This window comes from Rhizobium sp. TAL182 (genome assembly GCF_002117725.1).
In the GTDB taxonomy this organism is placed as follows: Bacteria; Pseudomonadota; Alphaproteobacteria; order Rhizobiales; family Rhizobiaceae; genus Rhizobium; species Rhizobium esperanzae.
Window position 1 is genome coordinate 4,308,389 of record NZ_CP021024.1, and the last position, 115,343, is coordinate 4,423,731.

The 115,343-nt window shown below is 61.7% G+C and carries 96 protein-coding genes, 2 tRNA genes, 2 pseudogenes and 1 riboswitch (1 of these 101 cut by a window edge); of the genes and pseudogenes, 71 read left to right on the forward strand and 29 right to left on the reverse strand.

The window, feature by feature from the left end:
- On the forward strand, positions 1-905 hold the 3' portion of the coding sequence (locus Tal182_RS21460) for a ubiquinone biosynthesis hydroxylase (RefSeq protein ID WP_085860674.1). Its footprint begins 310 nt before the window's first position; only the last 905 of its 1,215 coding nucleotides appear in the window; the start codon falls outside the window, past its left edge; its stop codon occupies positions 903-905.
- A 15-nt stretch (positions 906-920) separates the two neighbouring features.
- Here Tal182_RS21460 and Tal182_RS21465 read toward each other — a convergent pair whose 3' ends face one another.
- The 4 genes from Tal182_RS21465 to Tal182_RS21480 all read right to left on the reverse strand — a co-directional run bounded on the left by Tal182_RS21465 (position 921) and on the right by Tal182_RS21480 (position 3,420).
- Positions 921-1,109, reverse strand: coding sequence for a Trm112 family protein (locus Tal182_RS21465; RefSeq protein WP_003567459.1), 189 nt, complete (start codon positions 1,107-1,109; stop codon positions 921-923).
- A gap of 9 nt (positions 1,110-1,118) precedes the next feature.
- On the reverse strand, positions 1,119-1,805 hold the full coding sequence (locus Tal182_RS21470) for an LON peptidase substrate-binding domain-containing protein (RefSeq protein ID WP_170965840.1): 687 nt from the start codon (positions 1,803-1,805) through the stop codon (positions 1,119-1,121).
- A gap of 74 nt (positions 1,806-1,879) precedes the next feature.
- Positions 1,880-2,854 carry a thioredoxin gene (trxA, locus tag Tal182_RS21475; RefSeq protein ID WP_085860675.1) on the reverse strand — a complete coding sequence of 325 codons (975 nt, stop codon included), beginning with the start codon at positions 2,852-2,854 and terminating at the stop codon, positions 1,880-1,882.
- A 56-nt stretch (positions 2,855-2,910) separates the two neighbouring features.
- Complete coding sequence (locus Tal182_RS21480) at positions 2,911-3,420, reverse strand: prolyl-tRNA synthetase associated domain-containing protein (RefSeq protein ID WP_085860676.1); 510 nt, start codon at positions 3,418-3,420, stop codon at positions 2,911-2,913.
- Positions 3,421-3,675: 255 nt separating this feature from the next.
- Between Tal182_RS21480 and Tal182_RS21485 the strand changes: the two genes are divergently transcribed.
- Positions 3,676-3,750: transfer RNA gene (locus Tal182_RS21485), tRNA-Gly, on the forward strand.
- A gap of 384 nt (positions 3,751-4,134) precedes the next feature.
- Positions 4,135-4,389: a DUF2934 domain-containing protein gene (locus tag Tal182_RS21490; RefSeq protein WP_085860677.1), complete on the forward strand. Its 255-nt coding sequence runs from the start codon at positions 4,135-4,137 to the stop codon at positions 4,387-4,389.
- 63 nt (positions 4,390-4,452) lie between these two features.
- Here Tal182_RS21490 and Tal182_RS21495 read toward each other — a convergent pair whose 3' ends face one another.
- A complete protein-coding gene (locus Tal182_RS21495; RefSeq protein WP_085860678.1) occupies positions 4,453-5,097 on the reverse strand; it encodes a ThuA domain-containing protein in 645 nt (214 codons plus the stop codon).
- Between the two features lie 244 nt (positions 5,098-5,341).
- Between Tal182_RS21495 and galE the strand changes: the two genes are divergently transcribed.
- Positions 5,342-6,325, forward strand: a complete 984-nt coding sequence (gene galE / locus Tal182_RS21500) for a UDP-glucose 4-epimerase GalE (RefSeq protein ID WP_064811536.1) — start codon at positions 5,342-5,344, stop codon at positions 6,323-6,325.
- Positions 6,303-7,880: an alkaline phosphatase family protein gene (locus tag Tal182_RS21505; RefSeq protein WP_085860679.1), complete on the forward strand. Its 1,578-nt coding sequence runs from the start codon at positions 6,303-6,305 to the stop codon at positions 7,878-7,880. The genes galE and Tal182_RS21505 overlap by 23 nt, the downstream gene beginning before the upstream one ends.
- Before the next feature lie 82 nt (positions 7,881-7,962).
- On the opposite strand, the gene Tal182_RS21510 is transcribed toward Tal182_RS21505, so the two are convergent.
- Positions 7,963-8,460 (reverse strand): DUF1993 domain-containing protein, encoded by a 498-nt coding sequence (locus tag Tal182_RS21510; RefSeq protein ID WP_085860680.1) that lies wholly within the window; start codon positions 8,458-8,460, stop codon positions 7,963-7,965.
- A 368-nt stretch (positions 8,461-8,828) separates the two neighbouring features.
- Here Tal182_RS21510 and Tal182_RS21515 point away from each other — a divergent pair, with 368 nt between their 5' ends.
- The 13 genes from Tal182_RS21515 (at position 8,829) to opgC (ending at position 29,936) form a co-directional block, all read left to right on the forward strand.
- Positions 8,829-9,758 carry a sugar ABC transporter substrate-binding protein gene (locus tag Tal182_RS21515; protein WP_064805574.1) on the forward strand — a complete coding sequence of 310 codons (930 nt, stop codon included), beginning with the start codon at positions 8,829-8,831 and terminating at the stop codon, positions 9,756-9,758.
- Positions 9,759-9,826: 68 nt separating this feature from the next.
- Positions 9,827-11,368 carry a sugar ABC transporter ATP-binding protein gene (locus Tal182_RS21520; protein ID WP_064805576.1) on the forward strand — a complete coding sequence of 514 codons (1,542 nt, stop codon included), beginning with the start codon at positions 9,827-9,829 and terminating at the stop codon, positions 11,366-11,368.
- Positions 11,369-11,402: 34 nt separating this feature from the next.
- The gene (locus Tal182_RS21525) at positions 11,403-12,428 is read left to right on the forward strand and encodes an ABC transporter permease (RefSeq protein WP_064805578.1); all 1,026 of its coding nucleotides are present in this window, start codon (positions 11,403-11,405) and stop codon (positions 12,426-12,428) included.
- Positions 12,429-12,586: 158 nt separating this feature from the next.
- Positions 12,587-13,645, forward strand: a complete 1,059-nt coding sequence (locus tag Tal182_RS21530; RefSeq protein WP_085860681.1) for a dipeptidase — start codon at positions 12,587-12,589, stop codon at positions 13,643-13,645.
- Positions 13,646-13,745: 100 nt separating this feature from the next.
- A complete protein-coding gene (locus Tal182_RS21535; protein ID WP_064805582.1) occupies positions 13,746-15,389 on the forward strand; it encodes an ABC transporter substrate-binding protein in 1,644 nt (547 codons plus the stop codon).
- 18 nt (positions 15,390-15,407) lie between these two features.
- Positions 15,408-16,475, forward strand: coding sequence for an ABC transporter permease (locus Tal182_RS21540; RefSeq protein WP_085860682.1), 1,068 nt, complete (start codon positions 15,408-15,410; stop codon positions 16,473-16,475).
- A complete protein-coding gene (locus Tal182_RS21545) occupies positions 16,472-17,407 on the forward strand; it encodes an ABC transporter permease (protein ID WP_064805585.1) in 936 nt (311 codons plus the stop codon). Before Tal182_RS21540 ends, Tal182_RS21545 begins: the two co-directional genes overlap by 4 nt.
- Positions 17,404-18,237: an ABC transporter ATP-binding protein gene (locus Tal182_RS21550; protein ID WP_064805587.1), complete on the forward strand. Its 834-nt coding sequence runs from the start codon at positions 17,404-17,406 to the stop codon at positions 18,235-18,237. Before Tal182_RS21545 ends, Tal182_RS21550 begins: the two co-directional genes overlap by 4 nt.
- Positions 18,234-18,983 carry an ABC transporter ATP-binding protein gene (locus Tal182_RS21555; RefSeq protein ID WP_085860683.1) on the forward strand — a complete coding sequence of 250 codons (750 nt, stop codon included), beginning with the start codon at positions 18,234-18,236 and terminating at the stop codon, positions 18,981-18,983. Before Tal182_RS21550 ends, Tal182_RS21555 begins: the two co-directional genes overlap by 4 nt.
- 162 nt (positions 18,984-19,145) lie before the next feature.
- A complete protein-coding gene (locus tag Tal182_RS21560; protein WP_064805591.1) occupies positions 19,146-19,337 on the forward strand; it encodes a hypothetical protein in 192 nt (63 codons plus the stop codon).
- Between the two features lie 124 nt (positions 19,338-19,461).
- Positions 19,462-19,626: a hypothetical protein gene (locus Tal182_RS32365; protein ID WP_164517811.1), complete on the forward strand. Its 165-nt coding sequence runs from the start codon at positions 19,462-19,464 to the stop codon at positions 19,624-19,626.
- A gap of 450 nt (positions 19,627-20,076) precedes the next feature.
- Positions 20,077-28,596, forward strand: coding sequence for a glucoamylase family protein (locus tag Tal182_RS21565; protein ID WP_085860684.1), 8,520 nt, complete (start codon positions 20,077-20,079; stop codon positions 28,594-28,596).
- A 101-nt stretch (positions 28,597-28,697) separates the two neighbouring features.
- Positions 28,698-29,936, forward strand: a complete 1,239-nt coding sequence (gene opgC, locus Tal182_RS21570) for an OpgC domain-containing protein (protein ID WP_085860685.1) — start codon at positions 28,698-28,700, stop codon at positions 29,934-29,936.
- A 123-nt stretch (positions 29,937-30,059) separates the two neighbouring features.
- Here the strand turns inward: opgC and Tal182_RS21575 are convergent, their stop codons facing one another.
- Positions 30,060-30,413 (reverse strand): VOC family protein, encoded by a 354-nt coding sequence (locus Tal182_RS21575; RefSeq protein WP_085860686.1) that lies wholly within the window; start codon positions 30,411-30,413, stop codon positions 30,060-30,062.
- Positions 30,414-30,623: 210 nt separating this feature from the next.
- A complete protein-coding gene (locus Tal182_RS21580; RefSeq protein ID WP_085860687.1) occupies positions 30,624-32,387 on the reverse strand; it encodes a glucan ABC transporter ATP-binding protein/ permease in 1,764 nt (587 codons plus the stop codon).
- Between the two features lie 386 nt (positions 32,388-32,773).
- On the opposite strand from Tal182_RS21580, the gene Tal182_RS21585 reads away from it, so the two are divergent.
- The 3 genes from Tal182_RS21585 to Tal182_RS21595 all read left to right on the forward strand — a co-directional run bounded on the left by Tal182_RS21585 (position 32,774) and on the right by Tal182_RS21595 (position 37,928).
- Positions 32,774-33,529 carry a LuxR family transcriptional regulator gene (locus Tal182_RS21585; RefSeq protein WP_064805601.1) on the forward strand — a complete coding sequence of 252 codons (756 nt, stop codon included), beginning with the start codon at positions 32,774-32,776 and terminating at the stop codon, positions 33,527-33,529.
- 172 nt (positions 33,530-33,701) lie between these two features.
- Positions 33,702-37,166 (forward strand): pyruvate carboxylase, encoded by a 3,465-nt coding sequence (gene pyc / locus Tal182_RS21590; protein ID WP_085860688.1) that lies wholly within the window; start codon positions 33,702-33,704, stop codon positions 37,164-37,166.
- 189 nt (positions 37,167-37,355) lie between these two features.
- Positions 37,356-37,928, forward strand: a complete 573-nt coding sequence (locus Tal182_RS21595) for an NAD(P)H-dependent oxidoreductase (protein WP_085860689.1) — start codon at positions 37,356-37,358, stop codon at positions 37,926-37,928.
- A 57-nt stretch (positions 37,929-37,985) separates the two neighbouring features.
- Here the strand turns inward: Tal182_RS21595 and Tal182_RS21600 are convergent, their stop codons facing one another.
- The 4 genes from Tal182_RS21600 to Tal182_RS21615 form a co-directional block, all read right to left on the reverse strand.
- Positions 37,986-38,747 carry an amino acid ABC transporter ATP-binding protein gene (locus Tal182_RS21600; protein WP_064805607.1) on the reverse strand — a complete coding sequence of 254 codons (762 nt, stop codon included), beginning with the start codon at positions 38,745-38,747 and terminating at the stop codon, positions 37,986-37,988.
- Positions 38,744-39,424: an amino acid ABC transporter permease gene (locus Tal182_RS21605; protein ID WP_064805609.1), complete on the reverse strand. Its 681-nt coding sequence runs from the start codon at positions 39,422-39,424 to the stop codon at positions 38,744-38,746. The genes Tal182_RS21600 and Tal182_RS21605 overlap by 4 nt, the downstream gene beginning before the upstream one ends.
- 215 nt (positions 39,425-39,639) lie before the next feature.
- A complete protein-coding gene (locus tag Tal182_RS21610) occupies positions 39,640-40,413 on the reverse strand; it encodes an amino acid ABC transporter substrate-binding protein (RefSeq protein WP_085860690.1) in 774 nt (257 codons plus the stop codon).
- Positions 40,414-40,565: 152 nt separating this feature from the next.
- A complete protein-coding gene (locus Tal182_RS21615; protein WP_085860691.1) occupies positions 40,566-41,435 on the reverse strand; it encodes a DMT family transporter in 870 nt (289 codons plus the stop codon).
- Between the two features lie 211 nt (positions 41,436-41,646).
- On the opposite strand from Tal182_RS21615, the gene Tal182_RS21620 reads away from it, so the two are divergent.
- The 4 genes from Tal182_RS21620 (at position 41,647) to hisC (ending at position 46,105) form a co-directional block, all read left to right on the forward strand.
- Positions 41,647-42,423, forward strand: coding sequence for a DeoR/GlpR family DNA-binding transcription regulator (locus Tal182_RS21620; RefSeq protein WP_064805613.1), 777 nt, complete (start codon positions 41,647-41,649; stop codon positions 42,421-42,423).
- A gap of 63 nt (positions 42,424-42,486) precedes the next feature.
- Positions 42,487-43,680 (forward strand): MFS transporter, encoded by a 1,194-nt coding sequence (locus Tal182_RS21625; protein ID WP_085860692.1) that lies wholly within the window; start codon positions 42,487-42,489, stop codon positions 43,678-43,680.
- A gap of 96 nt (positions 43,681-43,776) precedes the next feature.
- A complete protein-coding gene (gene ispG, locus Tal182_RS21630) occupies positions 43,777-45,027 on the forward strand; it encodes a flavodoxin-dependent (E)-4-hydroxy-3-methylbut-2-enyl-diphosphate synthase (protein WP_085860693.1) in 1,251 nt (416 codons plus the stop codon).
- A 16-nt stretch (positions 45,028-45,043) separates the two neighbouring features.
- On the forward strand, positions 45,044-46,105 hold the full coding sequence (gene hisC / locus Tal182_RS21635; RefSeq protein ID WP_085860694.1) for a histidinol-phosphate transaminase: 1,062 nt from the start codon (positions 45,044-45,046) through the stop codon (positions 46,103-46,105).
- A 1-nt stretch (position 46,106) separates the two neighbouring features.
- On the opposite strand, the gene Tal182_RS21640 is transcribed toward hisC, so the two are convergent.
- Complete coding sequence (locus Tal182_RS21640; protein ID WP_085861020.1) at positions 46,107-47,021, reverse strand: polyprenyl synthetase family protein; 915 nt, start codon at positions 47,019-47,021, stop codon at positions 46,107-46,109.
- Positions 47,022-47,158: 137 nt separating this feature from the next.
- On the opposite strand from Tal182_RS21640, the gene mtgA reads away from it, so the two are divergent.
- The 5 genes from mtgA to Tal182_RS21665 all read left to right on the forward strand — a co-directional run bounded on the left by mtgA (position 47,159) and on the right by Tal182_RS21665 (position 50,266).
- Positions 47,159-47,896: a monofunctional biosynthetic peptidoglycan transglycosylase gene (mtgA, locus tag Tal182_RS21645; protein ID WP_170965841.1), complete on the forward strand. Its 738-nt coding sequence runs from the start codon at positions 47,159-47,161 to the stop codon at positions 47,894-47,896.
- Between the two features lie 95 nt (positions 47,897-47,991).
- Positions 47,992-48,714 (forward strand): DUF1868 domain-containing protein, encoded by a 723-nt coding sequence (locus Tal182_RS21650; protein WP_085860695.1) that lies wholly within the window; start codon positions 47,992-47,994, stop codon positions 48,712-48,714.
- 13 nt (positions 48,715-48,727) lie between these two features.
- The gene (locus Tal182_RS21655) at positions 48,728-49,375 is read left to right on the forward strand and encodes a glutathione S-transferase family protein (protein WP_085860696.1); all 648 of its coding nucleotides are present in this window, start codon (positions 48,728-48,730) and stop codon (positions 49,373-49,375) included.
- A 156-nt stretch (positions 49,376-49,531) separates the two neighbouring features.
- On the forward strand, positions 49,532-49,717 hold the full coding sequence (gene rpmF, locus Tal182_RS21660) for a 50S ribosomal protein L32 (protein ID WP_003543812.1): 186 nt from the start codon (positions 49,532-49,534) through the stop codon (positions 49,715-49,717).
- Positions 49,718-49,858: 141 nt separating this feature from the next.
- Positions 49,859-50,266 (forward strand): hypothetical protein, encoded by a 408-nt coding sequence (locus tag Tal182_RS21665; RefSeq protein ID WP_064805625.1) that lies wholly within the window; start codon positions 49,859-49,861, stop codon positions 50,264-50,266.
- On the opposite strand, the gene phaR is transcribed toward Tal182_RS21665, so the two are convergent.
- Entirely contained in the window at positions 50,261-50,836 is a 576-nt protein-coding gene (gene phaR, locus Tal182_RS21670) for a polyhydroxyalkanoate synthesis repressor PhaR (RefSeq protein ID WP_085860697.1), read from the reverse strand. The two genes, Tal182_RS21665 and phaR, sit on opposite strands and share 6 nt — an antisense overlap.
- 238 nt (positions 50,837-51,074) lie before the next feature.
- Between phaR and Tal182_RS21675 the strand changes: the two genes are divergently transcribed.
- Positions 51,075-52,256, forward strand: coding sequence for an acetyl-CoA C-acetyltransferase (locus Tal182_RS21675; protein WP_085860698.1), 1,182 nt, complete (start codon positions 51,075-51,077; stop codon positions 52,254-52,256).
- A 67-nt stretch (positions 52,257-52,323) separates the two neighbouring features.
- Entirely contained in the window at positions 52,324-53,049 is a 726-nt protein-coding gene (locus Tal182_RS21680; RefSeq protein ID WP_064805631.1) for a beta-ketoacyl-ACP reductase, read from the forward strand.
- Positions 53,050-53,465: 416 nt separating this feature from the next.
- Here the strand turns inward: Tal182_RS21680 and Tal182_RS21685 are convergent, their stop codons facing one another.
- Together Tal182_RS21685 and Tal182_RS21690 are read right to left on the reverse strand one after the other, a co-directional pair.
- Positions 53,466-53,726, reverse strand: coding sequence for a YMGG-like glycine zipper-containing protein (locus Tal182_RS21685; protein WP_010029962.1), 261 nt, complete (start codon positions 53,724-53,726; stop codon positions 53,466-53,468).
- A gap of 26 nt (positions 53,727-53,752) precedes the next feature.
- A complete protein-coding gene (locus Tal182_RS21690) occupies positions 53,753-53,908 on the reverse strand; it encodes a DUF3309 family protein (protein WP_003543790.1) in 156 nt (51 codons plus the stop codon).
- A gap of 797 nt (positions 53,909-54,705) precedes the next feature.
- On the opposite strand from Tal182_RS21690, the gene Tal182_RS21695 reads away from it, so the two are divergent.
- The 5 genes from Tal182_RS21695 (at position 54,706) to Tal182_RS21715 (ending at position 61,035) form a co-directional block, all read left to right on the forward strand.
- Positions 54,706-57,888: a helicase-related protein gene (locus Tal182_RS21695; RefSeq protein ID WP_085860699.1), complete on the forward strand. Its 3,183-nt coding sequence runs from the start codon at positions 54,706-54,708 to the stop codon at positions 57,886-57,888.
- Between the two features lie 2 nt (positions 57,889-57,890).
- A complete protein-coding gene (locus Tal182_RS21700; protein ID WP_064805635.1) occupies positions 57,891-58,295 on the forward strand; it encodes an RNA-binding S4 domain-containing protein in 405 nt (134 codons plus the stop codon).
- A gap of 193 nt (positions 58,296-58,488) precedes the next feature.
- Positions 58,489-58,827 carry a ferredoxin FdxA gene (gene fdxA, locus Tal182_RS21705; RefSeq protein WP_011427210.1) on the forward strand — a complete coding sequence of 113 codons (339 nt, stop codon included), beginning with the start codon at positions 58,489-58,491 and terminating at the stop codon, positions 58,825-58,827.
- A 394-nt stretch (positions 58,828-59,221) separates the two neighbouring features.
- Positions 59,222-59,794, forward strand: a complete 573-nt coding sequence (locus Tal182_RS21710; protein WP_011427211.1) for a CarD family transcriptional regulator — start codon at positions 59,222-59,224, stop codon at positions 59,792-59,794.
- Between the two features lie 377 nt (positions 59,795-60,171).
- A complete protein-coding gene (locus tag Tal182_RS21715) occupies positions 60,172-61,035 on the forward strand; it encodes an RNA polymerase factor sigma-32 (RefSeq protein ID WP_064806404.1) in 864 nt (287 codons plus the stop codon).
- 52 nt (positions 61,036-61,087) lie between these two features.
- Here Tal182_RS21715 and Tal182_RS21720 read toward each other — a convergent pair whose 3' ends face one another.
- Both Tal182_RS21720 and Tal182_RS21725 read right to left on the reverse strand, forming a co-directional pair.
- Positions 61,088-62,632 carry a M48 family metalloprotease gene (locus Tal182_RS21720; RefSeq protein ID WP_085860700.1) on the reverse strand — a complete coding sequence of 515 codons (1,545 nt, stop codon included), beginning with the start codon at positions 62,630-62,632 and terminating at the stop codon, positions 61,088-61,090.
- Between the two features lie 386 nt (positions 62,633-63,018).
- Entirely contained in the window at positions 63,019-64,557 is a 1,539-nt protein-coding gene (locus tag Tal182_RS21725; RefSeq protein ID WP_085860701.1) for an MDR family MFS transporter, read from the reverse strand.
- Between the two features lie 114 nt (positions 64,558-64,671).
- On the opposite strand from Tal182_RS21725, the gene Tal182_RS21730 reads away from it, so the two are divergent.
- From Tal182_RS21730 to Tal182_RS21740, 3 genes are read left to right on the forward strand one after another with little or no spacing between them, the layout of a single operon-like run.
- Positions 64,672-65,199, forward strand: coding sequence for a MarR family winged helix-turn-helix transcriptional regulator (locus tag Tal182_RS21730; protein WP_064805640.1), 528 nt, complete (start codon positions 64,672-64,674; stop codon positions 65,197-65,199).
- Between the two features lie 59 nt (positions 65,200-65,258).
- Complete coding sequence (locus tag Tal182_RS21735) at positions 65,259-65,915, forward strand: thiamine diphosphokinase (RefSeq protein ID WP_170965842.1); 657 nt, start codon at positions 65,259-65,261, stop codon at positions 65,913-65,915.
- A gap of 3 nt (positions 65,916-65,918) precedes the next feature.
- Positions 65,919-67,739, forward strand: coding sequence for an ABC-F family ATP-binding cassette domain-containing protein (locus Tal182_RS21740; RefSeq protein ID WP_085860702.1), 1,821 nt, complete (start codon positions 65,919-65,921; stop codon positions 67,737-67,739).
- Positions 67,740-67,802: 63 nt separating this feature from the next.
- Here Tal182_RS21740 and Tal182_RS21745 read toward each other — a convergent pair whose 3' ends face one another.
- Positions 67,803-69,659 (reverse strand): ABC transporter ATP-binding protein/permease, encoded by a 1,857-nt coding sequence (locus Tal182_RS21745; protein ID WP_085860703.1) that lies wholly within the window; start codon positions 69,657-69,659, stop codon positions 67,803-67,805.
- A gap of 153 nt (positions 69,660-69,812) precedes the next feature.
- Positions 69,813-69,890, forward strand: a riboswitch (SAM riboswitch).
- Positions 69,891-69,939: 49 nt separating this feature from the next.
- On the opposite strand from Tal182_RS21745, the gene metA reads away from it, so the two are divergent.
- The 6 genes from metA (at position 69,940) to Tal182_RS21775 (ending at position 75,938) form a co-directional block, all read left to right on the forward strand.
- Positions 69,940-70,863 (forward strand): homoserine O-succinyltransferase, encoded by a 924-nt coding sequence (gene metA, locus Tal182_RS21750; protein WP_064805647.1) that lies wholly within the window; start codon positions 69,940-69,942, stop codon positions 70,861-70,863.
- Positions 70,864-70,982: 119 nt separating this feature from the next.
- Complete coding sequence (locus Tal182_RS21755) at positions 70,983-72,005, forward strand: aldose epimerase family protein (RefSeq protein ID WP_085860704.1); 1,023 nt, start codon at positions 70,983-70,985, stop codon at positions 72,003-72,005.
- A 234-nt stretch (positions 72,006-72,239) separates the two neighbouring features.
- Positions 72,240-73,016, forward strand: coding sequence for a GntR family transcriptional regulator (locus Tal182_RS21760; protein ID WP_085860705.1), 777 nt, complete (start codon positions 72,240-72,242; stop codon positions 73,014-73,016).
- Positions 73,009-74,040 (forward strand): SIS domain-containing protein, encoded by a 1,032-nt coding sequence (locus Tal182_RS21765; RefSeq protein ID WP_085860706.1) that lies wholly within the window; start codon positions 73,009-73,011, stop codon positions 74,038-74,040. Before Tal182_RS21760 ends, Tal182_RS21765 begins: the two co-directional genes overlap by 8 nt.
- Positions 74,040-75,191 (forward strand): N-acetylglucosamine-6-phosphate deacetylase, encoded by a 1,152-nt coding sequence (gene nagA / locus Tal182_RS21770; RefSeq protein WP_085860707.1) that lies wholly within the window; start codon positions 74,040-74,042, stop codon positions 75,189-75,191. Before Tal182_RS21765 ends, nagA begins: the two co-directional genes overlap by 1 nt.
- An 18-nt stretch (positions 75,192-75,209) precedes the next feature.
- The gene (locus Tal182_RS21775) at positions 75,210-75,938 is read left to right on the forward strand and encodes an SIS domain-containing protein (protein ID WP_085860708.1); all 729 of its coding nucleotides are present in this window, start codon (positions 75,210-75,212) and stop codon (positions 75,936-75,938) included.
- Positions 75,939-75,998: 60 nt separating this feature from the next.
- Here the strand turns inward: Tal182_RS21775 and efp are convergent, their stop codons facing one another.
- Positions 75,999-76,568 (reverse strand): elongation factor P, encoded by a 570-nt coding sequence (gene efp / locus Tal182_RS21780; protein ID WP_064805660.1) that lies wholly within the window; start codon positions 76,566-76,568, stop codon positions 75,999-76,001.
- Positions 76,569-76,715: 147 nt separating this feature from the next.
- Here efp and epmA point away from each other — a divergent pair, with 147 nt between their 5' ends.
- From epmA to Tal182_RS21825, 9 genes are all read left to right on the forward strand, one after another.
- Positions 76,716-77,777, forward strand: coding sequence for an EF-P lysine aminoacylase EpmA (epmA, locus tag Tal182_RS21785; RefSeq protein ID WP_085860709.1), 1,062 nt, complete (start codon positions 76,716-76,718; stop codon positions 77,775-77,777).
- Complete coding sequence (locus tag Tal182_RS21790) at positions 77,774-78,832, forward strand: lysine-2,3-aminomutase-like protein (protein ID WP_085860710.1); 1,059 nt, start codon at positions 77,774-77,776, stop codon at positions 78,830-78,832. The genes epmA and Tal182_RS21790 overlap by 4 nt, the downstream gene beginning before the upstream one ends.
- Positions 78,833-79,084: 252 nt before the next feature.
- Positions 79,085-79,336 carry an acyl carrier protein gene (locus tag Tal182_RS21795; RefSeq protein WP_011427229.1) on the forward strand — a complete coding sequence of 84 codons (252 nt, stop codon included), beginning with the start codon at positions 79,085-79,087 and terminating at the stop codon, positions 79,334-79,336.
- Entirely contained in the window at positions 79,336-80,517 is a 1,182-nt protein-coding gene (locus Tal182_RS21800; RefSeq protein ID WP_085860711.1) for an acyl-CoA dehydrogenase family protein, read from the forward strand. Before Tal182_RS21795 ends, Tal182_RS21800 begins: the two co-directional genes overlap by 1 nt.
- A gap of 4 nt (positions 80,518-80,521) precedes the next feature.
- Complete coding sequence (locus Tal182_RS21805) at positions 80,522-81,430, forward strand: amino acid--[acyl-carrier-protein] ligase (RefSeq protein WP_064811557.1); 909 nt, start codon at positions 80,522-80,524, stop codon at positions 81,428-81,430.
- 8 nt (positions 81,431-81,438) lie between these two features.
- A complete protein-coding gene (locus Tal182_RS21810) occupies positions 81,439-82,401 on the forward strand; it encodes a DUF1839 family protein (RefSeq protein ID WP_064811785.1) in 963 nt (320 codons plus the stop codon).
- Between the two features lie 16 nt (positions 82,402-82,417).
- Entirely contained in the window at positions 82,418-84,898 is a 2,481-nt protein-coding gene (locus tag Tal182_RS21815; protein WP_085860712.1) for a glycoside hydrolase family 2 protein, read from the forward strand.
- Positions 84,899-84,939: 41 nt separating this feature from the next.
- Positions 84,940-86,118: a glycosyltransferase family 4 protein gene (locus Tal182_RS21820; protein WP_085860713.1), complete on the forward strand. Its 1,179-nt coding sequence runs from the start codon at positions 84,940-84,942 to the stop codon at positions 86,116-86,118.
- Between the two features lie 191 nt (positions 86,119-86,309).
- Positions 86,310-89,621, forward strand: a complete 3,312-nt coding sequence (locus Tal182_RS21825) for an alpha/beta fold hydrolase (protein WP_085860714.1) — start codon at positions 86,310-86,312, stop codon at positions 89,619-89,621.
- 22 nt (positions 89,622-89,643) lie between these two features.
- Here the strand turns inward: Tal182_RS21825 and Tal182_RS21830 are convergent, their stop codons facing one another.
- The 3 genes from Tal182_RS21830 to Tal182_RS21840 form a co-directional block, all read right to left on the reverse strand.
- A complete protein-coding gene (locus tag Tal182_RS21830; RefSeq protein ID WP_085860715.1) occupies positions 89,644-90,822 on the reverse strand; it encodes a glycosyltransferase family 4 protein in 1,179 nt (392 codons plus the stop codon).
- A gap of 144 nt (positions 90,823-90,966) precedes the next feature.
- The gene (locus tag Tal182_RS21835; protein ID WP_003567502.1) at positions 90,967-91,203 is read right to left on the reverse strand and encodes an Lrp/AsnC ligand binding domain-containing protein; all 237 of its coding nucleotides are present in this window, start codon (positions 91,201-91,203) and stop codon (positions 90,967-90,969) included.
- A gap of 68 nt (positions 91,204-91,271) precedes the next feature.
- Positions 91,272-92,180 carry a LysR family transcriptional regulator gene (locus Tal182_RS21840; protein WP_085860716.1) on the reverse strand — a complete coding sequence of 303 codons (909 nt, stop codon included), beginning with the start codon at positions 92,178-92,180 and terminating at the stop codon, positions 91,272-91,274.
- An 84-nt stretch (positions 92,181-92,264) separates the two neighbouring features.
- Here Tal182_RS21840 and Tal182_RS21845 point away from each other — a divergent pair, with 84 nt between their 5' ends.
- From Tal182_RS21845 to Tal182_RS21870, 6 genes are all read left to right on the forward strand, one after another.
- The gene (locus Tal182_RS21845; protein WP_085860717.1) at positions 92,265-93,698 is read left to right on the forward strand and encodes a VOC family protein; all 1,434 of its coding nucleotides are present in this window, start codon (positions 92,265-92,267) and stop codon (positions 93,696-93,698) included.
- Positions 93,699-93,765: 67 nt separating this feature from the next.
- Positions 93,766-95,049, forward strand: coding sequence for an FAD-binding oxidoreductase (locus Tal182_RS21850; RefSeq protein ID WP_085860718.1), 1,284 nt, complete (start codon positions 93,766-93,768; stop codon positions 95,047-95,049).
- A 45-nt stretch (positions 95,050-95,094) separates the two neighbouring features.
- Entirely contained in the window at positions 95,095-96,633 is a 1,539-nt protein-coding gene (locus Tal182_RS21855) for an aldehyde dehydrogenase family protein (RefSeq protein ID WP_085860719.1), read from the forward strand.
- A gap of 386 nt (positions 96,634-97,019) precedes the next feature.
- Positions 97,020-98,042: an iron ABC transporter substrate-binding protein gene (locus Tal182_RS21860; RefSeq protein ID WP_085861021.1), complete on the forward strand. Its 1,023-nt coding sequence runs from the start codon at positions 97,020-97,022 to the stop codon at positions 98,040-98,042.
- A gap of 104 nt (positions 98,043-98,146) precedes the next feature.
- A complete protein-coding gene (locus Tal182_RS21865) occupies positions 98,147-99,814 on the forward strand; it encodes an iron ABC transporter permease (protein ID WP_085860720.1) in 1,668 nt (555 codons plus the stop codon).
- Positions 99,811-100,848, forward strand: a complete 1,038-nt coding sequence (locus Tal182_RS21870) for an ABC transporter ATP-binding protein (protein ID WP_064805692.1) — start codon at positions 99,811-99,813, stop codon at positions 100,846-100,848. The genes Tal182_RS21865 and Tal182_RS21870 overlap by 4 nt, the downstream gene beginning before the upstream one ends.
- Before the next feature lie 35 nt (positions 100,849-100,883).
- Here the strand turns inward: Tal182_RS21870 and Tal182_RS21875 are convergent, their stop codons facing one another.
- The 4 genes and pseudogenes from Tal182_RS21875 to Tal182_RS33115 form a co-directional block, all read right to left on the reverse strand.
- Complete coding sequence (locus Tal182_RS21875; protein WP_085860721.1) at positions 100,884-102,215, reverse strand: glucoamylase family protein; 1,332 nt, start codon at positions 102,213-102,215, stop codon at positions 100,884-100,886.
- A 251-nt stretch (positions 102,216-102,466) separates the two neighbouring features.
- A pseudogene (locus Tal182_RS21880) lies at positions 102,467-103,765 on the reverse strand (gamma-glutamyltransferase).
- Positions 103,766-103,813: 48 nt separating this feature from the next.
- Positions 103,814-105,256 (reverse strand): M81 family metallopeptidase, encoded by a 1,443-nt coding sequence (locus tag Tal182_RS21885; protein ID WP_085860722.1) that lies wholly within the window; start codon positions 105,254-105,256, stop codon positions 103,814-103,816.
- Between the two features lie 345 nt (positions 105,257-105,601).
- Entirely contained in the window at positions 105,602-105,730 is a 129-nt protein-coding gene (locus tag Tal182_RS33115) for a hypothetical protein (RefSeq protein WP_280952425.1), read from the reverse strand.
- 137 nt (positions 105,731-105,867) lie between these two features.
- Between Tal182_RS33115 and Tal182_RS21890 the strand changes: the two genes are divergently transcribed.
- The 3 genes and pseudogenes from Tal182_RS21890 (at position 105,868) to Tal182_RS32800 (ending at position 108,371) form a co-directional block, all read left to right on the forward strand.
- The gene (locus Tal182_RS21890) at positions 105,868-107,220 is read left to right on the forward strand and encodes an MFS transporter (protein ID WP_085860723.1); all 1,353 of its coding nucleotides are present in this window, start codon (positions 105,868-105,870) and stop codon (positions 107,218-107,220) included.
- Positions 107,221-107,391: 171 nt separating this feature from the next.
- Positions 107,392-107,541 (forward strand): annotated as a pseudogene (locus Tal182_RS32795) (LysR family transcriptional regulator); the annotation flags it as partial.
- Between the two features lie 434 nt (positions 107,542-107,975).
- Positions 107,976-108,371 carry a LysR substrate-binding domain-containing protein gene (locus Tal182_RS32800; protein ID WP_245344797.1) on the forward strand — a complete coding sequence of 132 codons (396 nt, stop codon included), beginning with the start codon at positions 107,976-107,978 and terminating at the stop codon, positions 108,369-108,371.
- A 63-nt stretch (positions 108,372-108,434) separates the two neighbouring features.
- Here the strand turns inward: Tal182_RS32800 and Tal182_RS21900 are convergent.
- Positions 108,435-108,524 (reverse strand) — tRNA-Ser (locus Tal182_RS21900).
- Between the two features lie 305 nt (positions 108,525-108,829).
- On the opposite strand from Tal182_RS21900, the gene rplU reads away from it, so the two are divergent.
- The 4 genes from rplU to Tal182_RS21920 all read left to right on the forward strand — a co-directional run bounded on the left by rplU (position 108,830) and on the right by Tal182_RS21920 (position 110,817).
- Positions 108,830-109,147: a 50S ribosomal protein L21 gene (gene rplU / locus Tal182_RS21905; protein WP_007824851.1), complete on the forward strand. Its 318-nt coding sequence runs from the start codon at positions 108,830-108,832 to the stop codon at positions 109,145-109,147.
- Positions 109,148-109,181: 34 nt separating this feature from the next.
- Positions 109,182-109,451 carry a 50S ribosomal protein L27 gene (rpmA, locus tag Tal182_RS21910; RefSeq protein WP_004676172.1) on the forward strand — a complete coding sequence of 90 codons (270 nt, stop codon included), beginning with the start codon at positions 109,182-109,184 and terminating at the stop codon, positions 109,449-109,451.
- A 125-nt stretch (positions 109,452-109,576) separates the two neighbouring features.
- On the forward strand, positions 109,577-110,233 hold the full coding sequence (locus tag Tal182_RS21915) for a GNAT family protein (RefSeq protein ID WP_011427247.1): 657 nt from the start codon (positions 109,577-109,579) through the stop codon (positions 110,231-110,233).
- Positions 110,230-110,817: a GNAT family N-acetyltransferase gene (locus Tal182_RS21920; protein WP_085860724.1), complete on the forward strand. Its 588-nt coding sequence runs from the start codon at positions 110,230-110,232 to the stop codon at positions 110,815-110,817. The genes Tal182_RS21915 and Tal182_RS21920 overlap by 4 nt, the downstream gene beginning before the upstream one ends.
- A gap of 37 nt (positions 110,818-110,854) precedes the next feature.
- Here Tal182_RS21920 and Tal182_RS21925 read toward each other — a convergent pair whose 3' ends face one another.
- A complete protein-coding gene (locus Tal182_RS21925; RefSeq protein WP_085860725.1) occupies positions 110,855-111,721 on the reverse strand; it encodes an endonuclease/exonuclease/phosphatase family protein in 867 nt (288 codons plus the stop codon).
- 84 nt (positions 111,722-111,805) lie between these two features.
- Here Tal182_RS21925 and obgE point away from each other — a divergent pair, with 84 nt between their 5' ends.
- From obgE to Tal182_RS21940, 3 genes are read left to right on the forward strand one after another with little or no spacing between them, the layout of a single operon-like run.
- Complete coding sequence (obgE, locus tag Tal182_RS21930; protein ID WP_085860726.1) at positions 111,806-112,894, forward strand: GTPase ObgE; 1,089 nt, start codon at positions 111,806-111,808, stop codon at positions 112,892-112,894.
- On the forward strand, positions 112,881-114,050 hold the full coding sequence (gene proB / locus Tal182_RS21935) for a glutamate 5-kinase (RefSeq protein ID WP_085861022.1): 1,170 nt from the start codon (positions 112,881-112,883) through the stop codon (positions 114,048-114,050). The genes obgE and proB overlap by 14 nt, the downstream gene beginning before the upstream one ends.
- Positions 114,043-115,326: a glutamate-5-semialdehyde dehydrogenase gene (locus Tal182_RS21940; RefSeq protein ID WP_085860727.1), complete on the forward strand. Its 1,284-nt coding sequence runs from the start codon at positions 114,043-114,045 to the stop codon at positions 115,324-115,326. The genes proB and Tal182_RS21940 overlap by 8 nt, the downstream gene beginning before the upstream one ends.
- The last annotated feature ends 17 nt before the right edge of the window (positions 115,327-115,343 follow it).

The window sequence follows — 115,343 nt, forward strand, 5'->3', positions numbered from 1 at the left end:
TCGCTCACATGATTCCGAATGTCGCCATGGTCGCAGCGCTTCGCGGCGCCTGCGAACGGCTCGGTATCGACATACGCCACGGACTGAGCGCGACCGAACTCAAAACCCACGACAGCCATGCCGGCGTCACGCTTTCGGACGGCAGCACCCTGGAATCCCGGCTGGTGGTTGCCTGCGACGGCGTGCGCTCGAGACTGCGCGATCTCGCCGGTATCAGGACCGTCACCTGGGACTACGGCCAGTCCGGCATTGTCGCGACCGTCGAACATGAGCGGCCGCATGACGGCTGTGCCGAGGAGCATTTCCTGCCGGCCGGCCCCTTCGCCATCCTGCCGCTCCGGAACAACCGCTCCTCGCTCGTCTGGACGGAACGCACGCATGATGCCGACAGGCTGGTTGCCGCCGACGATCTGATCTTCGAGGAGGAACTGGAACGCCGCTTCGGCCATAAGCTCGGAGCGCTGAAGGTCATCGGCGACAAACGCGCCTTTCCGCTCGGCCTGACGCTTGCCCGCTCCTTTGTCGCTCCGCGTCTGGCGCTGGCCGGCGACGCCGCGCACGGTATCCACCCGATTTCGGGACAGGGCCTCAATCTCGGCTTCAAGGACGTGGCGGCGCTCGCCGAAACGATCGTCGAGGCCGACCGCCTCGGCCTCGACATCGGCTCGATCAACATCCTCGAGAGTTACCAGACCTGGCGGCGCTTCGACACCTTCCGTATGGGAGTGACGACCGACGTGCTGAATCGGCTTTTCTCTAACGACGCAATGCCGATCCGTATCGCTCGCGATGTCGGTCTCGGCATCGTCGACCGGCTGCCGCGCCTCAAATCCTTCTTCATCAGCCAGGCGGCCGGAACAGCGGCAAAGGATAATCCGCGGCTGCTGGCCGGCCAGACGATTTAGCCAAATTCGGCGAGGCTATTCGTCGAGGCGGCGGGCCTCGGACACCAGCATGATCGGAATGCCGTCGCGGATCGGATAGGCAAGCTGCGCCTTTTCCGAGACGAGCTCATTATGTTCGCGATCATAGGAAAGCCGGCCCTTGGAGAGCGGACAGACCAGGAGCTCCAGCAGTTTCGGATCGACGCGGCTCAGTTTTTCGTCCATGGCCGCAGTCTACTGCAGAACCGTATCGGAGTCACCGAAGACCCGCGCCAGCACGATTTCGGTAATGGCGATCAGCGTCTCGGCCCGTGTCTTCAGGTCCGGCGCCTCCAGGAGCGCCTGCTTTTCAGCCGGCCCGAACGGCGACATCATGGCGAGTGAATTGACGAGCGTCAGGTTGCTGGCCCGCTCGACGCTCTCCCAGTCGGCCTCCAGCTTATTGGCATCGAGATAGGCCTTGAAGGCGGTCAGCAGCGCCATGCGGTCGACCGCCTCCTCCTCGTTCTCAGCCGAGAGATCGGCAATGAAGGGTGCGATGCGGAAGGTGCGGAAGGGATCGCTGGTCACCTTCTCCTCCAGGAGCCGGAAGCGGCAGACGCCGGTCAGCGACACGATATAGCGTCCGTCGCCGGTCTCGGCAAAGGAGGTGATGCGACCGAGGCAGCCGACGGCGGCAAGATTGTGCTCGCCGCCCTTGTCCTCATGTTCGCCGAGTGCCGGCTGGACCATGCCGATCAGCCGGTTTCCGGCAAGTGCTGCATCCAGCATCGCCAGATAACGCGGCTCGAAGATGTTGAGGGGAAGCTGCCCGGCGGGCAGGAGGAGGGCCCCGGTCAGGGGGAAGACAGCGATCGCATCAGGCAGATCGCCCGGCTTCAGGTATCTGGCATTACCGACTTGCATGAAACCGTCCCGCATTCTGGCAGACGGGCATGCCCGTCCTGACGAGAATGTGGTGCCCCCGCCCAAAAACGCAAGGGCGAATATTCATCTTAAGAGAACAGCATCGCCGAAAGCTTGCGCCGGGCGGCAACCGTTGCCGGATCCTTGAAACCCCAGACCTCGAAGAACTGCAGCAGTTGCCGGCGGGCGCCGTCATCGTCGAAGGTGCGATCCTTGCGCATGATGAGAAGCAGATGTTCGGCGGCTTCCTCCCGCCGGCCTTCGACATTGAGGATCTTGGCGAGCTTCAGCCGCGCCTCGTGATGATCGGGATTGGTCGCCAGCTCCCGCTCGAGCGCCACGGGATCGCCGAGCTTGCGCGCCTCCTCGATCTGATCGAGCTTCTTCAGCACCGCCTTAATGCCGGCGTCCTTCGCAAGCTCCTCCGGCAGATCAGTCAGCGTTTCGCGCGCTCGCTGATGCTGGTTTGCGGCGATCATGCATTCGGCCATTCCGGCAAGCGCCTTGGCATTCTCGGGATCGGCCTGCATGACGGCGCCGTAGAGCTGCGCGGCCTCGTTGATGTTGCCGGCAGCGAGCAGCTCCGCCGCCTCAGTCAGCACGGCTTCGATTTCGGCCGCCTCATCGGCACCGGCAGGCCCGGCGATACGGTCGATGAACTGAGTGATCTGACTTTCCGGTACCGCGCCCATGAAGCCATCTGCCGGACGGCCGTTGACGAAGGCAATGACGGCAGGAATCGACTGGATGCCGAGCTGGCCGGCAATCGAGGGATGGTCGTCGATGTTCATCTTGACCAGCCGAACGCGGCCCTTGGCCTCGTTGACCACCTTCTCCAGGACTGGCGTCAGTTGCTTGCAGGGACCGCACCAGGGCGCCCAGAAATCAACCAGCACCGGCTGATTGCGCGACGCCTCGATAACGTCCTTGCCGAAATTCGCAGTCGTCGTGTCGGTGATGTAGCTGCCGGTCGCAGCCGCCGCTTCCGGCTGAGCGCCGAAGCTTGCCGTTGCCGACATCTGATTTCCGAAGGAACCGTTATAGGGGTTGTTGCTGCCGCTCATAGGTATCTCCCGCCGCGCCGATCCTGCCGGCATCATTGTAGCGCTAAAATCGTATGTCAGGACGTCACTTTCAAGACAAGCGGCTTATGTCCGGTCGCTTCCATGAAACGAATGAGGTCGCCGCTCGCAATCGATGTCGTCGCATCGTTTGTGAGCGGATGGCAGTTGACGATCTTCTCTTCCATCAGATCGGCATCGAGCACGAAGGTGACCTTTGCTTCGCGATCGTTGATCGCGCCGAAGGCGGTGACCGCCCCCGGAATGACACCGAGATATTCCATCAGCTTCTCTGCCCTGCCGAAGGAGACCCGGCCGGACCCGCCGATGATGGTGTGAACCTGCTTGAGGTCGACCTCGGCATTCTCCTCCACCGTCAGCAGAAAATACCGGTCCTTCTTGTCCTTGATGAACAGATTCTTGGTGTGGCCGCCGGGGATTTCATCGCGCAGCGCAACCGATTCGGCCACGGTGAAAACAGGCGCATGATCCACTGTCTTATGGGCGATGCCGAGCCCGTCGAGGAAGGCGAACAATTCTTCTCTTGTCTTGGGGGAATTTTCGGGCATTGGACGATCCATCGGCGTGTAAGGGAAAAGTCGAGGCGTCCTGATTAAGTCCGTCCACAATGTTTGGCAATCTTCGCAACCGACGCTCTGCCCCCGTTTTGCGGCCTTTCCGCGCCGCTTGTGCGAACATCGCAATTTTTCTTCGCTTCTCCGTCATTTCCCTGTTGCAATTGAAAATCCGTTAGGCCATATAGCGCCCGTCGCCACGAGGCGGCGCCCACGGTCCAACGACTACCCCGGACCGATGCGGATTGAGCGGGTGTAGCTCAGGGGTAGAGCACAACCTTGCCAAGGTTGGGGTCGAGGGTTCGAATCCCTTCGCCCGCTCCAGTTTCTCTCTTGGTCTATCCCGAGACACAGGTAACAGTTTGTCCTAGGGCATAGGTACAAGCTCGTGCCGAATGGGTTGTCGCTGGTCTGCAGTGCCCTGTTCCGAATCGATATATCCAAGATCGTGGCGCAAGAAGCTTACAAGCCAAATGCGGCCGTCGAGCTGCGTGAAGCCGAGCCTCTGACCGGTCGTGACGACTGAGATGTTGACCTTCTTGCGATGGATGCACAGACGGCCGCAGGCGCGACGCGAGGTGCCATGCCTTCGAAGCGGTGTTGCCCGTTAGCCAAAAAATAACGCTCCCTCGTAACCACTCCTAAAGCCGGTTTTGGCAACCTTGAACCTATCGATATTTGCCTGCAATTTTTCCGCTGGGGTTTGTTATGAGTCACAATAGGGACGCCTGGGTCAGCCAGCGCGCTTATTCGCTGTGGGAATCCGAAGGCAGGCCGGAAGGCCGCGGTGAAAGCCACTGGATGCAGGCGCTCAAGGAATTCGAGCAGCTGGAATTGACCAAAGCCTCGCCCGACGGAAACGACCTTATGGAAAAGCTGAAGGCGGCCGGGCGGCTGATGCGGGTCTATGACCGGCCGGTCCCCGCCGCCGAGAACGACCTGCAGCTGAAAGCGGCGCGTTAAAACCTTTTCCTGTCAGATTGAAGCAGTCACCCCGCCCGGAGGTGGCAATGTGTCGTCCTGATACTATTGGCGGGCAGCCCAGCCGAGGCCGCGCCGCAGGATGAGCGGCATATAGGGATGGTCGAACTCGGCGGCGACATGGCCGAGAGCGGAATAGAAGATGCGGCCAGCGCCGAAATGGCGTTTGAAGACGACGGGCATCACCACATTGCGCGCCGCCGGATCGTAGGCGCCGGTGAAGGTGGTGGTCGCCAGGATTTCGACCGTGGGATCGTAATGCAGGTAATATTGCTCCGAATGGTAGTCGAAGTCGGGAATGCCCTCCATGATCGGATCGTCCTGGCGGGTAATAGCGACGCGGAAGTCGATGATGTTGCCGGGATGAGCGACCCAGGTAACGCCGGAGACGTAGCGGAACGGCGCGCTTTCCTTGAAGGAGGTGGCGAGCGCGCCGTGATGGCCGGCAAGCCCGAGACCTCCGCGCACGGCCTCGACCAGGGCGCTGGCATGGGGCTTTTCCAGCGTTCCGCCGGTGATGATGGGCACCAGCAGATCCGCCTTGGCCAGGCTCGGAGATCCGAATATGCCGAGATCGCCGGTCACCTCCACCGCAAAATCGTCCTCGCGCAGGAGATCGGCGACGATATGGGCGCATTGTTCCGGCTCGTGGCCCTGCCAGCCGCCCCAGACGATCAATGCCTTCCTCATTCCCGTTCTCCCTGGCTGATTGCTGCGGATCGTTGATCATCGCCCGATGATACAAGCCGCTTAAATCGGGCGGTCGTGCAAATCACGCGAATAATTGATCGACTTCCGTTTCGGCCAAATCGCAAACCCGCCGGTTTCGGCATTTGACGTATTGTCCGCTCGTGCCGATCGCAGTTCCTTCTTTTTATTGACGTCTATCTCGTCTAGGTTTCTTCCATCTCTCACTGATGATTAAGGGTGGTGCATGGCAGGTGAAACGGTTCTTGTGGTCGGCGGCGCCGGTTATATCGGCTCGCATACGTGCCTCGACCTGGCGAACAAGGGCTATAGGCCCGTCGTCTTCGATAATTTTTCAAACGGCCATCGCGAGTTCGTCAAATGGGGGCCGGCGGAAGAGGGCGACATTCGCGATCGTGCCCGGCTGGACGAGGTGCTGGCCAAGCACAAGCCGGCGGCCATCCTGCATTTCGCGGCGCTGATCGAAGTCGGCGAATCGGTCAAGGATCCGGTTTCCTTCTATGAAAATAATGTGATCGGCACTTTGACGCTGCTTTCGGCAGCGCAGGCCGCCGGCATCAACGCCTTCGTCTTCTCCTCCACCTGCGCCACCTATGGCCTGCCGCAGAGCGTACCGCTCGACGAGACGCACCGCCAGGTGCCGATCAATCCCTACGGGCGGACGAAATATATCGTCGAACAGGCGCTTGCCGACTACGACCAGTACAAGGGCCTGCGCTCGGTGGTGTTGCGTTATTTCAATGCGGCCGGCGCTGATTTCGAAGGGCGGATCGGCGAATGGCACCAGCCGGAAACGCATGCAATTCCTTTGGCAATCGACGCCGCCCTCGGCCGTCGCCAGGGTTTCAAGGTGTTCGGCAGCGACTACGAGACGCGCGACGGCACCTGTGTGCGCGACTACATCCATGTGCTGGATCTTGCCGACGCGCATGTGCGCGCCGTCGAATATCTGCTGAAGGGCGGCGATTCCGTCGCGCTCAACCTCGGCACCGGCACGGGCACGACGGTCAGGGAATTGCTCGGGGCGATCGAGGACGTATCGAACCGGCCTTTCCCGGTCGAATATATCGGCCGGCGCGAAGGGGATTCGCATACGCTGGTCGCCAACAACGACAAGGCGCGCGACGTGCTCGGCTGGGTGCCGCAGTACGATCTGTCCGAGATCATAAGTTCCGCCTGGAACTGGCATGCAAAATCCAACCAGCATTGAGCCAAGCAGCATTGAGCCGAAACGCCTTGAGCAGCTCCGCCGGCCCAATATTCTGCTGATCACCGCGGACCAATGGCGTGGCGACTGCCTATCGGCGGTCGGTCATGCTTGTGTGAAAACACCTGAAATCGATGCGCTGGCACGCGAAGGCACGCTCTTCCGGCAGCATTATGCCGGGGCGGCCCCCTGCTCGCCGGCCCGGGCCACGCTCTATACCGGCCTTTATCAGATGAATCACCGCGTCTGCCGCAATGGTTCGCCGCTCGACGCGCGCTTCGACAATCTGGCTCTGGCGGCCCGGCGGGCGGGATACGACCCGACGCTGTTCGGCTATACCGACACGGCGCCCGATCCGCGCGGCATGGATGCGGCCGACCCGCATCTGACCACCTATGAAGGCGTGTTGCCGGGTTTTACCGCTCGCCAACTCCTGCCCGAGCATGAGCGGCAATGGCTCTCATGGCTCAGGTCACGTGGCCATTTGAACGCCGTCAGCCGCGACATCCATATCCCCATCGGTGCGCAAGCCGGCGAAATTTCCGATGCTGCGCCAGCCTATTCCAGCGATGTGACCCAGACCGCATTCCTGGCCGGCGAGTTCATTCGCTGGATGGGCGAACAGGACCGGCCGTGGTTTGCGCATGTCTCCTTCTTGCGTCCGCACCCGCCATTTTCCGTGCCCGCGCCGTTCAACCGAATGCACAAACCGGATGACGGGCCGGCCTTTGCGCGTGCGGAAAACCCCGAAGCAGAACAGGAAGCTCATCCCTATCTCGCCTACGCCATGCCGCTCTCCGACAAGGGCAGCTTCATTCCCGGGACGCAAGGACCGCTCAGCGCCTGGAGCAGCATGGACTTCGCGGCGATCCGAGCGATTTATTACGGGATGATCTCAGAGGTCGATGCGCAGCTCGGCCGGATCTGGCAGGCGCTGAAGGATGCGGGCGCCTGGGAGAATACGCTCGTCGTCTTCACCTCGGACCATGCCGAGATGGCGGGAGATCACTGGACGCTCGGCAAGGGTGGCTTCTTCGATGGCAGCTACCATATCCCGCTGATAATCCGCGATCCCGCAAACGCTGCGGCCGGCAGGATCGTTGACGATTTCACCAGCGCTGCGGATATTTTTCCCACGCTTTGCGAAAGGCTCGGCATCGAGCCAAAGCACGGGCTCGACGGCCGGTCGCTGATGCCGTTCATCAGGGGCGAGCGCGCGGAAGTCTGGCGCGACGCGATATTCTGGGAATTTGATTTCCGCGACATTGCCAAAGGTGAGGCGGAACGGCATTTCGGGCTGCGGCCGAATCAGTGCAATCTCGCCGTGATTCGCGACGATCGGTTCAAATATGTGCACTTTGCCGCACTGCCGCCGCTGCTCTTCGATCTCAGCGACGATCCGATGGAGCTCGACGATGTCGCGGCGGATCCGGCCTATGCAGCGATCCGACTTGAATATGCCGAGAAGTTGCTCTCGCTGAGAGCGCGGCATCTCGACCAGACGCTTGCCTATACCGAGCTGACGGAAAAAGGGCCGGTGACGCACCGACCCCGGTAGAGCATTTCCGTCTTCTTCGAATGACGGCAATGCTCTCTATTGGTCAATTCCCAGCAAAACCGCTGTGCGCTTTTGCCTTGAATCAACCGAGATAGTCGCGCTTACCGATCGGTGCGCCCTGGTTGCGCAGGATGGCGTGGGCGGTGGCGACGTGAAAGTAGAAGTTCGGCAGGGCGAAGGTGGTGATATATTCGTCACCCTGCAGCACGATGCCGCTCTTGCCCGGCAGAGTGATCTGGCGGCTTTCCGCGCCCTCCAGCGCTTGCGCCGAGAAAGTGGCGAGATAGGCGTCGGTCTTTGCCAGGCGCTCACGCAACTGCTCGATCGTCGTCTCGTTATCGTCGAACTTCGGCGCGTCGGTTGCGGTCAGACGAGCGAGCGTGAACTTGGCGCTGTCGCTGGCCCGCTGATATTGGCCGGCGAGCGGCAGCATGTCGGGCGCAAGCCGGGCGGAGACGAGTATGGCGGGATCGATATTCTTTTCCTTCGCATAGGCTTCAGCCTTGTCGAGATAGGTCGTCAGGCTGGCGAGGCCGCGCTGGAACATCGGAACGGTAAGGCGATAGATCGAAATGGACATCAGTCCTGTCTCCAAAATCTTCAATGGGCGGCCGCGGTGGATGTCGAAGGGCCTGCGGCGGTGAGCCTGTCTTCGACCATTCCATAGATGGAGGCTGCCCACTTCGTGCGCAATGCCGTCGAACGCGTGTGCCACGCGCAATTCCCTTGCATTGCCCCATCAATATCCCGAGTGCCGCTAAAGAGAGACTTGACGTCGCTCCCAGAAAATGGAATGAATATTCCGCATAACAAATTTTACGGTTTGTTTGTTCCGTTTTCGGAACGTCGCGGGAGAGGCGGCGCAGCAAATTGCGGCTTCAGGGCAGATGCCTGGAGCTCCGGCGTGAGGAGGGTGCAGCCGGGCACCGCTTTGTGGAGGAAGTAAAAATGAAAAAGTTTATCCTGGGCACTGCGATGGCGCTCGTCATGTCGACGGCCGCCCACGCGGAAACGGTTGGCGTGTCGATGGCGAAGTTCGACGACAACTTCCTGACCGTTCTGCGCAACGGCATGACCGATTATGCAAAGACGCTTTCCGGCGTGACGCTGCAGGTCGAAGACGCGCAGAACGACGTTTCCAAGCAGCAGAGCCAGATCCAGAATTTCATCGCCTCCAAGGTCGATGCAATCATCGTCAACCCTGTCGATACCGATGCGACGACGGCGATGTCCAAGCTTGCCGCCGATGCCGGCATTCCGCTGGTTTACGTCAACCGCCAGCCGGTCAACGTCGACACGCTTCCGGAAAAGCAGGCCTTCGTCGCTTCCAACGAGCAGGAATCCGGCACGCTGGAAACCAAGGAAATCTGCCGTATTCTCGGCGGCAAGGGCAAGGCCGTCGTCATCATGGGCGAGCTTTCCAACCAAGCTGCCCGCATGCGCACCCAGGACGTCCATGACGTCGTCAAGACCGATGAATGCAAGGGCCTTGAGATCGTCGAAGAGCAGACGGCCAACTGGGACCGCACCCAGGGCGCCGACCTGATGACCAACTGGCTCTCCAGCGGCATCGAGTTCGACGCGGTGATCTCCAACAACGACGAAATGGCGATCGGCGCCATCCAGGCACTGAAGGCAGCCGGCAAGGATATGAGCAAGGTCGTTATCGGTGGCGTCGACGCCACCCAGGACGCGCTTGCCGCCATGCAGGCCGGCGATCTCGACGTCACCGTCTTCCAGGACGCGGCCGGCCAGGGCAAGGGCGCTCTCGACACGGCGCTCAAGATCGCCAAGGGCGAAAAGACCGAGAAGAAGGTGTACATTCCCTTCCAGCTCGTCACGCCTGAAAACGTCAAGGACTTCGTCACCAAGAACTGAGACGAGTGCCAACAGGATGCGGGCTCTGCCCGCATCCTTTCCGCCTGTCCGTATCCGGAGGAGATGATATGGCCGTCAGCCCGACAACCATGGCCGCCGTGCGTGCGAGCGGCGCAGTTCCGAATGCGGAATATCTGCTGAGCGCCGAGGGCGTTCGCAAGGAATTTCCCGGTGTCGTCGCCCTCGATGACGTGCAGTTCCGGCTGAAGCGCGCCTCCGTGCATGCGTTGATGGGCGAAAACGGCGCCGGCAAATCGACATTGATGAAGATTCTCGCCGGCATCTATACGCCTGATAAGGGCGATATTCGCCTCAAAGGGGTCGAGATCCAGCTGAAATCTCCGCTCGATGCGCTGGAGAACGGTATCGCCATGATCCATCAGGAACTGAACCTGATGCCGTTCATGACGGTTGCCGAAAATATCTGGATCCGCCGCGAACCGAAGAACCGCTTCGGTTTCATTGACCATGGGGTAATGCACAGCATGACCGAGGAGCTGTTTGCGCGGCTCAATATTGATATCGATCCCGATATCGAAGTCCGGCACCTCTCGGTCGCCAACCGGCAGATGGTCGAGATCGCCAAGGCGGTTTCCTATAATTCCGATGTCCTCATCATGGACGAACCCACTTCGGCCCTGACGGAGCGCGAGGTCGAGCATCTTTTCCGTATCATCCGCGATCTCAGGTCCCAGGGCATCGGCATCGTCTACATCACCCATAAGATGAACGAGCTTTTCGAGATCGCCGACGAGTTTTCCGTGTTCCGCGATGGCCGATATATCGGCACGCATGCCTCGACCGACGTCACCCGCGACGACATCATCCGCATGATGGTCGGGCGCGAGATCACCCAGATGTTTCCGAAGGAAGAGGTGCCGATCGGCGAGGTCGTGCTCTCCGTCAAGGACCTCTGTCTCAAAGGCGTCTTCCGCAATGTTTCCTTCGAGGTCAGGGCCGGCGAGATTCTCGGTGTGGCAGGTCTTGTCGGCTCCGGACGGTCGAATGTCGCCGAAACGCTGTTCGGCGTGACACCGGCAAGCTCCGGGACGATCGAACTGTTCGGCAAGCCGGTGACGATTTCCTCGCCGACCGAGGCCATCCGTCACCAGATGGCATTCCTGACGGAGGACCGCAAAGACACCGGCTGCCTGTTGATCCTGGATATTCTGGAAAACATGCAGATCGCCGTCCTGCAGGACAAATTTGTCAAGGGTGGTTTCGTGCAGCAGGGCGCACTCGAGGCAACCTGCGAAGACATGGCAAAAAGGCTGCGCGTGAAAACCCCCAATCTTTACGAGCGGGTGGAAAACCTTTCGGGCGGCAATCAGCAGAAAGTGCTGATCGGGCGCTGGCTGCTCACCCATCCGAAGATCCTGATCCTCGATGAGCCGACGCGCGGCATCGATGTCGGTGCCAAGGCGGAGATCCATCGGCTGGTCACGGAAATGGCGCGAAACGGCGTGGCAGTTATCATGATCTCATCCGAAATGCCCGAGGTTCTCGGCATGAGCGACCGCATCATGGTCATGCATGAGGGCCTGGTGACCGGTTTCCTCAATCGCGATGAAGCAACGCAGATCAAGGTGATGGAGTTGGCTGCGCGGTAATGCGCAGCTTGCGATCGCCTAAGGGAGGTTTGATATGAGTACCAAGGCAGCAGAGGGTACGGCCCCGCTCGCAACCCGGCAGAGACGGCGGCGTATGCCGCCGGAACTCAGCATCTTCCTGGTGCTTGTCGGCATCGCGCTCATCTATGAAGCGCTTGGCTGGATGTTCATCGGCCAAAGCTTCCTGATGAATTCGCAGCGCCTGACAATCATGATCCTGCAGGTCTCCGTCATCGGCATCATCGCCGTCGGCGTCACGCAGGTCATCATAACAGGCGGCATCGATCTATCATCGGGCTCGGTCGTCGGCATGACGGCAATGATCGCAACAAGTTTCGCTCAGTCCTCCACCTGGGGGCGGGCCGTCTTCCCTTCGCTGACCGATCTTCCGGCGCTCGTGCCCATCATGATCGGTCTGCTGATCGGAGCGGCGGCAGGTCTGGCGAACGGCGCGCTCATCGCCTATACGAAGATCCCGCCGTTCATTGCAACGCTTGGCATGTTCGTTTCCGCCAGGGGTGTTGCCAAGTGGTATACGAAGGGACAGCCGGTTTCCGGCATCACCGAGCAGTTTCATTTCATTGGAACGAAGGCGTGGCCGGTTGTCGTCTTCCTCGTCGTTGCACTGATCTTCCATATCGCGCTGCGCTACACCCGCTATGGCAAGTTCACCTACGCCATCGGCGCGAACCCCCAGGCCGCCCGCGTTTCCGGTATCAACATCGAAGCGCACCTCGTCAAAGTCTATGTGATTGCTGGATTGCTCGCTGGTCTCGCCGGCATCGTCACGGCGGCACGCGCGGAAACCGCGCAGGCAAGCATGGGTGTCGGATATGAGTTGGACGCGATCGCTGCGACCGTCATCGGCGGCACCTCGCTCACCGGCGGCGTCGGGCGCATCACCGGCACCGTCATCGGTACCATCATTCTCGGCGTCATGACCTCGGGCTTCACCTTCCTCAGGATCGACGCCTATTACCAGGAGATCGTCAAAGGCTTCATCATCGTCGCGGCCGTCGTCATCGACGTCTACAGACAGAAGAAGCGCCGCAAGCACTGACGACGGCCATGTGATTTGATAATTTTGCGGGGGCTTCGGCCCCCGTTTCCTTTTTGATGATGCTCCACGATGCAGATCACCGAAAAAAGAGGTGGCGAATTTCGTCATCTTTTCTATTCTGCCGCTTATTGGCCCGTTCGGGCAGCGCAGGAAGACAGATGCAATTCGTATTTGACGGCCACAACGACGTTCTCCTTCGACTCTGGACCCATTCAAAAGACGGCAGCAACCCGATCGCGGAATTCGCAGAGGGCACGACGACCGGCCATATCGATGCGCGCCGGGCGAAAGAGGGCGGTCTTTCCGGCGGCCTCTGCGCCATCTACATTCCTTCGGGCGATCTTGTCTTCGCCGATCCGGATGCCGATGGCTGCTACATCACACCGATGGCGGCCGCTCTCGATCCGCTGCCGTCCCTCGCCATCGCCACCGAAATGGCGGCGATCGCGCTGCGGCTCGACCAGGCAGGCGCCTGGCGGCTATGCCGAACGGTGAAGGACATCCGCGCCGCCATGGAGGACGGCATCTTTGCCGCCGTCATGCATATGGAAGGCTGCGAAGCGATCGGCCCGGATCTTTCGGCTCTCGAAGTATTCTATGCAGCGGGACTGCGATCGCTTGGCCCGGTCTGGAGCCGGCACAACGTCTTCGGTCACGGCGTGCCCTTCGCCTTCCCGATGTCGCCGGATACGGCGCCCGGCCTGACCGAGGCCGGTTTCGAGCTGGTGCGGGAGTGCAATCGCCTCGGTATCCTGATCGACGTTGCCCATATCACCGAAAAAGGCTTCTGGGACGTAGCGAAGACGACGGACCAGCCGCTGGTCGCCAGCCATTCCAATGCGCATGCGCTGACGCCGGTCGCGCGCAACCTCACGGATAGGCAGCTCGACGCGATCCGCGAAAGCCGGGGGCTCGTCGGGATCAATTATGCGACGGCCATGCTGCGTGACGACGGCCGTTCGGACAGCGATACGCCGCTTGCCGACATGATCCGCCACATCGACTATCTGGTGAACCGCATCGGCATCGACTGTGTGGCGCTCGGATCGGACTTCGACGGCGCCACCATTCCTGAGGAAATCGGCGATGCGGCCGGCAATCAGAAGCTGATTGCCGCTCTCCGGGAGGTTGGATATGGTGAAGCCGACCTGACGAAACTTGCCCGTGAAAATTGGCTTCGTATTCTGGCGCAAGCTTGGCGGGAGGACCGCGCCTAAAGTGCCACGTGCCTCTGGACGCTCTGAAAACGGACAATAGTTTTAATGGGATATGACCGACAAAACACTTCGTAATCAATCAAGAACAGGGGAACAGACCATGATGATCACCAAGCTCAGCCGCAATTTCCGCCTGCTTTCCGCAGGAGCCGCCCTTTCGCTCCTGATGATGACGGCACCCGCCGCCTTTGCCGAAACGCCCAAAGACACGCTTGTCGAGGGTTTGGCCATCGACGACATCATCACCATGGATCCCGGCGAAGCCTTCGAGCTTTCGACGGCGGAGATTACCAGCAACAGCTACAGCCTGCTCGTCCGCCTCGATCTTGCCGATACATCCAAGGTGAAGGGTGATCTTGCCGAGAGCTGGAGCGTCTCGGATGACGGTCTCACCTATACGTTCAAGCTGAAACCCGGTATGAAATTCGCCTCCGGTAATCCGATCACCGCCGAAGACGTCGCCTGGTCCTTCGAACGCGCCGTCAAGCTCGACAAGAGCCCGGCGTTCATCCTCACCCAGTTCGGCCTGACCGGCGACAATGTCACCGAAAAGGCCAAGGCGACTGATGCCAACACCTTCGTCTTCACCGTCGACAAGGCCTATGCGCCGAGCTTCGTGCTCAACTGCCTGACGGCGACCGTCGCTTCCGTCGTCGACAAGAAGTTGGTGATGGAACATGTGAAGGCGGTGACGCCGGATGCCGAGCACAAATACGACAATGATTTCGGCAACGAATGGTTGAAAACCGGCTATGCCGGCTCCGGCGCTTATAAGCTGCGCGAATGGCGGGCCAACGAAGTCGTTGTGCTCGAGCGCAACGACAACTATTACGGCGACAAGGCCAAGCTCAACCGCGTCATCTACCGCTACATGAAGGAAAGTTCGGCCCAGCGGCTGGCGCTGGAGGCCGGCGATATCGACATCGCCCGCAATCTCGAGCCCGGCGATATCGACGCCGTGTCCAAGAATGCCGATCTCGCAACGACAAGCGCACCGAAGGGCACGATCTACTACGTCAGCCTGAACAACAAGAACGAGAACCTGAAGAAACCCGAGGTCCAGGAAGCCTTCAAATATCTGGTCGACTATGATGCGATCGGTGCGACCTTGATCAAGGGGATCGGCGAGATCCACCAGACCTTCCTGCCGAAGGGCCAACTCGGCGCGCTCGACGAGAACCCGTACAAGCTCGACGTCGCCAAGGCCAAGGAGCTGCTTGCCAAGGCTGGCGTTCCGGACGGCTTCTCGGTGACGATGGACGTGCGCAATACGCAGCCGGTGACAGGTATTGCCGAATCCATGCAGCAGACGCTGGCGCAGGCCGGCGTAAAGCTGGAAATCATCCCCGGCGACGGCAAGCAGACGCTGACCAAATACCGCGCCCGTACCCATGACATGTATATCGGCCAGTGGGGCTCCGATTATTTCGACCCGAATTCCAACGCCGATACCTTCACCAGCAATCCGGACAATTCCGATGCCGGCACGGTGAAGACGCTCGCGTGGCGCAACACCTGGGAGACGCCGGAACTCGATAAGATAGCCAAGGCCGCACTTCTCGAACGTGACAATGCCAAGCGTGCGGCAATGTATCAGGACGTCCAGAAGAAGTTCCTTGCCAACAGCCCCTTCGTCATCATCTTTCAGCAGACCGAGGTCGCCGGGTATCGGAAGAACCTGAAGGACTTCAAGCTGGGGCCGAGCTTCGACACCAACTTCGTCGGCCCGATCGCCAAGGAATAATCCGGCGGGATTAACGGCGTGAGCACCATCGAAACCACACGGGAGGCGCGGCCCCGCAAGGGCCGTGCTGGCGCCTTCGCGAAGGCTTTGGGACGGTTCCTGTTCGCCGCCGTCACCACTTATCTCGGCCTGCTGGCCGTCACCTTCTTCATCGGCCGCGTCGTGCCGATCGATCCCGTGCTTGCCATCCTCGGCGACCGCGCTCCTACCCACGTCGTTGAGCGGGTGCGCCAGGAGATGGGTTTCAACCTGCCGCTTTATCAGCAGTTCTACATCTATATCAAAGGCATCCTGTCCGGCGATTTCGGCGACTCGGTGCTGACCACCAATCCTGTCATGGTCGACATCCGCCGGGTCATGCCGGCGACGATCGAGCTCGCGACGTTGGGAACGCTGATCGGCGCCTGCGTCGGCGTGCCGCTCGGGGTTCTTGCTGCCGTGCGCCGCGGCAGCATCGCCGACCAGGTCGTGCGCGTCATCGGCCTAGTCGGTTACTCCGTGCCGATATTCTGGCTGGCGCTGATTTCGCTCGTCATCTTCTATGCGCAGCTGCGCTGGGTGGCCTTCCCCGGCCGCATCGACATCGTCTTCGAATATACGTTCACGCCGATCACCGGCTTTTATCTTCTGGATAGCGCCTGGCAGGGGCAATGGGATGTCTTCTACGATGTCTTCCGCCACATCATCCTGCCCGCTTCGCTGCTCGGCTATTTCTCGCTCGCCTATATCAGCCGCATGACCCGCAGCTTCATGCTGAACGAGCTTTCGCAGGAATATATCGTGGCCGCGCGCGCCAAGGGGCTTTCGGAAACGCGGGTGATCTGGGGTCACGCGCTGCGCAATGCCGCCGTGCCGCTGGTCACCGTCATCGCGCTTTCCTATGCCGGCCTGCTCGAAGGATCGGTGCTGACCGAGACCGTCTTTTCCTGGCCGGGCATCGGGCTCTACATCACCAATTCGCTGCAGAACGCCGATATGAACGCCGTGCTCGGCGGCACGATCGTCATCGGGACGATCTTCATCGGCATCAACCTTCTGTCCGATCTTCTCTACCGGACGCTCGATCCGAGGACGCGAAATCGATGACGGCTCCTGCCAGCCCTTCTCCTGCGATGAGCCGCCGCGAATGGCTGCTTTCCGATCGGCCGCAATCGCGCAGGCAGGCCCGCCTCGGCCGCGCTTACGTCACCTGGCGGCAGTTCACGGCCAACAGGCTCGCCGTCGTTGGCCTGCTGATCATCATCGCCCTGCTCCTCGTCGCCGCTTTCGCGGATCTCCTCGCCACGCACAACCCCGTCGTCGGCGATCTCCGCAATGCCCGCCTGCTGCCGCCGGGAACGGCCGGCTACCTGCTCGGCACGGACGATCAGGGCCGCGACATCTATTCGCGGTTGATCTACGGATCGCGTTTGACTCTGTTCGTCGTGGTGCTCGTCGCCATCATCTCCGCACCGATCGGGCTGATCGTCGGCACGGTCTCGGGTTATGCCGGCGGCTGGGTGGATGCGACGCTGATGCGCATCACCGATATCTTCCTTGCCTTTCCGAAGCTGGTATTGGCGCTCGCCTTCGTTGCCGCTCTCGGCCCCGGCATCCAGAACGCGGTCATCGCCATCGCCATCACCTCCTGGCCGCCCTATGCCCGCATCGCTCGGGCCGAGACGCTAACGGTCCGGCGTTCCGACTATATCTCGGCGGTAAAGCTAATGGGCGCCTCGCCGTTCCGCATCATCGTGCGTCATGTCATGCCGCTCTGCATTTCCTCGCTGATCGTGCGCGTGACGCTCGATATGGCCGGCATCATCCTGACGGCGGCCGGCCTCGGCTTTCTGGGTCTCGGCGCACAGCCACCGCTGCCGGAATGGGGCGCGATGATCGCCTCTGGACGGCGCTTCATCCTCGATCAGTGGTGGGTCGCGGCCATGCCCGGCATAGCCATCCTCATCGTCAGCCTAGGCTTCAACCTCTTGGGCGACGGCCTGCGCGACGCGCTCGATCCGAAGGAGAGCGGCCAATGACGACACTTCTGACGGTCGACAAGCTCAAGGTCAGCTATCCCACCCGCACCGGCCTGATCGAGGCCGTGCGCGGCGTCTCCTTCACGCTCGGCAGGGAAAGGCTCGGCATCGTCGGCGAATCCGGCTCCGGCAAGTCGCAGACTGGCCGGGCGATCATGGGGCTGACGCCGAAACACGCCATCGTCACGGCCGACAGGCTCGATTTCAGCGGCATCGATCTCCTCAAGGCATCCGCCGGCGAAAGGCGCAGGTTGCGCGGCAAGCGCATCGCCATGATCCTGCAGGATCCGAAATATTCGCTCGACCCCGTCATGACGATCGGACGGCAGATCTGCGAAACGCTGCGCACCCATGAGAAGATCGGCAAAGCGGAAGCGCGCGAACGGGCGCTCGCCATGCTGGAAGCGGTGCAGATCCGCGATCCCCAACGGGTCTTCGACCTGCACCCGCACGAGGTTTCGGGCGGCATGGGACAGCGCGCCATGATCGCCATGATGCTGATTGCCGGGCCTGAACTGTTGATTGCCGACGAGCCCACTTCGGCGCTCGACGTAACGGTGCAGCTCGATGTGCTTCGGATCATGGACAGGCTGGTCTCCGAACGCGGCATGGGGCTGATCTTCGTTTCCCATGATCTGAGGCTGGTTTCCTCCTTCTGCGATCGCGTCATCGTCATGTATGCCGGCAAGATCGTCGAAGAGCTCGCGGCCGCCGATCTCAAACATGCTGAGCATCCCTATACGCGGGGACTGCTGAACTGCATGCCGGAAATCGGCGCGAACCGCCATCCACTGCCGGTGCTCGACCGCAAGCCGGAGTGGGCGGCATGAGCGCAGCCCTCCATGTCGACAATCTCAGTGTCGTCTACGATGATTTTCATGCGCTGAAGGATGTCAGCATCAGCGTCCAGCGCGGTGAATCCTTCGGCCTCGTCGGTGAATCCGGGTCGGGCAAATCGACCTTGCTGCGCGCCGTTGCCGGACTCGCGCCGATCAGCGGCGGTGCGATCCGCATCGACGGCGAAGAGCTGAAAGGTTCAAAGCGCAGCAAAGCCTTCTATCGCCGCGTGCAGATGGTCTTCCAGGATCCCTATGGCTCACTGCATCCGCGCCAGACGATCGACCGGCTGCTGCTCGAGCCGCTTGCGATCCATGCCGTTACCGATAGGGACAAGCGTATTGCCCGCGCGCTCGACGAGGTCGGCCTCGGCAATGGTTTCCGTTTCCGCTACCCGCATCAGCTTTCCGGTGGTCAGCGACAGCGTGTGGCGATCGCTAGGGCGCTGATCGTGCAACCGTCGATCCTGCTGCTCGACGAGCCGACGTCGGCGCTCGACGCCTCGGTGCAGGCGGAGGTGCTGAACCTGCTCGAACAGATCCGCCGCGACCGCAAGCTTACCTTCGTCATGGTGAGCCATGACCTCGGCGTCATCACCCACATGTGCGAAAGGCTCGCGGTGATGCGCAACGGCGCCGTCGTCGAGCGGTTGAGCTCGGAAGAACTGGCACGGGGCGCGATCCAGGAGGATTACACGAAAAATTTGATGATCGCGAGCAAGGGTTTCGTCAAAGCCTGAAAGGCAATCATTTCAGGCCATTGAAAAGAAAAGGCCGGCGGCGGCGTTAAGGATAATGTTCCCTTAAAAGACGACCATTCGACTAGACTATTGACAGCCGCCCCGCTTCTGTCATGATCCTGTTAACGATTGTTAGCTTTCGTGATCGATGGAGGTCGAGGCATGTTCTTTCTCGGTGGGATGACCATGGGCTATCTCGATCCTCCGGTGAGGGCTGATCGCAAGGAACAGATTACGGTCTCCATGCCGGCGGAACAGGACCGGCGCCTGATCGGGACCGAGACCTCCGATCTGCAGCAGAACGAGAACGCCATCGAGCGCTCATTGATCTGGGCATGGCGTACGCTCTGCTAAAGAGCGGTTGAATTTTCTCTTCCGCTCGCTCTGGACGGAAATTTATCTCTACCTACCTGATAGGGAATAAGAAATATAACAGCGAGCCGCACAACCGGCCGCACGAGAACAACGGAGGCGACACATGGCAGAGCTGGGTATTTCGCATACTCACGTGAACCACTATGGTTCGGTAGCCACCAAGAAGCCGCACGCGACGCGCCACAGGCTTCAGACGGTGCTCCATGGGACGATCTTCGCCGCGGCATTCCTGTTCGTGGTGGCAATGGTCTGCGGCGTCCTCGGATAGTTAGCAGATGATAGGCCTCGGCACGTGCCGGGGCTGCGTGCGCAATCCATGCGGCGCGTTTCCGCGCTTGGGCAAGCCCGATCAAAGCGCGGCCAGACGATGATCTGGCGAACCTTCCTCTTATCGAAAAGCTCCTGCCAGTCCACAAGGTGGCGACATGCTCGGCGCTCAGCCTTGTGCCGCAAGCCCGGGGCTCGTTCGGCTCACGACTCTTGACTTGAATTATCGCGAGAGTGTCCAACTTTTCGCCATGGTTTTGCGGAGAGGGTATTGATCGACCTTCGCGCTGGACCAAGGCTACGCCCGGTTACATCGCTTGGCGCAGACGTCATTCACTCCGGTCTCATCGATCTTCGAAGAATCGGGCCCCGTTCATGTAGCAGTCATGATAAGCAGTGCAAAAGGCTGAGCAAAACAGCCATAACTTTGTTTGGATCCAGAACCGAACCCATGTCTATTGCCAATCTTTCTCCGAGCCTTCCGCGCGACTCCGATACGAAGCAGATCGATCACAATGATTCGATCCGCTCGACCTATCTTTCCATCGAGGACATTAAGGCGATGGGCGAAGCCGTTGCGGTCAACGGCGTCGACAAGCTGCCGGCTTTCGCCGCCTTTGATTTCTTCGCGCGCCACAAGGAAAACGAGAAGGAAATTCTGCGCGTCTACCGCACCACGGCAACCGACGTCGAGGCCGGAGAGACGATCACGCCGGCGGCGGAATGGCTGCTGGACAATCACTACATCGTCGAAGAGGCGATCCAGGAGGTACGGCGCGACTTTCCCCGCCGCTTCTACCGCGAATTGCCGACCATGCGTGTCGGCGGCGTCGACATTCCGCGCACGCTGGTACTTGCCTGGCTCTACGTTGCCCATACCCACAGCACGATCTCGCAGGAAAGCCTGACGGCGCTGGTCGACGGCTTCCAGACCAGCGAGACGCTGAGGATCGGTGAACTCTGGGCCCTGCCCTCGCTGGTGCGCTATGTGCTGGTGGAAAACCTTCGCCGCATTTCGAGCCGTGTCGAAACCAGCCGCCGCCTGCGCCGCCGCGCCAACGAAGCGGCCGACGAATTGGTGCGCCTGACCGATCCGGCCAAGGCTGCCGCCTATCTGAAGACGCTGGAACCGTTTGCCGAAGACAATACCTTCTCGACGCAGTTCCTCTATCGCCTGCGTGACGGCTCACAGACGTCGAGCCTGGCAATCACCTGGCTCGATGAACGCCTGGAAGAGCTCGGTCGCAATACCGAAGAGGCGACGACCGCCGAACACAGCCGTCTCTCTTCCGGCAACGTGACGATGGGCAACATCATCCGCAGCCTGCGCGAGATCGACGATACCGAATGGTCGGTCTGGGTCGAGCAGGTCAGCCATGTCGACAAGCTGCTCTGGGAGCATTCGGATTACGGCATCCTCGATTCCGGCTCGCGCAACAAATACCGCAAGCAGATCGAGAAACTGGCCAAGCGCTCGCCGCTGACCGAAATGCAAATCGCCCAGCTGGCGCTCGACATGACGGAGGCCGCCAAGGCCTCCGACGAGCCGCAGCAGCATGAGCCGAATGTCGGCGGTTTCCTGTCCGGCGCGCAACGCCCGAAGCTCGAGGCGCGGGCGAATTATCGCCCGACGATCACCCAGCACTTCGTGCGCGCCGTGCGCCGGTTCAACTGGCTGTCGATCGCGCTGCCCGTCATGCTGCTGACGATCATCGCCATGGCGATCGTCGGCAGGTTCATGGCAAGTGCCGGAATGGGCGCCATCGAAATCGCAATCCTGCTGATCATGTTCTCATTGCCGGCCTCGGAGGGCGCAACGGGTCTCTTTAATACCCTGCTGTCCTTCTTCGTCACCCCGGCCCGCCTCGTCGGCTACGAGTTCAAGGAAGGCATTCCGGAGGATGCGCGCACACTGCTCGTCGTGCCCTGCCTGATCTCGAACCGCGACAGCGTCGACGATCAGGTGCGCAATCTCGAAGTTCATTATCTCGCCAATCCGCGTGGAGAGATCTATTTCGCGATGCTCAGCGATTGGCCCGACAGCGATGCCGAGGAAACGCCTGCCGATCTCGAGGTTCTCGATTATGCAAGACGCGAGATCGCCAATCTTTCCGCCCGCTATGCCTATGACGGCAAGACGCGTTTCTACCTGCTGCATCGCCGCCGCCTCTACAATCCCTCGGAAGGTGTGTGGATGGGCTGGGAGCGCAAGCGCGGCAAGCTGCATGAGCTGAACATGCTGCTGCGCGGCGACCGCGACACGACCTATCTGCCCGGCGCCAACACCGTTCCGGCCAATGTGCAATATGTCATGACACTCGATGCCGACACACGCCTGATGCGCGATGCCGTCACCAAGCTCGTCGGCAAGCTCTATCATCCGATCAACCGCCCGGTCATCAATCCGAAGACCGGACGCGTCGAAAACGGCTACGGCGTGCTGCAGCCGCGTGTCACGCCGTCGCTGACGACGGGCAAGGATGCCTCGGTCTTCCAGCGCGTCTTCTCGATCAATCGCGGTCTCGACCCCTATGTCTTCACCGTGTCCGACGTCTACCAGGATCTGGCCGGCGAAGGCACCTTCACCGGCAAAGGTCTCTATCATGTCGATGCTTTCGAAGCCTCGCTGAAGGGCCGCATCGAGGAGAACTCGGTGCTCAGCCACGACCTTCTCGAAGGCTCGATGGCGCGCTGTGCGCTCGTCACCGATCTCGAACTGGTCGAGGATTTCCCGATCCGTTACGAGGTGGAGACCTCGCGCCAGCATCGCTGGGCGCGCGGCGACTGGCAGCTCCTGCCCTATATGTTCAATCCGAAATATGGCGTGACCGCGCTTGGCCGCTGGAAGATGTTCGACAATCTGCGCCGTTCGCTGACCCCGATCGCCTGGTTCTTCGCCTCTGTTCTCGGCTGGTATTTCATGGGTCCGCTCGGCGCGCTCGTCTGGCAGATTCTCTTGATCTTCTGCCTGTTCGTGGCGCCGACGCTGTCGCTCATCAACGGCATCATCCCGCGCACCAGCGATATCGTCGCCCGCGCCCATCTCTATACGGTCTGGTCGGATATTACCGCCGCCAATGCGCAGGTCGCCTTGCGAATCGTCTTCATCGCCGATTCGGTGGCGATGATGGCGGATGCGATCGGCCGTTCGCTCTACCGGCTGCTCGTCAGCCGCAAGCTGATGCTGCAGTGGCGGACCGCCGCCAGCGTCCAGGCCGGCGGGCAGGGCACCCTCGCCTCTTATTACAAGCAGATGTGGCATGCGCCGGTATTGGCGCTGCTGGCGCTCGGTTTCGCAGCCCTTCCCGGCGGCAACGCCTTCCTCGTCGGCATCCCCTTCGCGCTCTTATGGATCCTCTCGCCTGTCGTCGCATGGTATGTCAGCCAGTCGGCCGAGACCGAGGACCGGCTCGAGGTCGCCGATTCCGTCTCGAGCGAGCTGCGCAAGATCGCCCGGCGCACCTGGCGTTATTTCGAGACCTTCACCACCCCCGAGCAGAATTATCTGCCGCCGGACAATATCCAGGAAACGCCGCATGTCATCGTCGCGGCGCGCACTTCGCCGACCAATATCGGCGTCTACCTGCTCTCCGTCGTTTCCGGCCGGCATTTCGGCTGGTTCTCCTTTGAGGAGACACTCGAACGCCTGGAGCAGACGATCGCGACGATCGACAAGATGGAGAAATTCCGCGGCCATCTGTTCAACTGGTATCACACCGATACGCTGCAGACGCTCGGGCCGCGATACGTCTCAGCCGTCGACAGCGGCAATCTCGCCGGCCATCTGATCGCCATTTCTTCGGCCTGCCGCAACTGGGCCGAGGCGCCGTCGGCCCACATGCAGGGCAATCTCGACGGTGTCGGCGACACGGCCGGCATCCTCGGCGAAGTGCTGGCGGACCTGCCCGACGACCGCAAGACCGTGCGCCCGCTGCGCCGGCGCCTGGAAGAGCGCATCGTCGGCTTCCAGAATGCGCTTGCCGCCGTCAAGCGCGAGCACGAATTCGCCTCGATCCGCATCATAAACCTTGCCGTTCTCGCACGCGACATCGAGAAGCTCGCCGCCAATCTCGACCATGAGGTCAAGTCGAAGCAGAGCGAGGAAGTCACCCAATGGGCGGCATCCCTCGTGAAGGTCTGCGAGGCGCATATATCAGACAGCACCTTCGATCTTTCCAAGGTCGATGCGCTCAGGCCGCGCCTGGTGGCGTTGCGCGACAAGGCCCGCGATCTCGCCTTTTCGATGGATTTCGGCTTCCTGTTCCGGCCGGAACGGCGCCTGCTGTCGATCGGCTACCGCGTCGAAAGCGGCGAGCTCGACCAGGCCTGCTACGACCTTCTCGCCTCGGAATGCCGCCTGACCAGCCTCTTCGGCATCGCCAAGGGCGATCTGCCGACGGAACACTGGTACCGTCTCGGCCGCCAGGTCGTGCCTGTGGGTTCACGCGGCGCGCTGGTCTCCTGGTCCGGCTCGATGTTCGAATATCTGATGCCGCCGCTCGTCATGCAGGAGCGTGGCGGAGGTATTCTCAACCAGACGAACAATCTGGTCGTCGTCGAGCAGATGAATTATGCCCGCAAGCTCGGTATCCCGTGGGGCATTTCGGAAGCGGCCTTCAATGCCCGCGACCATAACCTCAATTACCAGTACACGAATTTCGGCGTGCCGACGCTCGGTCTCAAGCGCGGCCTCGGCCACAATGCCGTCATCGCCCCCTATGCATCGCTGCTGGCCAGCCAGTACGACCCGCCGGGCGCACTGGAAAACCTGCAGAGATTGCGCAAGGTCGGCGCGCTCGGCAAGTTCGGCTTCCACGACGCGGTCGATTTCACACCGACGCGCGTGCCGGAAGGCAAGAAATGCGCGGTGGTTTACAATTATTATGCCCACCATCACGGCATGTCGATCGCGGCCGTCGCCAACGTCGCCTTCAACGGCCATCTGCGCGAACTTTTCCACTCCGATCCGGTGATCGAGGCGGCGGAGCTTCTGCTGCAGGAAAAGGCGCCGCGCGACATTCCCGTCATGAGCGGCAAGCATGAATCCGATACGCCGGCCAGCATCCAGGAGGATCTCATGCGGCCGGAAATCAGGAAGATCAGCGATCCCCTTTCGCGCGACCGCGAGCTCGTGTTCCTGTCGAACGGCCATTATTCCATGATGCTGACGGCGACGGGCGCCGGTTATTCCCGCTGGAACGGTCTTTCCGTTTCCCGCTGGAAGGCCGATCCGACCGAAGACCGCTGGGGCACCTTCATCTTCCTGCGCGATACCGCCACCAACGAATGGTGGTCGGCGACAGCGGAGCCGAAGGGTGTCGAGGGCGAAAAGATCAAGGTCGAATTCGCCGACGAGAAGGCGCAGTTCATCAAGACGGTCGGAGATCTGACGAGCGAGGTGGAGTGCATCATCGCCACAGAGCACGATGCGGAAGCCCGTCGCGTCACCCTGCTCAACATGGGCACGGAAGATCGTTTCATCGAAGTCACGTCCTATCTCGAACCGGTGATCACCTCTGACGATACCGACAATGCGCATCCGGCATTCGCCCGCATGTTCGTCAAGACCGAGATCGGCAAGCGCGGCGACGTCATCCGCGCCGAACGCAACAAGCGTGACCCGAACGAGCCGAACATCAGCATCGCGCATCTGATCGTCGACAATGCCGGCGACACCCGTCACACCGAATTCGAAACCGACCGGCGCAAGTTCATTGGTCGCGGCCGCAGCCTCGCCGATGCAGCGGCCTTCGATCCGGGTGCCACGCTTTCCGGCAGCGACGGTTTCACGCTCGATCCCGTAATGTCGCTGCGCCGCACGGTGCGGGTGCCGGCCGGCAAGAAGGTCAGCGTGTTCTTCTGGACGATCGCCGCGCCAAGCCGCGACGAGGTCGACAAGGCGGTCAATCGCTACCGTCATCCCGACGCCTTCAACCATGAGCTCGTCCAGGCCTGGACGCGCACGCAGGTGCAGATGCGCCATGTCGGCGTCACCTCCCAGCAGGCGGCCGCCTTCCAGCATCTCGGGCGCTACCTCGTCTATCCCGACATGCAGCTGCGCAAGGATGAGGCGACGGTCGAGGCCGGCCTGCAATCGCAATCGGCGCTCTGGCCGCTGGCGATCTCCGGCGACTTCCCGATCTTCACGTTGCGCGTCAACGACGACATGGATCTCGATATCGCCCGCGAGGCACTGCTGGCGCAGGAATATCTGCGCTCGCGGGGCGTCACCGCCGATCTCGTTATCATGAACGAACGCGCCTCTTCCTATGCGCAGGACATGCAACACGCGCTCGACGCCATGTGCGAGAACGTACGCCGTATGGGCCAGGCCGACGGCTTGCGCCAGCATATTTTCGCGGTTCGCAAGGACTTGATGGAGGAGAACACTTACAAGGCATTGATCGCGGCTTCCCGCGTCACCCTGCATGCGAAGAACGGCAAGGTGGTCGACCAGATCAACCGCGCCGTCGCCCTCTTTGCGCCGTCGAAGGACGAACTGCAGGAGATGGAGCGCGTCGAGCGCAACAGGGTACCGGTCAAGCGCATTGCACCGGTGCCGCCGCCCGTGGTGCCCGCCGTTGCCATCGAGGAGGAAGGCGACCTCGACTTCTGGAACGGCATTGGCGGCTTTACCCGCGACGGCCGCGAATATGTCATTCGCTTGCCCGGAGGTCATGCGACGCCGCAGCCTTGGATCAATGTCATCTCCAACGACAGGTTCGGCTTCCACGTGTCGGCCGAAGGCGCAGGTTTCACCTGGAGCGTCAATTCGCGCGATTATCAGCTGACGTCCTGGTCGAACGATGCGGTGGTCAACCGATCGGGCGAGGCCTTCTATCTGGCCGATCTCGAAAGCGGCGCTGTCATGACGCCGTTCGCAGCGCTTTCGCGTCGGCCGGACATTCGTTTCGAAGCCCGCCACGGGCTCGGCTATTCGGTCTTCTCCACCGTTCAGCACGAAATTGCGCTCGAGCTGACGCAGACGATCGACCGCGAGAAGCCGGTGAAACTGCAGCGCCTGCGCCTGCGCAACACCGGTTCGACCGACCGTAAGCTGCGTCTCTACGGTTACGTCGAATGGGTTCTTGGCAACAATTCGGGACGCACGGCGCCCTTCATTCTATCGAGGCATGACGAGGAGACGGGGGCGCTGTTTGCCACCAATCCCTACAGCATCGATTTTTCCAACCGAACCGCCTTCTTCGCGGCGAGCGAGACGTTTTCAAGCTTCTCGGCTAGCCGGCGCGAATTCATCGGCAAGGCGGGCACGATCCAGATGCCTCAGGCCGTCACCTCCGCAGCTCCGCTTTCGGGCATCACCGAACTGGATGGCGATCCGGCTGCGGCTCTGGCGATCGACATCGAACTCGGGGCCGGCGAGGAGCGCGACGTCACCTTCTTCCTCGGCGATACGCCGACGGAAGAAGAAGCGCGCGCCCTGATCGCCGATATAAGCAAGTCTTCGTTCGAGGATGCGGTCGAGGCGAACCGCGCCTTCTGGCACGATTTCACCAGCCGACTGCAGATCTCGACGCCGGATCGCGGGATGAACAATCTCGTCAACACCTGGCTGCCCTATCAGAGCCTCGGCTGCCGCATCATGGCCCGCACCGCCTTCTATCAGGCAAGCGGCGCCTTCGGTTTCCGCGACCAGTTGCAGGATACGCTGGCCTTCCTGATGCACGAACCCTCGATCGCCCGGCGGCAGATTCTGAATGCCGCCTCGCGGCAGTTCCGCGAAGGCGACGTTCAGCATTGGTGGCTGCCGGGAACGGGTGCGGGCGTTCGCACCTTGATTTCGGATGACGTCGTGTGGCTGAGCTACGCGATCCAGCATTATTGCAGCGTCACCGGCGACAAGAGCGTGCTCGACGAGGAGCTTGCCTTCCTGGAAGGCCCCGCTCTTCTCGAAGGTCAGCACGACTCGTTCTACAAGCCGGAGATTTCGGAGGACAAGGCGAGTGTCTACGAACATGCGGCCCTGGCGCTCGATCTCGCCATCGCCCGCAAGGGCGCGAATGGTCTGCCGCTGTTCCTCGGCGGCGACTGGAACGACGGCATGAACCGCGTCGGCATCGGCGGGCGCGGCACCAGCGTCTGGCTCGGCTGGTTCCTGGCGGGTGCATTGCGCGCCTTCATTCCCTATGCCGAAGAACGGGGCGATACGGCCCGAGCGGAGCGCTGGTCGGCCCATCTCGCCGAATTGAAGAAGGCGCTCGAAACCGCGGCGTGGGACGGCAGCTACTATCGCCGCGGCACATTCGACGACGGCGCGCTGCTCGGCTCCAAGGAGAGCCCGGAATGCCGGATCGACTCCATCGCACAATCCTGGAGCGTTCTGTCCGGCGAAGGCGACCCGGCTCGTGCCGGAAAGGCGATGGATGCCGTGCTCGACCAACTGGTCGACGAGGAGGCGCGCATCATCCGGCTGTTCACGCCGCCTTTCGTCAATTCCGCCAGGGATCCCGGTTATATCAAGGCCTATCCGCCGGGCGTGCGTGAAAACGGCGGGCAATATACCCATGCCGCGACCTGGGTTGTGATGGCGCTCGCGGAGCTGAAGCGGGGCGACGACGCGCTGCGCTGCTTCCAGATCCTCAATCCGATCACGCATGCGCTCGACAAGGCTTCGGCCGAACAATACCGGGTCGAACCCTATGTCGTGGCAGCCGATGTCTATGGGCATGAGCCTTATACGTCGCGCGGCGGCTGGACCTGGTATACCGGATCGGCCGGCTGGCTTTACCGGGCCGCGGTGGAGGGCATCCTCGGTATCCGGCTGAAGGATGGCCGGCTCCATGTGCGTCCGTCGCTCCCGTCGGAATGGGACGGTTTTGCGGCGGAGGTGGAGCGGGGCGGCGTCAAATACCGCATTTCGGTCTCAAAAGCGTCCAATGCCAGCGGCTACACTCTGTCGATCAACGGCAGCGAAGTCACCGATCCCGAAGAGGGATATCCGCTCGGATAACAGCGTTCTCCACGCTGAAGAACACGGCGATTCGCGGCGGCCAAAAGGGAACCCTTTTGGCCGCCGTCGCGTTTGCAAAATCGGATAACAGGAGAAACCATATGGCAAGCACGCTGACCGAGGCCATCGGCACCGAGCGCAGTTCCTCATCCGCTGCTGCGACGGGGCGCGATACAAGGCTTGACGTGCTGCGTGGCCTGGCTCTGATCATGATTTTCATCAATCATGTTCCCGGACAGATCTTCGAATATGTGACGACGAAGAATTTCGGTTTTTCCGATGCCGCCGAGGCTTTCGTCCTGATCTCCGGCATCGCCGTCGGCCTCGCCTACGGTTCCCGCTTCAAGCCGGGCGGCCGCATCAAGACGGCGATCAAGGCAGCACGGCGCGCCTTCACGCTCTACCTTGCGCATATGATCACCACCTTCATGACGCTGGCGCTCTTCATTTGTGGTGCGTGGCTGTTCCACCGGCCGGGGCTGCTGGTCGAGATCAATATCCTGGCGGTTCTGATGAACCTGAAGGAAGGCGTTCCGGCGCTGCTGCTGCTCGGTCACCAGATCGGCTACAACAATATCCTGCCGATGTATGGCGCATTGTTGCTGATGGTGCCGATCATCCTGCTCCTCAACGAGCGAAGCCCGCTTCTGGCGCTCGCCGTTTCCGGCACGGTCTGGCTGCTGGCCGGCATTTACGAGGTGGCGCCGCACAATTTGCTGATAGAGGGCTATTGGTTCCTCAATCCGCTCTCCTGGCAGTTCCTATTTTCGATTGGAATTGTTTCGATCCTGCATATCAAGCGCGGCGGCACGATCCCGCGGCATCCGCTGCTGCTTGCGGCTGCCGCCTTCTATGTCCTGCTATCCTTCGTCTGGGTCACCGGCCATCTGTGGATTTTCGGCAATTCGCTGGCGGCGCTCGGCCTGCCCACCGTCATCACTGGTTTCGACAAGACTTTCCTGTCGCTGCCGCGGCTGCTGCATGTGCTGGCGCTGACCTATCTCATCATCAGCATCCCAGCGTTCTCGCGCATCCTGCGGCGCCCCGCCGGACACCCGCTGACGATCCTCGGCCGTCATTCGCTGAACATCTTCGTCGCCGGCACGATTCTCGCCATGATCGGCCAGGTCGTGCTTTATATCACCAACAAGGATCCGCTGGTTGGCCCGCTCTTCGTGATCGTGGGCATCGCGACGCAATTCGCCTATGCCTACTATCTCGAGCACAAGCGCCAGCTGGGCAAGATCAAGCACAAGCTCGTGACGGAGATTGCCGCCATCCCTGTGCCTGTGCGAGTCGGCGGAGCGGCGAATACCTATCGCCGGACCAATCGGAAATAGGAATCCCCGGTCTGATTGAAGAGCGGCGGGCTTAGCGGGCGCCCGAAATCGGCATCGAAAAGCACGGCATTGCAGCGCCTTTCGCGCGTCTGAAAAGGCGCGCCGCGCTGTAATGCCGCCGGCTCAACTTTTATGAACGAGAATATTCACCAGCCGGTCGAAAGGATCGCGCACGTAGAAGCGCCTGACGCCCCAGGGCTCGTCGGCCGGCCCGTATTCGATCGGAACGCCGGCAGCAGACATCGCCTCGAAAGCAGCATCGAGATCATCCACCTCGATGGAGAGATCGGGCACCGGAGTCCCGGAGCCGCCTTGGCTGGCGACACTGAGCTGAACCTTCATGGAAGTATTCGCGCCGAACGTGACGATCCAGCCGAGATCCATCATCAGATCAAGCCCGAGAATATCCTGATAGAAGCGTTTGGCGGCCATGATATCGGGCGCCTGGACATTGGCGACGATGCGTAGGACCTTCATGGGTTTTTCTCCTGTGCTTAGGCACAGCAAGAGGTTAGGGAAGAACAGCGGGCGGATCAATCAGTTATGACTTACAGCCATGTGGCTAATGCATATCGTCGGCAGCGGTTTTGGGGGAAGCAAAGTCCTAAAGCGTGGCGTATAAACATCGCCAAACAAAAGGCCGGAAGAGCGTCTGCCCTTCCGGCCTTATTCTGTAACTCCAAGCGCTCAGGCGGCTTCGGTGGTGTGGGCCTTGCGGACTTCTTCGTCGGTCAGGATGCCGCTGGCGCGCAGCAGCGCGGCGAAGCGGCCGTTGCTGTGGCTGAGCTCATCGAAGCCACCCTGCTCGACGACGCGTCCATCATCAAGGAAGAGCACCATATCGGCTTCGCGGACCGTCGAGAGGCGGTGGGCGATAATGAAGGTGGTGCGGTTCTGCCGCAGATTGTCGATCGCTGCCTTCACGCGGGCTTCGGTCTCGACGTCGAGCGCCGAAGTTGCCTCGTCGAGCACCAGGATCGGCGCGTCTTTGAGGATGGCGCGGGCAATCGCGATGCGCTGACGTTCACCACCGGACAGCTTGTTGCCGCGTTCGCCGACATGAGTATCGTAACGATCCTCACGGGTCTCGATGAAGTCGGCGGCGGCGGCGGCTTCGGCCGCACGGCGCATGTCCTCCTCGCTCGCACCTTCGCGGCCGAGGCGGATATTGTCGCTGATTGAGCGATTCAGCAGGCCCGCATCCTGGAAGACGGTAGCGATATGGCGACGCAGCGACTTCCGGGTCACCTTGGTGATATCGGTGCCGTCGACGAGAATCTGGCCGCCCTGCGGGTCATAGACGCGCTGCAGCAGGTTGACCAGCGTCGTCTTGCCGGCGCCGGTCGGACCGACGATGGCGACTGTCTGGCCAGCCTTCACCGAGAAGGAGACATTGTGCAGGCCCTGCGAGCTGTTGCCGAAGCCGAAGGAGACGTCGCGGAATTCGACCGCACCCTTGACGTTCTTGATCTCGCTGTTGCCGGCCGGCTCTTCACGATCGCGCACCGAGTCTTCGAGCGTGTAGAAATCCTCGAGCTTGGAGCGGGCCTCGAAGATCTGCGTCGCGAATTGGCGCATCAGGTCGAGACGGGCGATCAGCAGGTTGGCAAAGCCGATGAAGGCAATGACGTCACCGATGCGCAGCTCGCCGGACTGGACAAGCATCGTGCCGATGATCAGAACCACCATCATCGCGATGGTCGAGGCCATGCGGTTCAGCGCGCTGGCGAGCGCCCACCAGTCGAGCACCGGATACTGCGCTTCGAGCAGCCGGTTGGCGAAGGATTTCAACGCCTTGGTTTCCGCTTCGATGCGGTTGTAGCTATGCAGAACGGAGACGTTGCTGATCGAATCGCTGACATGCGAGAAGACGGTATGGTAGTGGTTTTCGACCGAAGCCTGGCCATCCTTGGTGCGGCTCATGACCACGCGGCCGATCAGCCAATAGGCGATGCCAAGCACGATCAGCACGGCGGAGAGGCGCAAGTCCATCGACATTGCCGTCGGCACCAGCAGGGACAGCGCAATGACCGTCGACAGGTGGTTGCGCATGAACTCAAGCCAGAGGCCGAACAGCGTCTCGCAGGCACGCAGCAGCGTATGCAGCGCGTTGGAGGTGCCGCGCTGATGGTGCCAGGCAAGCGGCATGGAAATGATGCGGCCGAAGGCTTCCGTCAGCAGCGTTGCCCGCCGGCCATGAGCAAGCCGATCGGCCTCGCGGGATACCAGAACGAAGGCGACAGTATTGAACACGGCGAAACCAGCCCACATGAAGAGGATGGGTTTGACTTCGCCCTTGCCCGATATCGCATCGATGATGCGACCGAACAGGATCGGTTCCGCAATGCTGATGGTCGCCAGAACAATGTTGGCGATAACGACCAGGGATACGCGGAGCTTGTAAGCGCCAAGATAGCGCAGAGCTCTTGCATAGACCTTGAATAGCGACACGTCTAACCTCTTGTGCATCTGCGAAAACGGGAATGATGGGATGCTACAAAAGGCTACCTGAACCGGCGATTAACGGAGTATTCGCAATGCAGCCCGCCAAATGGCGAACTTGATTGCACGATCACAGCTGCGACGAATTTGAAGCCGCCTCAATAGGATAGAACAGAGGGGCGCTCTCGGGCTCCTCAGATTTTTTGGCGCGGGGTCTGGCGCCCGAATTCCGCCATGATTATATCTGGAGACAATTTGCGCTTGCATTTTAATCAATGTTTAGCGCAGCATTAAATTAGAGACTGCATTTTTTGAAGAAGACCGTTACGCGACCAATCTGAACAGCCGCCAACGGCCTCGATGCGGGCATCAGGTGCGGGCAAAGGGCGCTATTTGTGAATATTAATTCTTTAATTCAATTGCTTGTCATTCTGGAAGAGTGCCCAAATCCGGACGCCGTCGTCACCGAACTCGAGCAGGTCCTCCACGGTTCCGGTTTCCAGTATTACGGTCTGCTGCGACATTTGCAGCAAAACCCGGCGCAACAGAAGATCGAACTGCGCGCTGCGCCGCTTGCCGGCCGCTGGCCGGAACAATGGCTACAGATATATGCCGCAAAAAAATATGTCCGGATCGATCCGATGGTGCGTTATCTCGCGCATGCGCAACGGCCTTTCCGCTGGCGGGAGAGCATGGCAGCCTTCGACGGTGATGCGCATCAGCGCCGCATGGAGCAGATGATGGTCGATGCCTTCGGCCACGGATTGGAGGACGGCTATCTCTTTCCGATTCATGGGCGCAACGGCATTCTCGGCAGTCTCAGCCTCGGCGGCAAGCCGATCGACTTGTCGCCGGTGGAAATCGCGCTGCTCGAGGCCGTGGCGCGCAAGACCTTCTGGCGATTGCTTGACCTGAAAGGCGAGGCCGAGGCGCTGGAAACGATGCTGCCGACCGAGACGCCGCTGACGCGGCGCGAGATGGAAATCCTCCACTATCTTGCCGAAGGCATGACGTCGATGGAGATCAGCAAAATGCTGAAGATCTCAAACCATACCGTCGACTGGTACATGAACGGTCTGCAGGCCAAGCTAAAGGCAAAGAACAGGCAGCAGGCAGTGGCGCTCGCCTTCCGCCACGGTCTGATAAGCTAGGCTTTTTCTATCCATCTCGCTGAAATCGCCGCATACTGTCGGCCGACGCCCCTGGCATGGCGAGAAAGTGCATTTCGCAGTCGCAAGAGAAATTGAACTTCCCGTGACAAGAAGTTAAGAATTTTCTTCGCGGGTGCAGCATGCCCGTGTCTGAACGACGGAGGAGACCGTTTTGCCCATATCCAAGATACTCGTTGCCAACCGCTCCGAAATAGCCATTCGCGTCTTCCGCGCGGCCAACGAGCTTGGAATAAAAACGGTGGCGATCTGGGCGGAGGAGGACAAGCTGGCGCTGCACCGTTTCAAGGCGGACGAGAGCTATCAGGTCGGCCGCGGTCCGCATCTTGCCCGCGATCTCGGGCCGATCGAAAGTTATCTGTCGATCGACGAGGTGATCCGTGTCGCCAAGCTTTCCGGTGCCGACGCCATCCATCCGGGCTACGGACTCTTGTCGGAAAGCCCGGAATTCGTCGATGCTTGCAACAAGGCCGGCATCATCTTCATCGGTCCGAAAGCCGATACGATGCGCCAGCTCGGCAACAAGGTCGCAGCGCGCAACTTGGCGATCTCGGTCGGCGTCCCGGTCGTGCCGGCGACCGAACCGCTGCCGGACGATATGAAGGAAGTCGCCAGGATGGCGGCCGAAATCGGCTACCCTGTCATGCTGAAGGCCTCCTGGGGCGGCGGCGGTCGCGGCATGCGCGTCATCCGTTCCGAGGCCGATCTTGCCAAGGAAGTGACGGAAGCCAAGCGCGAGGCGATGGCCGCCTTCGGCAAGGATGAGGTCTATCTCGAAAAGCTCGTCGAGCGCGCCCGCCACGTCGAAAGCCAGATCCTCGGCGACACCCACGGCAATGTCGTGCATCTCTTCGAGCGCGACTGTTCCGTTCAGCGCCGCAACCAGAAGGTCGTCGAGCGGGCGCCCGCACCCTATCTCACCGAAGCGCAGCGCCAGGAGCTTGCCGGCTATTCGCTGAAAATCGCCCAAGCGACGAACTACATCGGTGCGGGCACCGTCGAATATCTGATGGATGCCGATACCGGCAAATTCTACTTCATCGAGGTCAATCCGCGCATCCAGGTCGAGCACACGGTGACCGAAGTCGTCACCGGCATCGATATCGTCAAGGCGCAGATCCATATTCTTGACGGCTTTGCCATCGGCACGCCGGAATCGGGCGTGCCGAAGCAGGAAAACATCCGTCTCAACGGTCACGCCCTGCAGTGCCGCGTGACGACGGAAGATCCGGAGCATAATTTCATTCCGGATTACGGCCGCATCACCGCCTATCGTTCGGCCTCCGGCTTCGGTATCCGGCTTGACGGCGGCACCTCTTATTCCGGCGCCATCATCACCCGCTATTACGATCCGCTGCTCGTCAAGGTCACGGCCTGGGCGCCGAACCCGCTGGAAGCCATTTCCCGCATGGACCGGGCGCTGCGCGAATTCCGCATCCGCGGGGTCGCCACCAACCTGACCTTCCTCGAAGCGATCATCGGCCACCCGAAATTCCGCGACAACAGCTACACGACCCGCTTCATCGACACGACGCCGGAGCTCTTCCAGCAGGTCAAGCGCCAGGACCGCGCGACGAAGCTGCTGACCTATCTCGCCGACGTCACCGTCAACGGCCATCCCGAGGCCAAGGACAGGCCGAAGCCGTTGGAAAATGCTGCCAGGCCGGTGGTGCCCTATGCCAATGGCAACGGGGTGAAGGACGGCACGAAGCAGCTGCTCGACACGCTCGGCCCGCAGAAATTCGGCGAATGGATGCGCAACGAGAAGCGGGTGCTTCTGACCGACACCACGATGCGCGACGGCCACCAGTCGCTGCTCGCCACCCGCATGCGCACCTATGACATCGCCAGGATCGCCGGCACCTATGCGCATGCGCTGCCGAACCTCTTGTCGCTCGAATGCTGGGGCGGCGCCACCTTCGACGTCTCGATGCGATTCCTCACAGAAGATCCGTGGGAGCGCCTGGCGCTGATCCGCGAGGGGGCGCCGAACCTGCTCCTGCAGATGCTGCTGCGCGGCGCCAATGGTGTGGGCTACACCAACTATCCCGACAATGTCGTCAAATACTTCGTCCGCCAGGCGGCCAAGGGCGGCATCGATCTCTTCCGCGTCTTCGACTGCCTGAACTGGGTCGAGAATATGCGGGTGTCGATGGATGCCATTGCCGAGGAGAACAAGCTCTGCGAGGCGGCGATCTGCTATACCGGCGATATCCTCAATTCCGCCCGCCCGAAATACGACCTGAAATATTACACCAACCTTGCCGTCGAGCTTGAGAAGGCCGGCGCCCATATCATTGCGGTCAAGGATATGGCGGGCCTTCTGAAGCCGGCTGCTGCCAAGGTTCTGTTCAAGGCGCTGCGTGAAGCGACCGGCCTGCCGATCCATTTCCACACGCATGACACCTCGGGCATTTCGGCGGCAACGGTTCTTGCCGCCGTCGAAGCCGGTGTCGATGCCGTCGACGCGGCAATGGATGCGCTGTCCGGCAATACCTCGCAGCCCTGTCTCGGCTCGATCGTCGAGGCGCTCTCCGGCTCCGAGCGCGATCCCGGCCTCGATCCGGAATGGATCCGCCGCATCTCCTTCTATTGGGAAGCGGTGCGCAACCAGTATGCCGCCTTCGAAAGCGATCTCAAAGGGCCGGCATCGGAGGTCTATCTGCATGAAATGCCGGGCGGTCAGTTCACCAACCTCAAGGAACAGGCCCGCTCGCTGGGGTTGGAAACCCGCTGGCACCAGGTGGCGCAGGCCTATGCCGACGCCAACCAGATGTTCGGCGATATCGTCAAGGTGACGCCCTCCTCCAAGGTCGTTGGCGACATGGCGCTGATGATGGTCTCCCAGGACCTGACCGTCGCCGATGTCGTCAATCCCGACCGCGAAGTCTCCTTCCCGGAATCGGTGGTCTCGATGCTGAAGGGCGATCTCGGCCAGCCACCGTCTGGATGGCCGGAAGCGCTGCAGAAGAAAGCATTGAAGGGCGAAAAGCCCTATAAGGTGCGCCCCGGCTCGCTGCTCAAGGAAGCCGATCTCGATGCGGAACGCAAAGTCATCGAGAAGAAGCTGGAGCGCGAGGTCAGCGACTTCGAATTCGCTTCCTATCTGATGTATCCGAAGGTCTTCACCGACTTTGCGCTTGCCTCCGATACCTACGGTCCGGTTTCGGTGCTGCCGACGCCGGCCTATTTCTATGGGCTGGCGGACGGCGAGGAGCTGTTTGCCGATATCGAAAAGGGCAAGACGCTCGTCATCGTCAACCAGGCGATGAGCGCCACCGACAGCCAGGGCATGGTCACCGTCTTCTTCGAGCTCAACGGCCAGCCGCGCCGCATCAAGGTGCCCGACCGGGCCCATGGGGCGACCGGGGCGGCCGTGCGCCGCAAGGCCGAGATCGGCAACGCCGTCCATGTCGGCGCGCCGATGCCCGGCGTCATCAGCCGCGTCTTCGCCTCGCCGGGCCAAGCCGTCAGTGCCGGTGACGTGCTCGTCTCCATCGAGGCGATGAAGATGGAAACCGCGATCCATGCGGAAAAGGACGGCACCATTGCCGAAGTGCTGGTCAAGGCCGGCGACCAGATCGATGCGAAGGACCTGCTGGTGGTTTACGGCGGATGAGCGAACGGCACGAAAGGTTTCGTCCGCCCTCCTTGCCAGGTCGGGCTGATCACCCGATTGTGTAGAGCCAGGCTGTTAAAAGGCCGGCTTTTTCGAAAGGCGAATAGCCTCCTCGCCTTGCCCGGCGGGGAGGCTTTTTCGTAGACTTGCCTTGCCTGCCTCTCCCAAGATCAATCAGGAAACGATTTCATGAGCAAATTGAAGATCGCCGTCATTGTCGGCAGCACTCGTATTGGCCGTTTTGCCGAACATCCGGCAAAATGGATTGCCGGGCTCGTCGGCCAACGCTCCGATCTGGAAGTCGAGGTTCTCGATCTTCTCGACTATCCCATGCATTTCTTTGGCGAAGAGCGCGCCACCACGGCGGAAAGCGACACCGCCGAGCGCTGGAAGAAGAAGCTGCGCGAATTTGACGGCTACATATTCACCGTCGCCGAGTACAATCATGCGCCAACGGCGGTTCTGAAGAACGCTATCGATCTCGGCGAGTTCATCCAGAAGCCGGTCGCCTTCGTCGGTTACGGCGGCGTCGGCGGTGCGCGCGCCGTCGAACATCTGAGGCTGATCTTCGTGGAAATGGGCGCCGCCTCGGTGAAAACGGGCGTGCACATCGCTTTCAGCGAATATCTGAGCGTGCTCAAGGAAGGCAAGAGCCTTGGCGATTACCCGCACCTCAACGAGGCGGCCAAGAACCAGCTCGATCAGCTCAGCTGGTGGGGCAACGCGTTGAAGGCAGCGCGTTCTGTCGTCACCTCAGCCTGAGCGCAGTTCGCCGAGAAGCAAAGCGTCTCACGTGAATCACGATTCACGTGAGACGTTTCAGATATCGTAAGTATGGGCGGCGTTGATCGTTGAGATGAAACGCTTGGTGCGTTCGCGCTTGGGCGCGCTGAAAATGGCTTTCGCGCTGCCCGTTTCCACCACGCTTCCAGCCTCCAGGAAGACCACGTCATTGGCGATTTTCGAGGCGAGCCGGAGATCATGGGTGGCCATGACCATCGTCGTGCCTTCGCGGGCAAGCTGACCCAGCACATCGACCACTTCCGCCGAGAGTTCCGGATCGAGCGCCGAGGTCGGCTCGTCGCAGAGAAGCACCCGCGGCGACGGCGCAAGCGCCCGGGCGATTGCCACGCGTTGCTGCTGACCACCCGATAAGGTCGAGGGCCAGGCATCGGTCTTGTGCGCCATGCCGACCTTTGTCAACAGTTCCATGGCGTGTTCGCGCGCTTTCTCCTTCGGCCACTTCAGCACCGTGACCAGACCCTCCATAACGTTTTCGATCGCGGTCTGATGCGGAAAGAGCTGGAAATTCTGGAAGACCATGCCGGTCTGACGGCGGATTTTCTGGATCGCCTGCCAGCCCAAGCGTTTGCCGGGCGCGAAGGAAAGCTCTTCCTCGCCGAGGCGGATCGCGCCTGATGTCGGGATCTCGAGCAGGTTGATGCAGCGCAGTAACGTGCTCTTGCCACCACCGGACGGCCCGACGAGCGCGGTGACGCTGCCCTCGGGAATGCGAATGCTGATATCCTTCAGAATGACGGCATCGCCGAAGCGCTTCTCGAGGTTGGAAAGCTCGATCATGCGTTTGCCTCCAGCATGCCGCCATAGCGCGCGAAACGACGTTCCAGCCGCACCTGCAGCTGCGAGAGGACGGAGCTGAGGACCAGATAGATCAGCGCCGCCTCGATATAAAGGATCAGCGGCTCGTAGGTGGTGGCGACGATGCGTTGTGCCGCCTGGAAGAGCTCCGGCACGGTGATGGCGGCGGCAAGCGAGGTATCCTTGACCAGCGAGATAAAGGTGTTCGACAGAGGCGGCACGGCGACGCGGCCTGCCTGCGGCAGGATCGTTCGGCTCATCGCCTGACGCCAGCTCATGCCGATCGAATAGGCCGCTTCCCACTGGCCCTTCGGCACGGAGGAGATGACCGCGCGGATGATCTCTGAGCTGTAGGCTCCGATATTCAGGGTGAAGCCGATCAGCGCGGCAGGAAAGGCGTCGAGCAGAATGCCGATGCTCGGCAGGCCGTAAAAGATCACGAAGAGCTGGACGAGCAGTGGCGTGCCGCGAATAACCCAGACATAAAACCGGGCAATCGCCGCGACGGGCGCCGGACCGAAAAGACGGGCGATCGCTGTGATCAGGCCGAGGATCAGACCGAAGGTGAAGGAGAGCAGCGTCAGCGGAATGGTGAAGATCAATCCCGCCCAGAGGAGCGAGGGAAGCGATTCCGCCATCAGTTGGAGCCAGTGCGCCAAGGGGTGTTCTTTCCAGTCGGTGGGTCGTGGTGTTTCGGAATACCCCTCCCCAACCCCTCCCCACAAGGGGGAGGGACTTAATCTAGCTCTCGCCCCTCACGAAATAGCGACCGAACTGCAAGTCGAGACGTTTATTTTGAGATGAGGCGGCGCCTCGCTAAAGCCCCTCCCCCTTGTGGGGAGGGGTGGGGAGGGGACTTCTTTTCAAATGGAGCTTACTTGGAAACGTCCTGGCCGAAATATTTGTCGGCGATCTTCTTGTAAGTGCCGTCCGCCTTAATGTCGGCAAGCGCCTTGTTGATTTCCGCGAGAAGCTCAGGCTCGTTCTTACGGATGATGATGCCGGAATAATCGGCGTTCTCCTGCTCGGCGGCGATCTTTACCGGCGCATCCGGTTTGTGCTTCTTGAAATCTAGGAAGGACAGGCTGTCGTTGATCGTCGCGTCGGCGCGCTTGGTGAGCACGAGCTGGATCGACTGGTCGAAACCGTCGGTGCCGACAAGTTCGGCGCCGGATTCCGTTGCGATCTTGCCGAAGTTGCTGGTCAGCGACTGGGCTGATTTCTTGCCCTTCAGGTCGGCGAAGGTCTTGATGCTGTCGTCGCCCTCGCGAACGATGAGCACGGCCTTGGAAGCGATATAGGGTTCGGAGAAATCGTATTTCTGCTTGCGGGCTTCGGTAATGCCGACCTGGTTGATGACGGTGTCATAGCGCTTGGCGTCGAGGCCGGCGATCAAGCCGTCCCACTTGCCTTCGACGAATTCGGCTTTGACGCCGAGCTTGGCGGCGATGGCTTCGCCGATCTCGACGTCGAAGCCGACCAGCTTGCCGCTCTCATCATGATAGGTGAAGGGCGCATAGGTGCCCTCGGTGCCGATCTTGAAGACGCCGGCCGATTTGATGGCGGCGAGGTTTTCGCCGGCATGGGCGGGCAGGAGGGCTGCGGCCTGAATAAGGGCGGCGGCGGCGACGGTTTTCAACCAGTTCATTGTTCTATCCATCCTTGGGAGTTGCGATCGGATGAGCGATACTTTGCAGAAAACTAGGGCGCCGGAAGCGTAGAAAACTGCGAATAAAAGCAGCAACTGCAAATATTTTTCTCAAGCGGTCGTTTGAATTGCGAATCTGGCGGAAACCTCCGTCATGCCGGAGCGCGGCGGCGCAGTCTTTCGCTGACGATGATGATGGACCCGGCACCGAGGATCATGGCCGCGCCGAGCACGACATTCGGCGTCGGGATATCGGCCCAGACCAGATAGCCAAGGAGGAAGGCCCAGACGAGGGACGTATATTCGAAAGGCGCGAGTACGGATACCGGCGCTTGGCGCATTCCCTCGAAGAGGGCGAACTGCGCGCAGCCGGCGACGACGCCGGTGGCGATGAGAAGCGCCAACTGCGTCATGTCAGGCGTCCGCCAAGTGTAGAGAACGGCAATTCCCGTCATGACAAGAAAAAAGACGTTGGAAACAGCAAGCTGGACGTTGGTCTTCTCGTGCAGCGAGGTCTTGCGGAGCAGCACCATGGCGGAGGCCCAGAGGACGGCTGCCTGCAGCGCTAGATAGACCGGCCAGGAGATCACGAGGCCGATTGGGTTGCAGGCGATGAGCACGCCGACGAAACCGACGCCGACGGCAAGCCAGCGCGCAGGCGTGACCTCCTCCTTCAGAATGAACCATGCAAGCAGGGTGCCGACGACGGGAGCTGCGTAATAGAGTGTGGTCACCTCGGCAAGCTGCAGGCGGCTGGCGGCGGAATAATAGGAAAGCCATGCGCAGAGAAGAAGGATGCTGCGGGCAATCATCGGCTTGATGATCGGTGAGGTCATCGTCTGATGAACGAGCTTGCTGCGGCCATAGGCGAGACAGCCGAGCAGGATCGTAAGGCTGCGGAAAAACAGGATCTGCCAGACGGGAATGCTGACCGTCAGGATTTTGATGATCGCATCATGGAAGGTGAACGCCATATAGGCGAAGCTCGTGAGCAAGATGCCCAGGCTGACGGAGTTTTTCACGGGAGATGCACCATGTGGCAGATGCGCCGGCGGGAATCGGGAACAGCTGAATCGGTATTCCTGCCCTTGGAGTCGGTCAATAGGACAAAATCTCGCTGATGATGCAGCTTTGTTTCACTGCGTCAGAAAAGGTGTAATCGTGCATATTGCCTGCACGATTATAAATGTTTATGCACGGTTATGTCAGTTCAGCCATTGATCCGGTAGGAACATGCAGGATTTTCTGTTGCGAGAGCGTCAAGGCGTCATTTCCGAGCGGCTGCGGCTGAATGGCCGGGTGCTGGCGGCGGAACTTGCGCTCGAATTCGGCGTCTCCGAGGATACGGTGCGGCGCGACTTGCGCGAGATGGCGGCGGCAGGCCTCTGCGAGCGGGTCTATGGCGGCGCCTTGCCGGTGTCGCCGGCGCATGGAAGCCTGACGCAGCGCGTGGGATTTGCTGCCGACCGCAAGCAGGCCTTGGCGCGGGCTGCGGCAAAGCAGATCGCTGCCGGTTCCTGCGTGTTTTTCGATGCCGGAAGCACCAATCTGGCGATTGCCAATGCCCTGCCTGCCGAACTCGAACTGACGGCTGCGACGAATGCGCCGGTGATCGCCGCAGCGCTCATCGACAAGCCAGCCGTCAATGTCATCCTGATCGGCGGCATGGTGGACCGGCAGACGGGCGGCGCGCTCGGCGCCAAGGCCTTGCGGGATATGGAACAGATTTCGCCCGATCTCTGCATTCTTGGCGCCTGCGGCATCGATCTCGAGGCCGGCATCACGACCTTCGGTTTCGAGGATGCTGAGTTCAAGCGGTTTGCGGCATCGAGAAGCAAAAGGATTATGGCGGCGGTAACCTCGGAGAAATTCGGTACGGCTGCACCCCACAGCATCCTTCCGGTTGCCCATTGCGAGTGCCTGGTCGTCGAGCACGATGCCGATCCCGCCATTCTTGCGGGTTATCGCGAGCGCGGCTGCCGAACCGTTATCGCCGAAAAAACGAACTGAGCCGCCGTCGCGGAGTTTAGAAAACGGGTGCTCCCATGCCCGATAGCGAGGAAAGACCGAGAAATGGACAGTCATGTGAATGCGCCGTCGGGGGTCCGCAGCGGCTTCATTACCAGAAGCAGGGCGGCGGTTTCCCTGCTCTTTCTCATGAACGGCTTTGTCGTCGGCTGCTGGGCGCCGAAGATCCCGGATTTTGCCGAGCGTCTCGGGCTGAGCAAGTTCGAGCTCGGGCTGATGATCATCGTCTTCGGCGTCGGCTCGCTGGTCATGATGCCGATCGCCGGCGCGCAGATCGCCAGACATGGCTCGCGCGTCGTTGTTCGGGCAACCGCCGTCTGCGTGCTGCCGCTGCTCCTGGCTCTGACGCTCGCGCCGAATGTGATTACCGCGGCAATCTCGCTCTTCCTGTTCGGCGGCTTCATCGGCGCCATGGATGTGGCGATGAACGCCAATGCCGTGTCCGTCGAAAAATCCATGCGCCGCGCCATCATGTCGTCCTGTCATGCTTTCTGGAGCCTCGGCGGCTTGATCGGCTCGGGCCTCGGCGGCATCGTGATTGCTAAACTCGGCGTTCTCGGTCATGCGCAGCTCGCGACCGTACTGGCGGCGATCTTCCTCGCTCTGGCATGGCCGATGATCCTTGCAGATCCGCCCCATCCCGATGCCAAAAAGGAGAAGACGAGGCTGCCGATGGTGCCGCTGCCGTGGCTGCTCGGCTTGATGGCGCTGTTCTCGATGGTGCCGGAAGGGGCGGTTCTGGATTGGGGCGCGCTCTATCTGCGGCAGGACATGGGGGCGTCGGTGGCGCTTTCAGGTCTCGGATTTGCTGCCTTTTCGGCGACGATGGCGACCATGCGATTTGCCGGCGATCTGGTGCGCGATCGCCTCGGGGGCGTCAAGACGCTACGCATCTGCACGCTCTTTGCCATCGTCGGCATGTTGCTTGCGAGCCTTGCGCCGGACGCTGAAATCGCCATTCTGGGCTTTGCCCTTTGCGGCATCGGCATATCAAACATGGTGCCGATCGCTTTCTCGGCTGCAGGTAATATTCCCGGCCTCAAACCCGGCATCGGCATATCGGTCGTCACGACCATGGGTTATTCCGGCATGCTGGTCGCGCCGTCGGTGATCGGCTTCGTTGCCGAACACATCGGCTTTGCCGTCGTCTTCATGGCGCTGCCGGTGCTGCTGCTGTTCGTTCTCATGTTCTCCAAGCTGGCCCATTATGCCGATGGGGTCTCCGGAGGCGGCCACTGAGCCGCCCCGGAACAAAAGTGATATGGGAAGCGGTTGACAAGCAGCCGGGCTTGATCCACCTGAAAGGCACTGTTTTTAGGGGTGCAAGAACTCTGCATGTTGTCAGCCGCCGATTTTGATCCGAAACCGCGCCGCGCTTCCGTCGCCGTCGATGTCGGCGGCGTCATCGTTGGCGGCGGCGCGCCGATCGTCGTGCAATCGATGACGAATACCGACACGGCCGATATCGATTCGACCGTTGCGCAGGTCGCGGCCCTGCACCGGGCCGGCTCGGAATTGGTGCGCATCACCGTCGATCGCGACGAGAGTGCCGCCGCCGTGCCGAAGATCCGCGAGCGGCTGCTGCGGCTCGGCATGGACGTGCCGCTGATCGGCGACTTCCACTATATCGGCCACAAGCTGCTTGCCGATCATCCTGCCTGTGCCGAAGCGCTGGCGAAATACCGCATCAATCCCGGCAATGTCGGCTTCAAGGACAAGAAGGACAAGCAGTTCGCCGAGATCATCGAGATGGCGATCCGCTATGACAAGCCGGTGCGCATCGGCGTCAACTGGGGCTCGCTCGATCAGGATCTCTTGACGGCGCTGATGGATCAGAATGCCGAGGCCGGCTCGCCGCTGTCGGCCAGGCAGGTGACGCGGGAGGCGATCGTGCAGTCGGCGCTGCTTTCGGCCGCCCTTGCCGAGGAAATCGGCTTGCCGCGCAACCGCATCATTCTGTCGGCCAAGGTCAGCCAGGTGCAGGACCTGATCGCCGTCAATTCCATGCTCGCCGAACGTTCGAACCATGCGCTGCATCTCGGCCTCACCGAAGCCGGCATGGGCAGCAAGGGCATCGTCGCTTCGTCGGCTGCCATGGGCTTCGTGCTGCAGCACGGCATCGGCGATACGATCCGCGTCTCACTGACGCCCGAGCCGAACGGCGACCGCACGCGCGAAGTCCAGGTGGCGCAGGAAATCCTGCAGGTTATGGGCTTCCGGCAGTTCGTGCCGGTCGTGGCCGCCTGTCCCGGCTGCGGACGCACGACCTCGACGGTGTTCCAGGAACTGGCGCAGAACATTCAGGACGACATTCGCAAGAACATGCCGGTCTGGCGTGAGAAATATCCAGGCGTCGAGGCGCTGAACGTTGCCGTCATGGGCTGCATCGTCAACGGGCCGGGCGAAAGCAAACATGCCGATATCGGCATTTCGCTTCCCGGCACCGGTGAGACGCCGGCCGCTCCCGTTTTCATCGACGGCAAGAAAGCGCTGACGCTGCGCGGCCCCAACATCGCCGCCGATTTCGAGGCGCTTGTCGTCGATTATATCGAGAAGCGCTTCGGCCAGCGAACGGCGGCAGAATGAAGGCCCGCGCGTTCGAATGAGCCGGTATTGGTCTGATATCGTCAGCAAGCTTCGGCCCTATATCGCGGGCGAGCAGCCGCGCATTCCCGGTCTGGTCAAGCTCAACACCAATGAGAATCCCTACGGGCCGTCCCCAAAGGCGATCGAGGCGATCAGGCAAGCGACGGACGATCGTCTGCGGCTCTATCCCGATCCCGCCGCCACCGAGTTGCGCGAGGCGATCGCCGCCCGTTTCGGGCTGACGGCCGAACAAGTGTTCGTCGGCAACGGCTCCGATGAGGTTCTCGCCCATACGTTCCAGGCGCTGCTGAACCACGATCTGCCGCTTCTCTATCCCGATGTGACCTACAGCTTCTATCCCACCTATAGCCTGCTATATGGCATCGAGGCTATCGAGATACCTCTCGACCATCAGTTCCGGATCCGGCTGTCGGATTACGACAGACCGTGCGGGGCAATCATCATCCCCAATCCGAATGCACCGACCGGTATCAGCCTGCCGCTGGCCGGGATCGAGGCGCTTCTTGCCGCCCATCCCGATGTGGTCGTCGTGATCGATGAGGCCTATGTCGATTTCGGCGGGCAAAGCGCCGTGCCGCTCATTTCTCGCTATCCCAACCTGCTGGTCATCCAAACCTTGTCGAAATCTCGTTCATTCGCAGGTCTGCGCGTCGGTTTCGCCCTGGGGCACCGGGATCTGATCGAGGCGCTGGTGCGGGTCAAGGACAGCTTCAATTCCTATCCGCTCGATCGCCTGGCACAGGTCGGCGCGACGGCGGCGATCAAAGACGAGGCGTGGTTCGAGACATGCCGGCGGAAAATCATCGCCAGCCGGGAAAACCTTGTCCGGCAGTTGGAAGCGTTGAGTTTCCAAGTGCTGCCGTCCCAGGCGAATTTCATCTTCGCGAGGCACGAGAGCCGATCGGGCGCGGCACTTCAAGCCGCGCTGCGGGAACGTGGCGTGCTCGTCCGGCGCTTCGACGAGCCGCGCATTTCGGAGTTCCTGCGCATCAGCATCGGCACGGACGAGGAATGCGCCCGCCTGATGTCCGCTCTCAAGGAAATATTGGCAGCCTGATCTAACTTTTCCGGTCGGCGATGAAATGCGCCGCGGCAATGAGGGTCGATGCACGCGCGCCGTAGGGAGCCAGCAGCGCCTCGGCGTCGGCGACATGCCGGCGGAGCTCGGTCTCGGCCCATTCCATGCCGTGCAGTGCCACGAGCGTTCCCTTGCCGCGGGCCGCATCCTTGCCGGTCGCCTTGCCCATGGTTGCGGCATCCGAGGTCAGGTCGAGAATGTCGTCGGCGAGCTGGAAGGCAAGGCCGATCTTTTCGCCGAAGGCGCGCAGGCGGCGGCGATCGTCCTGCGGGCTTCCCGCGATGATGGCGCCAGCCTCGCAGGCGAAGCGGATCAGCGCGCCCGTTTTCATCGCCTGCAGGCGGATAATGCCGGCCTCGTCTGGAGCCTGTCTTTCCGCCGCCAGATCGAGCGCCTGGCCGCCGGCCATGCCGCCGAGACCGGCGGCGCGCGCAAGAGCCAGCACCAGAGATGCCTTGCTGGCATCGGGAAGCGCCGTTTCCGGTGCTGCGACAATGTCGAAGGCGTAGGTCAACAGGCTGTCGCCGGCGAGGATCGCAGTGGCTTCATCGAACTTGATGTGCACCGTCGGTTTGCCGCGGCGCATGTCGTCGTCGTCCATGGCCGGCAGATCGTCATGTACGAGGGAATAACAGTGCACGCATTCGAGCGCGGCGCCTATGCGAAGGGCGGCCTGCGCATCGCCGCCGAGAAGAGCGGCACTTTCGGCGACCAGGAAGGGGCGCAGCCGCTTGCCGCCGTTCAACACGGCATAATGCATGGCGCTGCGCAGGGTGTCGGGCCTGACGATTTCGTCGGAGAGGGCGTTCGTCGACAGCAATGCGAGGAGCAGCGCCTCGATCTCGCGGGCGTTGTTCTTCAGCCTCGTCTCGAAAGTGTCCCGGTTCGCGTCCATCGGCGCTGTTTGGCATGCGGCACGGGGGCTTGCAACGGAATTGTCGATGGCCACCGCAAGATTCCGCATGTGCTCTGGCATAAGCGGCTCACAGGCGTTATGAGAACGACAGGGGAGCGAAGTGGACTGGGGACATTTTGGATATAGCGCCGGAGACAGAGGATATCGCCGACATGCCGGCCCGTCGGCGATGGTTCGAAAATCGGCCTGTGCTGAAGCGCATCGTTGTTGCCGTGCTGGCGCTGGTCGTCCTTCCCTACGTGCTGATCTTTTTGTATCTGCTGCCCTTCATCCATCCCGTCTCGACGCTGATGCTGCGCGATCTGGTGCTGCTGCGCGGCTATGATCGCCGATGGGTGTCGCTTGACGAGATCTCTCCGGTCCTGGTGCAATCGGTGATGATGTCCGAAGACGGACAATATTGTTTCCATGGCGGCGTCGACTGGGCGGAGATGCGCATGCTGGTCGAAGACACGCTGAAAGGTCAGGCGACACGCGGCGGCAGCACGATCCCGATGCAGACGGCCAAGAACCTCTTTCTCTGGAACAGCCGCTCCTTCGTGCGCAAGGCGATGGAGCTTCCGCTCGCCGTCACCACGGATTTCGTCTTGTCTAAGCGGCGGCTGATGGAAATCTATCTCAATATCGCCGAATGGGGTCCCGGCATTTACGGTATCGAGGCCGCCGCCCAGCATCATTTCAAGGTACCGGCCTCGAAGCTGACGCGGCGCCAAGCATCGCTGCTTGCCGTTTCGCTGCCGAACCCGATCGACCGCAAAGCAGGCAAGCCCGGACGAGGCCTTCGCCGGCTAGCCGGCGTCATCGAGAGGCGTGCGCAGCGGTCGGGCGACTACATCAAGTGCATCTATGAGTGAGATCAGACTTTGTCGTTAGTAGCAGCGAGCGTCATCTGACATTCTTGGTTCTGCCATATGGGCGAATGCAGTCCAACCAGAGCCCCGAGTCGCCCATGACCGCCCCGACCTTTTCTCCCGAGCTTCTGCTTTACTCAAAGACGCACAATCAAAACCCACCCTCCCATCTCGGCAGCCGCTATGGCAAGATCGGCGGCTTCCTGCCTGAAGCCGGCAACACCATCGTCTGCCACCCCGAGAAGGGTTCAAGAACGCTGACGGCGCTGATCGAGGCGCGTGAGAAATATCTGGCGATGCCCGAGGCGTCGCAATTTCTCTTCACGCCGATCTCAAGCCTTCACATGACGCTTTTCGAGGGCGTCATCGAGACCAGGCGCCGGCAGGACTGCTGGCCTATAGACCTCCCTCTCGAGACGCCGATCGACGATATGACCGAACTCATGGCGGCGCGGTTCGAAGGTTTCTCGATGGCGGAGCCCTTCAAAGTCGCCGTCGTCGAAGCCCGGCCGTCGGGCCTGCTCGTCGACGGAGCGACGGAGAAGGACCGCAAGGTCATGCGCGCCTGGCGCAACGCGCTTGCCGATCTTCTCGGCTATCGCCAGCCCAACCATATGGATTACAAGTTCCACATCACCTTCGCCTATGTGATCGAGCGGCTGGAGGATGAAGCCTTGCCGCGATGGCAGGCAATGCTCGACGAGGTGGCCGAGGATATCCGCCGCAAGGCCCCTGTTTTCGAGCTTGCGCCGCCGGCGTTCTGCGTGTTCGAGGACATGAACCATTTCCACGAACTGTTGATCTTCGATTTCGATGCCTGAACGGGAGAGGCCTATGGACAGACCGACGCTCTACATCGCCAATAAGAATTATTCTTCCTGGTCGTTCCGGCCGTGGATGGCGCTGACGGGCGCCGGCGTCGATTTCGAGGAAGTCCTGATCCCCTTCGACGACGCGGGCGGCAATCCCAATATCAAGGCGATATCGCCGAGCGGCCGGGTTCCGGTCCTGCAGCATGGTGGTTTGAAGATCTGGGAATCGCTGGCGATCATCGAATTTACCGCCGAGCTTTATCCGGACGCCGGCCTTTGGCCGCGCGACCGTGCCGAACGGGCGCTCGCTCGTTCTGTTTCGATGGAAATGCTTTCGGGCTTCCGAGCCCTGCGCAATGCCTGCCCGATGAATATTCGCCGACCAAAAGGCGGGATCGCATTGCCTGACGGCGTCGACGCCGATGTTGGCCGTATTGAGACGATCTGGCGAGACCTTCTGCAGAAATCCGGCGGCCCCTTTCTCTTTGGCGCCTTCAGCGGCGCGGATGCGATGTTTGCGCCTGTGGTCAACCGGTTCGACGTCTATGATCTCGTCAGCCGGGAAGATACACTCACCTATATGGAGACGATGAAGGCGCATCCGGCCTGGCGGGAATGGGAAGAGGCCGCCCGTGCCGAGCCGTGGATCGTGGCGGAAGACGAGGTCTGAGGCTCGAATCATCGGCTTCGCAAAAAATATGCATGGGGACTGGTCAAGGCCGCCCCTTGCATGTATAAGCGCGCAAAATTTCCGAAATCGCGACATGTCCGTTTCGGCCGCCAGTCTGGCCGTGGGAATGTCTTGCCCGCAAGTGGAGTAAGAAAAATGGCTGTACCGAAGAGAAAAACGAGCCCGTCCAAGCGTGGCATGCGCCGTTCGGCTGACGCGCTGAAGGCTCCGACCTACGTCGAAGACAAGAACTCCGGCGAACTGCGCCGCCCGCACCATATCGATCTGAAGACCGGCATGTATCGCGGCCGCCAGGTTCTGACGCCGAAGGAAAGCGCGTAATTTCCGATCTGGATCATCCGATCGCAAGTTTCAAGGCCGGCTTCATGCCGGCCTTTGGCATTTCGGCAAGATAATATTTGCAACGACTTGCAGTAGGGCAGCGGTTTGCGGCAGTATTCTTCCTGCGCAAGGAGATTGCCGATGGTAGCCGCAATGCCGCTGATGATTATTCCGTTTATTCTTTACAATCTGGCAATGCTCGGCCTGATGGGCGGCGGCGGCATCGCAACCTTGCAGCACGACATCATCGTGCTGTCGATGCTCTCGGGCGCGATCTGGAGCATGGCGCTCGGCGATCTCTTCATCGTCGTCGCCCTCATCGTGTTGTTCTTCGAAATCCTGAAAGCAACGCGAACCGGGCCCGGCAACCTGCTCAACCACATATTGTCGATGCTGGTCTTCATCGCCTTCCTGGTCGAGTTTCTGCTCGTCCAGGACGCTGCGACGCAAGTGTTCTTCATTTTGATGACGATCGCTCTGATTGATGTGATCGGCGGTTTTGCCGTTTCGATCCGAAGCGCCGGGCGGGATGTCTCTATCGGTCTATAGGTTGTCGAGTTTATTCTGGAGAGCGCGGAGCTGCTCCTTCAGCTCGTCGATATCCTTGGCCTCGGCCTTGCGGCTTTCCTTGGCCGCCGGCGGCGCCATGAATGGCGAAAACATCTGCATTGCCTGCTGAAACAGCTCGGTATTGCGGCGAACCTGGTCCTCGACCATCTGCATCGGCAATTGCAGGTTCTTGCCGAGCGGCGTTTCGCCAAAGGCACGGTTTACCTGTTCGCGCATCTGGGACTGCTGTTCGCTGAAGGCGCGCATCGAATGTTCGAGGAAGCTCGGCACGACCATCTGCATCTGGTCACCGTAATAGGTGATCAGCTGGCGCAGGAAGGAGATCGGAAGCAGTGTGTTGCCGGTTTTCGATTCCTGCTCGAAGATGATCTGGGTCAGCACCGAATGGGTGATGTCATCCCCGCTTTTTGCGTCCTGGACGGTAAAATCTTCGCCCTTCTTCACCATCTCCGCCAGATCTTCCAGCGTCACGTAGGTGCTGGTGCCTGTATTGTATAGGCGGCGATTGGCGTATTTCTTGATGACTATCTGACCCTCGTTCTTCGCCATATCAGCCTCCTGAACCCCCGTCTGATTTTTGGATGTTCCTCCACTTCAGACTGTAAACGCAAAAGAAGGCCGGTGACAATCTCTTTGTGCGTTGCGGCAAACCTTTAACAGATCAGCTGAATCGGCTTTGACGGCTGCTGCCGAAAAATCGTGGCGGCCAGTCTTCCCGTTTGACTTGTGCTCAAAGCTTTGCCAGTTTCCCCTTATGTAAGTGGGACGAAAAACGAGGAGCCTCCCCATGAGCAATTCATCCGTCGTCATCGCCAGCGCAGGTCGGACAGCCGTCGGCTCGTTCAACGGCGCATTCGCAACGGTCCCTGCGCATGAACTCGGCGCGGCCGTCATCAGGAGCGCGCTCGCGCGCGCCGGCGTCGACGCCGGCGAGGTGGATGAGGTGATCCTCGGTCAGGTGCTGGCCGCGGGCGAAGGCCAGAACCCGGCCCGTCAGGCGGCGATCAAGGCCGGCCTTCCGAAGGAAACGACGGCCTGGGGCGTCAACCAGCTCTGCGGCTCGGGCCTGCGCGCCGTCGCGCTCGGCATGCAGCAGATCGCCACCGGCGACGCCAGGATCATCGTTGCCGGCGGCCAGGAATCCATGTCGATGGCGCCGCATGCCGCGCACTTGCGCAGCGGCACGAAGATGGGCGACATGAAGATGGTCGACACGATGATCAAGGACGGCCTGACCGACGCTTTTCACGGCTACCATATGGGCATCACCGCCGAGAACGTCGCACGGCAGTGGCAGCTGTCGCGCGACGACCAGGATCAGTTCGCCGTCGCCTCGCAGAACAAGGCTGAAGCGGCGCAGAAGGCCGGCCGCTTCACCGACGAGATCATTCCCTACGTTATCCAGACACGTAAGGGCGACGTGACCGTCGATTCCGATGAATATATCCGCCACGGCGCGACGCTCGAGGCGATGGGCAAGCTGCGCCCGGCCTTCGACAAGGATGGCACGGTCACCGCCGCCAATGCCTCCGGTCTCAACGACGGCGCTGCCGCCGCCGTGCTGATGAGCGAGGCGGAAGCGGCCCGGCGCGGCATTCAGCCGCTTGCCCGCATCGTTTCCTGGGCAACGGCGGGCGTCGATCCTTCGATCATGGGCACCGGCCCAATCCCGGCGTCGCGCAAGGCGCTGGAAAAGGCCGGCTGGTCTGTGAACGATCTCGATCTCGTCGAGGCCAACGAGGCCTTCGCGGCTCAGGCTTGCGCCGTCAGCAAGGATCTCGGCTGGGATCCGTCGATCGTCAACGTCAATGGCGGGGCGATTGCGATCGGGCATCCGATCGGCGCCTCCGGCGCGCGCATTCTCAACACGCTGCTGTTCGAGATGAAGCGCCGCGGCGCGAAGAAGGGCCTCGCCACGCTTTGCATCGGCGGCGGCATGGGCGTCGCCATGTGCTTTGAAGCACTTTAATAGCATACGATCCGTCATTGATTGAAATGCCGCCACGAGTGGCGAAAACACAGAGGGGGAGCGGAACATGAGCAGAGTGGCTCTGGTCACCGGAGGTACACGCGGCATCGGCGCGGCGATATCCATGGCGCTGAAAAATGCCGGCTACAGGGTTGCGGCCACTTATGCCGGTAATGACGAGAAGGCTCATGCCTTCCACGACGTCACCGGCGTTGCGGTATTCAAATGGGATGTTTCGGACTACGCTGCCTGCGGTGAAGGGATCACCAAGGTCGAACGGGAGATTGGGCCGGTCGAAATCCTCGTCAACAATGCCGGCATCACCCGCGACGCGATGTTCCACAAGATGACGCCGCAACAGTGGCACGAGGTGATCAACACCAACCTGACCGGCCTGTTCAACATGACGCATCAGGTCTGGAGCGGCATGCGCGACCGCAGCTTCGGCCGCATCGTCAATATCTCCTCGATCAACGGCCAGAAGGGCCAGATGGGCCAGGCGAACTATTCGGCGGCCAAGGCGGGCGATCTCGGCTTTACCAAGGCGCTTGCCCAGGAAGGGGCGGCGAAAAACATCACCGTCAATGCCATCTGCCCCGGTTATATCGGAACGGAAATGGTGCTTGCCGTGCCGGAGAAAGTGCTGAATGAACGCATCATTCCGCAGATCCCGGTCGGCCGGCTCGGCGAACCGGAAGAAATCGCGCGTTGCGTCACCTTCCTCGTCTCCGACGATGCCGGCTTCATCACCGGTTCGACGCTGACGGCCAATGGCGGGCAGTTCTTCGTTTAAGACAGCAGATCCTCCGAGCAAAGCCACCTAGCCCCCTTACCCGAACCCAACAGGGCCGAACCATTGGTCTCTGCCCGTCCTTTTCACATCCGTAAACGGGGCGAAGGGATAGCACGTGGCCTCTCGATTCCCTCTTCTCCCCTCGTGGAGAAGGTGCCCGTAGGGCGGGTGAGGGGGCCGGCGCCGCCGGTCTTTCCAATCACCTACCCATCCGGGATTTCCATAGGGGGAGGGATGTTCCGTGTGGCCCCCTCATCCGCCTGCCGGCACCTTCTCCCCGGTAGGGAGAAAGGGTATGTTGCGCTGCCTACGTTCCTCGCCTCTCTCGCGATCGTCAACGTCACTTTGACGGACCCGCCGGCAAAGAAAAACGGGCGCCGAAGCGCCCGTTGGGAAGTCCGATATGCGTTTGCCGGTCAGTAGCGGCAACGAGCCTCGTAGCGGCGGCCGTAGCGATCGCGATAGATGCAGTAGCCGCGGCGTTCGACCGACTGGCCGATGAGAGCGCCGGTCAGGCCGCCGGCAACGGCGCCGACAGCGGCACCACCCCAGCTGTTGGTGACGGCGCCGCCGATGACCGCACCGGTGCCGGCGCCGATCGCCGTGCCCTGCTCGGTCGCCGTGCAGGATGCGAGAGCGCCTACGAGCGCGCCAACGAGAACAATCTTCTTCATCATGTCGTAACTCCCCAGGTTGTCGGGCTTTAGATGCGGCCCATTAGTACAAGGATAATGATAATGACGAGAACTAGCCCCAAACCGCCGGAAGGTCCATAGCCCCAGCCACGGCTATAACCCCAATTTGGCAAGGCTCCGATCAAGAGCAGAATGAGGATAACGAGAAGTATCGTGCCAAGCATGGTGTTTTTCCTTCATTTCATCCGCAATCTGGATGGACAAGAAACACGCATTGGCGATTTTTGTTCCCGGTTGGGCGCGTGAATTAGGACGCAAGGCGATTCATGGTTTGTGAACCGTCACCCCCGACAAATCGCTCGTATGGTTAAAAAGGCGTTTATATACAATATGTTGCGGTGAACAAAGCGGGAAGGCCTGGATGTCTTCGATTCGTCGGTGATTCGTTCCGTTTTTGATCGGTCCAGTGGCGCAAGCGGGCCAGGCTTAACGCTGTGTGAATTTGCTCGCCGGAAGATTAACACCGACGTGACGAGAACCTTTCCGCTGCCCCGCATCTAGCGGCGGACCATCACGACGCCACCAGATATGGCCGTGAACGAAAGGGGAAAACAGCACAGTCGGCGATTCGTCGCCGATTCGTTCCGGATTTGATCGAAGGGTTAATTTCGGCGGATTTTTCACTTGACGGAAAGCGCATGACAGACCTCCGGCAGGGCCACAAAAATGCGAACAGGAGAGAGTCCCGCGATTCAGCATTTAGTAGGAAAAAGTGATTCAAAATCAATACTTAGCCGTGAACAAAAGCTGAATCAGCAGGAGTCAGCGATTCGTCTCTGATTCGTTCTCACGCTGTTCCAAATCGGAAATTCGGACCGCCTGGACGACTCGCAAAGGTCGCAATCCCCGGCGCATTTTGAAATCTGCCCTTGCGTTTGCGGCGGCAGCTGTCCATGTGTTCTGTGCCTCATCGAAAGGGCAAAACTTTTCCCGGGGCGCGCTTGCCTCACTTGCATGGACCATGACTCTGACTTCGCAGCCGATGATTCTGAGCGGGCGCGGTGTGACCGCGGTGCTTGGACCAACCAATACCGGTAAGACCCATTATGCCATCGAGCGCATGGTCGCACACGGGACCGGCGTGATCGGCCTGCCGCTCAGGCTCCTGGCCCGCGAGGTCTATACGCGGGTGGTGGAGAAGGTCGGTTTGCAGAACGTGGCGCTGGTCACCGGCGAAGAAAAGATTTCGCCGCCCAATGCGCGTTTTTCCGTTTGCACGGTCGAGGCGATGCCGCGGGAGACCAAAGCCGCCTTTGTCGCGATCGACGAGGTGCAACTCGCCGGCGATCTCGAGCGCGGCCATATCTTCACCGACCGCATCCTGCACCTTCGCGGCCGTGATGAAACGCTGCTGCTGGGTGCAGGGACGATGCGGCCGATTCTGCAGCACATCCTGCCCGGGATTACGATCGTCGAGCGGCCGCGGCTTTCGCATCTCCTTTACGCCGGGCAGAAGAAGATCACCCGGCTGCCGCAGCGTTCCGCCATCGTCGCCTTTTCCGCCGATGAGGTCTATGCCATCGCCGAGCTCATCCGCCGGCAGCGCGGCGGCGCGGCGGTCGTGCTGGGGGCGCTCAGCCCGCGCACCCGCAATGCGCAGGTCGCGCTCTATCAGGCGGGCGACGTCGAATATCTGGTGGCGACCGATGCGATCGGCATGGGCCTCAACCTCGACGTCGATCACGTCGCCTTCGCCCAGGACCGGAAATTCGACGGCTACCAGTTCCGCAACCTCAATCCGGCCGAACTCGGCCAGATCGCCGGCCGCGCCGGGCGGCACGTGCGGGACGGCACCTTCGGCGTCACCGGACAGGTCTCGCCCTTCGACGAGGAACTGGTGCAGCGCATCGAGGGACATGAATTCGACAACGTCAAGGTTCTGCAGTGGCGCACGACGGAGATGGACTTCTCCTCGATTCAGTCGCTGCGCGCCAGCCTGGAGGCCGGGCCGCGCGTGCCCGGGCTGACGCGGGCGCTGCCGGCGGTCGACCAGCAGGCGCTCGAGCAGCTTTCGCGCTACCCCGAGGTAATGGACCTCGCCGACAGGCCAGCCCGTGTCGAAAAACTCTGGGAGGCTTGCGCGCTGCCCGACTACCGGCGTATCACTCCGGCCCAACATGCCGATCTTATTTCGACCCTCTTTTCCGATCTCGTGCGCTATGGCACGGTAAATGAGCAGTTTCTTGCGGAGCAGGTTCATCGCTCGGATCGAACTGATGGGGAAATTGACACGCTTTCGGCGCGAATCGCGCAGATAAGGACCTGGACCTACGTTTCGAATCGGCCCGGCTGGCTTGCCGATCCGACACATTGGCAGGAAAAGACGCGGGAAATCGAAGATCGATTGTCCGATGCGTTACATGAAAGGTTGACGAAACGCTTTGTTGATCGCAGGACATCTGTGCTCATGAAGCGCCTGAGAGAGAATGCGATGCTGGAAGCTGAAATCAGTGTGAATGGCGATGTCTTCGTTGAAGGACATCATGTAGGGCAGTTGAGCGGATTCCGTTTCACCCCGGTGGCGGGAACGGATGGACCGGATGCCAAGGCGGTTCAGGCTGCGTCGCAGAAGGCGCTCGCGCTCGAGTTCGAGGCCCGTGCGGCCCGGCTGCATGCCGCGGGCAATAGCGATCTGGCGATCGGTTCGGATGGCTTGATCCGTTGGCTCGGCGATCCGGTGGCGCGGCTTTCCGGCAGCGACCACGTCATGCGTCCGCGTGTGATTTTGCTTGCCGACGAGCAGTTGACGGGCAATGCCCGCGATCACGTCGCCGCCCGTATCGAACGTTTCGTCAATCATCACATCAGCACGGTATTGAAGCCGCTGGACGATCTGTCGCGCGCCGAAGACCTGCAGGGTCTTGCTAAGGGCCTTGCCTTCCAGCTGGTCGAAAATCTCGGCGTGCTCTTCCGCCGTGACGTCACCGAGGAGGTGAAGTCGCTGGATCAGGAGGCTCGCGCCTCCATGCGCCGCTACGGCGTACGTTTCGGTGCCTATCATATCTTCGTTCCGGCCCTTCTGAAGCCGGCACCTGCCGAACTGATCACGCTGCTCTGGGCGTTGAAGAACGACGGTCTCGACAAGCCGGGCTACGGCGATCTCATTCCCGTGCTGGCCGCCGGGCGCACCTCGGTGGTCACCGATCCGAGCTTCGAGCGGATGTTCTACAAGCTCGCCGGCTTCCGTTTCCTCGGCAAGCGCGCCGTGCGCATCGACATTCTGGAGCGGCTCGCCGATATCATCCGTCCGCTGCTGCAATGGAAGCCCGGTCAGAGCAATCGTCCGGAAGGCGCCTATGACGGTCGCCGTTTCACGACGACGACGGCGATGCTGTCGATTCTCGGGGCGACGCTCGAGGACATGGAAGAGATCCTCAAGGGCCTCGGCTATCGCGGCGATGCCGTGAAGGCGGAAGAGGCGTCGGCCCATCTTGCGGCGCAGGACGCAGCTTCAGCCCCCGCCGCCTCCGCGGAAACATCCGCGGAAGAAGCGGCGGAAAAAGCCGATCACGACGATGCCGACGGAGCGACCGAAGAGGCTGCTTCCGAGCCATCCGCAGCCGAGCCAGCTTCGACGGCGGCCGACGTCCCCGCGACAGAAGCGAGCGACGGCAACGCGGCGGCCGAAGAGACGGAGGCAGCCGCTTCGACAGAGGTTGCCGCTTCCGGGGAAGCTGGCGAGCCGGCGGAACCGAAGCCGGTTCTTTTGTGGCGTCTCGGCGGCCGCAATGACAATCATCGCCAAGCACGCGGCGGCCATGGCGAACGCCGGGGCGGCCAGAACCAGGAGCGCGGCGAGCGCAATCGCCGCCCGAACGGTGGTGAAGGCGGCGAGGGCAACCGTGGCGGCGACGGGCGCGACAACCGCCACGGCCGCGGCAAGGACGGTGGCGGCCGCGACGGCGGCAGGCCGCAGCAGGCAAGGGGCGAGCGCAAGGACCAGCCGCGCGGTGATCGTCAGGATCGTGGCGACCGGAAGGACCGCGGCGAGCGTAACGATCGCAATGACCGTAACGACCGCAACAACAATCGCGGCGCCCAGCCGCTGCGCTTCGAGGCCAAGCCGCCGCGCAAGGAGAAGCCGATCGATCCGGATTCGCCCTTCGCCAAGCTCGCAGCTCTCAAGGAACAGATGAAGAAGTAATCATGGGCGGGGAGACACAGCCGGCAAGCGGTTCGCGCCAGCGCATCGACAAGTGGCTGTTCTTCACGCGCATGGTGAAGTCGCGCTCGCTGGCCCAGAGCCATGTCCAGTCGGGGCACGTGCGCATCAACGGCGAGCGCTGCAGTCACCCGAGCCAGATGGTCAAGCCGGGCGACCGCGTCGAACTGACGCTGGAGCGGCGCGACGTCGTCCTCGTCGTGCGTCTCGCCGGGGAGCGACGGGGTCCTTATGAGGAGGCTCGCCTGCTCTACGACGACCAATCCCCACCGCCGGATGAGACAAAACGTCTCACGCCGTTTGAGCAAGCGACCCGTGCGACCGGTACCGGCCGTCCGACCAAGAAGGAAAGACGTGCAATCGACAGGCTGATGTCGGACGAGGATTAGAAAACTCTGTCTGCGGTGGCGGCTTTTGCAGATCGTTTATCCTTGAAATCCGGCGCTAAAGCCGATAGGTCACTGACAACTTGCCGGAAGCGTGCTTGCCTGCCAAGCCTGTCCACGCTTTTCGCCTGGCAAGGGGATAGGCGCGACGTTCCAGGTTGCCCGGCCCCATCCGCATGAAATCCTGGAGTTCTTCATGACCTATGTCGTGACCGACAATTGCATCAAGTGCAAATACACCGATTGCGTGGAAGTCTGCCCCGTCGACTGCTTTTATGAAGGCGAGAATTTTCTCGTCATCCATCCCGACGAATGCATCGATTGCGGCGTCTGCGAACCGGAATGTCCCGCCGAGGCGATCAAGCCGGATACCGAGCCGGGCCTCGACAAATGGCTGAAAATCAATACCGAGTACGCCAGCATCTGGCCGAATATCACGGTCAAGAAGGACCCGTTGCCGGAGGCCAAGGAAATGGATGGCCAGACCGGAAAATTCGAGAAATACTTCTCCGAAAAACCCGGTTCCGGCGACTAAGACGGTTGCGCGATTCGGCCGCCGGATTTGAGCGGCCATGCGGTGAAACGTTTTAAATCCTGCGTCTGGCATATGGGTGATTTGTGTTGCCCGCATGACTCAGACGAAGCAAATTATTGATTTCCTCATATTTTTGTGATAGGTTTCGCCTACTGTTCCATTTGTGGCATGACGCATGCCCAAAACCATCACGAAAGCAAAACCAATCCTTACGCGGTTTCCGTGACATATCAACGCTTTGAGCGCCGGGTCCCCCAGATCGCGCGCAAGAAGTCCTTGCTTTTGCCTGATGGGACCAGAGTGAAGTCACCCGACGGATGCAACCGTCTCAACCGGGCCTGACTGACCCGGCTCCGGCCGCCGCCGGAAGCGTAACAGGGAGTTTTTGAATAGAATGACGACTCAGCAGAAAAAACCTTCTACAGCACGTCACGGCTTCAAGACCGGTGAATCGATCGTCTACCCCGCTCATGGCGTCGGTACCATCACCGCTATCGAAGAGCAAGAAGTTGCCGGCATGAAGCTTGAACTTTTCGTTATCGATTTCGAAAAGGACAAGATGCGCCTGAAGGTTCCGGTCGCCAAGGCGATGAGCATCGGAATGCGCAAGCTTTCGGAAACGGATTTCGTCGATCGTGCGTTGAAGGTTGTGCAGGGCAAGGCGCGCGTCAAGCGCACCATGTGGTCCCGCCGCGCTCAGGAATATGATGCCAAGATCAATTCCGGCGATCTGATTTCCATCGCTGAAGTCGTGCGTGATCTCTATCGTGCAGAAAACCAGCCCGAGCAGTCCTATTCCGAGCGCCAGCTCTACGAAGCAGCGCTCGATCGCATGGCGCGCGAAATCGCCGCTGTCAACAAGATGTCGGAAACCGAAGCCGTCCGCCTCGTCGAGACCAACCTCAACAAGGGTCCGAAGCGCGGCAAGGCGATCGAAGAAGACGATTCGCAGGACGAAGCCGCTTAAGGCAAGCCTGTCTCTCCCATGAAAAAACCCGGCCTTCGCGCCGGGTTTTTTATTGGAACTTTTTCCCGACTGACGCGTTTACTACACGTAATTGCGGACTGCTCGTCGGGCGCTGGCTCGTCGGGCGAACTGCTATTCCGTCAATATTCGGTGAGGAGCGGCTCATGCCTTTTCAATATTGCCCGTTCGGCAACGTGAAGAAACAGGTCCGACCCAGCCGTCTTAGCGGCACATGATGAGAACTAGGGCCTTTCCCTGAAAAGTCCAGGGTGAGGCCCTTTTTGCATTCGGAACCCCATTCAATCCGGACAGCGATGTTCCGGAAGGTGAGTTTTATTGTTCATTTTGAGGGCGAAGGCCTGTTTCGGGAGATCGAAATGAAGAACATGTCTGCAGATCGGCGCATGATCAAAATCGCGATGGCCGCCCCCTATCTCGCCCGTCAGGAAGAGCACGATCTCGCCACCCGCTGGAAAGATCACGACGATCGCGGTGCGCGCAACCAAATTGCCATGGCGCATATGCGCCTGGTTATCTCCATGGCCGGTAAGTTCCGCAATTTCGGCCTGCCGATGAGCGACCTCGTGCAAGAGGGCTATGTCGGCCTGCTGGAAGCCGCCGCGCGTTTCGAACCGGAACGCGACGTGCGCTTTTCGACCTATGCCAGCTGGTGGATCAGGGCGTCGATCCAGGATTATATCCTGCGCAACTGGTCCATCGTGCGCGGCGGCACCAGTTCGGCGCAGAAGGCGCTATTCTTCAATCTGCGCCGCCTGCGCGCCAAACTCGCCAGGGGCGATACGCAGCTGACGCTGCAATCCATTCATCAGGAAATCGCCGCGGCTCTCGGCGTCAGCCTCGCCGATGTGCAGACCATGGATGCCAGGCTCTCAGGCAACGACGCTTCGCTGCAGGCGCCTTCCGTCTCCGGCGATTCCGAGAGTGCGGAGAAGATGGATTTCCTCGTCAGCGACGATCCGCTGCCGGACGAGCAGGTTTCCAATATGATCGACGGCGAGCGCCGCCGCGTCTGGCTCGCCTCGGCGCTGAAACATCTCAACGAACGCGAGATGAAGATCATCAGCGCCCGGCGCCTGGCGGAAGACGGCGCCACGCTCGAAGAACTCGGCGCCGATCTCGGCATTTCCAAGGAGCGCGTGCGCCAGATCGAAAGCCGGGCGATGGAAAAGCTTCGCAGCGCACTGGTCAGCGCCGACCCCCATATGGCGGCCTACGCTTGAACTTCTTAACCCTCCAGCAGCACCGACTGGCCCGGCGCAAGCCGGGCTTTTTTTATTCGGCGATGATTTTGACGCGATCGCCAGGGGAAACGGCCGCACCCGTCGGCAGGGCATTGATGAGCTTGAAGAGATCGAGCTTGCGGTCGGTGCCCATCATGCGGGCGGCAAGCGTCGAGATGTTCTCGCCGGGCCGGACGGTGACGACGCGAATGCGCAGCGGCTTCAGCGAGGCAGCTTCGGCCGGTGTCATGCGCCGGAAACTGGCGCGCAGAACATTGGCCGTCGGTTCGAGGGCGTCGCTGCCTTTCGGCACGGCGGTCAGGAAACGGAAGATCTGCGCATTATTGCGGATGACGGTGACATCGAAATCCCAGCGGTCGGCACTTGCGCGCGCGGTGGCTGCTTCCATACCATTGACGGTGATCTGCTGAATGGTCGATGGGTCGAGACCGGTCACCCAGCCGCTGGAGATGTAGTTTGTGAGGCTCTGGTTCTGGTTGTCGGCGACGCCATCGAAGCGGACGGCGATGTCGTTGGGGCCGGTGGCCATCACGGCTTCGACCTTATTGTCGATCTTGAAGTCCACCGGCACGTCGAAGCGGATGCCGAGGCCGCCATGCAGGAAAGTCTGGCCGCGTACGTAACCTTCTTCCGGGCTGTCGCCGTAGAGCAGGCCGTCAATGCCGTCGAGATAATAGTCGCGGCCCTTGTCGCCGACCGTCCCTTCCTGGCCAAAGGCGCGCGCATGGGTGCGGGCCAGCTCGATGCGCTGGGCGGAGTTCGGATGGCTCGAGAGGAAGTCGAGGCTTTGGTCGGCTTCCGGGTCGACCGACATGAAGCGGCTGTAGGCCGCCATGGAATCGAGGAAACGGGCGGCCGCATAGGGGTCGTAGCCGGCTTCGCCGAGCATGCGCACGCCGATGACATCGGCCTGCAGCTCCTGCTGGCGGGAGAAGGCGGCAAGCCTGAGCTTGCCCCGGGCAAGCGCCTGCTTGCCGGCGATGTCGCTCGAAAGGACCTCGGCGACGACGCGGCTGGCGATGACTTCGGCTTCTTCGCGCTTCTGCCGCTCGATACCGTGGTTCGCTGTCACGTGGCCCATTTCGTGCGACAACACAGCGGCGACTTCCGAGGCGTCGTTGGCAAGGGCGAGCAGGCCGCGGGTGACGTAGAGATACCCGCCCGGCAGCGCAAAGGCGTTGATCGCAGGCGAGTTCAGGATGGTGATGCGGTAGGACTGGCTCGGATTTTCCGACACCGCCGTTAGCGCGCCGGCGATGCGGGCGACGAGGCGCTCGGTCCTGGCATCCTTATATTCGCCGCCGTAGCTTGCCACGATACGCGGATGCTCGCGGGCGCCCATCGCCGCGCGCGGATCGTTCTTCTGCACCTCGTCGACGATCTGGGGATTGGAGGAAGGCGAGATGCTCGGCTGGTAGGATTGTTCGATCAGCGACTGACACCCGTTCAGCGCCATTGCGACGGTTGAAAGCAGCATGAGGCGACGGGCGAAGCGGCGCGCCGCAGAGATGGCATCACTGGAAAGCGCGGGCGATTTCCACGTCGTCAAGCTGTCCAGTCTGGTTCTCCGCATCATGTCGCTGTTTTGCCGGTTTGCCGCAGATGGGGACCGGCCTTGGCAAGGGGAACTCAACAGGTGCGCACCCCTGATCTCGCGCCGCATGCTAGGCCGATACACGTCGTTGCTGTAACTGATTTACGCATCGGTTGCATAGCGAGACTCTGTTTAATTGTGGCGCCGTTGCATTTTAGCAAGCCTCAGGCATCGAGGTTCCCTTCGCTCGGATGAAATTATGGCGAAAATTCCGTCACCAGGCATAGATTTGTCGGCGGCACGGAAAAAGAACGGCGTGATTGAAGCAACAGGCTGGAAAACGGCAGCTCTCCGAGAAAATCGCAACTTTTAATTTATTTACGCGATAATGGAACGTCTGCTGGTGAAATATTCCCGTAAGCCGCCCGCTATTCCGCCGCTTCCGCCGCCGCCGATTGCGGTCGCTTCGTTTCCCCGGTGCGCGGCAGCTGCACGGGCTTCAGCGTCATTGCGGCAGCAAGGCCGATCAGGGCAATGGCGCAGGAAGTCATAAAAAGGGGCGAGAAGGCGGCGGCATAGACATCCGCGACGGCCTGGCGGCTCGCTTCGGGAAGGGCAGCCATCATCTTCGGCGTCAGCTGTTCGATATCGGCAACACCGGGAATGGGAGCGCCGACCTTGCCGAGCCCGGAGGCGATGATCGCTCCATAGATTGATATGGCGATCGAGGCACCGCCCATGCGCGAGAGCGTGACCGAGCCGGTCGCGGCGCCGACGTCGCGGGCGGGGGCGGCATTCTGCACGCCGATGACGGGGACCTGCTGCGCAAGGCCGATGCCGATGCCATGCAGCATCATGATCGCGCCGATGAAAGCGATCGGAGTTCCCGCATGGACCTGCGACATCAGCGCGAAGGCAATGGCGCTGCAGGCGAGGCTTGCGATGGCGAAGGGTTTGTAGCGGCCGGTCATCGAGATGATACGCCCGGCCGACAGCGATCCGCAGACGAGACCACCGGTCAGCAGAATGAAGAGAAGGCCGGCGGCCGATGGCGAAAGGCCGGTCGTCGTCTGCAGGAAGAGAGCCAGATAGTTGACCATGCCGATGGCGATGGCGCCGCCCATCACCGATATTACCAGCAGCAGGCTGAAGGTCGAATTGCGGAAGAGCTGCAGGGGAACGATCGGCTCCGGTGCACGGCGCTCGACGAACACCCAGGCGACGGCGCAGACGGCGCCGAAGGCGACGATCCCCACGCTCTGTGGTGAGATCAACGAGCCGAACAATTCGCTGCTGTCTGTGGCAAGCACGATGCTCGTCGTCGTCAGCGCGATCAGGAGCGCGCCGGCATAATCAATCTTCGGGCGCCGATGCGGCTTGCGGTAGGGCAGCATGAAGGCAAGGCCGGTGAGCACGATGAAACCGATCGGCACGTTGACGAGGAAGATCGAACGCCAGCCGAAGAGATCGCTCATCGTTCCCCCGAGCACGGGTCCGATCGCGCCTGAAGCCATCAGCACGAGGCTGGAATAGCTTTGATAGCGCGCCCGCTCGCGCGGCTCGAAAAGATCGGCGTTGACGGCAAAGATCGATACCATGATGCCGCCACCGCCGAGGCCCTGCAGCACACGGGCGGCGATCAGCGCGTTCATCGAGACGGCGAGGCCGCAGACCGCGGAGCCGATGGTGAAGATTGCGATCGCCGTCATCATCACATATTTGCGGCCGAAGAGATCTCCGAGCTTGCCGTAGAGCGGCATGACGGCGCTGAGCGCCAGCAGGTAGGCCGAGCCGATCCAGCCGAAACGCTCGAGATGGCCGAACTCACCGACGATCGTCGGCAGCGCCGTGGAGACGATTTGATTATCAAGCGTCGCCATGAACATGGCGGTCATTAGAAAGAAGAAGAGGATAAGCCGGCGACGAGGATCCGTCACGAGCGGCGCAGGCGCGGGTTGCATGTCCATGAGGCGTACTTCCGGGTTCGAATTATTTTATGTGCCATCAGCATGTAATTGTCAATGACACATAAGTGACCCCGGCATATTCAATTTTGACCTCCGCTCTGTTATGGTTCCATCATGAATGAGACACTGACGAAGATTCTGTCCAACAGTCGGGCCGAGCCGGACGATGAGAATCTGCCTCGCATTGGCAGGAGCATGGCGCGCATGCGTCTGATGACCGGGCGGCGGCTGATCGGCAGGCTGGCGATCCAGAGTGCCGCACCGGGCCTTGAGCTTTCCCATCTCGACGTGCTGGACGCCGTGCGGCGGGCTGAGCCGCCCGGCGAGGTCACTGTCGGCATGATCGCAGAGATGCTGCGCATCGATCCGTCGCGCGCCAGCCGGGTCGTGGCCGAAATGGTCGGGCGCAATGTGCTGCGGCGCGAGGCCTCACAGGCTGATGCGCGGCGGATCGTCGTTGTCATCACCGACGCTGGCCAGGCGCTGCTTGCCGAGATCCACGCGCAGAAAATAGCCATCATCTCCGAGATCGTCTCCAATTGGCCACGCGAGGATATAGAGCGTTTCGCGACGCTGTTCGAACGTTTCATCGGTGGCTACGAGGCGATCTTTCTGTCGCGCGACAAGGACACGCCCGGTTGAGGCGAAAGCGCCGTCCGTCGGTGCCCCTTCCCCTCGCCCCCCCGTTTGCGCTAAGGGCAATGCCCATGAGCCAATCCACCTTCACCATTCTGCTCGGCGGCGAACTCAGCCTGACGGAACGCCTGCGCCAGGCGATCGGCGGCAGCCGCTTCATCGCGGCCGATGGCGGCATGCGGCATGCGATGGCGCTTGGTGTCATGCCTGAGCTCTGGGTCGGCGATTTCGATTCGACGCCCCCCGATCTCGAAGCGGGTTTTCTCGATGTGCCGAAGCAGCCCTATCCCGCAGCCAAGGCGGCAACGGACGGCGAAATCGCCGTGTCGGAAGCGATCGCGCGTGGGGCGCGGCGGCTGATCCTCGCCGGCGCGCTCGGCGGCGACCGCTCCGACCATGCGCTTCAGCATCTGCTGTCGGCTGTCGGCCTGGCCGAAAAGGGTTTCGACGTTCTGCTGACCTCGGGCAAGGAAGAGGCAGTGCCGCTGGTTCCCGGCACGATCGAGCTCGATCTTCCCAAAGGCAGCCTGTTTTCCGTGCCCGGATTTGGTCCGCTGACCGGACTTTCGATCGAGAATGCGCGTTATCCGCTCACGGATTTCCACCTGCCGTTCGGCTCATCGCGCACCATTTCCAATGTCGCGGAAGGCAAGGTTCGCTTTTCGCTCGAGAGCGGCCGGGCGATCGTGCTTGCCCGCCCCTATGATCTTTCCGGAGTCTGATTTTTGGCCCCTCCCATCCTGAAACTCGACGATATCTTCCTGAGCTTCGGCGGCGCACCACTTCTGGCGGGTGCAGCGCTGCAGGTCGAGCCCGGCGACAAGATCTGCCTCGTCGGCCGCAACGGCTCAGGAAAATCGACACTGCTGAAGATTGCCGCCGGCCTGGTCGAGGCGCAGTCCGGCGAAGTCTTCCGTCATCCGTCCTCGACGGTGCGCTATCTCGAACAGGCGCCGGACTTTGCCAGTTTCAGCACCGTTCAGACCTATGCCGAGGCCGGGCTGGGACCGGGCGACGACCCCTATCGCGTCACCTATCTTCTGTCACATCTCGGCCTGACCGGCGAAGAACATCCGAGCACCCTTTCGGGCGGTGAAGCACGCCGGGCCGCTCTTGCCCGCGTGTTGGCCCCGGAACCCGATATTCTCCTGCTCGACGAGCCGACCAACCATCTGGACCTGCCGACCATCGAATGGCTGGAAGGCGAGCTGCAGAAGACCCGCAGTGCGCTGGTGCTGATTTCCCACGACCGTCGTTTCCTCGAAAAAGTCTCGACGGCAACCGTCTGGCTCGATCGCGGCGCCTCGCGCCGGCTCGACAGGGGCTTTGCGCATTTCGAAGCCTGGCGCGACCAGGTGCTGGAGGCGGAAGAGCTCGAGCAGCACAAGCTCGGCAAGGCGATCGAGCGCGAAGAACACTGGTTGCGTTACGGCGTCACGGCCCGGCGCAAACGCAACATGCGCCGCCTCGGCGAGCTGCAGACGATGCGTTCGCAATATCGCGGGCATAAGGGGCCGCAGGGCACGGTGCAGGCGACGGTTTCGGACGCGCAGGAGTCAGGCAAGCTGGTGATCGAGGCCGAGAAGATCACCAAGAGCTTCGGCGACCGGTCCATTGTCTCGCCGTTCTCGATCCGCGTGCATCGCGGCGATTGCATCGGTCTCGTCGGGCCGAACGGCGCCGGCAAGACGACGCTCCTGAAAATGCTGACCGGCCAGCTTTCGCCGGATAGCGGCACGGTGAGGCTCGGCACCAACCTGGAGATCGCCACCCTCGACCAGAAGCGCGAGGACCTCAACCCCGAGGATACGCTTGCAAACTACCTGACCGACGGGCGCGGCGAAAACCTGCTTGTCAGTGGCGAGCAGCGCCATGTCACGGGGTATATGAAGGAATTCCTCTTCCAGCCGGAACAGGCGCGCACACCGATCAAGAGCCTCTCCGGCGGCGAGCGCGCACGGCTGATGCTGGCTCGCATCCTGGCGCGCCCGACAAACCTCCTGATCCTCGATGAACCAACCAACGATCTCGATATCGAGACGCTCGACCTTCTGCAGGAAATCGTCGCCGGCTTTCCCGGCACCGTCATCCTCGTCAGCCACGATCGTGACTTCCTCGACCGCACGGTAACCTCGACGATTGCGCCCGCCGTGCCGGATGCGCCCGACGGTCGATGGATCGAATATGCCGGCGGCTACACCGACATGTTGGCGCAGCGCAAGGGCGCGCTCGAAGAGCGCAGAAAGGCCGAGAAAGCGGCGGAGAAGCCGAGGACGCAGGAGACAACAGCTTCCGGCGCAGCCTCGAAGGGCAAGCTCTCCTTCAAGCAGAAATTCGCGCTTGACAATCTGCCGAAGGAGATGGCCAAAGCCGAGGCCGAGATCGCCAAACGCGAACTGGTCATGGCCGATCCAAATCTCTTCACGCGCGACCCCGCTGCCTTCAACCGGCTTGCAGGCGAGATGGAAAAGCTGCGCGCGGGCCTGACCAAGATGGAAGAGCAGTGGCTGGAGCTCGAAATGCTGCGGGAAGAGCTGGAGGGCTGAGGCTATCGCACTCAGCTGCTCGCGTCACGCTGTAGGCAGGGGTCCTGCCGATCAGGGGACGTATTAAAGCGCCGGAGCGGTGACGGCGGCGGTGCCGGCACTGGCGCTGGCGCCGGTCTGGGCGACCTGCTGCTGCGGCTCTTCGGATCTCGAAGGCAGAGCCTGCAGATGCAGCACCCGCGGCTGCAGCGCCTCCAGATAGGTTTCAGAGCGGCCGATATAGATCATGCCGGTTTCGGGCATCGAAGTCAGCGCGCTGCACATCGTTTCCTGCCACTCCGGCTCCATGCCCTCGAGCACTTCGTCGAAGATGATCCATCGCGGGCGCACCAGCAGCAGGCGGGCGAAGCCGATCGCCTTCTGTTCATCGCCGCCGAGCAGCTTGTCCCAGCGGGCGCGGGTATCGAGCCTTGCGATCAGAGAGTGCAGGCCAGCCTTTTCAAGGGCCGCCTCGACAGCAGCCTGCTCGTAGGCATCGGGGCTTTCGGGGAAGGCAAGCGCCTCGCGCAGCGTGCCGCCCGGAATATAGGCGATCTGCGGAACGAACAGCATGTCGTCGATCGGCGGCAGACCCATCGTGCCGCTGCCGCACGGCCAGAGCCCGGCCAAGGCCTGAAACAGCAGCTTGCGGTTGACGCTATGATCGCCGTTGATCATGATTTTTTCGCCGGCCTTGATCACGATATCGGTTTCACGCAGGCGAAAACCGCCGCATTCCTCGATGTCTTCGCCGATCTTGGCATTGATCACCACATCCTTCAGCGTCAGCCTGTCGGCGGCGGTGTTTTCATAGGCGATGCTGCCCTTCAGGCCAAAGTCCTCGTCCATGTCGAGCAGCGCCTGGCGGAAGTCGGTGACGCGCATCAGCGTGGCACGCCATTCGGCGATCGGGCCGAAATTGGCGACATACCAGCGCAGCGCCGTATTAACCTGGTTGAAGGCGCCGACCGACATCATCAGCTGACCAAGGGTGAGGCCGCCGGAAAAATAGGCGGGTGCGGCAACGATGATCGGGATGACGATCACCAGCCAGCCGTAGCCGGCTGAAACCCAGGTGAGATTGGTATTGGCCATGGCGAGCCGCTTGACGACCCTCAGTACCGAGCTGATGTCGGTATTGATGCGCCGGCGCTCGTTCTCCTCACCGCGGGCGACGGTGATGGCCGGCATGTTCTCATTGGCATGCATCAGCGTGAAACGCAGCTCGGCCTCCTTCGAGAACCGGTCGGCATTGAGCTTGACCAGCTTGCGGCCGACGACCTGGCTCAGCACTGAGGCGGAAGCGGCATAGAAAATCGCCGCCCAGACCATATAGCCCGGTATGGAGAAGCTGTGGCCGCTGATGCGAAAGATGAAGCCGCTCGACAGCTCCCAGAGCACGCCGATGAAGCTCACCAGAAGGATGGTCGACTGCAAGAGGCCGAGCACGAGTCCCGTCGTGCTTTCGGCGAGGTTACGGGAATCTTCGTGCAGGCGCTGGTCCGGATTGACGCCGATCAGGCCGCTCGAGGCGAGCCGCAGCGCCCGCTTGCGCTTCAGCCACTGGTCGACGAGATCACGCGACAGGCCCTCGCGCATATAGAGCGCCGTCATCTGGTTCAGCCAGGCCTGCAGCACGTTGAGCAGCAGCAGCGTGCCGGCAATCATTGCGAAGATTTCGAGCTGGTGGAAGAACTCGCCGAGGTCGCGGCGCTCGAGCGAATCGTAGAAGGGGGCGTTCCACTCGTTGAGGATGACCTGGCCATAGGCCGTCGCCAGGATGACGAGGATCAGCACGGTCGCCAGAAACAGCACCTTGCCACGCACTTGCGAATTCCAGAATGCTGAGAACATCACCCCGAGGCGATATGTCAGGCTGAAATCATACCCTACTCTATCCTGCTTCCGGATGCCCGGCCTCCCTTCGATCTTATCTGCCATCACGCTTTTCCAACACCGCCCATACTGTCATTATTAACATGGTGGCGTTACCGGTCTATCAACAGATTCTATCAGTCATTAAAGTGTGATGATTCTTGACGTGCCGCTCCCGCATGCATTCGGAGTTGATTCGCGGCTCAACTGGGACTAATTAAGGCACTCCGTGGTGATTTGGCCGGCCGGCTTGCAGCCACGTTAAAAAAGTCGCTAAAGGGCCGCGTGCGGACCGGTAGCGATTTTTTCGCCGCCGGTTTTTTATTTTTGATCGAGTTGACCGCAAATGCCCATCAAGATCCCCGATACGCTGCCCGCTTTCGAAACCCTGGTTCAGGAAGGTGTGCGGGTGATGACCGAGACGATGGCGATCCGTCAGGATATAAGACCGTTGCAGATCGGCCTGCTCAACCTGATGCCGAACAAGATCAAGACCGAACTGCAGATGGCCCGTCTCGTCGGCGCTTCCCCGCTGCAGGTGGAGTTGTCGCTCATCCGCATTGGCGGCCACAAGGCCAAGAACACATCCGAAGATCACCTGCTCGCCTTCTACCAGACCTGGGAAGAGGTGAAGCAGCGCAAGTTCGACGGCTTCATCATCACCGGAGCGCCGATCGAGCTTCTGCCCTATGAGGACGTGACCTATTGGGCAGAGATGCAGGAGATTTTCAATTGGACGGAGACCAACGTCCATTCGACGATGAACGTCTGCTGGGGCGCGATGGCGGCGATCTATCACTTCCACGGCGTTCCGAAATATGAGCTGAAGGAAAAGGCCTTTGGCGTCTACCGCCACCGGAACCTGAAGCCCGCTTCCATCTATCTGAACGGCTTTTCCGACAATTTCGAGGTGCCGGTGTCGCGGTGGACCGAGGTGCGCCGCGAAGACATAGAGAAATCCGCAAGCTTGGAAATCCTAATGGAATCCAGCGAGATGGGCGTCTGCCTCGTGCACGAGAAGAGGGGCCGGCGGCTCTACATGTTCAACCATGTCGAATATGATTCCACCTCGCTTTCCGACGAGTATTTCCGCGACGTCGATGCCGGCGTGCCGATCAAGATGCCGCACAATTACTTCCCGCATAATGATCCGACGCTTGCCCCGCAGAACCGCTGGCGCAGCCACGCGCATCTCTTGTTCGGCAACTGGATCAACGAGATTTACCAGACGACGCCCTATGACGTCGAAGAGATCGGCATGGATCTCTGAACGGCATTTCTTTCTGACCTGCCCGGTTGCGGTTTGGAACAAATGCGGGCAGGTTCCGGTCCGGAACCCTATAGCGCCGCGCGTCTTTATCGGACGCGCAAAGGAACGGACGGTCGATCATGTCGGATAAGTTGGAGCGGGAAGTTTTCGGGCAGACGAAGGCGGGCGAAACCGTCTATCGCGTCGTCATCAAGGGCGGCGGGCTGACGGCCAGGATCATCACCTGGGGCGCCGTCATCCAGGATCTGCGCCTAGCAGGCCATGAGGCGCCGCTTCAACTCGGCTTCGAGGATTTCGACAGCTATCCCCTCTATTCGGCCTATTTCGGCGCGACGCCCGGCCGCTGCGCCAACCGCGTCGGCGGCGGCAGGTTCACGCTCGATGGCAAGGACTATCAGCTCGAGCCGAACGAAAACGGCGTCACACATCTGCATGGCGGCAGCGACAACATCGCCAAGCGCAACTGGACGATCGTCGAGCATGAGGCCGACCGCCTGGTGATGAAGATCGTCGATCCCGACGGCCGCGCCGGCTATCCCGGCAATTGCACCATCCAGGCGACGTTCCGGGTGCATGGCAACGGCGAACTGTCGATCACCTACGAATCAACAAGCGATCAGCCGACGCTCGCCAATGTCTGCCAGCACGCCTACTTCAATCTCGACGGCCGCGACGATGCGCTGGGCCACGACATCATGATCGCCGCCGATCACTATCTGCCGACCGACGAGAAGCAAGTGCCAACCGGCGAAATCCGGCCCGTTGCCGGCACCGAATTCGATTTCCGTGAGATGGCCCCGATGAAGCGTTTCGTCGGCAGCGAACAGGTGCTCTACGACCATAATTTCTGCTTGTCCCGCGAACGCACCGCCAAGCGGACTGTGGCACTCGCCCGCAGCCTCTATTCCGGCGTGTCGCTGGAAGTGCGCAGCACCGAGCCTGGCGTGCAGTTCTATGCCGGCTTCAAGCTCAATACAGGGGCTCCCGGCCTCGGCGGGCGCAAATACGGCCCGTTCGCCGGCTTCTGCCTGGAGACGCAGATCTGGCCGGATGCGATCAACCACGAGGGCTTCCCGAATGCGGTCCTGCGTCCGGGCGAGGTGCTGCGCCAGGAAACGGATTATATCTTCACCAAGAGCTGAGCGTTCTAAAGCGCGTCGCGATCTTTCAGATTCGCTCCTCGTGCTTTAGGTTTTTGCTTTTACGCATGGCGTTATCGCAAAACCGCCCCACACTTTTGCGCGCATGCTCTGAAACGCACCGCTGTCAAATTTGACCGCTATGAACCCTCTTCGGATTGCCGGAGAGGGTTTTTTCTTCTGCGTCCTGCGATTCAGGCTTGCCGATTGGTTCTATATAGGTTCTATAGTATGTCCATGGATAGAACCAGTCTAGTAGCTGAACTCAATAAACGCGGCCTGCGCGGCGAAGCGCTGGCCGGGCCGCTCTACAAGCGGCTGGCGCAAGCGCTGACCAGCCTCATTCAGGAGGGCTTGTTGAAAGCCGGCACGGCGCTGCCCGGCGAGCGCGACCTTGCCGAGTCTCTCAAGCTCGGCCGCGTCACCGTGCGCACCGCCTATCGCGACCTGATGGCGGCGGGCGCACTGGAATCGCGCCATGGAAGCGGTACTTTCGTATCCGGCAAGGTGGAGCGCATGGAACAGTCGCTCTGGCGGCTTTCCTCCTTCTCCGCCGACATGCGCTCGCGCGGGCGTCTGCCGGCCGCACGCATCTTGTCGCGGGAGGTCAACACGCCGTCGCCGGAGGAATCCTTCCTGCTCGGCCTCGGCGGCGACGAACCGGTGCTGAGGCTCGACCGGCTGCGCCTTGCCGATGGGCTGCCGCTGGCAATCGAGCGCGCCGTCGTGCCGGTCAAGTTTCTGGGGGAGAACGCCGGCGGCGAGGGATCGCTCTACGATGCGCTGGCGTCGAATGGGCACCGGCCGGTCCGTGCGCTGCAGCGGCTCACCGCCGTCACGCTCGATGCGTCCTATGCTGCGATGCTGAACGTCAAGGCAGGCGCGCCGGCGCTTCTGATTGAACGTGTCTCGCGCCTGGAAGACCAGCGCGTCGTCGAATACACCCGCTCGCATTATCGCGGCGATGCCTATGACTTCGTTGCCGAATTGAGAATTGGAGATGACCATGAGTGAGAACCAGTCGCTGATGCTGCAGGAAGCAGGCCAATCACCCGAAGTGGTGGCCACGCTTCTCGACAGGGAAAAACCGGTCTTTGCCGAGATCGCCCGGCTCTTTTCATCTTCCCGCCCGAGCGTGGTGACGACGGCGGCGCGCGGCTCCTCGGACCACGCTGCTACCTTCTTCAAATATCTGTTCGAGATCACCTGCGGCGTCCCGGTCGCATCGGTCGGCCCCTCGATCGCTTCCGTCTATGGTGCTGCCCTCCACCTGAACGGCGGCGTGCATTTCACCGTTTCGCAGTCGGGCGCGAGCCCCGATATCGTCGCCTTGCAGGAGGCGGCGAAGAAGGGCGGCGCAACGACGATCGCCGTCGTCAACGTCACCGACAGCCCGCTTGCCAAACAGGCCGACATCGTCCTCGGCCTCAATGCCGGCGCCGAAAAGAGCGTGGCGGCGACGAAATCCTTCATCGCCTCCGTCGCCGCCCTTTCCGGCGTGACGGCTGCGATCGGCGGCGCATCCGACCTGCAGGCAGCGCTGGAAAAACTGCCGGAGGCGCTTTCGGCGACGGCCGGCATCGATACGGCGGCAGCCGAGGAGGTGCTGTTCCATGCAACCTCGCTCTATACCGCCGGCCGCGGTCCGGCCTTCGCGATCGCGCTCGAGGCGGCGCTGAAGGCCAAGGAGACCTCCGGTCTGCACGCCGAGGCCTTTTCATTGGCGGAACTGATGCATGGCCCGATGCGGCTGGTGCAGCCGGGCTTTCCGATCGTCGCCTTTGCGCCTGACGATGCGGCCTTCGCCAATAACGGCAAGGCCCTGGAGCGCCTGCAGAAGCTCGGCGCCACCACCGTCGGCTTCTCCACGCAGCCGCTCTCCGGGATCAATCTTCGGGTGCCGACGACCGGCAACGGCCTCATCGATCCCCTGGTGTCGCTGCTCGTCTATTACCGGCTGATCGAGTCGGTGACGCGCCGCAAGGGCTTCGACCCCGACCGGCCGGCAAACCTGCTCAAGGTGACGGAGACGGTCTGATGGTCCGCAAGATCTTCGTCGGCGCCCGCATCTTCGATGGCGAGCGCTTCCATGACGACAAGGCGCTCATTGTCGCGGACGGCCGCGTCGAGGCGATCGTCGTAGGAAACGACCTGCCCGATGGCGAGACGGTCAAACTGGAAGGCGGCGTCCTGTCGGCCGGCTTCATCGATGCGCAGGTCAATGGCGGCGGCGGCCGAATGCTGAACGATGAGCCGTCGCCAGCGTCGATGGATATCATTGCCGGCGGGCATCGTCCCTACGGCACGACGTCGCTGCTGCCGACCTTGATCACCGATACATCGGAGGCAACCAACGCCGCCATCGAGGCGGCGAAGGAGGCTGTGAAGGAAAACCGCGGCGTTGCCGGCCTGCATCTCGAAGGCCCGCATCTGGCGCCGGCCCGCAAGGGCGCGCATCTGGCCGAATTGATGCGGCCGGTCCAGGACCGCGACGTCAAGGCCTTCATCCGGGCGCGTGAGGCGATCGGCACGCTGCTTGTCACTATTGCCGCCGAGCAGGTGACGGTTGCTCAGGTGTGCGAACTTGCGGAAGCGGGCGTCACCGTCAGCATCGGTCACTCCGATTGTTCTAGCGAGGCGGCGGAGGAACGTTTCGATGCCGGAGCGCGCGGCGTCACGCATCTCTTCAACGCCATGAGTCAGCTGGGGCACCGTGCGCCAGGCTTGGTCGGCGCCGCGATCGATCATCCCTCCACCTGGTGCGGCATCATCGCCGACGGTCATCACGTCGATCCGAAGGCCTTGCGCACGGCGCTGCGCGCCAAGCGCGGTGAAGGCAAGCTGTTCTTTGTCACCGACGCGATGTCGCTCGTCGGGTCTGAGAAGGATTCGTTCACGCTGAACGGGCGCACCGTCCGGCGCGAAAGGGGCGGCTTCTGCTCGAAGCTGGTGCTGTCCGACGGCACGCTCGCCGGCTCCGACGTCGACATGATCTCGACGATCCGTTACGGCGTCACCTATCTCGACGTAACGCTCGCCGAGGCCTTGCGCATGGCGACCCTTTATCCCGCACGTTTCCTCCGGCTTGCCGATCGCGGCCATCTCTCGCCGGGCGCGCGCGCCGATCTCGTCCATCTCACCGACACGCTGACTGTTACCGCCACCTGGCTTGCCGGCGAAGCGGCCTGACCCTCAAGGAGACGTAGGATGACTGATATCACCGATGCCTATTTCTCCAATCTGATCGGTCGGCTGGAGACGTTGAAGCAGGCGCTTGCCGAGGCGATGGCGCAGGCAGCGTCGGTGATCCTCGATGCAGCCCGCGGCGACAAGCGCGTTTATGTCTTCGGGACCGGCCATTCGCATATGCTGGCGGAAGAAGTGCACTATCGCGCCGGCGGGCTCGCCTTCACTGTGCCGGTGCTTGTCGGATCGGCCATGCTGCACGAGGGAGCGGTGATCAGCTCGGTCTATGAACGGACCCAGGGCCTGGTGCGGCCGATGCTGGAGCGTTACGGCATGCAGCCGGGCGATGTCATTATCATTGCCTCGAATTCCGGCGTGAACGCCGCGCCGATCGAGGCCGCCGACTATGCGCATGAGATCGGCGCCAAGGTGATCGCCATCACCTCGATCGCCTATTCCGCAGCGATCGCCAATGGCCGCCGGCGGCTCGCCGAGGTCGCCGATATTGTGCTCGACAACGGGCTGCCGCCGGGCGATGCCGTTCTCGACCTCGAAGGCACAGGGCTTCGGGTCGGGCCAGTCTCGACGGCGGTGGGGGTGACGGTTATCAATGCGATCTTTGCCGAGGTCGCCTCGGAGCTTTCGAAATCAGGTGATGCGCCGGTCTATCTCAGCGCCAACATGCCGGGGGCGGCCGAGATCAACCAGAAGCTCGTCAACAAATACCGGCCGCGCAACCCGCATCTCTGACATCGGCGGATACAAAAAAGGCCGGTCAGAACCGGCCTTCTGCAGAAATGGGAACCAGGATCAATCCTTGGCGCGTTCGACGTAGGAATTGTCTTCCGTCGCGATGACGACGCGGGTGCCGGCATCGATATGCGGCGGGACTGATGTGCGGATGCCGTTGGAGAGCATGGCCGGCTTGTAGGAAGAGGACGCCGTCTGGCCCTTGACGACCGGTTCCGTCTCGACGATTTCGAGCGTGACGTGGCGCGGCAGTTCGAGCGCCAGCGGAATGCCTTCGTGGATCGACAGGATGCAGGTCATGCCTTCCTGGAGATAAGCCTTCTGGTCGCCCATGGTTTCCTGGCTGACGACCACCTGGTCGTAGGTCGCCGGGTTCATGAAGTGGAAGCCTTCGCCATCTTCATAGAGGTACTGGAAGTTGACGTCTTCGACGAAGGCGCGTTCGACCTGTTCGGTGGTGCGCCAGCGCTCGGAGACCTTCACGCCGTCGACGATGCGGCGCATGTCGACCTGAGTGACCGGCGTGCCCTTGCCCGGATGAAAGTTCTGGGCGGTGAGAACGACGTAGAGCTTGCCGTCCACGTCGAGAACGTTGCCCTTGCGGACCGAAGAGGCGATGACCTTGACCATAAGACTTCCTTGTAACTCGGCTTTCGGCGTCGTAGAGGACTGTCGAGACGCCCCAAGACGCAAATGTTTTTCTTTGGGGGCGCAACTAACCTAAAATCCGGGAAATAGCCACCCCCATACCCGCTTCTCCGGCGAAGAAAGCTTGGAATGAACTTTTCGGCCAAAGTGTCCCCCTGGTGGACCCCGTCCGTGCACGCCGATCGCCGCCCGTTCCTGATCGGGCGCAATGCGATTCAGGCGGCATTGCGCGGGTTTTTCGCGCGCGAGGATTTCATCGAGGTCGATACGGCGGTGCTGCAGGTTTCGCCCGGCAACGAAGCGCATCTGCATGCCTTCGCGACGCAGGCGATAACGACGGACGGTCAGACGGCGCCGTTCTACCTGCACACCTCGCCGGAATTCGCCTGCAAGAAGCTGCTTGCGGCCGGCGAGCAGCGCATCTCCTGTTTTGCCCATGTCTACCGCAACCGCGAACGCGGGCCGTTGCACCATCCCGAATTCACCATGCTCGAATGGTATCGGGCCGGCGAAAGCTACGAGAGCCTGATGATGGATTGCGTGCGGATCCTGGCGCTGGCGGCAGAAACGATAAAGACGCCGGTGTTCGCCTATCGCGGCGCCGAGAGCGATCCCTTCGCGGGACCGGAGCGGATCAGTGTCGCCGAAGCCTTCGAGCGTCATGCCGGCATCGATCTTCTCGCTTCCGTCGCTGCTGACGGATCGACCGATCGCGATCATCTGGCGGCCGAGCTAAAGCGCGTCGGCATGCGTGTCGCCGAAGACGACGGCTGGGCCGATCTGTTCAGCCGGGTGCTGGTCGAAAAGATCGAGCCGCATCTCGGTTTCGGCCGCATCACCATTCTCGACGAATATCCTGTCTCTGAGGCCGCACTTGCGCGTCCCTCGGCGCGCGACCCCCGGGTTGCCGAGCGTTTCGAGCTCTATGCCTGCGGCGTCGAGCTTGCCAACGGTTTCGGCGAGCTCACCAACGCAGGCGAACAGCGGCGGCGCTTCGAGATCGAGATGGCCGAGAAGGCGCGTATCTACGGCGAGATCTATCCGATCGACGAGGATTTCCTTTCGGCACTGTCGCTGATGCCCGAGGCAAGCGGCATCGCGCTCGGCTTCGACCGGCTGGTGATGCTGGCGACGGGAGCGTCGCGCATCGATCAGGTGCTGTGGGCGCCGGTCGCGGAGTACGGAAGATGAATGCCGTCAAACCGGTCAAAAACGTCGACGATCTGGTGAAGGCCGGGCTTGCCGCGCCTGCCGACCGCGCAGCGCTCGAGGCGGTGGCCGCCCGTTACGCAATTGCCCTGACGCCTGCCATCACCACACTGATCGATCGCAACCATCCCAACGACCCGATCGCCCGGCAATTCGTGCCTGACACCGCCGAACTCGTCGTCGCGCCGGAAGAACGTGCCGATCCGATCGGCGATCACGCTCACAGCCCGGTCGAAGGCATCGTGCACCGTTATCCCGACCGGGTGCTGCTGAAAGCCGTGCATGTCTGCCCGGTCTATTGCCGCTTCTGCTTCCGCCGCGAAATGGTCGGGCCGCAGGGCCTCGGCACGCTCGATGCGGCGGCGATGGAGGCAGCCTTCGATTACATCAGGAGCCATCAGGAGATCTGGGAGGTCATCCTGACCGGCGGCGACCCGCTGGTGCTTTCGCCGCGCCGGCTCCGCGAGATCATGGAGGCGCTCGCTGATATCTCGCATGTGAAGATCGTGCGTTTCCACACGCGCGTTCCCGTCGTCGATCCGGAGAAAATCGACGCGGCGCTCATCGCCGCGCTGAAAGCGAGTGGCAAGACAGTCTATGTGGCGCTGCACGCCAACCATGTCACAGAATTGACGGCGGAAGCGCGTGCGGCATGCGCGCGCCTTATCGATGCCGGAATCGCCATGGTCAGCCAATCGGTGCTGCTCAAGGGTGTCAACGACGATCCCGCAATTCTTGCCGAACTGATGAAGGCTTTCGTCGAGACCCGTGTCAAACCTTATTACCTGCATCATCCCGATCTCGCGCCGGGCACTAGCCATTTCAGGCTGACGATCGAGGAGGGGCAGAGGATCGTGGCGGCGCTGCGCGGACGGATTTCCGGTCTTTGCCAGCCGACCTACATCCTCGATATTCCGGGCGGTCACGGCAAGGCCGTCGTCAGCGGAAGCAGCATCCGGCCGACGGGCGACGGCTGTTATTCCGTTTCGGATTACCGCGACGGCGAGCATTGCTATCCGCCCAGTGACGAGGCTTAGCGGCTTTCCGTATCATTTCTGTACTCGCGGCGCCGGAAGCTGTGTCGAGCATTATCGCCGAATTGATCTTAGCCAGTTGATATAAAATAAATATTCGCGCCCCTCCGGAAGGATCGCTAAAATCCTAACTATGAGGAACAATCATCTTTAACCCAACAAATTAGCGGAATGTTCTATTTTCCGCACTAAAAGAACGCTCATGACAAGGCGATGAACGCCGGTTCGGGATCATGAGAATCTTGGAGTGATGGGATGAATAAGACAATCCGCGACCTCGTAGCCAAATTCGGCAAACTTCCTACGTCGGTCGACCAGATCGCCGACGACGCCGATCTTTATGCGGCAGGTCTGACGTCCTTTGCCTCGGTGCAGCTCATGCTCGGCATCGAAGAGGCCTTCGACATCGAATTTCCCGACAATCTGCTGAACCGCAAATCCTTCGCGAGCATCTCGGCCATCGCCAAGACGGTCGATATCATCCAGGATGGTCGGAAGGTCGCCTAATGAACTTCTCCGTCAAGATCATAGAGGACGGTCTTGTCGCAAGGGTCGCCCGTGTCGCCGAAGTTGCGGCGAGACATGCGGATGCCGTCGACGTCGAAGGCCGCTTTCCCCAGGAAGCCGTGGATGCGATGAAGGCCGAAAGGCTGCTCGGCATCCAGGTGCCGCGCCGTCTCGGCGGTGAATCGGCCTCGATCACCGAAATCGCCGAATTGTGCTCGATGCTGGGCCAGGCCTGTGCCGCAAGCGCCATGGTCTTCGCCATGCACCATATCAAGCTGTCTAGCCTCGTCGAGCACGGCGCCGAAAACGAGTGGCATTGCGGCTTCATGCGCCGCATCGCAGCCGAACAGTTGCTGATCGCATCGGCCACCACCGAGGGTGGCATCGGCGGCAACCTTCGCAACAGCATTTGTGCGATCGAGGTCGACGGCGATACCTGCCGCCTCGAAAAGGATGCGACCGTCATTTCCTACGGCTCGCATGCCGACGCCATCCTCATCACTTCGCGCAGCCATCCGCAGGCAGCCTCTTCCGATCAGGTGCTGACGGCCTTCCTCAAGGACCAGTATACGCTCGAAAAAACGCATGCCTGGAACACGCTCGGCATGCGCGGCACCTGTTCCGACGGTTTCCTCTTCAAAGGCGAAGCGCCGGCTCGGCAAATTCTGCCGAAGCCTTTCGCCGAGATCGCCGCGCAATCCATGCTCGCTTCCTCGCATCTGCTCTGGAGCGGCGTCTGGTACGGCATCGCGGTCGACGCGGTCGCCCGCGCACAGACATTCGTCCGCGCCGCTGCCCGCAAGGCCCCCGATGCCCAGCCGCCGGGCGCGCTGCGCCTCGCCGAGGTCTCGAACCTGCTACAGATGGTGAAATCCAATGTGGTGGCCGGGCTCAAGGCCTATGAAGACGCCAAATCAGATCCGGACCGGCTGTCGTCGATGGGTTTTGCCGTGGCGATGAACAATGTCAAGATCGCTTCTTCCGAGACGATCCTGGAGATCGTCAACCACGCCATGCTGATCTGTGGCATCATGGGCTACAAGAACGGCACGCCCTTCAGCCTCGGACGCCATCTGCGCGACGCCCATTCCGCACAGCTCATGATCTCGAACGACCGCATCCTCGGCAACACGTCGAGCATGCTTCTCGTCCATAAGCAGGACACTAGCCTACTGGGGTAAAGCCATGGATATGCAGACCTCGTTTCTCGACCGGCTCTTCGAGTCCGGTCTGCTGATCGATACCGGCGTTGACGGTCTCTATGGCCGCAGCGGCCAGTTCGAAGATGTGATCACCGCCTTCGAACGGCTGATCGACAGGTTCGGCGGTGCCGACGGCGCCGAGGCGATGCGTTTCCCGCCCGGCATGAACCGTGCGCTCTTCGAAAAGAGCGGTTACATGAAGAGCTTTCCGCAGCTTGCCGGCACGGTGCACAGCTTCTGCGGCAGCGAGCTCGATCATATGAGCCTGCTTGAATGCATGGAGGTCGGCGAGGACTGGACCAAGGATCAGCAAGCGACCGATATCGTGCTGACGCCAGCCGCCTGCTACCCGCTTTATCCAACGGTCGCCAAGCGCGGCAACCTGCCGAAGACGGGCGGCCTGTTCGATCTGCAGTCCTACTGCTTCCGCCATGAACCGTCGAAGGATCCGGCCCGCCAGCAGCTGTTCCGCATGCGCGAATATGTCTGCATGGGAACGGAGCAGCACGTCACCGATTTCCGCCAGCGCTGGATGGACCGCGGCGTCGAGATGATGAAGCAGGTCGGCCTCGACGTGACCATCGACGTTGCCAACGATCCGTTCTTCGGCCGCGCCGGCAAGATGATGGTCAACAATCAGCGTGACCAGAACCTGAAATTCGAGCTGCTGATCCCGATTACCTCAGTGGCCAAGCCGACCGCCTGCATGAGCTTCAATTACCATCAGGACTCCTTCGGTCTGAAGTGGGGCCTCAACCTCGAAGACGGCAGCGTCGCGCATACCGCCTGCGTCGGCTTTGGCCTGGAGCGTATCGCGCTCGCCCTCTTCCACCACCATGGCCTCGACGTAAAGGAATGGCCGGTCAGCGTACGGAAAACGTTGTGGGGCTGATGACGGCGATGACATCGGTCTTCCCGGGAATCAGCCCGGAAACCTACCGGCAGCACGCGCTGCATTCCGGCGAACGTGCATGGCCGGAAACCAACTGCTATGTCGATCTCTGGATTGAAGTGCTGGCGACATCGGGCGTCGCCCCCGAGGCGATGCTGGGTTTTACCCTGGCGCAGGATTTCGAGGGCGACCAGTTCACCTTCTTCAAAGTGCCGCTCGAAGATCTCGAAGCGCTCTACGGCATCCGCGCGACCGAGCTTGCGATCTACGACCGCGTCGAACGGCATGTCGAAGTGCAGACCGCGCGCGGTCGTCTCTGCCTGATCGAGATGGATTCCTTCTATATGCCGGATACGCGCGGCACCGCCTACCGGCAGGAGCACGGCAAGACGACGGTTGCGATCAACCGGCTTGATGTTGCGGCAAAGCGCGTCGAATATTTTCACAATGCAGGCTATTTCCAGCTCGGGGGCGAGGATTTCGACGGGCTGTTCCAGCTGCAGCTGACGGAAAGCGATCCGCCGTTTCTGCCCTATACGGAATTTGCGCGGCTTCCGGAAAAGCCCGCCGACGAAGCGCATCTTCGCGCGACCGCGCGGCGGCTTGCCGGTTTTCACTTCGCCAGGCGCCCCCGCCAAAACCCGATCCGCGCCTTCGCCCGCGTCTTCCCGCAACAGGTGGAAGCGGTGGCGGAGCGGCCGTTCGGTTTCTTCCACAAATATGCCTTCAACACGCTCCGTCAGGCGGGCGCCAATTTCGAGCTGGCGGCTGATTATCTGACCTGGCTGTCCTCAACCGAATTCGCGGCGGCCGCCGAGGATGCCCGGCGCATTTCCGACGCGGCGAAATCCGTGCAGTTCCAGCTTGCCCGCGCTGTCGCCCGCAGGAAGTTCGAGCCGCTGCAGGCAGCCCTTGATCCGGCCGCCGATGCATGGGATTCCATGATGGCATCGCTTGCGGAGCGAATCTGAGGCCGGAGATCAGACAATGCGGGGGCGTTTGGCAAGCATCGGAGCCCGGGAAAGCATGCTTTCCGAAGGCTGGAACCTGATCCTGACGGAGCCGGGCGCCTGCGCCGTACCGCACGATATTCCTCTTTCCGCGCAATTTATTCCTGCACCCGTTCCCGGCACCGTTGCGGCAGCGCTTGAAAAAGCCGGGCTCTTCGACCGGGAAAATCCCGAACCGCTGAATATGAAGGACGCTTGGTACCTGTGCCGGCTTTTTGATGCCGAGCCCGGCGAAGCCATCCTGCGTTTCGGCGGGCTGGCCACGATTTGCAATGTCTTCCTCAACGGTCAGGAAATCCTCTTTTCCGAAAGCATGTTTACGGCGCATGAGCTCCCGGTGACGCTTTCGGGCGGCGACGAGCTGGCGCTCTGCTTCCGGGCGCTTGGCCCCCGGCTGTCCGAACCCGGCCCGCGGGCGCGCTGGCGGCCGCAGATGATCACGCCGGCGGGCCTGAAGAATTTCCGCACGACACTGCTCGGCCATATGCCGGGCTGGTGCCCGGATATCCATGCGGTCGGGCCGTGGCGGCCGATTTCACTGGTGCAACGCGATACCATATCGATCGATAATGTCTCCATCCGCGCGGTCCTGGAAGAGAGCGGCGTCGGCCGGCTGAGCGTCTCCTTGCATAACAATGCCGAGGGCCCAGCAATGCTGCTGCGCTGCGGCGGCATGGAACAGCCCTTCGAGAAGATCGGCGAAAATCATTACTCGGCTATCCTCAAGCTGTCCGACATCGAGCCCTGGTGGCCGCATACACACGGCACTCCGCGCCTCTATGATCTGACGCTGGTTTCCGACGGCGAAGAATGTTCGCTCGGTAGCACCGGCTTCCGGCGCATCGACGTCGACCGCGGTGCAGATGGCGAAGACTTCGCACTCCTTATCAACGGCGAACGAGTCTTCTGCCGCGGCGCGGTCTGGACGACCGCCGATATTGCGCGGCTGCCGGGCGGGCGGGCGGATTATGAGCCGTTCCTGCAGCTTGCCTGCCAAGCCGGCATGAACATGATCCGCATCGGCGGCACCATGGTTTACGAGACACCCGATTTCTTTGCGCTCTGCGACGAACTCGGCCTGCTCGTGTGGCAGGATTTCATGTTCGCCAATTTCGACTATCCGCGCAACGACAAGGCCTTTCTCGGCCATGTGCATGCCGAGATCGAGGAATTCCTGTACGGCGTCCAGGCGTCGCCTTCCCTTGCCGTTCTCTGCGGCGGCAGCGAGATCCATCAGCAGGCGGCAATGCTCGGCCTGCCTATGGAATTCTGGAGTGGACCGGTGACCGACGAAATCATCCCGGCGATCGCCGCTCGCATGCGTCCCGACGTGCCCTATGTGCCGAATTCGCCCTACGGCGGGGCGATGCCCTTTTCGCCCAATGCCGGCATTGCGCATTATTACGGCGTCGGCGCCTATATGCGGCCGATTGCCGATGCCCGCCGCGCCGATGTGCGCTTTGCCTCCGAAAGCCTCGCGTTTGCGCATGTGCCGCAGCAAAGGACGCTGCAGCGCCATCTCGACGTGCCCGCCGTCCATAGCCCGCAGTGGAAGGCGCGGGTGCCCCGCGACCGCAGCGCATCGTGGGATTTCGAGGATGTTCGCGACTTTTATCTCGAGCTTCTCTACGATTTCGACCCGGCCCGGCTGCGCCGCGAAGATCAGGAACGCTATCTCGACTTTTCCCGTGCCGTGACCGGCGAGGTGATCGAAGAGACCTTCGCCGAATGGCGGCGCAAGGGCTCCGGCTGCAACGGAGGGCTGGTCTGGACGCTGCAGGACCTGCTGCCCGGCCCCGGCTGGGGCGTGATCGATTCCACCGGCGAGCCGAAACCTGTCTGGTATGCGATGCGACGTGCCTTCCGGCCGGTTCAGGCGGTCTTCACCGATGAGGGAACCAACGGTCTCGACGTGCATGTCGTCAACGAGACGGACACCGACCTCGATCTGGAACTCGAGGTCGTCTGCCTGCGTGATGGAAAACAGCAGGTCGTCAGCGGCAACATGGCTTTCAAGCTGGCGGCAAGAAGCGCGGAACGCCTTGCCTCGACCGCGCTGTTCGGCGCCTTCTTCGATACGACCTATGCCTTCCGTTTCGGCCCGCCGGCGCATGATGCAAGTGTGGCGCGCCTGCGATCCCTCGCCGATGGCGCCGTTCTCGCCGAGAGCTTCCATTTCCCCTGCGGACGCGGAAAAGCACTGCACGACGCCAGCATCGAGGCGTCACTCGGCAGAGACGGCGACAGCTGGGTCATCGATCTCAGGACCGACCGGCTGGCGCAATCGGTGCATATCGACGTCGAAGGCTACAGGGCCGACGACGACTGGTTCCACCTTGCTCCCGGCCGGGTGCGGCGCGTGAAGCTCTCCGCGCTGTCCGGCACTGAGAGCGATGTTCCGCCGACGGGCGAAATCAGAAGTCTAGGCAGTTCGCGCCGCATCGGGCTCACGGGCTGAGGCTCGCAGGGAACGATGCAAGCTCACCGAAAGATCGTAATTTGAGAACGGTATACCGCTATCTACGCGCCCATATCCTGCAGCAGTTGATCCCGCGGTCGCGCCTCGCCTTCAACCCGCGCAAGCCGGTCGAAATCGTCGGCTATCTCTCGATGCCCGTTGGTGTCGGTGAATCGGCAAGGCTCTGTGCCGGGGCACTTTCCCAAGTGGGACGGGCGATTTCCCTCTCAGACGTCAGCACGCACCCGGACGAAAAATCCTTTGCCGGCTGGGCGTCGTCGCACCTTTCGACCGAACCGCCGGGAAGCCGTATCTGGCATCTCAATCCGCCGATGCTGCCGCGCGCCATCCTGAAGATGGGGGTCACCAAATTCACCCGTGCCTTCAACATCGGTTATTTCGCCTGGGAGCTTGAAGTCGTGCCGGCGGAGTGGCGCAACGGGTTGCGTTACATGAATGCCGTCTTCGTGCCCTCGGAATTCACCAGGCGGACGATTGCGCCGCTGACGGCGGCGCCCGTCATCGTGGTTCCGCATCCCGTAACCGAGAAGCCGGCGGCAGAGGGCATGCGGGAGAAATTCGGCATCGACAAGGACGCCTTTCTCGTCAGCTTCATCTTCAGCGCCGGTTCCTCGATCAACCGGAAGAACCCGCAAGCCGTCATCGAAGCCTTCAGGCTATTCAGCGCTGAATGCCCGAGCGCCTTCCTGTTGATGAAGGCCAGCGGCAACATCGACAAGGATGAGAGCTTGCGCGAACTGATCGCTTCGGTCGCCGGCGATCCCCGCATCAGGATCATCACCGACAAGCTCTCGAACGCCGAGATCAACGGCCTTATCCGCTCTTCCAATGCCTATCTGTCGCTGCATCGCTCGGAAGGTTTCGGGCTGACGGTAGCCGAGGCGATCATGCATTGCACCCCGGTCATTTCAACCGCTTGGTCGGGCACGGAAGATTTCTGCGATCCTGAGAACAGCTGGCTGGTCGCCTCTCCCCTCATTCCCGTCGTCGATTCTCATCCAGAATTTGCGGGGCTGCCGGGCGCGGTCTGGGCGGACCCCTCTCCTGAAATCGCGGCCACGCATCTCGGCGATATCTTCCGTGCGCCCGAGCGAGCACGAGAGAAGGCCGGGAAGGCACGGGAGTTCCTGCTGCGCTACCTCGCAGAGAACAGTTATGAGAAGGCGCTCCAGAAGCTGGCGGCGATGCAGGCCAGCTAAGGTGAGGTCGCCACTCCGCTCTATTTTAACATTTTCGCATTAGTGATGACGGGCATGCGGCTGCAAAGCATGTTGCGCAAAAGTGTGCAGCGGTTTTGCGATAACGACATGCGTAAAAACAAAAACCTAAAGCGCGAGGAGCGAATCTGAAAGATCGCGACGCGCTTTAGGCTGATCCTGCGGATGGACAGATGTCGAAGGGTATTATCGCAAATTCGGTGATGAACGCGGCGGCAGGCATGCTGCTGCTGCTGACGGGCTTCGTCTCCTCGATCATCACCGCGCGTCTGCTTGGACCGGAGGCCAACGGCATCGTCGCCTTCTCGCTGTGGCTGGTGATGACGGGCGCCTCCATCGCCGAGCTCGGCTCCAGCATCACGCTGCTGAAGACCCTGCCGCAGCTTTCGGCGGAGGGCTATGACGCGGAACGCCGGAGAGGCTTTGCCGCCATCCTCGTCAGCTTCATGATGTTTTCGACGGTGCTGCTGCTGGCGCTCTACGCCCTGTTCTTCCTGACGTCCGAGGAGATGCACTGGGCGAAAACCGCGCCTTCCGTCGCGCTCGTCACTGGCGTGCTGTTCTTCGTCCAGGCGATCGGATCTTTCGTCAAATTCTACCTGATCGGCGAAAAGAGGCTGGGCAGCTTCTTCAAACTGACCGTCGCCGTCTCTACCCTACAGCTCGCCGGCGTCGCCGTCGGCGCCGTCCTCTACGGGGTCGAAGGCGTTCTCGTCGGTTATGCGCTCGGCCAGCTCGTGCTGTTTTTCGCCACAATGCCGATCCTTCTTGCACGGCGCGACTGGTGCGGGGTTTCACTCAAGTACCTCGCCTCCTCCTCCATCATCCTGTCGATCCAGTTCATCATCGATTCCATTTTCCTCAACCGGCTCGAACTGCTCTTCCTGCAGCAGTTCTGGTCTGTGGAGATGGTCGGCTATTATGCCGTCGGCCTGTCGATCGCCAACATCGCGCTGCAACTGCCGATCCAGATGACCGGCAGCCTGCTGCCCTATTATTCCGAACGGCGGCACAGCAGCGACGATTCGACCTTGCCGGTCGAGGTCTTCGCCGCCGTCACCCGCAGCATGGCCTATATCGTGCTGCCGATGAGCCTCGGGCTGGCCGCGATCTCCAGCGAACTGGTGCTCGTCGTGTTCGGGGAAGCCTTCCGCCGCAGCGGCACGGTGGTCGCGCTGCTCGCGCTCGTCGCTCCCGCCTACACCTTTATGCAGATCCTCAGCCTCTATCTGCTGTCGATGGACAAGGCCCGCTCCCGCCTGAACATCAGTGTGATAGGTGGCCTCCTCATGGTAGCGGGTTGTTTACTGATCGTACCTAGGCTTGCCGCCGAGGGGGCCGCAATCGTGCGCATTCTCGTGTTCGTTGCGATGTCGGTGATGATGATCAGACAGACAGGATTCGGGTCCCAGCTTTCGGGCCTCTACGCAAGCCTGACGAAGGTGACGCTCGCCTCCGTCTTGTGCGCCTGCGCGGCGATTTCAGTGCTGGAATTCGTCCATGGCCCGATCGGTCTTATCTTCGCGATCATCGCCGGCACGCTCGCACATTTCGCCGCACTCCGCGTGCTGCGCGCGGTGCCCGTCGAGGATGTCGAGGTCATGCGCTCCATTGTCGAAAAGATGCCGTCGGCGCTGCGGCGGCCGGTCGGCCGCGTGATCGACTTCATTGCGCCAGGGCGCCCCGGCGATCCCGACCGCGCCAAGGTCGCGCCCGGCGAACTTTCGCTCGAACCGGCCGAAGGTGCCGGCCGCAGCGCCGCCCTGCCCGTGGTCTTCGACGGCACGATCGGGCTGTTCATGCCTGAAAGTCCTGAAGCCGGGAAACGCTCGGCCGCGGTGCTCTTCGTCAGCCCATGGGGCTTCGAGGAAATGTGCAGCCGCAAGTTCTTCCGCGTCGCGGCCGAACATTTCTCCGATATCGGCGTACCCAGCCTGCGCTTCGATTACCTTGGCACCGGCGATGCGCTCGATTTCGGTGCGCTGCCGGCAAGGCTGGAAACCTGGGAAAACTCGATCCGCGCGGCGGCCGCCAAGCTGAAATCGCTGACCGGCTGCGACCGCATCATCCTGATCGGCCAAGGTCTTGGCGCAACCCTTGCCCAGCGCATCGGCTCCTCGATCGAGGGCGTCGACAGCCTCGTCATGCTGGCACCGGTGCTGAGCGGCCGCGCCTATATGCGTGAACTCAACATGTGGTCGAAGATCATCGACGCCGATCTCGGCCTCGGCCAGCAGCACGTGCAGGCTGCAAAGGTGCAGATCGCCGGGCTTGTCATGCCGGAACAGATCGCCGCCGAGCTCGGCAAGCTCAACATTGCCGCGCCGCAGGGGCTGGCAGCGTCCCGCTACCTGATCCTCGAACGTCCGGTCAGGGCCGAAGATACCGGCTTTGCCGATGCGCTGCAGGCGCTTGGCGCCATTGTCGAGCAGAAAGTGTTCGACGGCTATGACGAGCTCGTCACCAATCCGCTCTTCGCCAAAACACCCATTGATGTCGTCGAGTTTCTGACGGATTGGCTGAAGACGGCGACGGCGGAGACATCCGCCGCTCATTCGCCGGCAGCGATCGAAACCACGCCGCTTGCCGGCGAAGGCTTCTTGGAAACGCCGGTGCGTTTCGGAAGTCACGATCATCTGGTCGGTGTCGTCAGCCGGCCGCTCGGCGAGATCAAGGGCAATGCCGTGCTCTTCCTGTCGACCGCCTATGACCGGCATGCCGGCTGGGGGCGGACGACGGTAGACATGGCGCGCGAACTCGCCCGCCACGGTGTCGTGTCGCTGCGCTTCGATTCCGCCAATGTCGGCGACAGCCCGCCGCGGCCGGATGCGCCGGAGCAGGTGCTTTATTCGATGACGCAGACCGACGATGCGATCGCCGCGCTCGATCTGCTCGAAAGCGTCGTTGCCGGCCCCGTCATGGTCGCTGGCCGCTGCAGCGGCGGCTATGTCGCCTTCCGCGCCGGCGTCGCCGACGAGCGGCTGAAGGCGGTCGTCTCGATCAATCCCTTCGTCTATTACTGGGATCCGAAGGTGCCGGTGCGCCGCGAGCATGTCGTCTCCGTTCCCCGCAGCCTCGACGATTACGGTCAGCGCCTGGCGCGGCTCGACACGCTGAAGCGGCTGCTGCGCGGTCAGGTGGACGTGGTGTCGGCGCTGCGCAATATCGTCATCGCCGGCGGCCGGCGACTGTCGCCCTTCGTCGCGCCGCTGCTCGAACTGCTTCCCGACCGGCGCCATATCGCCCGCGAGGTCCGACAGTCCTTCGCGCTGTTCGGCAGGCGCAAGGTGCCGCTGACGCTGATCTACAGCGAAGGCGACGTCGGTCTCGATCATGTCTATTTCCATTTCGGCCCGCGCGGCGCCAGGCTCTCCCGCTACCCGAACGTGCGGCTGCTCATGCTGCCGGATGCGGACCACAATCTGACGCCGCCGCAATCGCGCAAATTCGTCCTCGACGAGATCATTCGCCTGGCGAGAGCGTAAGCGGGTGTTCGATTAGGCAGGATCAGAGGCTTTCCGCAGTGGCGATATCAAGCGATCTGTAGAGATCGATGTAACGCCCGGCGACGATATCCCAGGAATAGCCGCGCGCAGCGTCAAGGAGCTCCGAGCGAAGGGCGTGCGGTCGGCACGCAAGGTCGGCATAAGCCGATTCCATGGCCGTCGCGGCAGTTTCCGGACTGGTGAAATCGGCAAGCCTGATGACGGCATGTCGGTCGGCGAGTGTTTGAAAGGCATCGTTGGCGTTCAGCACCGGCAGCAGGCCGGCGCTCATCGCCTCCAGCGCGACCAGGCCGAAACCTTCATATTCCGAGGCGGAGGCGAAGAGCGAGGCTGCGGTGATGATGCGGCGGATAGTATCATTGTCTGGCGACACATGCAGGGTGACGCGGCCGGTCAGGTCCCGGCTTTCGATCTTGCCTTCGATATCCACCCGATTCCGGTCGGATTCGGCCCCGACAATATCGAGATGCCATTCCGAATCGCGGCTCTTCAGAACGGCCATCGCGTCGAGCAGGTGGTCCAGCCGCTTGTTCACCGAAAATCGACCGATGGTGACGACGCGGCGCCTTGACAGGCGTGAGGCGGTGTCGGCGAACTTGCCGATATCGGCGCCATTCTCGATCAGCACGCTGTCCGGCACGATCTCGGAAAACTGCTTGAGATCGGAGGCGCTGCAGCAGACCACGCGGCGATAGGCCCTCGCCGAGGCGCGGGTCAGCGTGCGGAACCATATCTTCTTGATCGCCGCGTATTTCCGGGTGTGGAAGAAACCGCCATGGGTGGTGACGATCATCGGCTTGCCGTGCAGCAGCCGGCCCCAGGCGAGCGCATCGAAGAAGAAGTCGATGGCATGGACGTGCACGAGATCGGCGTCGCCGAGATGACGAAAAACCTGCGGCGCCAACGGATAGCGACTGCTGCCGGACCACGGGATGCGCACCACCTCGATGCCGTCGATATTCTCGCAAGCCGGCAGCTTATCTTCAGGCGCGGTGAACAGCGAGTTCAGCGTAACGACGCGGACACGATAGCCACGCCGGAGGGTCTGGCGGCTGAGATTGGCGACGACGTCTTCCAGGCCGCCGCGATTGGGCAGGAACTGGCGCACGACATGGACGATCAGCGGAACCGTTTGCGGCTGCGGATTCTCGCGCCCACTATCTGCCTCGACGATCGCCATTTTCCACCTATCGCTGCGCGTGCCAAACTCGTGTTGGCGCGGATTTATAGCAACGACCAGATATCTCAGGCGTTAAGGCGTGGGTTCAGCAACGTCCTGCGGAAGCGATTCTTCGCAACAGGGTTAATCGTGTCTGACGGGAGTTCAGAAGGCTTTGAAGGTGAGCGTCGTCAGCGACCGGACGATGCCTGGAATATTGGCGATATTGTCGTTGATGAACTTGCCGATATCCTGGCCTTCCTCGATATAGACCTTCAACAGCAGGTCGTAATCGCCGCTTGTGGAATAGAGCTCCGAGACCAGCTCGGTCTGGTAGATGGCGTCGGCGACCTCATAGGTCTTGCCGGGGGCGCATTGGAGCTGGACGAAGATCGGCTTCATGGAAATTTCCTGCAACGTTGTTTGACCCGCATAATGGTCGAAAGCGCCATGCGGATGCAAGCCGTTCCTCACGTGGTCGCTCCGGCCGTCGCTTCCGCGACGATCCAGTCGCGAAAGGCGGCGAGCGGGGCATAATCGGCGCGCTCGCTGGGACAGGCAAGATAATAGCGCTCCCGGCTCTCCATCTCCCGGTCGACGGCGGCAACGAGATCGCCGCGCCTGAGTTCTTCCTGCATCAGGAATGTCGGCAACAGGGCGACACCGAGACCGGCGATCGCCGCTTGCGCTGCGGTGGCGAACTGATCGAAGAGCATGCCGTGAACGCTTTCGAAGGAAACGCCATTGCCGGCGAACCATTGTTCCCAGGCATCGGGGCGCGTCGTCAGATGCAGAAGCGGAACGGCAAGCAGATCCTCTGGGCGCGAAATCCTGTGCTGCTTCAGGAAATCGGGACTGCAGGCCGGCACCGTGCGTTCCGACATCAGCAAGGTCAGTTCCGCGCCGGGCCAGTGCGCGTGGCCGAAATGGATCGCGGCGTCGATCGAATCGAGCCGGAAGTCGAAGGGCGAAAGCCGGGTCGCCAGATTGATGGTCACACCGGGATTGGTGCTAAGAAAGCGGCCCAGGCGTGGCGCCAGCCAGCGCGTGCCGAAGGTCGGCAGGATGGCGAGATTGAGCGTGCCGCCATGCGGATTGGCGCGCAGGTTCAAGGAAGCGCTCGAGATGCGCCGCAGCGCCTCGCGAATCTCGCGGGCATAGCCGTCGCCGGCGAGCGTCAGCCGCATGGTCTGGCGTTCGCGCAGGAAGAGCTCGACGCCAAGCTGCTCCTCCAGTGCGCTGACCTGGCGGCTGACGGCGCTCTGCGTCAGATCGAGTTCGCGCGCCGCCGCCGTCACGCTGCCGGTGCGGGCGACCGCCTCGAAGGCGGCGAGATGTGAAATCGACGGCAGAAAACGTCTTGAAGCGAGCATGATCATTCCGTTTCAGAATGAGCTATTTCCGAAATGTCGATATTTTCGGGTTTCCCGTGATTGTAAAGAGTTTCATCCTGCAAAAACGGAATGAGCCGGAGTTTTTCCAAAATGCCGCACGCCTTCGTTTCCACAGACCATATCCGATCGCTTTTCACCGAGGCGATGTCGCAGATGTATCGGACGGAGGTGCCGCAATACGGCACGCTGATCGAACTGGTGGCGGATGTGAATGCCGGCTGCCTCGAAAAGGATCCCGCTCTGCGCGAACGCCTCGCCAACGCCGGCGAACTGGAGCGCATCGATATCGAGCGCCACGGCGCCATCCGCCTCGGAACGGCGGAAGAGCTTTTCACCATCCGCCGGCTGTTTGCCGTCATGGGCATGCAGGCGGTCGGTTATTACGATCTTTCGGTTGCCGGCGTGCCGGTTCATTCCACCTGCTTCCGGCCGATCGACGAGGCGGCGCTGAACATCAATCCGTTCCGCGTCTTCACCTCGCTGCTGCGCCTGGAACTGATCGAGGATGAAAGCCTGCGCGGGGAAGCCGAAGCCATTCTGGCAGCGCGACGCATCTATACGCCGCGCGCCATCGCGCTGATCGAGCGTCATGAGCAGAATGGCGGTCTCACGGAAGCGGAAGCGAGCGAATTCGTTGCCGAGGCGGTCGAAACCTTTCGCTGGCACGGCGAAGCCACCGTCAACGCCGAAATCTACAAGCGCCTGCACGATGCCCATCGGCTGATCGCCGACGTCGTCAGCTTCAAGGGCCCGCACATCAACCACTTGACGCCGCGCACGCTCGATATCGATGCGGTGCAGGCCCGCATGCCGGAACGCGGCATTACCCCGAAAGCCGTCATCGAAGGGCCGCCGCGCCGGCAGTGCGACATCCTGCTGCGGCAGACGAGCTTCAAGGCGCTGGAGGAGGCGATCGTCTTCTCAGGTGACGAAGGTGCGGTCCAAGGCACGCACACCGCCCGCTTCGGCGAGATCGAGCAGCGCGGCGTGGCGTTGACGGCCAAGGGCCGGTCGCTCTACGACCGGCTGCTTGCCTCGGTTCGCGGCGAAGTGCAGGTCGGCGCCGGCGGCGCCAAGGCCGGCGCCTATGACCAGGAACTGGCCGAGCGCTTCAAGGCGCTGCCGGACAGCTGGGATGAGCTGCGCAGGCAGGATCTCGCCTTCTTCCGTTATTCCGCCACGCCGGCGGGCATCGCCGCCGCGGTCGCCGGGACACTGCCGCGCGATGCCGAAGCGCTTGTTGCCAAGGGCTACCTCGCCTTTGCGCCGATCGTCTACGAAGACTTCCTGCCCGTCAGCGCGGCCGGCATTTTCCAGTCGAATCTCGGCACCGACCAGCAGCAGAATTATGCGACGCGCTCGAACCGCGATGCCTTCGAGACCGCACTTGGAGCAACCGTTCAGGACGAACTGGCGCTTTATGCGGAACGGCAGGCCGCATCGCTGGAGGCCGCGATGGAGGCGCTGGGGGTCGCGGGCCTGCAACTGAGGACCGTTGCGTGAAATCGCCGCTTCAACACCTGTTCTTATGCGCTAGAGTAGTCCGGTTTCAATCCGGTCGGACTATGCCATGCTGAATGATCCGCGCTCCCACGGCCTCTGGGAAAAGACCGCCGGCGAACCGCCGGCGACCTCGCCTCTCCAAGGCGCGGTGTCGGCAGACGTCGTCATCGTCGGCGGCGGCTATACCGGCCTGTCCTCCGGCCTGCATCTAGCCGAAGCCGGGTCGAAGGTGGTGCTGCTGGAGGCGAAGGAGATCGGCTTCGGCGGTGCTGGGCGCAATGTTGGCCTGATCAATGCCGGCATGTGGGTGATGCCCAACGACCTGCCCGGCGTGCTCGGCCCCGTCCATGGTGAACGCCTGCTCGAATTGCTCGGCAACGCGCCGAAGCTCGTCATGGAATTGATCGACAAACATGGGATCGCCTGCGAACTCGAGCGTAACGGCACGCTGCACTGCGCCGTCGGCGCCGACGGGCTGAAGGAGATCGAGGAGCGTGCGGCGCAATGGTCTGCCCGCGGCGCGCCCGTCGTGCTGCTCGATGCGGCTGAAACGGCCAAGCGCACCGGCAGCGAGGCCTATGCCTGCTCACTGCTCGATCTGCGCGCCGGAACGCTGCAGCCGCTTGCCTATGCGCGCGGCCTCGCTCATGCCGCCGTCAACGCGGGCGTCGCCATCCATACATCGAGCCCCGTCATCGCAACCGAGCGTCGCGGTAGCCGCTGGACCGTGAAGACGGAAAGCGGCGAAGTCAGCGCGGACTGGATCATCGTCGCGACCGATGCCTACAGCACCGGCCCCTTCGAGCAGGTGCGCAACGAGCAGGTCTATCTGCCCTATTTCAATTTCGCCACCGTGCCGCTCGGCCACAATCTGCGTCAGTCGATCCTGCCGGGGCGGGAAGGCGCATGGGACACCAAGGATATTCTCTCCTCCTTCCGCATGGATCAGGCTGGACGCCTCGTTTTCGGCAGCGTCGGCGCGCTGCGCAATACCGGCCTTGCCGTACATAAGGGCTGGGCCAAACGTGCGCTGAAGCGGCTCTTTCCCATTTTCGGCGATGTCGAATTCGAATGCGAATGGTATGGCCAGATCGGAATGACCGACAATGCGCTGCCGCGCTTCCACAAATTCGCCCCGAACGTCATCGGCTTTTCGGGCTATAATGGCCGCGGCATAGCCCCCGGCACGGTCTTCGGCCGCACGTTGGCCGAGCATATTCTCGGCCGGCTTGCCGAGGCCGATCTGCCGCTGCCGCTGACGTCACCCACCGAGCCGAGCTTCCGTGCGCTCAAGGAACTATGGTACGAAGCCGGCGCTCAGGTCGCCCATTTCGCCGATGCCCGCTTCTGAGAACCGACAAGCGCTTCTGAGAACAATAAGATTGGAAACACGACAATGACCATCGCCGTCCTCGATCTCGCCACCGAAACCGCCAAGCTGCTCGCCGAACTCGGCGTCGATGCCGGCCGCTATCAGGGCGGCACGCTGTCTGTCTCCTCGCCCGTCACCGGCAAGGAAATCGGCAGGCTCAGAGAACATTCCGCTTCCGAAACGAAAGCGGCGATCGAAGAGGCGCACAAGGCGTTCCTCGAATGGCGTTCCGTGCCGGCGCCAAAGCGCGGCGAACTGATCCGCCTGCTCGGCGAGGAGCTGCGCAGCGCCAAGACGGCGCTCGGCCGCCTCGTCTCGATCGAAGTCGGCAAGATCACCTCCGAAGGCCTCGGCGAGGTTCAGGAGATGATCGACATCTGCGATTTCGCCGTCGGCCTGTCGCGCCAGCTCTATGGCCTGACGATCGCCACCGAACGCTCCGAACACCGGATGATGGAAAGCTGGCACCCGCTCGGCGCGATCGGCATCATTTCCGCCTTCAACTTCCCGGTCGCCGTCTGGTCTTGGAATGCGGCGCTGGCGATGGTCTGCGGCAACTCCACCGTCTGGAAGCCTTCGGAAAAGACGCCGTTGACCGCCCTTGCGGTGCAGGCGCTGTTCGAAAAGGCCCTGAAGCGCTTCGTCGCCGAGGGCGGCAAGGCGCCAGCCAATCTGTCGACCCTGATCATCGGCGGCCGCGAAGTCGGCGAGGTGCTGGTCGACCACCCGAAGATCCCGCTCGTTTCCGCCACGGGCTCGACCGCCATGGGCCGCGCCGTCGGCCCGCGCTTGTCGCAGCGTTTTGCCCGCGCCATTCTCGAACTCGGCGGCAACAATGCCGCCATCGTCTGCCCGAGCGCCGATCTGGACCTGACGCTGCGTGGCGTCGCCTTCTCCGCCATGGGCACGGCCGGCCAGCGCTGCACGACACTGCGCCGTCTCTTCGTCCATGAAAGCGTCTACGACCAGCTCGTACCGCGCCTGCAGAAGGCCTATGGCTCGGTCACCATCGGCAATCCGCTGGAGGCCGGAACGCTGGTGGGACCGCTGATCGATGGCCAGGCTTTCGAGAAGATGCAGGCAGCGCTTGGCGAGGCCAAATCGGCCGGCGGCAAGGTGATCGGCGGCGAACGCGTCGACAATGGTTCGGCCGATGCCTTCTACGTTCGCCCCGCGCTCGTCGAAATGCCGGATCAGACCGGCCCGGTCGAGAACGAGACCTTCGCGCCCATTCTCTACGTCATGAAATACAGCGATTTCGACGCGGTGTTGGCGCTGCACAATGCCGTGCCGCAGGGATTGTCGTCGTCGATCTTCACCAACGACATGCGCGAGGCGGAAACCTTCGTCTCGGCGCGCGGATCGGATTGCGGCATCGCCAACGTCAACCTCGGGCCTTCGGGCGCCGAAATCGGCGGCGCATTCGGCGGCGAAAAAGAGACCGGCGGCGGACGCGAGTCCGGCTCCGATGCCTGGAAGGCCTATATGCGCCGCGCCACCAACACGATCAATTACGGCAGCACACTGCCGCTCGCGCAAGGCGTCAAGTTCGACGTCGAATGAGCAAAATCGCTGGAAAGGCGACGCTGGCAGAGCAGCGCCTTTTGGCTGCTGACAAACCACTCAAAAACCGCGACGTCATCCTCGGCCTTGTGCCGAGGATCTGCGACGGCAATTAACATCTGAAAATAGACGATTTTCTGAAAAGAAACTGCGGTGGCTAGATGCTCGGCACAAGGCCGAGCACGACGGAGCAGACTTTGTCAGCAAACGAGGGCGACGCTGGCAGAGCGTCGCCTTTTTGGCACCATCGAGTTTATTCCTGGCGATCTGAATTATCGGGTCAAGATATCGTGATGCTTTTTTCTCGGCGACGAAACTTGAAATAGCCAGTCAAGAAAAATATACGCCTCTTATCCCGTCTGGGTGACATCGCCATGGAGGCCATCATGACTATTGCTTTTAACCGTTTTTCCCATGTGCTGACGCTCGCCGCGTCGCTTCTCTCCGCCACGGTGCTCGCAGGCGGCGCCAATGCCCAGGATGAAGGTCTCGTCGTCTACAATGCGCAGCACGAAAGCCTGGGCCGCGAATGGATCGATGCCTTCACCAAGGAGACCGGCATCAAGGTCACCATGCGCCAGGGCAGCGACATGCAGTTCGCCAACCAGATCATTCAGGAAGGCGACGCATCCCCCGCCGATGTTTTCCTGACCGAGAATTCGCCGGCCATGACGCTGGTCGACGGCGCCGGCCTCTTCGCCCCGGTCGAAAAGGAAACACTGGATCAGGTTCCGGAGCAGTATCGTCCTGCCGACGGCATGTGGACCGGCATTGCCGCCCGCACGACGGTCTTTGCCTATGACAAAACGAAGCTCAGCGAAGACAAGCTGCCGAAGTCGCTTCTCGACCTCGCCGATCCCGCCTGGAAGGGCCGCTGGGGTGCAGCGCCAGCCGGCGCCGACTTCCAGGCGATCGTCGCCGCCCTGCTGCAACTGAAGGGCGAAGACGCCACCAAGGCATGGCTGAAGGGCCTCAAGGACAACGCGACGCCGTACAAGGGTAACAGCGTCGCGATGAAGGCCGTCAATGCTGGTGAAGTCGAAGGCGCGGTCATCTATCACTACTACTGGTTCGGCGATCAGGCGAAGACCGGCGAGAACAGCAAGAATGTCGGCATGCATTACTTCAAGAACCAGGATCCAGGCGCTTTCGTCAGCGTTTCGGGCGGCGGCGTCCTGAAGTCCACGCAGCACATGAAGGAAGCGCAGGCTTTCCTGAAATTCGTCACCAGCAAAGCAGGCCAGGCGGTCCTGAAGAACGGCACGTCCTATGAATATGCCGTCGGCAAGGACGCTCCTTCCAACGACAAGCTCGTTCCGCTTGCCGATCTCAATGCGCCGAAGGTCGAAGCTTCGACGCTGGACAGCAAGAAGGTCGTGGAATTGATGACGGCGGCAGGTCTGATTTAGGCTTTCTACGTATCGTAGCACTTACGCGGGAGAGGCTTCGGGCTTTCTGCCGCAGGCTTGCAGCAGCCAAAACTATTGCTTTTGGCTCAAGAAAACCTTAGGGCATGACGGGATCGGGCAACTGTCTTTCCAAGACGGTTGCCTTCCTTTTTCAGCGTATGAAGGCACCGGCCTTGCTGCAGGACAACAGATTTTTCGTAGCCGGCAATCAGGCGCCGGTCGCGCCGAAGGCTCCGCGAATGCTATTGCCGCGCCGGCGCATGCCGCACGCGCCCGTGATGCTTCTCGCGACCGTCATCGCGATCTTCAGTCTCGTGCCGCTCGGCTTCATCGGCTGGATCACTTACGATGTCGGCTGGGAAACGGTGAAAACGCTCGTCTTCCGGCCACGTGTCGGCGAACTCCTCATCAATACGGTTCTCCTGGAATCGGCCACCATTCCACTGTCGATCGCCCTGGCCGTGACGCTTGCCTGGCTGACCGAACGAACGGATATCCCGTTCGCGAGGCTCTGGGCCTGGCTGGCGATCGCGCCGCTCGCGGTGCCGGCCTTCGTGCACAGCTATGCCTGGGTCAGCCTCATTCCCGGCATGCGCGGCCTGCAGAGCGGCGTCTTCGTTTCTATCATCGCCTACTATCCATTCCTTTATCTGCCGGTTGCCGCAGCGCTACGCCGTCTCGATCCGGCCATCGAGGATGCCGCCGCCTCCCTTGGCCTCGACCCCTGGCGCGTCTTCTTCCGCACCGTGCTGCCGCAGTTGAGGTTTGCCATTTGCGGCGGCTCGCTGCTGATTGCGCTGCATCTGCTGTCGGAATACGGCCTGTTTGTCATGATTCGGTTCGATACTTTCGCAACCGCGATCGTCGACCAGTTCCAATCCTCCTACAACAGCCCGGCCTCCAACATGCTCGGCGGCGTGCTCGTTGCCTGCTGTCTTTTCCTGCTCGGCCTCGAAGTGCTGCTGCGCGGCAACGAACGTTATGCCCGCGTCGGCCCTGGCTCGCCGCGTCCGGCCGATCGCCGGCGTCTCGGCTGGTTCGTGGTGCCGGCCATCTTGCTGCCTGTCGTCCTGGCGGTGCTGACGCTCGGCGTGCCGTTGATGACACTCGGCCGCTGGCTCTATCTCGGCGGCAGCGAGATCTGGCGCATCGAGGTCGGCAGTGCCTTCCTGCAGACGATGGCGCTTGCTCTTGCCGGCGGCGTGCTGGCGACGATTGCCGCAGCCCCCATGGCCTGGCTCTCCGTGCGCGCGCCCGGCCGTTTCCAGCGCGTGCTCGAAGCCTGCCACTATTATGTCGGCTCGCTGCCCGGCGTCGTCGTGGCGCTGGCGCTGGTGACGATCACCGTGCGTCTCGTGCTGCCGCTCTATCAGACCTTCGCAACGCTGCTCGTCGCCTATGTGATGCTTTTCCTGCCCCGTGCCATGGTCGGCTTACGCGCCAGCATCGCTCAGGCGCCAGTGGAGCTGGAGCGCGCCGCGATGGGCCTCGGCCGCACCCCGGGTCAGGCGGTGCGGCAGATCACCATGCGGCTTGCCGCACCGGGCGCCGCTGCCAGCATCGCCTTGACCGCACTTGGCATTACTAACGAACTCACGGCGACGCTGATGCTCTCGCCAAACGGCGTCGATACGCTGGCGACGAAATTCTGGTCGCTGACGAGCGAGATCGATTATGTCTCGGCCGCCCCTTACGCCTTCATGATGGTCGTGCTGTCGCTACCGCTCACCCTGACGCTTTATACGCAATCGAAACGGACCGCCGGCCAATGACGCTGCTTACGATCGAAAACATCAGCAAGCGCTACGGGCCCGTCCAGGCGCTGAAGGATATTTCGCTCGATGTCCAGGCCGGCAGCCGCACCGCCGTCATCGGGCCGTCCGGCTCGGGCAAGACGACGCTGCTGCGCATCATCGCGGGCTTCGAGCAAGCCGATGCCGGCAGGGTGACATTGGATGGCGACGTGCTGGCCGATGGCCCGGCGGCGGTGCCGGCTCACAAACGGGGCATCGGCATCGTCTCCCAGGATGGCGCGCTGTTCCCGCACTTGAGCGTGGCTGAGAATATCGGCTTCGGCTTCGAACGGGGTGCTGCCGATCGTGACCAGCGCATCGCCGAACTGCTCGATATGGTCGAGCTCGACCGCGGCATGCTGGCGCGGCGCCCGCATCAGCTTTCCGGGGGCCAACAGCAGCGCGTGGCGCTCGCCCGCGCGCTCGGCCGCAAGCCGCGGCTGATGCTGCTCGACGAACCTTTCTCGGCGCTCGACACCGGCTTGCGGGAAAACATGCGCAAGGCTGTCGCGCGTGTCCTGCAGGCGGCCGGCATTACCGCCGTTCTCGTAACGCACGATCAGGAAGAGGCACTGAGTTTTGCCGATCAGGTCGCGGTTCTCAGGGAAGGGCGACTGATCCAGGCGGGATCACCGCAAACCCTGTATCTGCATCCCAGGGATCGCGAGACGGCGCTGTTCCTCGGCGATGCCGTGCTGCTTCCGGCCATTATAAGGAACGGCCTTGCCGACTGCGCCCTCGGCCATGTCGCCGTCGAAGGCAGCCGTCAGGGCAAGGCGGAAATCATGCTGCGGCCCGAGCAGATCCGCGTCGTTGCCGATGAAAGCGATCGCGACTACGGCGGACGGGTTGTCGAGGTGGAATTCGGCGGCGCGGTCTGCACCGTCGCCGTTTCGCTCGACGGCGTTGCCCTGCCGCCGATCCGGATCAAGACCTCGAGCGTCGCCCTTCCTTCGCGAGGCGATCTCGTTCGCCTGGATATATCAGGCAAGGCGCACGTCTTCGAGCGCTGAACAATAGAGCCTGCGCGTCCTATCGGGCACGCGGGCTAACCGACCCGGCGCACCAGCTCTTGCGGCTCAATGCCCTCGAGCCAGCCGCCGGTAAAGCCGGCGCGCTCAAGTCCGAGGCGGATGACCGGCGATTGCCGCATCAGCTTCCAGATGAAGTCGGAACGCTCGTTTTCGATGGTCATGACGACAAGGCCCTGGTCGATGCCGACGGTGCGGTCGTCCACCCAGCCCTCCGGACGTTTGGTCTGCACGGTCGGATTGAAGCCGCCGGGAAAGCCGCCTTCCAGCAGCAGGTTCGGATAGGTGGTCAAAAGCGCCTTGGTGCCGTCGAGAGCCGCCTGCCGGTCATAGGGCAGGCAGGCGAGTGCGGCCCAGGGTGCGATCGTGCCGTCATCGGGTCCGAGCGGGGCGCCGCGGGCGGCATAACCCAGAACCTTCGGCTGCCGGCCGCCACGCATGCGCCGCGTCGGCGGTGGACCGTCGCAGGCGGTAAAGCCCCAGACATTCCTGTTGTAACCGACGAAACCGCCGGGATTGCGCTCGGCGTAGTCGCGCTGCATGTTAATGACGACCTGGGTGTTGCGGAAATAGTCCCAGTTGCGTTCCATCATCGGTTTGTCCTGGATGCTGCGGAAATCGATCCAGGCATGCGAGAAGAGATGAATGAAAAGCGGGCCGGCATAGAGATACGGCTGGTCGCCGAACGTCATCCAGGAATAGCTCGATGTGAAGGCGTCGTAACTCGACTGCGGCACGGGATGCGTCGGCGAGGCGAGTGCCAGCGCATAAAGAATGATCGCCTCGTCGAAACCGTGATAACGCCAGCGCAGGAAGCCCGACGAAGGCTTCCAGCCCATGGAAATCGTGTCGCCCTTGTTCAGCGCCCAGCGCCAATCGACGCGTTCGTAGATGAAGGTCGCGAGCTCACGGATTTCAGCCTCGGTCTCGTCTTCGCGATTGAAATATTGCGCTGAGGTCAGCACGCCGGCGATGAGCAGCGCCGTGTCGATGGTCGAAAGCTCGCTGTTCCATGCACGATTGCCGCTATCCATGTGGAGAAAATGGTAGAAGAAACCGCGATGGCCGGTCGCATGGCGCTCGTCGCCCTGGCGCGCCTCGGCGAAGAAACGCAGTGTATTGACCGTGCGCTCGGCCGCTTCCTTGCGGCTGATCCAGCACCGCTCGACGGCAACGGGGTAGGAGGAAAGGGCGAAGCCGACGGCCGCGATGCTCGCCGGCACGCCGGCGATCGAGGTATCGGCCACCAGGCCATTTTCGGGATTGGAATATTTCAGGAAGTACTTGAAAGCCGAATGCTGCAACCTGTCGATGAGGGCTGCATCAATGTCTTCGATCCGTTGCAGCATAGGCTCCTACCCAACTGTTGCATCGACCCATGCTTGAACATGGTGGTCGTCCCCGAGCAAATCAAACCTTTTTGATTCGCAGGGATAAGAGAACACAAACGGAGGCGGTCGGTCGTTAACAATTATCGGTGAATTAATATCTAGCATAAGTCATATAAGCGGTGCAGCAAAAGCACCGCCGCGCACCGCACCGGCACAGTCTATGTCAGGCAATACTTGTTGCCTACGGGGGCGCTCTGGAAAGCAGCCCATTATCGTCCGACAGCATAGGCCTGCATGAGGCGCGGGGTGGCTGCGGCGCGCATCAGCCCGTCGGCATCGCGTCGTGCGGCCGTCAGCCGGCCGATCGTCCAAGGATCGGTGATCGTCAGCTTGTGGCCCTTTCGGGCGAGCGCCTCGAGCACATCCCGACCGAAATTCTCTTCCGCTATCAGGCTGCCGGGTTCGCGGCTGCGCGGATAGAAGGAGCTCGGAAAATGAGCGGTATGAAAGAGCGGTTGATCGATCGCCGCCTGCAGGTTCAGCTGGTGATGGATATGGCGCAGGAAGAAGGAAAGCTGCCACTGCTCCTGCTGGTCGCCGCCCGGCGTGCCAAAGGCAAGGGTCGGGCGGCTTCATAGAGGCCGAGGGACGGCGTCAACGTCGTGCGCGGCCGTTTTCCCGGAGCAAGCGATGTTGGCAGGCCAGGCTTCAGCCAGAACATCTGCGCGCGGGAATTGAGGCAGAAGCCGAGGCCGGGCACGGTTGGCGAAGACTGCAGCCAGCCGCCGGACGGCGTGACGGAGACCATGTTGCCGTCACGGTCGATCACGTCGATATGCACGGTGTCGCCGCGCTTTTCGGATAGATGCGCCATGGTCGGCTCGTAGACGGCGCCGGTCTGCGAATTGACGCAGAGCATCTTCGTCGTCAGATCATACTGCGCTTCGAAACCCGGAATGATGCCGGGGCGAAGATCGAAGGAGGCATCCGCGCCGACCAGTTTGCGGCGTTCGGCAGCGTAATTCTCCGACAGCAGATGCGCGACGGGAACCTCCGAAAAATTCGGGTCGCCGTAATAGACTTCGCGGTCGGCAAAGGCGAGCTTCATCGCCTCGACGACGGTATGAACGAAATCGGCGCCATTCGGTCTCATCGCGGCGAGGTCGAACCCCTTCAGAATCGACAGGGTCTGCAGGAAGACCGGCCCCTGACCCCAGGGCCCTGTTTTGGCGATGGTCCAGCCGTGATAATCATAGGTCAGCGGTTCCTCGCGTCAGGCCTTCCCCGGTATAGTGTTCGATCGTTGCGCCGGCGGGTGCTGACCCCTGGGCTGAGATGACCTCGACCTTGTCCTTCTTCTTCGAATAGATCACCGCCGGCAGGTCGCCGCCGGGGCCACAGAGATGCGGCTCGACGAGCTGCAGCACGAAGCCGGTCGCCACCGCCGCATCGAAAGCGTTGCCACCCTTTTCGAGAATGCTCATGCCGACCGCAGAGCCGATCCAGTGCGTCGAGGTGACGACGCCGAAAGTGCCGAGAATTTCAGGTCGGGTGGTAAATCCGGTCATGCCGAACATCCTCCTTGGGAAATCATCTCCCGTTCGGATCGCTGGGACTCAAGCCTGTGGCGAGCGCGCGGAGAGGAAGACCTGCGGCTCGAAGGCAAAATCCTTGTCGAACGGATAGGTCGGATGCTGCTTGCGCAGCCGCGGCAGACGCTCGACGAACTGATCAACCACGCCCTCCGACAGCGCCATCAGGTTGGGATTGGCGATCGGCGCCAGTTCCGGCGAGAGATAGCCCGATTTGACGACGATGATCTTGGCCGCATGCGGGTCGAGCCCGAGCCGGCTGAAGTCGGCGATATTGTGGTAGGGCCGCCGTTTGGCCGAGAGCACGAGTTCGATGCCGCCGATCGAAACGACCGCCTGTCGATCGGCGAGGTCGGGGGCCTCATACAGGAACTTGACGGTGAAGCGCGCGTTGACCGGCCTGCTGCCCTTGGTATCGAGCGAGGCGCCGACGCTCAAGACAAGCTCCGCACCGACCCCCGCGGCATAACAGGCTTCGGTCGCCGCCTTGTCGGCGATACCGGCAAAGACGACGCCGTCAGCATCTTTGGCGATCAATTCGGCCAGGACATCGGCCCGGTCCCCGACGCCGCCGCCGGTCGGGTTGTCGCCGGATTCGGCGAGCACGACGGGAGCAGTCGGACTGGCGATTGCCTTGGCGACGCATTCTTCGACAGAGCCCGTCTCGCAACCGAAAACGAAATCCTCGCGCGCACCCCAATAGGCCTGGGCGAGGCGTTTGGCCTCACGCTCGAGCACGGCGCGGTCTGTGCCGGTCATGATCGCGGCAGCGGTGGCGCGCGGTTCGTCAGCCCAGACGTAGCCGACCATCAGCGATGCATCCCAGACGCCGGCCATCGCATCGATCTCGGGCAGCATCGCATAGAGGCTCTTCGCGGGTTCATCGACGGTGCTGGTGCGTTCGCCGGGCAGCACGACCGGGATCGGCGCCCAGAGAACGACCGGCTTAACGCCCGTTTTCAGGCTCTCTACTAGCATGGAGACCGAGCGGCGCATCGTCTCCTCGACATCGATATGCGGCGCCGTGCGATAGGTCGAGTAGATGTCGAGCGCATCGATGATGCGCTGGGTGACATTGCCGTGCAGGTCGTAGCTTGCCGAAACCGTGCAATCCTCGCCGACCAAAGCGCGGGCCGCGCAGATCCAGTCGCCCTCGGCATCCTCCATGCCGTCCACATACAGGGCGCCGTGCATGGCAAGATAGAGCCCGTCGAGCGGCAGTAGCGGCTTCAGCCGTTCGAGGAATTCGCTCTTGAACGCCTCATAGGTGGCACGCGAAACCGGTCCGCCGGCAATGGCGCGGGCATGGATCGTCGGCAGGAATTCCGCATCATAATCTCTGAGGAAAGCAAAGTAGGGCGATTCCAACAACCCCTCGCCGCGCAACACCCGAAAATCCCTCTCTTCGTTCAGAACGGGATTGTATGTGCTGCATTCAATATGAATGCCACCGACGGCGATACGCATGGGAAACCTCGGTTGATTTGGGAGCAATCAGGAAGTGATGGCGGCGCCGGCAGATCCTCGCCTTTGGAGGCCCGGTGCCGTCTCCGGTATTCGCTCGTCATCTGACACCAAGTGCGGGCGCATCGCAAGCGACTGACTTCGCATCTTTTCCGACATCGCCATCGTACCTCCCTTCTCAGCGCAGTTGAAACCGGCGGAGCCGGCAGCCTTCGAAGCATCCGACAGGATAAGGCGGGCCTTATGCCGCGCCGATGAAGATCCTCGTTTGCCGAATTCGGCCTCGAATACGCAAGATGCAATGTGCCCGACCCTGTCGTCCAGGAGTTGTGCCGCTCGGGAGGAGCGTCAAATGATCACACAGCACATTGCGGTGGGCATGGCCGTCAGCCGTTCCCTCGCGCCTGCCATCGTCTGCCAATACTGGCTTTTCGCAAAGCCACGCGCGTCGCGCGCTTTGACGCAGGCGTTGGCCATGGACTTTCCATGCGCGTCAAACCGGCACGTGCAGGAGACGCCTCCCGACGAATGCGGGGCGGGCCGGATGCGGCACCCCGCCCCGCCACATGCCGCAGGAACAGGAAGAATTTTTTCGCTAACCAAGGGAGGCAGCTATGTCACTGGAGACGGAAGCGGTTATTTCAGGTCCAATTGTCAGGGAAGAGACGACCGCTGCGTTCAAACGACGCTTCATGATCAGGATGATTGCCGTTCTCACCGGCGGAATGCTGCTCGACGGCTACATTCTCGGGGTCATCGGCCCGGTGACGGCTGTCATGAAGGCCGAAATGGGAATGACGACGATCGATATGGGCCTCATCGCCTCGGCTGCGCTGTTCGGGATCCTGATCGGCTCGCCGCTCGGCGGGTGGGCCGGCGACAAATTCGGCCGCAAGCCGCTGTTCATGATCGACATGGGACTGTTCGTGCTCGCGTCGGCGATGCAATTCTTCATCGACTCGGTGACGATGCTGTTCGCAGTGCGGCTGCTGATGGGCATCGCGATCGGCGCCGAGTATTCCGTCGGCTGGCCGCTGATGTCGGAATTTGCGCCTGCCCGGCTGCGGGGAAGGCTGATGGGCGTCACGATCCTTGCCTGGTACGGCGGATTCATGATCGGTTACACGGTGGGTTACGTCTTGAACCTGCCGGAGCCGATGCCGTGGCGGATCATTATCGGAACAAGTACCTTTATCTCGGTCATCCTGTTCTTCGCCCGGATTGGCCTGCCTGAATCGCCGCGCTGGTTGTGGAGCAAGGGTCGCAAGGATGAGGCGCGCACGATCGCCCGCAAATATCTGGAGAGCGCCGAGGAGATGGCGGACATCGAGAGCGCGGAGGTGCGCCAAGGCCGATTCGCCGACCTATTCTCCGTGAAATATTGGCGGATGACGGCCTTCGTTTCGTGGTTCTGGTTCTGCAACGTTCTGCCGTATTTTGCGATCGCCACTTTTGCAGACAGCGTGTTGGAGCAATATGGCCTCAATGGCGGGCTTGCCGGTGGCGTCGGACTGTCGATGGTTGCGGTGGCCGGGGTCGCCGTCACGGTGGCGTTGATCGACAAGGCCGGCCGGCGTCTGTTCACGGTGCCGCCACAGTGGATCACCACGGTCGTCTTCCTGGTGATCGGTCTGTGGTCGGGCGCGCCGTCGGCCGTCGTGCTGGGTCTCTTCCTCGTCTTCTCGTTCCTGAATGCGATGAACGGGACGCTGACGAGCATCTATCCCGGCGAGGTGTTCCCCACCGAAGTCCGCGGGGTCGGCACCGGCTTTGCCGCCGCCGTCAGCCGGATCGGCGCCGGTCTGGGCACCTTCCTGTTGCCGATCGGGGTCGAGAAATTCGGCGTTTCGACCACGATGCTGGTTGCTGCGGCGGTCGTGTTCAGCGGCGCTCTGGTGTCACAATTGTGGGCTCCGGAGACGAAGGGGAAGAGCCTTAGCGAAACCGCCGCCGGCTTTTCGCACTAAAGGCATGTCGCGCAAAACTGTGCAGCGGTTTTGCGATAACGACCTGCCAAAGCGCGTCGCACCGGATTTGAACCATGCGGCGCGCTTCAGCCCTTTGTGTGACTGGTCTTTTGTGCATCTGAAAGACGTGCGACCCTGTGTCGGTGATCCCTCGGACGATGATGTTATCGCATGCTGCTCAAACGCCGTTACCTCCCCTCGCTCGGTTCGTTCGCCACTTTCGAAGTCGGCGCGAAGCATTTGAGCTTTACCCTTGCCGGAAACGAGCTCAACGTCACCCAGGCCGCCATCAGCCAGAAGATCCGCGGCCTCGAAAAATCGCTGGGCGTCACCCTGTTCATCCGAAAGCACAACAGCCTCGAACTGACATCCGATGGTCAACGGCTCCTGACTGCGGTCAGTGGCGGGCTCGACATCATTTGCGACGGGATCAACAATATCAACGCTCCCTCCGACCCTCCCGTCATCACCTGTTCCGGCACCAATGCGGCGATCGCCTGCTGGCTGAAGCCCCTCGTGGACCGATTCCGCTCCGATCGGCCGGATGTCAGGTTCGTGCTTTTGGCCTCGGACGAAGACGACACGCTGCGGAACTTTGATGAGGTCGATCTTTCTCTCATTTGTGGAAACGAACGCTGCGAGGTTGGGGAGAATCTCTATTATCTCTTTCCGGATATCGTCCAGCCGGTCTGCAGCCCCGATTATCTCGAACGCCACGGGCGTTTCCGGATGCGCAAAGCCTGGAACGCGCGGATTTGCTGGATCTGCACCGCAAGCACTGGACGTCCGATGCCATCGGCTGGCATCCGGTCACCTGGGACGATTGGTTCCAGGCAAGCGGCCTTGGGGTACCGCACCTGTTGCCGGCCGTGGTCAGCAACAATTACCCGCTTCTCGTGAACGCCGCCGTCAAAGGAGAGGGAATCGTGCTGGGCTGGCATCATCTCGTGAGGACGCTGATGGATGAAGGCGCACTCTGCCCGTTGTTCGACAGCCCGCTTCGGGTCGACCGCGGATATTATTTGAAGGTGAACCGAGCATCGCTGGATAAGCCGCATGTACAGGAATTCATAGATTTCCTCCTCACGGGTCTCGCGGCTTTGGAACAAGAGCACCAGCGCCCAGGCGCAGCGATGCGGGATGCGCTCTGAATTGGCGCGCTGCATAACGGAGACGTGTTATTACCTTTGCCTTCGGTAGGGAGCTGAAGGCCATGGCGGAGAGGGTGGGATTTGAACCCACGATACCCTTGCAGGTATGCCGCATTTCGAGTGCGGTGCATTCGACCACTCTGCCACCTCTCCGCGGTCTTGGTCGGCGCTTGTTCGGCGCGGGCGTTCTCATAACGGGCAGATGACAGGTTGGCAAGCCGAAATCTCAAGCTTTTCCATCCTTTTGCCTTGACACCTTTCCGTCACTCGCGTATCCCGCATCCGCAATAGGAGTGGAGTAGTCCGCCCCTTGCCCGCCTCGCGCTCGCGCGGGGTTTCACCGGCAGACCAGAATTCCGGGCTAGCTCCCTGAAATCCCTGCTTAACTTCGACTGATAAAAAGACGGCCACCTGCTCGAATGGCGGGGAGCGCCGGAACGAACATGAAAGGATAAAAAATGTTCGCAGTCATCAAGACCGGCGGTAAGCAGTACCGTGTGGCAGCCAACGACGTGCTGACCATCGAGAAGCTTGAAGCATCCGCTGGCGACTCCATTGAATTCACCGAAGTGCTCGTGATCGGCGAAGGCGCCGACGCGGCGATCGGTGCGCCCTTCGTAGCCGGCGCCTCCGTCAAGGCGGAAGTCGTCGACCAGACCCGCGGCAAGAAGGTCATCGCCTTCAAGAAGCGCCGTCGTCAGAATTCGAAGCGTTCGCGCGGCCATCGCCAGCATCACACGGTCGTCCGCATCACGGACATCGTGGCTGCCAAGTAAGATCAACGGGTTTCAGGTTTAAAGGAGAACTCCAATGGCACATAAAAAAGCTGGCGGTTCCTCGCGCAACGGTCGCGATTCCGAATCCAAGCGCCTTGGCGTGAAGAAGTTCGGCGGCGAAGCCGTCATCGCAGGCAACATCATCGTGCGTCAGCGCGGTACGCAGTGGCATCCCGGTTCCAACGTCGGCCTCGGCAAGGATCACACGATCTTTGCACTTACCGCCGGCAATGTGGACTACCGAACGAAGGCCAACGGTCGCGTCTACGTGTCTGTCATGCCGAAAGCGGAAGCAGCGGAATAAGCCGGTAGCGCTCAAAAACAGCCGGCGTCTCATCGACCCGGCTGACCGTACCAGGTTCAGTCCAGAAAACAGGGGAGATGGGGCGCCATCTCCCCTTTTTCTTTGTCCAAACAGGAGGACTGAACATGCAAGGCGAATTGATAAGGGTGGACCAATCACGGTCTTCCCGGGAAGACCAGCGGTCTTCCAAGGAACGGCTGAGGCCGGAACGGTTAAGGACCGATTGCCCTGTCTTGTTATCGGAACGGCTCGTCATGCGCGCGCCCCACGAAGAAGACATCGACGCCCTTGCCCATCTCGCCAACAACGCCAAAGTCGCCACCATGGTATCGCGTATGCCGCACCCCTATACCGCCAATGATGCCGCCGACTTTGTTTGGCGTTCGCGAAATGGCGAGATTGGCAAGTGCGTCTATGCCATCACCAAAGCCGAAAACGGCGCCTTCATGGGGTGCTGCGGCGTGGAACCGCATAGCGACGGCAAGACCGTCGAGATCGGTTACTGGCTGGGTGAGCCCTATTGGAACCAGGGCTACACCACCGAGGCCTGCCATGCCCTCGTCGACATGGTGTTCCGGACGCGGCAGGACGTAGACCAGATCGACGCCCGCTGCCGGGTGATGAACGTCGCCTCGCGGCGCGTCATCCAGAAGTGTGGCTTCCAGTTCCAGGGATCGGGGCTGGCCGCCTCGCTGGCGCTCGGCAGCAACGTGCCTGTGGAATGGTACAGGCTCGACCGCAAGACCTGGATGTCGCTCCGAAGCTGGGGGAACATCGCATGAGCACGTCGGCACTGCAAAGGCCGGACACCAGGCCGATGATGCCCGGACCCGCGCCGGTCATTCCGACTGCCCGTCTGACGCTCCGCCCCCACCGGCTGAGCGATGCGCCTGCCATCGCGGAATCGCTCTCCGATTTCGCGGTGACGCGCATGCTCTCCCGCGTCCCCGCGCCGTTCGACCGGCAGGACGCGCTGGACTGGCTGATGCCGGTCACGTCAGGCACGCTGCCGGACTGGTCGCTGGCGATCACTGGCAAGGACGATGTCCATATCGGCACCGTCTCGATCGAGCTGCGCCACGGCCGCTGGCACCTCGGCTATTGGCTGAACCGCTACTACTGGCGGCGCGGCTATATGAGCGAGGCGGTTGCGGCGATCATCGAGCGCTTCTCGCGCCGCATGCCGGAGACGCCTGTTCATTCCGGTGTCTTCGCCGACAACCCGGCTTCGCTGCGGCTGCAGGAGAAGCTCGGGTTCCGCATGACGGGTTGCGGCGAAATCTATTGTTTCGCCCGCAACACCATGGTGTCGCACATCGAAACCGTGCTGCAGCCGGGCGCGCTGCAGCCGCGGAAGGTTGCTTAGTCAAACAGGAGGCGCCGCCGCACCGGCGGCGCCTCCATTAGTCTCCGATCTCGACCCACACCGGAAAATGATCGGACCCGACGGATTGCGTATCGATCCGGGCGGATTTCAACCGGCCCTCCAGGCCGCAACTGACGAAACAGTAATCGAGATGCATGCGTTTGCCGTGATCCTCAGGATCCATCCAGCTGTAGCTCTCCGGGCGATAGGCCTGAAGCGCCGCAAAGGCGTCAACCGGCGTGCCGATCCTCGTCACGCGGCCATAATATCCGCCACCGGCACCGGCAAGCGCGCAATATTCCGGCGATTCCGGCTCCATGTTGAAATCACCCATGATGACATAATCCTCCGGCAGCGGCGGCTCCGGCAGTTCGAATTCGGCGCCCCCTGTCAACGACCCGCCTTCTTGCATGAAGGCTTTGACCTGGGCGTTCAAAAATTGCAGCTGGCGAATGCGCTCGTCGGCGGAGACATGGTCGAGATGGACGGAATAGACGCGGACTGCCCCGCCGGGAGCGGCGACCAGCGCCTCCGTTGCGCCGCGCTGCAGGTTGATCTTGGCGATCGTCCGGCTGCGTGGCAGAAGCAGCGTCCGCGTCGACAGGATCGGCCAGCGCGACAGCACCATATTGCCGAACTGAAAACGCGTGCCGCGCACCGGCTGCAGCCCGCCTTCGCCCCCGTTGATATGGATGTCACAGGCCGGCCCATACACCCAGAAATGGTCGGGAAAGAAGGCAGCAATGTCAGCCACCATGTCGGCAAAACCGTTGCGGGAAAAGCCGCGGGTCACCTCCTGCAGTGCGATAATATCGGCGCCTTCGAGGCTCCGGGCAATCCGCTTGAGATCGTATCGGCCGTCGAGACCGAAGCCGTACTGTATGTTATAGCTCACGAAATTCACGATAATCTTTGACCTCCGTCGGAACCGCCTATATCGAATGGGCCAAGACGGGCCGTCCAACTGCCACCGGATACTGGAAGTAAAATGAAATTTCTCGACGAAGCAAAGGTCTATATCCGATCCGGAGATGGCGGCGCGGGCAGCGTTTCCTTCCGGCGCGAGAAATTCATCGAGTTCGGCGGCCCGGATGGCGGCGACGGCGGACGCGGCGGCGACGTCTGGGTCGAGGCCGTCAACGGCCTCAACACGCTGATCGATTTCCGCTACCAGCAGCATTTCAAGGCGACGATCGGCACCCATGGCATGGGCCGCAACCGCACCGGCGCCAACGGCGGCGACGTGACGTTGAGGGTCCCGGTGGGAACGCAGATCTTCGAGGAAGACCGGGAAACGATGATCTGCGACCTGACTGAGGAAGGCCAGCGTTACTGCCTCGCACATGGCGGCAATGGCGGCTTCGGCAACGCCCATTTCAAGACCTCGGTCAATCAGGCGCCGGATTGGGCCAATCCCGGCCTGCCCGGCGAGGAAAAAACCATCTGGCTGCGGCTGAAACTGATTGCCGATGCCGGCCTTGTCGGCCTGCCCAATGCCGGCAAATCGACCTTCCTGGCAGCGGTTACCCGCGCCCGGCCGAAGATCGCCAATTACCCCTTCACCACGCTGCATCCCAATCTCGGCGTCGCCACCATCGACGAGCGGGAGTTCATTCTTGCCGACATTCCAGGCCTGATCGAAGGCGCCCATGAAGGTGTCGGGATCGGCGACCGTTTCCTCGGCCATGTCGAGCGCACCCGCGTGCTGCTTCACCTCGTCTCCGCCCAGGAAGAAAAGGTCGGCAAGGCCTATAAGACGGTCAAACACGAACTCGAAGCCTATGGCAATGAGCTGACCGACAAGGCCGAAATCGTGGCGCTGTCGCAGATCGACGTGCTCGACGAGGCCGAACTGAAGAAGAAGACGAAGGAATTGGCGAAAGCCTGCGGCAAGACCCCCTTCCAGATCTCGGCCGTTACCGGCAGGGGTATGACCGAGGTTCTGCGTGCACTGCGCGACATCATCGTCGAGAACAATGCCGAGGAGAAGCCGGCCAAGGCGCCGAAACTCCGGCATCGCGACATGGTCGTCAGTGAAGACGGCAACGACGAGGATGGGGCCGATGACCAGCCGTAAGCCGCTCGGCCGCTACCGCCGCATCGTCATCAAGATCGGCTCCGCCCTGCTGGTCGACCGGAAGGCCGGGCTGAAGAAGGCCTGGCTCGATGCCATGTGCGCCGATATATCAGGCCTGAAGGCCAAGGGGATCGATGTGCTCGTCGTTTCCTCGGGCGCGATCGCGCTCGGCCGCTCGGTGCTCGACCTGCCTTCCGGCGCGCTGAAGCTCGAGGAAAGCCAGGCCGCGGCCGCCGTCGGTCAGATCGCGTTGGCGCGAGCCTGGTCGGAGAGCCTGTCGCGCGACGAGATCGTTGCCGGCCAGATCCTGCTGACGCTTGGCGACACGGAAGAGCGCCGCCGCTATCTCAATGCGCGCGCCACCATCAATCAGCTTCTGAAGATCGGCGCCGTACCGATCATCAACGAGAACGATACGGTCGCCACCAGTGAAATCCGCTACGGCGACAACGACCGCCTCGCCGCCCGTGTGGCGACGATGACCGGCGCCGACCTGCTCATCCTTCTTTCCGATATCGACGGCCTCTATACCGCGCCGCCGCATCTCGATCCGAACGCAGCCTTCCTGGAGACGATTGCCGAAATCACTCCGGAGATCGAGGCGATGGCCGGCGGCGCCGCCTCCGAGCTTTCGCGCGGCGGCATGCGCACCAAGATCGATGCCGGCAAGATCGCGACCACCTCTGGCTGCGCCATGGTCATCGCCTCGGGCAAGACCGACAGCCCGCTCTCGGCAATCGAAAACGGCGCCCGTTCCTCTTGGTTCGCCCCCTCCGGAACGCCCGTCACGGCCCGCAAGACCTGGATCGCCGGACAATTGCAGCCGGCAGGCGAACTGCACGTCGATGAGGGCGCTGTCACGGCGCTCGGCGCCGGCAAGAGCCTGCTTCCCGCCGGCGTGCGCAGCATTTCCGGCCTCTTCAGCCGCGGCGACACCGTGGCGATCATCGGCCCTGCCGGCCGCGAGATCGCCCGCGGCCTGGTGAGCTACGATGCCGAGGACGCCCGCCGCATCGCCGGCCGCAAGTCGGCCGAGATCGCGGCCATTCTCGGTTATGCCGGGCGCGCCGCCATGGTTCATCGCGACGATATGGTGATGAACGCGCAGATCCGGTCGAAATCGGAAAGGCAAAAGAAGGACGCGAGCTATGCTTGATACCGTTGCGCCGGGCCCTGACATTGATGCGCTGATGAACGACATCGGCCGCAAGGCGAAGGCTGCCGCGCGGCCGTTGGGCTTTGCCTCCACCGAGGCGAAGAATAAGGCCCTGAACGCCATGGCCGACGCGATCCTGGCGAACAAGGCGCATATCCTCGCCGAAAACGCCAAGGACCTGAAGGACATCGAAGGCAGCGAAACGCTTGCCTCCTTCGTCGACCGCTTGACGCTGAACGACAAGCGCATTGCCGAGATGGCCGAGGGAATCCGCGCCATCGCCGCCCTTGCCGATCCGGTCGGCGAAGTCATCGCCGCCTGGGACCGGCCGAACGGCCTGAAGATCGAGCGCGTCCGCACGCCGCTCGGCGTCATCGGCGTCATTTTCGAAAGCCGGCCGAACGTCACCGCCGATGCCGGCGCGCTCTGCCTCAAGGCGGGCAATGCGGTCATCCTGCGCTGCGGCTCGGATTCGCGCCGTTCATCACAGGCTATCCATGCCTGCATGGTCGAAGGCCTGAAGGCGGCGGGACTTCCCGAGCATGCGATCCAGCTCGTTCCGGTCACCGACCGCGCCGCCGTCGGCGCCATGCTGCGCGGCCTCGAGGGTGCAATCGACGTCATCGTGCCGCGCGGCGGCAAGAGCCTGGTAGCCCGCGTGCAAAACGAGGCCCGGGTGCCGGTGTTCGCGCATCTCGAAGGCCTGTGCCACATCTATATCGATGCCTCCGCCGATCTCGAGATGGCGAAGAAGATCGTCGTCAACGCCAAGATGCGCCGCACCGGCATCTGCGGCGCGGCCGAGACGCTGCTCGTCGATGGTGCGGCAATTGGCACGCATCTGACGCCACTGCTCGAGGTGCTGACCGATGCCGGCTGCGAGATCCGCGCTTCGGCGGCAGTGCTGAAGGTTGCGCCCGGCCTCAAGCCCGCGACGGAAGAGGACTGGTCGACCGAATATCTCGACGCGATCATCTCGGTCGCCGTGGTCGACGGCATATCGGGCGCCATCGCCCATATCCAGAAATATTCGTCCAACCATACCGAGGCCGTCATTGCCGAAGACCCCGGCGTGGTCGCGCGTTTCTTCACCGAAGTCGATTCGGCGATCCTGCTACACAACGCCTCGACCCAGTTCGCCGACGGCGGCGAGTTCGGCATGGGCGCGGAAATCGGCATCGCCACCGGCAAGATGCACGCCCGTGGCCCCGTCGGTGTCGAACAACTGACATCCTTCAAATACCGGGTGCGCGGTGCCGGACAGACCCGACCCTGACGTGACGACGGAAAAGC

Excerpts from the sequence above, each read along its gene's own strand:
- Tal182_RS21920 (WP_085860724.1), top strand. The coding sequence starts at position 110,230 with ATGAGCACGTCGGCACTGCAAAGGCCGGACACCAGGCCGATGATGCCC.
- Tal182_RS21690 (WP_003543790.1), bottom strand. The coding sequence starts at position 53,908 with ATGCTTGGCACGATACTTCTCGTTATCCTCATTCTGCTCTTGATCGGA.
- Tal182_RS21620 (WP_064805613.1), top strand. The coding sequence starts at position 41,647 with ATGCAGGATTTTCTGTTGCGAGAGCGTCAAGGCGTCATTTCCGAGCGG.
- Tal182_RS21890 (WP_085860723.1), top strand. The coding sequence starts at position 105,868 with ATGTCACTGGAGACGGAAGCGGTTATTTCAGGTCCAATTGTCAGGGAA.
- Tal182_RS21675 (WP_085860698.1), top strand. The coding sequence starts at position 51,075 with ATGAGCAATTCATCCGTCGTCATCGCCAGCGCAGGTCGGACAGCCGTC.
- proB (WP_085861022.1), top strand. The coding sequence starts at position 112,881 with ATGACCAGCCGTAAGCCGCTCGGCCGCTACCGCCGCATCGTCATCAAG.
- Tal182_RS21735 (WP_170965842.1), top strand. The coding sequence starts at position 65,259 with ATGCCCATGAGCCAATCCACCTTCACCATTCTGCTCGGCGGCGAACTC.
- Tal182_RS21470 (WP_170965840.1), bottom strand. The coding sequence starts at position 1,805 with ATGCGGGACGGTTTCATGCAAGTCGGTAATGCCAGATACCTGAAGCCG.
- Tal182_RS21815 (WP_085860712.1), top strand. The coding sequence starts at position 82,418 with ATGCGGGGGCGTTTGGCAAGCATCGGAGCCCGGGAAAGCATGCTTTCC.
- Tal182_RS21835 (WP_003567502.1), bottom strand. The coding sequence starts at position 91,203 with ATGAAGCCGATCTTCGTCCAGCTCCAATGCGCCCCCGGCAAGACCTAT.
- Tal182_RS21765 (WP_085860706.1), top strand. The coding sequence starts at position 73,009 with ATGAGTGAGAACCAGTCGCTGATGCTGCAGGAAGCAGGCCAATCACCC.
- Tal182_RS21490 (WP_085860677.1), top strand. The coding sequence starts at position 4,135 with ATGAGTCACAATAGGGACGCCTGGGTCAGCCAGCGCGCTTATTCGCTG.
- opgC (WP_085860685.1), top strand. The coding sequence starts at position 28,698 with ATGGCAAGCACGCTGACCGAGGCCATCGGCACCGAGCGCAGTTCCTCA.
- hisC (WP_085860694.1), top strand. The coding sequence starts at position 45,044 with ATGAGCCGGTATTGGTCTGATATCGTCAGCAAGCTTCGGCCCTATATC.
- Tal182_RS21510 (WP_085860680.1), bottom strand. The coding sequence starts at position 8,460 with ATGTCCATTTCGATCTATCGCCTTACCGTTCCGATGTTCCAGCGCGGC.
- Tal182_RS21465 (WP_003567459.1), bottom strand. The coding sequence starts at position 1,109 with ATGGACGAAAAACTGAGCCGCGTCGATCCGAAACTGCTGGAGCTCCTG.
- Tal182_RS21565 (WP_085860684.1), top strand. The coding sequence starts at position 20,077 with ATGTCTATTGCCAATCTTTCTCCGAGCCTTCCGCGCGACTCCGATACG.
- Tal182_RS21860 (WP_085861021.1), top strand. The coding sequence starts at position 97,020 with ATGACTATTGCTTTTAACCGTTTTTCCCATGTGCTGACGCTCGCCGCG.
- Tal182_RS21480 (WP_085860676.1), bottom strand. The coding sequence starts at position 3,420 with ATGCCCGAAAATTCCCCCAAGACAAGAGAAGAATTGTTCGCCTTCCTC.
- efp (WP_064805660.1), bottom strand. The coding sequence starts at position 76,568 with ATGGTCAAGGTCATCGCCTCTTCGGTCCGCAAGGGCAACGTTCTCGAC.
- Tal182_RS33115 (WP_280952425.1), bottom strand. The coding sequence starts at position 105,730 with ATGGCCAACGCCTGCGTCAAAGCGCGCGACGCGCGTGGCTTTGCGAAA.
- Tal182_RS21775 (WP_085860708.1), top strand. The coding sequence starts at position 75,210 with ATGACTGATATCACCGATGCCTATTTCTCCAATCTGATCGGTCGGCTG.
- nagA (WP_085860707.1), top strand. The coding sequence starts at position 74,040 with ATGGTCCGCAAGATCTTCGTCGGCGCCCGCATCTTCGATGGCGAGCGC.
- Tal182_RS21840 (WP_085860716.1), bottom strand. The coding sequence starts at position 92,180 with ATGATCATGCTCGCTTCAAGACGTTTTCTGCCGTCGATTTCACATCTC.
- Tal182_RS21535 (WP_064805582.1), top strand. The coding sequence starts at position 13,746 with ATGATGATCACCAAGCTCAGCCGCAATTTCCGCCTGCTTTCCGCAGGA.
- Tal182_RS21885 (WP_085860722.1), bottom strand. The coding sequence starts at position 105,256 with ATGCGTATCGCCGTCGGTGGCATTCATATTGAATGCAGCACATACAAT.
- rplU (WP_007824851.1), top strand. The coding sequence starts at position 108,830 with ATGTTCGCAGTCATCAAGACCGGCGGTAAGCAGTACCGTGTGGCAGCC.
- Tal182_RS21695 (WP_085860699.1), top strand. The coding sequence starts at position 54,706 with ATGACTCTGACTTCGCAGCCGATGATTCTGAGCGGGCGCGGTGTGACC.
- Tal182_RS21550 (WP_064805587.1), top strand. The coding sequence starts at position 17,404 with ATGACGACACTTCTGACGGTCGACAAGCTCAAGGTCAGCTATCCCACC.
- ispG (WP_085860693.1), top strand. The coding sequence starts at position 43,777 with ATGTTGTCAGCCGCCGATTTTGATCCGAAACCGCGCCGCGCTTCCGTC.
- Tal182_RS21940 (WP_085860727.1), top strand. The coding sequence starts at position 114,043 with ATGCTTGATACCGTTGCGCCGGGCCCTGACATTGATGCGCTGATGAAC.
- Tal182_RS21830 (WP_085860715.1), bottom strand. The coding sequence starts at position 90,822 with ATGGCGATCGTCGAGGCAGATAGTGGGCGCGAGAATCCGCAGCCGCAA.
- Tal182_RS21610 (WP_085860690.1), bottom strand. The coding sequence starts at position 40,413 with ATGAACTGGTTGAAAACCGTCGCCGCCGCCGCCCTTATTCAGGCCGCA.
- Tal182_RS21805 (WP_064811557.1), top strand. The coding sequence starts at position 80,522 with ATGGATATGCAGACCTCGTTTCTCGACCGGCTCTTCGAGTCCGGTCTG.
- Tal182_RS21795 (WP_011427229.1), top strand. The coding sequence starts at position 79,085 with ATGAATAAGACAATCCGCGACCTCGTAGCCAAATTCGGCAAACTTCCT.
- Tal182_RS21845 (WP_085860717.1), top strand. The coding sequence starts at position 92,265 with ATGAGCCGGAGTTTTTCCAAAATGCCGCACGCCTTCGTTTCCACAGAC.
- Tal182_RS21730 (WP_064805640.1), top strand. The coding sequence starts at position 64,672 with ATGAATGAGACACTGACGAAGATTCTGTCCAACAGTCGGGCCGAGCCG.
- Tal182_RS21720 (WP_085860700.1), bottom strand. The coding sequence starts at position 62,632 with ATGATGCGGAGAACCAGACTGGACAGCTTGACGACGTGGAAATCGCCC.
- Tal182_RS21700 (WP_064805635.1), top strand. The coding sequence starts at position 57,891 with ATGGGCGGGGAGACACAGCCGGCAAGCGGTTCGCGCCAGCGCATCGAC.
- Tal182_RS21855 (WP_085860719.1), top strand. The coding sequence starts at position 95,095 with ATGACCATCGCCGTCCTCGATCTCGCCACCGAAACCGCCAAGCTGCTC.
- Tal182_RS21810 (WP_064811785.1), top strand. The coding sequence starts at position 81,439 with ATGACATCGGTCTTCCCGGGAATCAGCCCGGAAACCTACCGGCAGCAC.
- Tal182_RS21760 (WP_085860705.1), top strand. The coding sequence starts at position 72,240 with ATGGATAGAACCAGTCTAGTAGCTGAACTCAATAAACGCGGCCTGCGC.
- Tal182_RS21495 (WP_085860678.1), bottom strand. The coding sequence starts at position 5,097 with ATGAGGAAGGCATTGATCGTCTGGGGCGGCTGGCAGGGCCACGAGCCG.
- Tal182_RS21655 (WP_085860696.1), top strand. The coding sequence starts at position 48,728 with ATGGACAGACCGACGCTCTACATCGCCAATAAGAATTATTCTTCCTGG.
- Tal182_RS21825 (WP_085860714.1), top strand. The coding sequence starts at position 86,310 with ATGTCGAAGGGTATTATCGCAAATTCGGTGATGAACGCGGCGGCAGGC.
- epmA (WP_085860709.1), top strand. The coding sequence starts at position 76,716 with ATGAACTTTTCGGCCAAAGTGTCCCCCTGGTGGACCCCGTCCGTGCAC.
- Tal182_RS21560 (WP_064805591.1), top strand. The coding sequence starts at position 19,146 with ATGTTCTTTCTCGGTGGGATGACCATGGGCTATCTCGATCCTCCGGTG.
- Tal182_RS21875 (WP_085860721.1), bottom strand. The coding sequence starts at position 102,215 with ATGCTGCAACGGATCGAAGACATTGATGCAGCCCTCATCGACAGGTTG.
- Tal182_RS21685 (WP_010029962.1), bottom strand. The coding sequence starts at position 53,726 with ATGATGAAGAAGATTGTTCTCGTTGGCGCGCTCGTAGGCGCTCTCGCA.
- Tal182_RS21915 (WP_011427247.1), top strand. The coding sequence starts at position 109,577 with ATGCAAGGCGAATTGATAAGGGTGGACCAATCACGGTCTTCCCGGGAA.
- phaR (WP_085860697.1), bottom strand. The coding sequence starts at position 50,836 with ATGGCGAAGAACGAGGGTCAGATAGTCATCAAGAAATACGCCAATCGC.
- rpmF (WP_003543812.1), top strand. The coding sequence starts at position 49,532 with ATGGCTGTACCGAAGAGAAAAACGAGCCCGTCCAAGCGTGGCATGCGC.
- Tal182_RS21725 (WP_085860701.1), bottom strand. The coding sequence starts at position 64,557 with ATGGACATGCAACCCGCGCCTGCGCCGCTCGTGACGGATCCTCGTCGC.
- Tal182_RS21625 (WP_085860692.1), top strand. The coding sequence starts at position 42,487 with ATGGACAGTCATGTGAATGCGCCGTCGGGGGTCCGCAGCGGCTTCATT.
- Tal182_RS21640 (WP_085861020.1), bottom strand. The coding sequence starts at position 47,021 with ATGGACGCGAACCGGGACACTTTCGAGACGAGGCTGAAGAACAACGCC.
- Tal182_RS21525 (WP_064805578.1), top strand. The coding sequence starts at position 11,403 with ATGAGTACCAAGGCAGCAGAGGGTACGGCCCCGCTCGCAACCCGGCAG.
- Tal182_RS21515 (WP_064805574.1), top strand. The coding sequence starts at position 8,829 with ATGAAAAAGTTTATCCTGGGCACTGCGATGGCGCTCGTCATGTCGACG.
- Tal182_RS21650 (WP_085860695.1), top strand. The coding sequence starts at position 47,992 with ATGACCGCCCCGACCTTTTCTCCCGAGCTTCTGCTTTACTCAAAGACG.
- Tal182_RS21595 (WP_085860689.1), top strand. The coding sequence starts at position 37,356 with ATGAGCAAATTGAAGATCGCCGTCATTGTCGGCAGCACTCGTATTGGC.
- Tal182_RS21870 (WP_064805692.1), top strand. The coding sequence starts at position 99,811 with ATGACGCTGCTTACGATCGAAAACATCAGCAAGCGCTACGGGCCCGTC.
- trxA (WP_085860675.1), bottom strand. The coding sequence starts at position 2,854 with ATGAGCGGCAGCAACAACCCCTATAACGGTTCCTTCGGAAATCAGATG.
- Tal182_RS21850 (WP_085860718.1), top strand. The coding sequence starts at position 93,766 with ATGCTGAATGATCCGCGCTCCCACGGCCTCTGGGAAAAGACCGCCGGC.
- Tal182_RS21555 (WP_085860683.1), top strand. The coding sequence starts at position 18,234 with ATGAGCGCAGCCCTCCATGTCGACAATCTCAGTGTCGTCTACGATGAT.
- metA (WP_064805647.1), top strand. The coding sequence starts at position 69,940 with ATGCCCATCAAGATCCCCGATACGCTGCCCGCTTTCGAAACCCTGGTT.
- Tal182_RS21710 (WP_011427211.1), top strand. The coding sequence starts at position 59,222 with ATGACGACTCAGCAGAAAAAACCTTCTACAGCACGTCACGGCTTCAAG.
- galE (WP_064811536.1), top strand. The coding sequence starts at position 5,342 with ATGGCAGGTGAAACGGTTCTTGTGGTCGGCGGCGCCGGTTATATCGGC.
- Tal182_RS21600 (WP_064805607.1), bottom strand. The coding sequence starts at position 38,747 with ATGATCGAGCTTTCCAACCTCGAGAAGCGCTTCGGCGATGCCGTCATT.
- Tal182_RS21520 (WP_064805576.1), top strand. The coding sequence starts at position 9,827 with ATGGCCGTCAGCCCGACAACCATGGCCGCCGTGCGTGCGAGCGGCGCA.
- Tal182_RS32365 (WP_164517811.1), top strand. The coding sequence starts at position 19,462 with ATGGCAGAGCTGGGTATTTCGCATACTCACGTGAACCACTATGGTTCG.
- Tal182_RS21800 (WP_085860711.1), top strand. The coding sequence starts at position 79,336 with ATGAACTTCTCCGTCAAGATCATAGAGGACGGTCTTGTCGCAAGGGTC.
- Tal182_RS21865 (WP_085860720.1), top strand. The coding sequence starts at position 98,147 with ATGACGGGATCGGGCAACTGTCTTTCCAAGACGGTTGCCTTCCTTTTT.
- Tal182_RS21505 (WP_085860679.1), top strand. The coding sequence starts at position 6,303 with ATGCAAAATCCAACCAGCATTGAGCCAAGCAGCATTGAGCCGAAACGC.
- Tal182_RS21715 (WP_064806404.1), top strand. The coding sequence starts at position 60,172 with ATGAAGAACATGTCTGCAGATCGGCGCATGATCAAAATCGCGATGGCC.
- rpmA (WP_004676172.1), top strand. The coding sequence starts at position 109,182 with ATGGCACATAAAAAAGCTGGCGGTTCCTCGCGCAACGGTCGCGATTCC.
- Tal182_RS21545 (WP_064805585.1), top strand. The coding sequence starts at position 16,472 with ATGACGGCTCCTGCCAGCCCTTCTCCTGCGATGAGCCGCCGCGAATGG.
- Tal182_RS21530 (WP_085860681.1), top strand. The coding sequence starts at position 12,587 with ATGCAATTCGTATTTGACGGCCACAACGACGTTCTCCTTCGACTCTGG.
- fdxA (WP_011427210.1), top strand. The coding sequence starts at position 58,489 with ATGACCTATGTCGTGACCGACAATTGCATCAAGTGCAAATACACCGAT.
- Tal182_RS21680 (WP_064805631.1), top strand. The coding sequence starts at position 52,324 with ATGAGCAGAGTGGCTCTGGTCACCGGAGGTACACGCGGCATCGGCGCG.
- Tal182_RS21575 (WP_085860686.1), bottom strand. The coding sequence starts at position 30,413 with ATGAAGGTCCTACGCATCGTCGCCAATGTCCAGGCGCCCGATATCATG.
- Tal182_RS21755 (WP_085860704.1), top strand. The coding sequence starts at position 70,983 with ATGTCGGATAAGTTGGAGCGGGAAGTTTTCGGGCAGACGAAGGCGGGC.
- Tal182_RS21665 (WP_064805625.1), top strand. The coding sequence starts at position 49,859 with ATGGTAGCCGCAATGCCGCTGATGATTATTCCGTTTATTCTTTACAAT.
- Tal182_RS21745 (WP_085860703.1), bottom strand. The coding sequence starts at position 69,659 with ATGGCAGATAAGATCGAAGGGAGGCCGGGCATCCGGAAGCAGGATAGA.
- obgE (WP_085860726.1), top strand. The coding sequence starts at position 111,806 with ATGAAATTTCTCGACGAAGCAAAGGTCTATATCCGATCCGGAGATGGC.
- Tal182_RS21790 (WP_085860710.1), top strand. The coding sequence starts at position 77,774 with ATGAATGCCGTCAAACCGGTCAAAAACGTCGACGATCTGGTGAAGGCC.